The organism is Ruegeria sp. CDSC085 (assembly GCF_059610465.1).
The window spans coordinates 56,410-166,871 of the sequence record NZ_JBXWNR010000002.1 but is presented as its reverse complement, the minus strand read 5'-3'; the positions used below and the strand labels follow the sequence as shown (position 1 = coordinate 166,871).

Here is a 110,462-nt window from a genome sequence, read left to right as displayed (position 1 = left end):
CGGCACAATGACGTACCTGCGCAATCTCTTCTGCGGTGCTCTGCTTGTTTTCCCGGCAACAGCTGCACTCGCCGAAATCGACATTCTGTCCGTTACATTTACCTGTGAGAACGGAGTTCCGTTGCCGGTGACCTATTTCAACGCGCTTGACGGATCAGGCGCGGCGGCGACGATGGTGGACAACACTCTGGTTGCGATGCGCCAGGTCGAAAGCGGGTCGGGCATCCGCTACGAATCCGTTGGAGATCAAGGAACCTATATCCTGCGGTCAAAAGGCTGGAACGCAGCAATCAGCTATTTGGCGGCAGGCGCCGCCAATGAGCAGGTGATTTATCAGGACTGTTCCAGCCGGTAGGCCGGATTACGCGTTTGCTTCGCGGATTTTGTCGGCTGCTTCCTTGTTGTAGCCGACACCGTTTTCTTCAAACAACGTGTCCAGTTCGCCGGACAGGGTCATTTCGGTGATGATGTCGCAACCGCCTACGAATTCGCCTTTGACATACAGCTGCGGCACGGTCGGCCAGTCGGAATAATCCTTGATGCCCTGACGCACGTCTTCGTCGGCCAGTACGTTCACGTCGGTGTATTCAACACCCATGTAGTTCAGAACGCCGGCAACACGGGACGAGAAGCCACATTGAGGCATTTCCTTGGTGCCTTTCATGTACAGCACCACGTCATTGGCTTTGACGGTTTCGTCGATCTGGGTTTTTACATCGGTCATTTTGCGTTTCCTTTGCTCTTCGGCATCATAGCTTTGGCGTAGTCTTGAGGGTCTTTGGGGACACGATATTGCGTGGAATGCCCTCCGCCAGACCCGCCTGAATCATAGTTTGCGTGGATTGTGCGATAACCTATCCCAGGAAGCGATCCGCGCTTTGGTTGCGGTTCGTTTTTGGATCGGCTCCAAGCCAATAGCGCGACAAGCACGACAAAGACAGTGACCGCAATTGAGATTACAATCGCATGTTCCATTTTACTCCGGCACTTTGGTGGTCAGCGCCAGCGCGTGCAACTCACCATCCGGGCCATCCATCTTGCCTTTCAGCGCGGCATAAACGGCACGCTGCTGTTGTACCCGGTTCTTTCCGCGAAAGCTTTCGTCCACCACCATGGCAGACATATGAACACCGTCCTGGCCACCGACCTGAATCTCGGCATCAGGAAAGGCTTCGCGCAGCAGGTGTTCGATTTCGTGGGCGCTCATCGGCATGTAGGTAACTCCAGAAGGTCTTTCCCAAGATGTAGAGCGCATGAACCGGCCGTGCAAGGGCGCTGGCTCATGCAATAACAACGAAACCCCCACGGGATAACAGCGCGGGTTTCCATTGGTTTTCGTGTGGCGTTGTCAGGCTACGGCCTCGGCAAAGCTGTTGCGGTAAACTGCGGCAAGTTCATCAAGCGAGGCTTCCGAGCTGCCGATCTTGACCGTCTCGCCGGTGAAACGACCAACCGCATTCAGCGGAACGCCGGCCTGACCGGCTGCAATCATCAATGCCTCGGCCTGATCGAAATTGCACGCAACAAGATAGCGGGCCTGATCTTCACCGAACAGGAATTCAGTCGGCGCATCGTCCAGACACACGCCAACGCCTGCGGCTTCCGCCAGTTCGAAGGCAGCCTGAGCGATACCGCCATCGCTGAGGTCGGTGCAGGCCTTGATCATCTCGCGGTTGGCGCGGATGAAATCACCGTTGCGCTTTTCGGCATCCAGATCGACATTCGGGGCGTCGCCGTCTTCGCGGTTGAAGACTTCTGCCAACAGGGCGGACTGACCCAGATGCCCCTTGGTTTCACCGATCACCAGCGCGACATGACCTTCGCGCACCTCGTTGCCGATGACCTCGTCCGAGTGCTGCAACAGGCCGACTGCACCAATGGTGGGGGTCGGTAGAATGGCCTGCCCGTCGGTCTCATTGTATAGAGACACGTTGCCCGACACGATCGGCATATCCAACGCGTCAACGGCGGCGCCGATGCCCTGAATGGCACCGACAAACTGGCCCATGATCTCGGGCTTTTCGGGGTTGCCGAAGTTCAGGTTGTCCGTGGTGGCCAGCGGCTTTGCGCCAACGGCGGTCAAGTTGCGATAGGCTTCGGCCACGGCTTGTTTGCCGCCCTCAAAAGGGTTTGCGCGCACATAGCGCGGGGTCACGTCGGATGTGAAGGCAAGCACCTTGTCGGTACCGTGGACGCGAACCATGCCCGCACCCAGACCCGGCGTACGGACGGAATCCGCCATCACCATGGTGTCGTACTGTTCATAGACCCACTGCTTGCCTGCGTAGTTGGGCGAAGCGAGCAGGGCGCGCAGCCCGTCAATCGGGTCGATCTGAGGCACTTCGGCCAGTTCTTCTGCCTCTGGCGTAGGCTCCCATGGGCGGTCGTATTCCGGCGCGGTAGAAGACAGTTTGGACAGAACCAGATCGGCTTTGACTTCGCCGTTATGCATGATCAGGAAGCGGTCTTCGGCAATCGTTTCGCCAACGATTGCGAAATCAAGATCCCATTTTTCGAACACGGCGCGGGCCTCGGCCTCAAGCTCGGGCTTGAGGACCATCAGCATACGCTCCTGAGACTCGGACAGCATCATCTCATAGGCTGTCATGTTTTCTTCGCGCTGGGGGACATTTTCCAGATCAAGACGCACGCCAAGGCCACCCTTGTCGCCCATTTCAACGGCGGAACAGGTCAGGCCCGCCGCGCCCATATCCTGGATCGAGATCACCGCACCGGTCCGCATCAGTTCCAGCGTCGCCTCCATCAGGCGTTTTTCGGTGAAGGGGTCGCCGACCTGCACGGTGGGGCGCTTTTCTTCGATGGTGTCGTCGAACTCGGCGGATGCCATGGTTGCGCCGCCCACGCCGTCGCGACCGGTTTTTGCACCTAGGTAGACGACGGGCATACCTACGCCCGAGGCAGCCGAGTAGAAGATCTTGTCACTGTCGGCCAGACCGGCTGCAAATGCGTTCACCAGGCAGTTACCGTTGTAGGCAGGGTGGAAGCGGACTTCGCCACCGACGCAAGGCACGCCAAAGCAGTTTCCGTAGCCGCCAATCCCTTCGACCACACCATTGACCAGTTGGCGGGTCTTGTGATGGCCGGGTTCGCCAAAGGACAAAGCGTTCATGGACGCGATGGGGCGTGCGCCCATCGTGAAGACGTCGCGCAGGATGCCCCCCACGCCGGTCGCAGCACCCTGATAAGGTTCGATGTAAGACGGGTGATTGTGGCTTTCCATCTTGAAGACCACAGCCTGACCGTCGCCGATATCGACCACACCTGCGTTCTCACCCGGGCCGCAAATCACCTGAGGCCCAGAGGTGGGCAGGGTGCGCAACCATTTCTTCGAAGACTTGTAGGAACAGTGTTCGTTCCACATGGCCGAGAAAATGCCAAGCTCGGTAAAAGTAGGTTCACGCCCGATGATCTCGAGGATCATGTCGTATTCCTCGGGCTTGAGCCCATGTGCAGCAATCAGATCGGGTGTGATGGCGGGCTCTTGCATCTTCTGTCCTGTGTCCAAGTGGGCCGAGATTGCGCGCCTTGTAGGGCAAGCGCGCGCGTGTGGAAAGGGTCAAGACGGCGCAGGTTGCTTCTTTCAAAGAAAAACGGAACCGGCATCACTGCCGGTTCCGAAGAAATGCACCGCAGTACTGGCGCAAATCGAAGGCGTAAACCGTGAAGGTTACGCTGACCCCTGGTCTTTGTTGAGTTGAGCTGCGGCTGCGGCACCTACAGCGGCCTTCTGTTCCGGGGTCAGGTTTTCGGCTTCTTCCTGCCCCGGCATCGCAACGCGCACCTCACGGCGGGCAAAGTCGATGCCGTTTTCCTTGAAGGCTGCCTTGACCCGGTTGAAGATTTCCTTGCGCAGTGTGAATTGTTTTCCGGGCTTGGCCATGAACTTGCCGCGGATGATCATGCCGACATCGTCAAAGTCGAACACGCCCTGCGATTTGAAGGGTTGCAGGAAGCCATCCTTGTGGGTCTCGTCGGCCATCATCTCGGCACCGATCTTCTTGAAGATCTTCTTGACCTTGTTGGGGTCGGTATCAAACGGCACGGTGAATTTCAGCTTCATGATAACCCAGTCACGGCTGAAGTTTGTCAGCTTCTGAATCTCACCATATGGGATCGTATGCACGGCACCTCGATGGTGACGCAGCTGCATCGAGCGAACCGAGATCTTCTCGACCGTTCCCATCGTGCCGCCGACGTCGACATATTCTCCAACGCGGAAGGCATCGTCGATCAGGAAGAATACCCCGCCCACGATATCAGCGACCAGCTTCTGCGCGCCAAAGCCGATAGCCAGGCCCAGAACACCGGCACCGGCCAGCAGCGGCGTGATGTTGATGCCTAATGCACCCAGTGCCAGCAGGCCAAAAATCACGGCAATTGTGATCTGGGCCGTTATCCGCATCAGGGGCAAAACGGTCGCCAGACGAGATCCACCGGCACCGCCGCCTTCACCGCCTGCTTCTTCGTCCAGCTCCTCGGCCGCAGTTTGTTCCCTTGCCAATCGACGGTTGATCCACAACGAGACGACCTCGTTCAGGATATAGCCAACGGCGATGATCAGCAGGAACTCAATCACAGCACCGCCGACTTCGGCACCAACACCGGCTGAGGCGACATTGCGCAGGTCAAGGTGCCACGCGCGTGCGATCATGAAAACCACGACCAGGCCCGCGATAACGCGACCAATCCGGATATAGCTGCGTTTCGCAGAACGGTAGGCGCGTTCGGCAAGAGGGCCTTCGCCCGACATGGGGGGTTGCAAATGCCGCACCAAACCACGGATCAGCGTGTCAAGCGCGGGGACGATCAGCAACCAGAACAAGGTTGTGAAATGTGCACCGTTGGTCAGCAACCTCAATGTCGATGGGTCGCGCTGTGCGACCAGAAACTCAACCAGCAGCCAGATCGCCACCGAAACGCCGATGGCAAAATAGGGGTAATAATGCGCGACTTCTTCATCGAACTTCGTATGGTCCGGGTCCGTCCCCAGCATCATTTGCGAAAGCCCTTCGCGAGCAGTCCAGGCGATTACGGCGATATAGATGTGAATTGCGGCGTTCAGCCAGAAGCCAATGCGGGTATCGTCACCCGTGATGCCATTAAGCGCGTTGAACCGAACGACGAACAGCGTGAACCCGATCAGGATCAACAATCCGATCAGGTTGCGATGCAGGTACTTTGCCCAGTGGTCGTCTATGTTGACCAACCGGAATTGAGGTTTCTCCGGTGCCAGAACAAAGCGTGACGCCGCTGCACCCAAACGCGGCACCCAGATAAGATAAAATACAAACGGAGCGGCATAGGTGATCTGTTCCGTTGTCAGAAGGCCGCGGCCGACCGCGCGTATCACGACATAGAATACGATCAGCCCGGCGATTTCCCGGCAGAACCGACGAAACAGGTAGCTGACGGCGCCCCAAAGATCGGCCTCGTCCGCCGCTTCGGTTGCCTCATGCCAGCGGCGGGTCAGGAATATAAACAGCTTTTCAGCAATAAACCCGACAACAAGCACTGAAAGGACAAGCCCGAACAGAGTAAAGACACCAGTCGTTCCGAACGTGTCACTAAAATTGCTGAACGCGGTTATCTGTGCCGTGACAATGTTGGGAACGGTGGTCAGAACATGAGTCCAAGACGTGACCATCTCTGCCCAGATATCGCTTATTTCCGTCAACGGGTCTTCTACGTTCGCCTTCTCGGCGGCTTGTTTTTCCGCCACGGCATCAAGGCGTTCCAATAGAATGGCGCGAACCTGGTCATCGGACATACGCGCGACCAGATCGTCGACCTGTTCGGGTGTCAGGTCTTCCGGAATGGTCACGGTAGAAGTTGAACCTGTGTCTTGTGCATATAGCGGCACCGCCAAGAATAGTGCGGAGATGATCGCCAAAACGAGGCGGGGTAGGTGGAACATGTATTTTCCCTCAAACACGAAATTGTATCGTTTTTTTGGGATCATATGCCTATGCGTGTTTTTTTCCCAGAGCTTTCGCTGGTTTAATGTAATGCCCTGGGCAAAAAAAAGGCCGAGCTATAAGCTCGGCCGTAGTCCAACAGGGAGGTATGAAGATGATGAGCGTTTCAGCATCACCGCCTTCGAGTGCTCATTTAGGGGTCAGTTTGTGAACGTTCAAGATAATTAACCCTGTGATCTCTTCATGTCCGATATGCTGCATGCGCATAGCTACAGTTTTCCCATCTGTTTCAGCTGTTTGCGCTGCGCGATGATTTCGTCCTGCACGAAATCTCGGAACGCGCCAACGCGTTTTGAGTGCCGTAATTCTTCCGGGTAGGCCAAGTAGACCGGGACATCTGCGGTTTCGATGTCTGACAGGATGGGCACAAGGTGCGGAAAATCCTGCGTGACATAATCGGGCAGGACACCGATACCCAGATTGTGCAAAACGCCCTGAAGCACGCCAAAATAGTTGTTCACCGTCAGCAAGGAGCCGGGATTATAGGTCATCAGGTGGCGCACCATGGATGCACTGGCTCCAACCTGCGGTGCCGCAGGGGTCTGACAGATCAGACGGTGGTCCTTGATCTCGTCCAGTGATTGCAGCATGCCGCCATGGGTCTCGATATAGTCCTGGGTCGCATACAACATCATCTGAACTGTCATCAGACGTTTGCGCACCAGATCAGCCTGGCTTGGTTCTTTCATGCGGATGGCGACGTCGGCCTCGCGCATTGGCAGGTCAAGAACGCGTTCTTCAAGCATCAGGTCGATGTTCAGATCAGGGTATTGCTCGTACAGCTTGGGCAGGCGCGGGGCTAACCAGAGTGTTCCGAACCCGAAAGTCGTCGTGACCCGCAAGACACCAAAGACCTCTTCTTCGCTGTCCCGAATACGCGCAGCAGCGGCATCAAGCCGTTTGGACATGGCGGATGTGGCGTCGAACAGCAATTCACCCTGTTCAGTAAGAATCAGCCCCCGGGCATGACGGTGGAAAAGAGTGGCATCCAGCGACTCTTCCAGTGCACGGATCTGTCGGCTTACGGCGGATTGAGACAGATTAAGCTTGTCTCCGGCGTGCGTGAGGCTGCCGGCGTCGGCCACCGCGTGAAATATTCTAAGCTTGTCCCAATCCATCGCCGCAACTTTCGTTATCTTTCAGAAGCCCTATATGAAATAGGTAACAAGTTCTACATTCAAAGGACGAAATCGTTACATATCAGTGGATAAATTCTATACAGGTCAGAAATTATGACCTAAAATGAACCTAAGTAAAGCACACTGATCTGACGAGGGGAGACGTCTGATGAGCCAGCCACAGATAACGCTGAACGACCGGTTCGATCTTGAGAAAAACCCCGTTCTTCTGAACGGAACACAGGCGCTTGTGCGCTTGATGCTGATGCAAAAGGCCAGAGACCGGCAAGCGGGTTTTAACACCGCGGGATTGGTCACTGGATACCGCGGGTCTCCTTTGGGGGCCGTAGATCAGCAAATGATGCGGGCCCAGAAGCCGTTGGCCGAAAGCGATGTCACGTTTCAGTTCGGTTTGAACGAAGATCTGGCAGCCACCGCACTTTGGGGCAGCCAGCAGGCGGGTCTGCGCGGCGACAGCAAGTTCGATGGGGTATTTGGGCTTTGGTATGGCAAGGGTCCGGGCGTTGACCGATCCGGTGACGTCATGCGCCACGCAAACATGGCGGGTACCGCCAAACATGGCGGTGTGCTCATGGCGATGGGTGATGACCATACCGGCGAAAGCTCGACGGTGCTGCATCAGTCCGAATGGTCGCTGGTCGACATGTATATGCCTATCGTCAGCCCTGCTGGCGTTCAGGAAATCCTCGACTATGGAATTTATGGATTTGCACTCAGCCGTTTCGCTGGTGTCTGGGTCGGCCTGAAGACGATGAAGGACACGATCGAAGTCACCTCGGTCGTGGATGGCAGTCCGGACCGAATGCAGGTGGTCATCCCTGAATTCGATATGCCGGATGGCGGATTGAACATTCGATTGGGGGACACGCCGCATCTGCAGGAAACGCGCGTTATCGACTACAAGAGGTTCGCGGCCGAGACGTTTTCACACGCCAACAAGCTGGACAGGCGGATGTGGGGTAAACCCGGCGCCAAGATAGGCTTTGTCGCGGCAGGCAAGAACTGGCTGGACCTGACACATGCACTTTCGCTTCTGAATATTGACGAAGCCGAGGCCGAGCGTCTGGGCATTACCACCTACAAGGTGGGGCAGACTTTCCCGCTGGATATGGCCGGTTTCCACGATTGGGCCGAGGGGCTGGACCTGATCGTGATCGTCGAAGAAAAGCGCAAGCTGATTGAGGTTCAGGTCAAGGAGGCCATCTTTGACGACCGGCGCGGACGCCGGGTCTATGGCTGGTACAAAGGCGGTGCCGGGACGTTGCACCGGGAAGAACTGTTCCCGACGCGGGGTGCGCTTGACCCGATCATGATCGCTGAAAAGCTGGGCGAAATCCTGATTGAAGAGGGGCGAGAGACTGATGGTATCCGGGCCGGGCTGGCGTCTTTGTCAGAAGCGCGCCGGGCTGACAACGCGCAGGAAATTGCGACACGGCTTCCGTATTTCTGTTCCGGCTGTCCACACAACAGTTCGACCAAGGTGCCTGATGGCAGCCGCGCCTATGCCGGCATCGGCTGTCACTACATGGTACAATGGATGGATCGCGAGACGACCGGATTCACGCAAATGGGTGGGGAAGGCGCGAACTGGATCGGCGAGGCACCGTTTTCGACAACCAAGCATGTGTTCCAGAACCTTGGCGATGGCACGTACAACCATTCGGGCGTTCAGGCGATCCGGGCGGCGTTGTCCGCAGGTACCAACATCACCTTCAAGATACTGTTCAACGACGCGGTCGCCATGACCGGCGGGCAGGACAATGAAGGTGACCTGACTGCCGAACGGATTGTTGCCGAGGTCAAGGCAATGGGTGTTCGAGAGGTGGCTCTGGTTTATGACGAAAAGGAAGACGTCAACTTCAAGGCTTTGCCCGCCAGCGTTCAGACATTCGAGCGAGCCGACCTCATGCAGGTGCAGGAGAAGTTTCGCGAGATCGAGGGTGTTTCGGTCATCGTTTATGTTCAAACCTGCGCCGCCGAAAAGCGCCGCCGCCGCAAGCGCGGTACATTCCCCGATCCCGACAAGCGGGTGTTCATCAACACCGATGTATGCGAAGGCTGTGGTGATTGCGGCGTACAGTCAAACTGCGTTTCGATCGTTCCCAAGCAAACTGAACTGGGTCGCAAGCGCGCCATTGACCAATCAAGCTGCAACAAGGATTTTTCATGCTTGAACGGTTTCTGCCCGTCTTTTGTGACGCTTGAGGGCGCGAAAATTCGCAAGGAGGCGACGACCGAAATTGATCTGCCGGATCTGCCAACACCGGATCTGCCGAAGATCACCGGCACGCACAACGTCGTGATTACCGGTGTTGGCGGTACGGGTGTCGTCACCATTGGCGCCATCCTGGCGCAGGCGGCGCAGATTGACGGAAAAGGCGCGGGCATGATGGAAATGGCGGGCCTGGCGCAGAAAGGCGGCGCAGTTCACATCCACTGCAGATTGGCCAACCGCCCCCAGGACATCAGCGCGATACGTGTCGCCACTGGCGAAGCCCATGCGCTGATCGGCGGTGATCTGGTGGTCTCGGCCGGCGCAAAAACGTTGGGCCTGACGCGTACCGGACGTACGGGTGCCGTCGTGAACAGCCATGAAACGGTGACTGGCGACTTCACGCGTGATACCGAGTTCAGCATTCCGACGGATCAGCTGGAACTGGCCCTGCAAGCGCGGTTGAAAGAAGATGTCTCGCTGTTTGATGCGACCGAACTGGCGCGCGCAGTGATGGGGGATTCAATCTATTCCAACATGATGATCTTCGGCGCGACCTGGCAGCGCGGACTGTTGCCGGTCAGCCATCAGGCGATATTTGAGGCCATTGAGTTGAACGGCGCAGCAGTCGAACGCAACAAGCGCGCGTTTGATGTCGGCCGTTGGGCGGTTCTGCATCCAGAAGAAGTACAATCCATCCTTTCCCCAACCCTGGCTGAAATGCCCAAGTCACTGGACCAGATCATTGCGTTCCGTGCCCAGCACCTGACGGACTATCAAGGTGCACGGCTGGCCAAGCGGTACCGCAAGCTGGTGGACAGTGTAGAGGACGCGGATGTACGCGAAGCGGTGGCAAATGGCTATCACAAGCTGTTGTCGTACAAGGACGAGTACGAAGTTGCGCGCCTTCTGCTGACCAGTCGGGAAAAGGCGGCGGCAGAGTTTGATGGTGACTTCAAGATGACCTTCCATCTGGCTCCGCCGATATTCGGAGGATCGGGCAGCAACGGCAGGCCAAAAAAGCGTGCGTTCAGCGAATCCATCATGACTGCGTTGAAACTGTTGACCAAACTGAAAGCGTTGCGCGGGACGCCTCTGGACATTTTCGGGTATTCATCCGAACGCAAGATGGAACGCGCCCTGATCCGCCAGTATGAAAAGGACATGCGCGAAGTTTTGCCCCTGGTGTCGCAGGAGACGCGTGATGCGATTTCCGCTTTGGCCCGCTTACCGTTGGATATCCGCGGATTTGGGCCGGTACTGCGGGAAAAAGAGGCCAAAGCTGCCAAGCGGAGAGAGGAGCTGCTGGCATCCATCCGCAGCGGTGGGCCAGAATTGCAGGCCGCAGCGGAGTAAATCGTCACTAGGGTGTCACGATAGCTGGTCAAAACTGCTGCTTGCATTTATTTTGCGTGCAGCAAAACGGAGCCCTACATGTCTTCTCGCCGTCATGTCGTTCGTGACATCTCGTATGCCCATTCCGCCGAAACCAGGGGGGGGCGGTTGGTTATCAGGCTGATGGAAAACACCACGGGCCGGTTGCGTCTGATAAAACGGGCGGACGGGTACGAGAAAGAGGTCGCAAAGGGTCGCGATTTCTGGTCGGTTATGGTCGATCGCTATGGATTGACCTTGGATGTCGTTGGTGGCGCACTGGCGAATATCCCCAAAGAGGGTCCCCTTATCCTGATTGCAAACCATCCGTATGGAATTCTGGATGGCCTGATGATGGGTCACATTTTATCTCAGACCCGTGGTGATTTCCGAATTCTTGCAAATCGCGTTTTCCGCAAGGCCGAAGACCTGAACCGTATCGTTTTACCAGTTTCGTTTGATGATACGAAAGAAGCGTTGAAGCTGAACCTGGATACGCGAAAAACCGCGTTGAACTACCTTGGGGATGGTGGCGCGATCGGGATTTTCCCTGGTGGTACGGTCAGCACTGGCGTTAATCCGTTCGCGTATCCCATGGATCCGGGTTGGCGCGGTTTTACGGCCCGTATGGTAGCCAAATCCAACGCCACTGTAGTTCCGGTTTTCTTCGACGGGCACACCTCACGTCTGTTTCAGATCGCAAGCCATATGCATAACACACTGCGCATGGGACTGCTGATCAAGGAATTCAAAAAACGTGTCGATACCCCGGTCAATGTGGTGATTGGCGCGCCGATCGGACGCGACATTCTGGACCCGCTGGGCAAGGATACGCGCAAGATGATGGATTTCCTGCGCAAAGCGACGTATGAGCTGTCTCCGACACCGCTGAAGTCGTATGACTATGGCTACGAGTTTGAGGAACGGCATCGCGCCTGAAGGGGCTAATGGCAGTAGGTATCTTTGATTCCGGATTGGGCGGTCTTACCGTCCTGAGCGCCGCGCAGACACGTCTGCCTGACGTTGATTTCCTGTATTACGCGGACAGCGCGCATGCCCCGTACGGTGTGCGCGATGCCGAGGACATCTATCAGCTGACCCGAAAGGCCGTGCAGGACCTTTGGGATCGCGGCTGCAATCTGGTGATTCTGGCTTGCAACACCGCCAGTGCGGCGGCTCTGCGTCGGATGCAGGAAGAAGGCGTGCCCGACGGCAAAAGGGTTCTCGGTGTCTTTGTTCCATTGATCGAAGCCCTGACCGAACGGCAGTGGGGCGACAATTCCCCACCACGCGAAGTGGCGGTCAAGCATGTCGCCTTGTTCGCTACGCCCGCGACTGTATCCAGCCGGGCCTTTCAGCGCGAGCTGGCGTTCCGGGCAATTGGCGTTGATGTCGAGGCGCAGGCATGTGGTGGCGTTGTGGATGCCATTGAAGACGGTGACATGATCCTGGCCGAGGCGCTGGTGCGCAGCCATGTGGATGCTCTCAAACGCAAGATGCCCGAACCGCAGGCAGCCATTCTGGGCTGTACGCATTACCCGCTGATGGCCGAAGCATTTCAAGCGGCATTGGGACCTGACGTACAGGTCTACAGCCAGGGAGCGCTGGTTGCTGAAAGCCTTGCGGATTACCTGCATCGCCACCCCAACATGTTGGGTAACGGCCCGGGAGGATTCCTGACAACGGGGAAACCCAATGTGGTGAGCGATCGGGCGACCCAGTTCCTCCGACGACAAATCACATTCGAGGCCGCCTGACTTAGGTCAAGGACGCGGCCGTTCTGCTTTCTTTATTTCAAGGCCGTCGCATCGGCGGTCGTAACATGTGACACACGTTGAGAAGAGGTCTGACATGACCCATAAAATCGCTATTCTAGGCGCCTCGGGCTATACCGGCGCGGAACTGGTGCGGCTGATCGCCGAACACCCGAACATGGATATCGTTGCGCTGGCCGCTGAACGGAAGGCGGGAATGACAATGGCGCAGGTTTTCCCCCATCTGCGCCACATGGACCTGCCGGATCTGTGCAAGATTTCCGAGATCGATTTTTCCCGGATCGATCTGTGTTTTTGTGCCCTTCCGCACAAGACCAGTCAAGAAGTGATCAGTGCGCTGCCCAAGGATCTGAAGATCATTGACCTGTCTGCTGACTTCCGGCTGACTGACCCGGACGAATATGAAAAGTGGTACGGAAACCCGCATACCGCGCTCGAGCAGCAGGAAGAGGCCGTTTATGGCCTGACCGAGTTCTATCGCGACGAAATCCGGGACGCGCGACTGGTGGCGGGCACGGGGTGCAATGCGGCAACCGGGCAATACGTTCTTCGGCCGCTGATTTCTGCCGGAGTGATTGATCTGGACGATATCGTGCTGGATCTGAAATGCGCTGTTTCCGGGGCAGGGCGGTCGCTGAAAGAAAACCTGCTGCACGCTGAACTGAGCGAGGGCGCCAATGCCTATGCCGTCGGCGGGACCCACAGGCATCTGGGCGAATTCGATCAGGAGTTTTCCAAACTGGCCGGGCGTACGGTTCATGTGCAGTTCACACCGCACCTTATCCCTGCAAACAGGGGCATTCTGGCCACGACATACGTAAAAGGCGACCCGCTGAGCATCTATGAAACGCTTGCAAAGGCGTACGCGGACGAGCCTTTCATTCAGATGCTGCCAATGGGCGAGACACCGTCGACCCACCATGTGCGCGGGTCCAACTTCTGTCATGTCGGTGTTGTGGCAGATCGGATTGAACGGCGCGCGATCGTGATCGCGGCGCTGGATAACCTGACAAAAGGTAGCAGCGGCCAAGCCTTGCAGAACGCCAACCTGATGTTAGGTGAGATTGAAACCCAAGGCCTGATGATGGCTCCGTTATTCCCGTGAGGATGGTATGAAAACGCTCAAGAAACGTCGCCGAGTACAAGTCATTCTGGTAGCTGCCGTTGCCTTGGTGGCGTCGACGGCGTTGATTGGGTATGCCATGCGCGATGGGATCAACTTTTTCCGCTCGCCAAGCCAGGTGATTGCCGAACCACCCAAACCGACCGAGGTCTTTCGGATTGGCGGCCTTGTCGAAGAAGGTTCGATCATCCGTGGGCAGGGTGAAACCGTGCGTTTTGTCGTTACCGATGGCGGCGAAAGCGTCAAGGTTTCTTTTACCGGCGTCCTGCCTGACCTGTTCTCTGAAAATCAGGGTATGGTGGGCACCGGAAGCTACGTGAACGGCGTGTTTGAAGCCACTGAAATTCTTGCAAAACATGACGAGACCTACATGCCGAAGGAAGTCGTGGACGCGTTAAAGGAACAGGGTGTATACAAAGAGGCCGAAGACAGCTGATCCAACCGGATTTCGTATTGAGGGCGTTGCGCGCGGGATGCGGGCAGCGCCCTTAATCATTTAAGCTTGTTAATCCTTTTTCAGGATCGTCAGCGCCATTCAACGAAATGAGGGCGCCATGCAAACGGTTCGGCAGATTGCCAAGGAAATTGTGCATCGGGAAGGCGGGTTCGTAAGCGACCCGGACGATCCGGGCGGGACAACCAAGTTTGGTGTCACGATCCATACTATGCGCAGGCTTGGATTGGATCTGACCGGAGATGGGCTGGTTGACGAAATGGACGTTCGGGCGCTTACTCAGCGCGAGGCAGTCGATATCTTTGTTCAGCACTACTTTGAAAAACCGCGTATCGCGCTGCTGCCAGAGGTTCTGCATGCTTCTGTCTTCGATATGTATGTGAATGCGGGTGCACAGGCGGTGAAAATTCTGCAACGGCTATTGCGCGAAATGGGGTTTGAAGTTGCGGCAGATGGCGTGATCGGCGTGCAAACGGCGCAGGCGTGCGAAGAGGCGGCACAGCCTGATCCCATTGCGCTGCGCGATGCGTACGGCGTGGCGCGGCGGAACTACTACTTTCGGCTCGCCGACAAACGCCCGGCATCCAGAAAATACGCGCGCACCCGGTCCGGGGGCAAAGGAGGCTGGATCAAAAGGGCCGAAGAGTTTCTGTCGCCGCGCTATCGTTTGTCAGAAAGTGAATTCAACGAAAGGGTTTCGGCATGGATCTGATTTCGGGAGTATTGGCGCTGTTGTTCGGGGGCGGTCGCAACGCTGTGCGTGAAACGGTTGAAATATACCGGGAAAACGCTGAGTCTCGTGCTCAGAGAACAACAGAGTTGCAAAGCCAGGCCATGATGCAGTTTGGCGGAGAGTTTCAGGTTGCTGAGAAAGGCCTGTTCGACCGTGTCATGGATGGTGTCAACCGGTTGCCGCGCCCGGCTTTGGCGCTTGGAACGCTGGGATTGTTCGTTGCCGCAATGGTGGATCCACTGTGGTTTGCCGAACGTATGCAGGGCATTGCACTGGTGCCGGAACCTCTTTGGTGGTTGCTGGGCGTGATTGTGTCTTTCTATTTCGGTGCGCGCCATCAGAGCAAAATACAGGATTTTCAGCGGGATATAGGTGCAGCGATGCAGCGCTTGCCGACTGTCATGGGGAACATAGAAACGGTACAGGCCATGCGCAGCGACAGTCCGGGCGTCGCCGACCCTGGCCCCGATGCCAACCTGATACAGACCGCCTCACATCCCGACGCGAACCCTGCACTGAACGATTGGCGCAGGCTTCGGGGGCGCTGACCCGCGACACTATGTGCCCCCGGATCATGCGAAAGTTAATGGCCCCCGGTTCGGCCTCGGAGTATATTCCGGGACATGATTACAGAGCTCGGCCACTTCGCCCTTATCCTCGCCTTTTTCGTTGCCATCGTGCAAAGCGTGGTGCCTTTAATCGGCGCTTCAAAAAACTGGACCGGCTGGATGGCGTTTGCAGAGCCTGCTGCCATCGTCCAGTTCCTGCTAACTGCGTTTTCCTTCGGTGCGCTGATCTGGGCTTTCATAATGTCGGATTTTTCGCTGCGGATCGTGGTCGAAAACAGTCATTCAGCAAAGCCTATGCTTTACAAGATCAGCGGGACGTGGGGGAACCACGAGGGGTCGATGCTGCTGTGGGTGCTGATTGTCACTCTGTTCGGAGCGATGGCAGCTTTCTTCGGGGGCGGGTTGCCACCAAGCCTGAAGGCGCGGGTGCTGGCGGTACAATCATCCATCGCAGTCGCGTTTTTCGCATTCATTCTGTTAACTTCGAACCCGTTTGACCGGCTGGCAATAGCACCATTCGACGGTCGCGATCTGAACCCTCTCCTGCAGGATCCCGGTTTGGCTTTCCACCCGCCGTTTCTGTATCTCGGCTATGTGGGTCTGAGCATGGCTTTTAGCTTTGCCATCGCGGCACTGATCGAAGGGCGTATCGATGCGGCCTGGGGGCGATGGGTTCGCCCATGGACGCTGGCTGCTTGGGTCTTTCTGACCATAGGTATCGCGCTGGGGTCCTGGTGGGCCTATTATGAGCTGGGCTGGGGCGGTTTCTGGTTCTGGGACCCGGTTGAGAACGCTTCGTTCATGCCGTGGCTTCTGGCGGCGGCGCTGCTGCATTCCGCAATCGTTGTGGAAAAGCGCGAGGCGCTGAAAAGCTGGACCATCCTGCTGGCGATCATTGCATTCGGGTTTTCGTTGATCGGGACATTCATCGTTCGTTCAGGGCTGCTGACGTCGGTTCACGCCTTTGCCAATGATCCCGAGCGTGGTGTCTTTATTCTGATCATTCTGGTGATCTTTATCGGTGGCGCGCTGACCTTGTTTGCAGCACGGGCGCAGGCGATGGAGGCCAAGGGCGTCTTCGGCATGGTCAGCCGTGAAAGCGCGCTGATCGTGAACAACGTGTTGTTGGCGGTCAGTTGTTTCGTGGTTTTTGTCGGCACCATGTGGCCGATGTTGGCCGAGATGATATTTGATCGAAAACTCTCGGTCGGGGCTCCGTTTTTCAATGCTGCTTTTTCACCGTTCATGGTGCTGCTGGGATTAATTCTGCCGATTGGATCGATGCTGCCGTGGAAACGCGGGCGGATTGGAAAGACAGCTTGGTCCCTGCGTTATGCCTTTGGTCTGGCTCTGGCGATTTCCCTGTTGGTTTGGGCGATGCAGACCGGGCGCAGCGCTTTGGGGCCAGTGGGTCTGTTCCTTGGGGCGTGGATTACGTTTGGCGCCACAGTTGATTTGTGGAGCCGTACAGGTCGCAACGGCAGTCTGAAACGCTTGTTCCGTCTGCCGGGCGCGGATTGGGGCAAAGCCGTCGCTCATACCGGACTGGGGGTCACTATCTTTGCCATTGCCGGCCTGACGGCGTGGGAGGACGAGGATATTCGCGTCGCTCAGCTCAAACAACCTTTCGAAGTCGGGCAGTTCACACTGACGCTGCAAGACGTCCGTCGGGTTGAGGGGCCGAACTATTTCTCGACCACGGCGGATGTTCTGATTGAAAAGAATGGCCGCCCGATCGGGACATTGCATCCCGAAAAACGGGATTACCCCGTTGCGCGAATGCCCACGACAGAAGCCGCCATCGATTATCGTTTCCTTGGGGATCTCTATGTCGTGATCGGCGATCAACAGGCAGATGGCGGCTGGGTCATGCGAACCTATATCAAGCCGCTGGCAAACTGGATCTGGGGTGGATGTATCCTGATGGCGCTCGGCGGTGTCCTGAGCCTGTGTGACAGGCGGTTCCGCGTGGCCGCAGGTGCCAGAAAAACCCCGGTTGGCGGAGTACCTGCAGAATGAAACGCCTTGTTCTGATTCTGATGATACTCGCATCACCTGTCTTTGCGGTTCAGCCTGACGAAGTACTGGATGATCCTGTTCTGGAACAACGGGCACGCGATCTCAGCGCCGGATTGCGTTGCCTTGTGTGTCGCAATGAAAGCATTGACGAAAGCAACGCAGATCTGGCCCGAGACCTGCGTCTGCTGCTGCGGGAACGGTTGGTCGCAGGGGATACGGACGAACAGGCCATCGCGTTTATCGTAGATCGGTTTGGCGAATACGTCCTTCTGAAGCCGACCACCAGCGGCTCGAACCTGCTTTTGTGGTTGGCAGGGCCCATCATGCTGTTGATCGCCGCCGCGGTTGGGCTGAACTTTCTCCGAGCCCGGGCCAAGGCTCATGCTTCGGTTGACTCCGCGGCGTTGAGCGACGACGAAAAAGAACGTCTGCGTCAAATTCTTGAAGACTGACGCGTGGTTCTGCTTTTCCCGTTCCGTCAGGGCCAGTAAGTGTGCAAAAACACGTGGCGCGACGGGAGGGTTTTCATGAATTACGAAACGGTTGCTTTGGATATTACAGACAGTCTGGCAGTTCTGACACTGAACAGGCCGGACAAGATGAACGCACTGACCACTCAAATGCGGGCAGAGATTACTCACGCCATGAAAGATGCAGCGGTCAAGGCCCGCTGTATAGTTATCACCGGTGCTGGTCCTGCGTTTTGTTCGGGGCAGGACCTGGGTGATGCGTCGTCAACCGGCAAGATCGATCTGGAACGGTCGTTGCGCGATGAATATGAACCGATGTTGGACACGATCCACAATTGCCCGGTGCCCACGATTGCCGCGGTTAACGGACCGGCAGCCGGGGCAGGCGCGAACCTCGCCCTCTGTGCCGACGTGGTAATTGCGACGGAAAGCGCCTATTTCCTGCAGGCATTTGCACGTATCGGCCTGCTTCCTGATGCTGGGGGAACATGGTTCATGCCTCGCCAGATGGGGCTGGCCAAAGCAATGGGCGCGGCCTTGTTTGCAGACAAGATCACTGCAAAGCAGGCGGATGAATGGGGCATGATCTGGGAAGCCGTGCCGGATGACGTATTTGTCGACCATTGGCGCAAAAGGGCAGAGTATCTGGCGAAAGGTCCCACGGCGGCCTATGACGCGATCAAGCGGGCCATTCGCGGAACCTATGAAAACACCCTGCAACAGCAGCTTGAGACCGAGGCGCACCTGCAAGGCAAATGTGGCCGCTCCAGAGATTTCGCCGAAGGCGTGGTGGCCTTCATGGAAAAACGCCCTCCGAAATTCGAAGGGCGCTGATCAGGCTGGTATCATGCGCGGCGGCGGCGGCGTGTGCGGCGTTCCGGTGCCGCATCGTCATCCGTCCCGTCCGAGGCGGATGTGAACGGACCCAGAGCATCAGCAATCTGATCGAGAGTCGGGCGTTCGCCACGAGGCATGGTGTCCAACGCCTCACGCATCTTGCGCAGGTGATCGGGCATGGTTCCGCAGCACCCGCCAATGATCGTCGCGCCGGCATCCCGCGCCATGGCGGCATACTGCCCCATCAGCTCGGGCGTGCCGTCATAGTGGATGTGACCATCCACGTATTTCGGAATGCCTGCGTTGCCCTTCGAGATCAGTGGGCGCTCAGTCCCTTGCGCGGCAAAACCCAGAACGGTGCGCAGAATGTCAGATGCGCCAGTGCCGCAATTGGCGCCAAATGCGATAGGCGGATTCGGCAAGGTTTCGACCAGTTGGGCCAGATCGGCTGATGTCACACCCATCATCGTGCGACCGGCCGTGTCAAAGCTCATCGTGCCGCACCAGGGCATGTCGGTCAGGGCAAAGGCTTCGGCAGCGGCGCGGAACTCTTCGGGTGCGCTGATGGTTTCCACCCACAGAACATCCACGCCACCTTCTTTCAGCGCTTCGGCCTGTTCGTGGAACATTTCCACTGCTTCGGCGTGCGACAGGCTGCCGACCGGTTCCATGATTTCTCCGGTTGGGCCGACCGATCCTGCAACAATGACAGGTCGTCCGACTTTGTCGGCGACTTCACGTCCCAGCTCTGCGCCGATGCGGTTCAACTCTCCCACGCGATTTTGCGCGTCGTGCAGTTTCAGCCGTGCCGATGTGCCGCCGAATGTGTTGGTCAGGAACAGGTCGCTGCCTGCATCAACCGAACCCTGATACAGCGCCCGGATCTTGTCCGGAGCATCCACGTTCCAAAGTTCAGGAGCGTCACCAGACTGCAGGCCCATGTTGAACAGGTTCGTCCCTGTTGCACCATCGGCCAGAATGGCGTCATTGGTTTCCAGAAGCTTGCTCAGCGCGTTTGTCATAGGGTTGTTCCAGAAAAAGGCGCAAAACGCCGTTAAAAAAGAGACGCCCCGTGTCTCATGACCAAGGCGTCAAATCAAATTCATAAAACTCATGAAGATCATGAGTCAGGCACCTGAGGCTCAGCCTTTCTCGCTCAGGACCTGCGCCTTGGCTTCCGGCAGAAGATCGGCCATTTTTGCGCGGATTTCGTCGTCCGAGGACAGGTTTCCGAGATCGCCCGAAACCTTGCGTACGACATCTTCGTGTCCGGCTTCCTCAAAGTCTGAAATTACAACCGTCCTTGCATATTCCTCTGCATCTGCACCAGTTTTACCAAGCTTTTCTGCGGCCCACAGACCCAGAAGTTTGTTGCAGCGGGCCTGCGCCTTGAACTGCATCTCTTCATCATGGGCAAACTTGGCTTCAAAGGCGTTTTCGCGTTCGTCGAACGTGGTCATAGGGTAAGGACCTCTTGGGTTACATCTTGTTTCCTGATGATATGACTATACGACGTCCCATACGCAAGGGATTTGCGCTGCGTCAAAGCCTCTCGGGTACATGAACTTGCGGGAAATGGGTGCTTGGACTATGAGGACGCCAACGTGAGGGGACTCAATCCCTCTGTGCAGAGTGGAAAGGTCGCTTATGGCGCGTCGCAAGAAAATCTACGAAGGCAAGGCCAAGATTCTGTACGAAGGCCCTGAACCGGGCACGATCGTTCAGTATTTCAAAGATGACGCTACTGCCTTCAACGCGGAAAAGAAGGACGTGATCGACGGTAAGGGGGTGCTCAACAATCGCCTGTCCGAGTTCTTCATGACCGGCCTGACCCAGATCGGCATCCCGAACCACTTCATTCGCCGCCTGAACATGCGTGAGCAGTTGGTTCGCAACTGCGAAATCGTTCCGCTGGAAGTGATCGTGCGCAACTATGCCGCCGGATCGATGTCCAAGCGTCTGGGTATCGCAGAAGGCACCCAACTGCCCCGACCGATCGTCGAGTATTGCTACAAGGACGACTCGCTGGGTGACCCGCTTGTCACCGAAGAACACATTGCCGCTTTTGGCTGGGCCAGCCAGCAGGACATGGACGATATCCTCAGCCTCGCCCTGCGGGTGAACGACTTCATGAGCGGTGTGATGCTGGCGGTGGGCATCCGTCTGGTGGACTTCAAGATCGAGATCGGACGCGTGTTCGAAGGCGACTATCAGCGCCTGATCGTTGCTGATGAAATCAGCCCCGACAGCTGCCGCCTGTGGGATATCGAAACCGGTCAGAAACTGGACAAGGACGTCTTCCGCCGCGATTTGGGCAGTTTGACCGACGCCTATTCCGAAGTTGCACGCCGACTGGGCGTCCTGCCCAGCAACAATGTCACCAAACCGACGCTGATCAACTAAGCAGGGTTGGATCGGAACCTCGCCAAAGCGCCGCGGCAGTGTTTGCGGCGCTTTTTCGTTGGCGGTTGAATTTGACAGCCTCCCGTTTCCTGAGCATGTTTGCCCCGTGCAGTCACAAAAGGTTCAGGATGGGTGTCAAATGGCTGAACTGTTTGATCAGACGGTGTTTCTGAAGTTTCTGGCAGCCGTGCTTGCAATCTTCAATCCGCTGTACAATATCCCGATCTTTCTGAGCATGACCAAGAACTGTACTGCGGCCGAACGGCGGCATGTTGCGGTCGTTGTTACGATTTCGGTTACTGTCATTGCGCTGACCGCGGTTGTGATCGGGGAAGAAGTGCTCGGGGTGTTCGGTATTGATGTGCCGTCTTTTCGGATTGCTGGCGGGATCATCATTTTCGGAATCGGGATGTCGATGTTGAAGGCCGAGGACAGGCCGCCGGGCGATCAGGCTGCGATGGACGACGGGCATGAGCGCAAATTGAATTTCGCCGTCGTACCGCTGGCCATTCCTCTTACCATCGGGCCGGGCACGATTGCCATTACTATTGTTTTTTCGCACCAACTCTCTAACGGCGCCGAAATCTTGACGCTGGGTTCGGCGATCCTGATTGCCTGCGCGATCGTGGGGCTGGGTTTGTTGTTCGCAGATCAGATCTCGCGCCTGTTGGGTGAGACAATGATCAATGTCCTGACCCGGATCATGGCAATCCTGCTGGTCGCCGTCGCGGTCGAGATGGTTCTAACGGGCACGTTCCATGCAATTGATGCGCATTATCCGGGATTGGTCAAAGAAAGCGGATAGTTGGATTGCTGCGGCAAACTGCTTTGCAAACAGGGTTGTCGAATGCCATTTGGCGCGCTATCCCCCGCGCAACGAAATGGGCCGCAGATTGCGGCCCGCAGGTGGAGTTGCCAAAATGAAAGCACGGGTTCATGTGATGCTCAAGAACGGGGTGCTGGACCCGCAGGGCGAAGCAGTTCGGCACGCATTGGGTGCAATGGGCTTTGATCAGGTCGAAGGTGTGCGTCAGGGCAAGGTCATCGACCTTGAACTGGCCGACGGCGCGACCGAAGCGGATGTGACCGAGATGTGCGAAAAGCTGTTGGCCAACACGGTTATCGAACGCTACGAGATCGAACTGGTCTGATTGAATGCGGGCCGCGCGTCTGATCACCTCCCGTCAGCCGCTTGAGGTAACGACGATCCCGGATCCCGCACCTGCGGAAGACGGCGTGATCGTGCGGGTGCTGGCCTGCGGCGTGTGCCGGTCAGACTGGCACGCGTGGTCTGGTTCGGATCCGGACGTCGTCTTGCCCATCACTCCCGGGCATGAATATTGCGGAGAGGTGGTCTCAGTCGGCGCGCGCGTCACCCGGTGGCGTGTCGGGGATCGGGTGATCGCACCTTTCATTCTGGCTTGCGGCCGGTGTCCGGATTGCGCGCAGGGTCATCAGACGATCTGCCCCGATCAGGTTGTACCGGGGTTCACCTGTGACGGCGCTTTTGCGGAATACATAGCGGTGGCGCATGCCGATGCGAACCTGACGTCATTGCCGGACAGTATTGCGCTGGAAACCGCGGCCGCGTTGGGGTGTCGGGTGACGACAGCCTGGCAGGCCCTGGTCGGTCGGGCAAAGGTTCAGGGTGGTGAATGGATCGCTGTCTTCGGCGGCGGCGGAGTAGGGATATCCACGCTTCTTTTGGGTAAGGCGCTTGGCGCTCGTGTCGTGGTTATCGATATCACGGATGATAAACTGAACTATGCCAAAGCTCTGGGCGCTGACGCGGCGTTCAATGCGGCTACCTGCGATGCGCCGCAGGCGGTGAAGGATCTCACTGGTGGCGGTGCTCATGTTGCGATTGAGGCGCTTGGCATTGAAGTGACGACCGTTTCAGCAATGCGATCCCTGCGCAAAATGGGGCGCATGGTGCAGATCGGGATGCCTGCCGGGGACCACACTCAGATGGCGTTGCCGATGGATGTTCTTTATTCCGGTCAGCTTTCTGTCTTCGGAACGCGTGGAATGCCAAGCTGGCGCTATCCCTCTTTGTTGTCGCTGATCGCAGGCGGCGGAGTTGACCTGAGCCCATTGGTCACGCGAAAAATATCTCTGAACCAGGTGAGCACAGAGCTTGCCGCCTTTGACCATTCAACTCCTCCGGGTGTTGCGGTCGTCACCGATTTTGTCTCGTAGGAGGGCCCGCCATGCGCGCAGCCGTAATCGTATTCCCCGGATCAAACTGTGACCGAGACCTCGCGGTCGCTTTCGAGCAGGCCGGTTTTCAGGTCGACATGGTCTGGCACAAAGATGCCGCGCTGCCGGAAGGCATTGATATCGTGGGCGTTCCAGGTGGTTTTTCCTATGGCGACTATTTGCGCTGTGGTGCAATTGCCGCGAAATCTCCGATCTGCAAGGCCGTGGTCAATCACACCGAACGTGGCGGTTACGCCTTGGGGATTTGCAACGGATTCCAGGTTCTCACGGAAACGGGTATCCTGCCAGGGGCACTGTTGCGAAATGCCGGGTTGAAATACATCTGCAAGACCGTGGGCCTGAAAGTCGCAACCAGCGACAGTGTTTTTACCGGCGGCTACAATGCGGGCGACGTGATCGGTATTCCGATCGCGCATCACGACGGCAACTATTTCGCAGATGACGCGACGCTGGCGGCGTTGAGGGATCAGGACAGGATCGCATTCACCTATACCGAGAACCCCAACGGTTCGGTCGGTGATATCGCGGGGATCCTTTCCGAAAACCGTCGTGTTCTGGGTATGATGCCGCACCCCGAACGCGCGGCGGACCAAGGGCATGGCGGCACCGACGGGGCGGCGCTGTTCCGCGCATTGTCAGGTGTGTTTCAAGCGGCGTGACTTGAGGTCACGCGCGCCCACGCGTAACGTCTGACCATGAACTCGGACGTGCGATCAGGATGGTCAAAACTGCTGAAACCGTTTCGCGGCGCCCCATTGGGGTGGCGGCTGCGGCTGGCTGTTCTGGTTTTGATGGTGGCAACAATCGCAACGGTTTGGGTCACCAACCGTCTGCTGACTGACAGGTTCACCGAATCCACACGCAACCGGGCCGAGCTGCGCCTTGCGCTGTATTCCGGTAATTTGCTGAGCGAATTGCGGCGCAATTCCATCGTGCCGCAATTGCTGGCGCGGGATCCGACCCTGATTTCGGCGTTGCAATCCAGGGACTATTCGCTGTCGACGCAGCGATTGATCTCTTTCGTCGAAGAAATCGGTGCGGCGTCGCTGAGGTTGTTGGATGGTGACGGGCGAACGGTTGCAGCGACAGATCGGAGTAAACTGGGCGAGGCACACAGGAACACTTCGTATTTCGTGGACGCGATCCGGTCAAATGCGACGATCTTTTCCGTCATTCCCAAGGAATCCGGCGGGTACAGCTTTGTCTACTCACGGCGACTTGAAAACAGCGCTGAAATACTGGGCGTAATTGTTGTCGAAGTCGATCTGCAAAAGTTTGAACAGGCCTGGGCCGGTATTTCTGATGCGGTGATGGTTACAGACAGCACCGGAACCATCATCTTGTCTACTGAGCCGCGCTGGCGAGGTCTGGATGAGGGCTCGGCCCTGCTGCGTCAGCCACCCCAAGGGGCCATCCAGCGGGCCATTCGCGCAACGACCGATTGGACAGCTTTGCCACCCGACGCCTACCTGCAAGGCGAGGCGGTAATGCGTCTGGAAACGCGCATTCCTTTCCGCGGCTGGCAAATGACGTCATTCACGACCTATGCCTCGATCCGCGAGAAAGTGAACAGCGTTCTGGCGCTCGAGATCATGGGCTTTGCGATTCTTCTGGCGCTGGCGTTCTACGCGCTGAGCCGACGCGCGACGTTGCGCATGACCCTGTTTCAGCGCGAGTCGGCAGAGCTTCGCGCATTGAACGCCCGGCTACAGCGGGAAATCGCTGAACGCGAACGGGTTGAAAAGACGTTGGATTTGGCTGAACAGACCCTTGCCCAAAGCTCGAAACTGGCGGCATTGGGCGAGATGTCGGCCGCGGTCAGTCACGAGCTGAATCAACCGCTGGCTGCAATGAAAACCTATCTGGCCGGTGCCCGTTTGCTGTTGCGTCGAAACCGGCCTGAAGAAGCGCTGGCAAGTTTCGGTCGCATCGATGGTCTGATCGAACGGATGGGGGCGATTACGCGGCAGCTCAAATCTTACGCCCGCAAGGGGGCGGACGCGTTTTCACCTGTAAACCTTGGCGAAGCACTGGCCTCTGCCTTGTCGATGATGGAACCGCAGTTGCGCCAGCGCCATGTCAAGATCACTCAGATCCTGCCTGAAGAACCGGTGATGGTGATGGGGGACCGTATGCGGATCGAGCAGGTTATGGTCAACCTCTTGAGAAACGCGCTGGACGCCACCAAATCAATGGCAGAGCCAGATGTGGAAATCATCCTGGCGGCGGGTGATACGGCTGTACTGACGGTGCGCGACAACGGGCATGGGATCGAGAATATCGAGAACCTGTTCGAGCCGTTCTATACCACCAAACAACCCGGAGATGGAGTTGGGCTGGGGCTTGCCATCTCGTCAGGGATCGTGAACGACCATGGGGGACGGTTGACTGCGCGCAACGGCCAATACGGCGGTGCGGTGTTTGAAATGCAGTTGCCAGCACTGGGAAGCGACGGCCTCGAGGCCGCGGAATAACGAGGAATGACTATGGCACAGGCCATGAAAATTGCCATTGTGGATGACGAACAGGACATGCGCCAGTCAATCAGCCAATGGCTTGCTTTGTCCGGATATGACACGGAAACCTTTGCCAGCGCGGAAGATGCGCTCAAGGTTCTGGGTCCGGATTATCCAGGGATCGTGATCTCGGATATCAAGATGCCGGGTATGGATGGCATTCAGCTTCTGAAAAAACTGATGGGAGCCGACAGCACCCTGCCGGTGATCATGATCACCGGTCACGGCGATGTCCCGATGGCGGTTGAGGCGATGCGGGTTGGCGCGTTTGATTTCCTTGAAAAACCGTTCAATCCAGACCGTATGTCTGAGCTGGCCAAACGCGCCAGCAATGCGCGCCGACTGACACTGGACAACCGTGCGCTGCGGCGAGAGCTGTCCGGTGGCACGCAGATCATGAACAAGTTGATCGGTGCCAGCCCGGTTATGGAGCGGCTGCGTGAGGATATTTTGGATCTCGGCCAGGCCGACGGTCATGTGTTGATCGACGGAGAAACCGGAACCGGGAAAACCCTTGTAGCGCACGCGCTTCATGCTGTTGGCAGCCGTGCAGGCAAGAAATTTGTCCTTGTATCCTGTGCTGCGCTTGAAGAAGACGCACTGGCCAAGCGTCTCTTTGGTCCGATGATGCCCGAGGATGCGCAACTGCCTGCCATCGAAGAGGCGCGAGGCGGGACGCTGGTTCTGGAAGATGTCGAAGCGTTGAGCGATACGTTGCAGGCCAAGCTGCTGAGCGTGATGAACGAGCAAGGCACACCTGCGGAGACTCGGATCGTTGCCATCTCGAACTTGCAGGAGGCGGGCAAGACGTCGGAAGACGTGCTGCGCCCGGATTTGTTCTATCGCCTGGCGGCGCTGCGCATCACCATGCCACCGTTACGCCAGCGTGGGGAAGATATCCTGACCTTGTTCACCCGTCTCAGTGAGCAATTTGCCGAAGAATATGGTTGCGATGCACCTCAGGTGAGCGCGCAGGAGGCTGCGCAGTTGTTGCAGGCCCCCTGGCCGGGCAATGTGCGTCAGTTGATCAATATTGCCGAACGGGCGGTGCTGCAGTCGCGTCGTGGATCAGGCACGATCGCGTCGCTTTTGATGTCGGATCATGAGGAAATGCAGCCGGTGATGACGACCGAAGGCAAGCCGTTGAAAGAATATGTCGAAGCGTTCGAGCGAATGCTGATCGACAACACGATGCGCAGGCACAAGGGCTCGATTGCGTCTGTCATGGATGAGCTGTGCCTCCCGCGTCGGACGCTGAACGAAAAGATGGCGAAATACGGCCTCCAGCGTTCGGATTATCTTTAAGCGAAGCGATTGGGGGCTCTGCCCCCGTCGCCTATGGCGCCTCCCCCGAGATATTTTTGGCCAGATTAAGTGGATCCGTTACGCTGGTTGGGTGATGGAATGCAGTTTGCCCATTGTCTTTTCCACAGGGTTGCTTTTATTGTGTCCGAACGGGCCGGGTGTATTTGACGCCTACAAGTCCCGAATCTTTGAGTTTCGCTGCTGATCCGTTGGTGAGGATCAAGACCTCGCGGTTCAGCAGACCGATTGTGCCTCGATAGGGGCAGTAGAGTACCTGAGCCCGGAACATCTGGGCGAAAGGAATAAATGGGCAGGCTGCGTTCAGACGCGCCTGTCGGAGAAGAACCGCGATGACGCGCGCGCAACGATTGAGAGAACGGGCAGGGGGCCAAAGCGCCAGACCCTGCCGCGCGCCGTCCGATATCGCCCTGACAAGACACCTCCCCAAAAGCGCCTGTCCGCCTGGACAGGTCAGGACAACGCGTTTGGCGCGGTGCACCAAGGACACATGGCTAAGAAAATGCTTATCGATGCCACCCACGCGGAAGAAACCCGCGTCGTGGTGGTGGACGGAAACAAGGTCGAGGAGTTCGATTTTGAGTCCGAAAACAAACGCCAGCTTGCTGGCAACATCTATCTTGCAAAAGTAACACGGGTTGAGCCGTCACTGCAGGCGGCTTTTGTGGATTATGGCGGGAACCGGCATGGTTTCCTGGCGTTTTCCGAAATTCATCCAGACTATTACCAGATCCCCGTTGCTGACCGCGAGGCGCTGATGGAGGAAGAGCGCGCCTATGCCGAGGCAATGAAGGCGCGCGATGAGGCTGAAGAGGCCAAACCCAAGAAGCGGCGTTCCCGGACGCGTTCAAAGGCTGCGGATGTGAAATCCGACGATCCGGTCGAATCGATGGAGGTGTCGACGGAACCATCCGGCATGGAAACCATCGATCTGGACGAGGGTGACGATTCCAACGGAGACGTGCCCGAGGGTACCTCGCCGATGGAAGTCGTCGCTGAAACTCCGGTAGAGGAGCCAGATGGTGACGACGCGCCGGCGGCCGAAGAAGCGGCTGTAACCGCATCGGATGAGGACGCGTTAGACGTTGCGGAGGTTGTCACGGAACAGGCTGTCGAGGCGTCGAAAAACGACGCAGACGATCAAGCCAAAGAAGCTGTGGAACCCGAAGAAGCAGTTCAATCGGAAGGGGATGAAACCCAATCTGAATCGGCGCAAACAGAAGAACCTGTTGACGCTTCTGAGGATCAACAGGACTCCGATGAGGACGGCAACGATACGCTGAACGCTGACGCTGCTTCCAAAGACGCTTCGATTGAAACGGTAGCTGATGAGGATGACAGCGAAGACATTCGTCCGCCGCGCAAACCGCGCCCGCGTCGCTACAAGATACAGGAAGTCATCAAAGTACGTCAGGTCCTGCTGGTTCAGGTCGTCAAGGAAGAGCGTGGCAACAAGGGTGCCGCTCTGACCACGTATTTGTCGCTGGCAGGCCGGTATTGTGTTCTGATGCCCAATACCGCACGTGGTGGTGGCATCAGCCGCAAGATTACCAACGCGGTAGACCGGAAGAAACTGAAAGAGATCGCCTCGGATATTGATGTGCCGGTCGGGGCGGGTTTGATCATTCGAACGGCTGGGGCCAAGCGAACAAAGTCCGAGATCAAGCGCGACTATGAGTACCTGCAGCGCTTGTGGGAGCAGATTCGTGCGCTGACTCTGGAATCCATCGCACCCGCGAAGATCTATGAGGAAGGCGACCTGATCAAACGGTCGATCCGTGATCTTTATAACCGCGATATCGACGAGGTTCTGGTTGAAGGCGAGGGCGGATACCGCATCGCCAAGGATTTCATGAAGATGATCATGCCGTCTCACGCCAAGAACGTGAAACGGTATGAGGATGCGCTGCCGCTGTTCGCGCGCTATCAGGTGGAAAGCTATCTGGCGGGGATGTTCAACCCGACCGTACAGTTGAAATCCGGTGGCTATATCGTGATCGGCGTGACTGAAGCACTGGTGGCGATCGACGTGAACTCGGGCCGTGCCACGAAGGAAGGGTCGATCGAGGAAACCGCGCTCAAGACCAACCTTGAGGCTGCAGAAGAGGTTGCACGGCAGTTGCGTCTGCGCGATCTGGCCGGTCTTATCGTGATCGACTTCATCGATATGGATGAGCGCAAGAATAATGCGGCCGTTGAAAAGCGTATGAAAGAGCGGTTGAAAACCGACCGTGCGCGCATCCAAGTGGGTCGTATTTCGGGCTTTGGCTTGATGGAAATGAGCCGTCAGCGACTGCGCCCCGGTATGATCGAGGCAACGACACAGCCTTGCCCGGCGTGTCATGGCACCGGCCTGATCCGCTCGGACGACAACATGGCTTTGTCTATCCTGCGTCAGATTGAAGAAGAAGGCACCCGTCGGCGTTCGCGCGAAGTGTTGGTACGCTGCCCGGTTAGCATCGCCAACTTCCTTATGAACCAGAAACGGGAACATATTGCGCAGATTGAGGCGCGGTACGGCCTGTCGGTAAGGATCGAAGGGGATATCCATCTGGTCAGCCCGGAATTCTCGATGGAGAAGTTCAAGACGGCCAGCAGGATCGTTCCCGAGGCCACGGCGCCCGTCGTCTCGGTCGATGCGTCGCTGATGGATCTTGTCGATTCCTCTGACGAGGAAGAGGCTGAAGAGGAAATCGCTCAGACCGAAGAAGAGACAAAACCCAAGCGCAAACGCCGTCGCCGCCGCCGCAAAAAAGGCTCGGGCAATGGCGACACGCAGGAGCAGAGCGCGGAAGAGGACGAAACGCCAGCACAAGAAGACGCAGAGAGCGATGCTTCTGACGTTGAAAATGCTGAAGCGGCTGAAGCTGAAGCTTCGGAGGAAGAGAAACCTGCCAAGCCCAAGCGCAAACGTGCCCCGCGTCGTCGTAAGAAAGACGTAACAGCGGAAGAAGCTACAAATCAGTCTGAAGAAACAACTGCCATTGCGGTTGAAGCTGTTGCAGAAGAATCAGCGACCGAAGAAGCTCGCGAGAGCATTGAGGGTGAAGGCGTTGAGGTCTCAGCGGATCAGGTTGAGGTGACCGCTGAATCTGTCGAAGCGGAATCTGGTTCGTCGCTGCCAACAGAGCAATCTGTAAACGGCACGGATATGGCGCATGCGGCGGAACAGACCGATGAGTCAGAAGAGCCATCTATGGAAGCTGTGGAAGCATCCGAGGTAAAAGATGCCGACGATCCCGTCGATGACGCGCCATTAGCAGCAACGCCCGAGCCGGTGCTGGAAGCCGTAGCGGAAGAACCTGACCCTGTATCAACCAAGCCTAAACGGCGCGGTTGGTGGTCGCTGGGAAGTTGACAAAAAAGGCGGGCTGACAGGCCCGCCTTTTTTGTTTGACCTCGCGAAAGGTCAGCTGGATTTCCGAATCAGATAAATCTGATGCGCGCCGTCAAGGTTTTGCGAAAGTAGCGTGTGTCCGGCCTCGGCACAAAAATGTGGGACATCCACTATGGCCGCAGGATCATCGGCCAGTACCCGCAGAACAGCACCTTCAGGCATAGACTTCAGTCGTTTTCGGGCTTTCAGGACGGGCAACGGGCACAACAGGCCCAAGGCGTCCAGGGTATCTGTAATCTCTGACATGATTTTCGGGATAGGGTGAAGTTGTAATATTGTCCAGATTTTGAGCACGAGGATGTGACTGTTTGGCCCCGTGACGGATCGTTCTTCATCACATATGTGCAGAAACATGTTCGGAATCGAAATCATAGACGCGGGACTTCTGCCCGCCATGTTCGTCGCGCTTCTGGGTGGTTTGATCAGCTTTCTGTCGCCCTGCGTATTGCCCATCGTACCGCCTTACCTGGCGTATATGAGCGGCGTCACCATACATGAGATGCAGGACGAGGCCCGCGCGCGGCGCAAGGCAACCATGTCGGCCCTGTTCTTTGTCATGGGCCTGTCGACCGTCTTTTTGCTGCTTGGATTTACCGCATCGGCCTTTGGCGCGTTTGTGCTGCAAAATCAGGTGCTATTTGCCAAGTTATCCGGAGCCGTTGTTATTGTCTTCGGTCTGCACTTCCTGAATGTTTTCCGGATTCCTTTTCTGGATCGCGAAGCACGGATTGAAACCGGTGATTCCGGTGGTTCGGTCTTTGGTGCCTATATCCTTGGCCTTGCTTTTGCATTCGGCTGGACTCCGTGCATTGGGCCACAACTGGGGGCGATCCTGTCACTGGCTGCCAACGAAGCCTCGGTTGCACGAGGCACGCTTTTGCTGGGTGTTTACGCTGCGGGTTTGGGTATTCCGTTCTTGTTGGCAGCCATGTTCCTGAATCGCTCTATGACCGTGATGAACCGGATCAAACCGTATATGGGCACGATCGAGAAGGTCATGGGCGGCCTGCTGTTGTTTGTCGGAATAATGCTGATCACGGGTCTTTTCACCCGCTTTAGCTGGTGGCTGCTGGAAACCTTCCCGGCGCTGGCAAATTTCGGTTGATCACCTGACCCTCTTACCTTGACCTCAAGCCTGCGTTAACCTGCGCGTCAGAAGGTAAGGGCATGAGCAGTCACACAAATCAGCCGCAGGTGCGCAGACGTCGGGTGTTCTATATACCCGGCTACGATCCTATGCCGCCCCGGCGGTATCGAGAGTTGTATCGCACCGAGTCTCAGAAACAGGCCCCGATCTCGGGGTACGAGATCGCAATCGCCCCAAAGACGACAGGCGAGCGTTTTGGGTGGCGTGTGACCTCGGAACAAGATGGCCTGACCGTTGAAACTGAGTTCGAGGTTCTGGTGTGGTCCGACATCGTGCGCGACAGCATGTCGGTCTCGATTCCAGCGACCTATTGGCAATTGGCGCGCACGGCCTGGATCTACATTTCAACCGGCACATTGTGGCGTCTGATGCGCCTCCGTAAGGGGCCGGTGATCGCGGCGTTGTATCCAGTAGGTATGTTGGTGTCCCAGTTGCTGATTGCGCTTGCGGTAGCATGGGCATGCACAGCCATGGCAGGTTGGTGGGGGCTGTTCCCGGGAGCGGCCGCAGCCGTTGCGCTGTTGTTATGGTTCCGCAAGGTCGACAACCGGCTGTTTGCTTACTACCTGATGCATGATTACGCTTATTCTGCACAGTTGAAGGGAAAAACTCCTGCCAAGCTGCATGACAGGTTGGCTGCGTTTCGAGAAACGATCGAAGCTGCGCTTAAGTCCGATGTGGATGAAGTGCTGGTCGTAGGCCACAGTTCGGGCGCGCATATGGGAACGTCTGTTCTGGCTGAACTGATCCGAAAAACGAACGTGCAGGAGCGGCGGGCAGCACTGTCTTTCCTCAGCTTGGGGCAGGTTGTTCCGATGGTTTCGTTTCTGCCTCAGGCATACGAGTTGCGGTCCGACCTGCATTTCCTGTCCACGCGGTCTGAACTCACCTGGGTCGATGTCTCTGCCCCCGGAGACGGCTGCGCCTTTGCTCTTTGCGATCCGGTTGCGGTCACGGGGGTTGCGCGCTCTGACAAGCGTTGGCCGCTGGTCCTGTCGGCGGCCTTTACGCAAACGTTGTCGCCGGAACGCTGGAAGGCGTTGCGATGGCGGTTTTTTCGTTTGCACTTTCAGTACCTTTGCGCGTTCGACAAGCCGGGAAGCTATGACTATTTCCGGATAACGGCTGGTCCTTTGACGCTGAAGCAAAGGTTTGCGGATCGTGAGGCTTCGCGCAGCCGCATCGAGACGCCTGTGTCCAAGTTCACCTCGGTACGCCCATGACCCCGCCCAAGCCAGAACCGCGCCCTGATAAGGTTTCTTTGCTGCGCTATTTGAAACTGTTCAGACATGACCTGCTGTCGGCCCAGCCAGCCCGGCTGTATCGCGCGTGGATGGCCGAATTCAAAACTCCGTTCTTCCGGTCGTTCATGATCAATCAACCGGACCTGATTCAAACGGTCCTCAAGAAGCGACCTGACGATTTCCCGAAATCTGGCAGGATCAGCGAAGGCCTGCGGCCGTTGCTTGGCAATTCGGTATTTCTGACCAACGGTGAGACTTGGAAACGACAGCGGAGGATTATCGATCCGGCGTTCGAAGGCGGGCGGTTGAAGGATACATTTCCTGCCATGCTGGCTGCTGCCGAGGCGTGCGTGGAACGGTTGCGACCTCATGTCGGCGGACAAATCGAATTTGAAGAACAGACAAGCCATGCGGCGGCGGACGTCATATTCCGCACCTTGTTTTCCGTTCCTATCGAACACGTTATTGCCAGTCAGGTGTTTGACAAGTTTCGGGCCTATCAGCGTGAGCAACCTTTGCTGAATCTCGCGGCCTTTGTTCCGTTGCCAAAGTGGCTGCCCCGGTTCCATTCCAAGGCGACGAAACAAAACGCGCGGGATATCAGGGCGCTGATTGCGGAACTCACCGGAACACGCGCAAAGGCCATCAAGGACGGAACGGCACCGGATGATCTGGCGACCAAGATCATGACAACGGCTGATCCCGAAACCGGACAGTTCTTCGACCCCGAGGAAATGGTTGATCAGGTAGCGATCTTTTTTCTTGCCGGGCATGAAACCAGTGCGTCCGCCCTGGCCTGGACGCTGTACCTGATGGCCCTTTACCCGGAATGGCAACAGAAAGTTGCAGATGAAGCCGCTGTTCTGGATGAGCCTTCATTTGTCTCTGTTTCAAAACTCAGGATCAGCCGGGAAGTGTTTCGCGAAGCGCTACGCCTTTATCCTCCGGTGCCCATGATGGTCCGCGAGGCCACGTGCCCCGAACGGTTCCGTAACAGGGATGTGCCGGTTGGCGCGCAAATCGTGATCAGCCCCTGGCATTTGCACCGTCAGGAGCGTTTGTGGGACAATCCGGACGGTTTTGATCCTATGCGTTGGGGCACGGAAAACGGCAAGCGCTGCCAGCGCGACGCCTACATTCCGTTCTCTGCGGGCCCTCGAGTGTGCACCGGGGCCGGGTTTGCAATGGTCGAAGGGCCGCTGATCCTGTCGATGCTCTTGCGCCGTTTCCGGTTCGAAACAATCCCGGGAAAAACACCTGTTCCGGTCGCACATCTGACGGTTCGATCTAAAGATGGCATATGGTTACGCCTGTTTGAGCGCTAACAACCTACCATCGGTTCACGCCCTGTTGTATGCGGGGAAGAACATCGGAATCATCATTGAACGGGAAAACAATATGTCCAAAGCAGAACAGCGCGCGCAGATGATCAACGGCACGGGCTTTATCGCGGCACTGGATCAAAGCGGCGGATCAACCCCGAAAGCGCTTGCGTTGTATGGTGTCGAGGCATCTGACTACAGCTCAGACGAAGAGATGTTCGGTGAAATCCAGAAGATGCGTGCCCGCATCATTCTGGCCGACGACTTCACCAAGGACAAAGTGATTGGCGCAATCCTGTTCGAACGTACGCTGGGGGAAGAGATCGAAGGTCGCAAGGTTGCCGACTACCTGTGGTCTGTCGAAGGTATCGTGCCTTTCCTGAAGATCGACAAAGGCCTGGAAGAACAGGCAAACGGCGTCCAGGTGATGAAACCGATCCCCGGTCTGGCCGAGACCCTGGCCAAGGCCGATGGTGTGTTCGGCACCAAGGAACGCTCTGTCATTCACGAAGCGAATGCCGACGGCATCGCGGCGGTGGTTGCCCAACAGTTCGACGTTGCCCGCGAAGTCACCGATGCCGGTATGGTTCCGATCGTGGAACCCGAAGTTAACATCCATTCGCAAACCAAGGCCGAGGCAGAAGAAATCCTGAAGGCGGAAATCCTCAAAAACCTCGATCAACTGGCCGAGGGTCAGGAAGTGATGCTGAAGCTGACGATCCCGACAAAGGCAAACCTGTATGACGCGCTGGCAGACCACCCGCGGGTATTGCGTGTTGTGGCCTTGTCGGGCGGTTATTCGACGGAACAAGCCTGCGACCTGTTGGGTCAGAACGGCAAGATGATCGCATCCTTCTCGCGGGCTTTGACCGAAGGTCTGTCGAAGCAGCAGTCAGATGCCGAATTCAACGCGGCTCTGGGTGGTAACATCGACAAGATTTACAAAGCCTCGGTCTGATCCGTCAGGCAGGTTTGGTGAAAGAGCGGCGCATCTGTGTCGCTTTTTTTCTGCCGATGCAGCCCTCGGCGTGGTCATTGACCAGGCCCATGGCCTGCATGAACGCAAACACGGTTGTGGGGCCAACAAACTTCCACCCCCGTTTCTTGAGATCCTTTGACATGGCCACAGACTCGGGAGATGTGGATGCTGTTTGCGGTGGCGGCGGCGTTTTAGCTTCATAACGCCAGACATAGGCCGCCAGAGACCCTTCCTCGGCCACCAACTCCTGCGCGCAACGCGCATTGTTGATCACTGCTTCAATCTTGCCGCGATGACGGATGATCCCGGCGTCCTGTAGCAGGCGTTCCACATCTGCATCAGAAAACGCAGCCATCTTGTTGAAATCAAATCCGCAGAAGGCTTTCCTGAAGTTTTCGCGCTTGTTCAGGATTGTCCGCCAGCTGAGGCCTGACTGAAAGCTCTCGAGGCACAGTTTTTCAAACAACCGTTGGTCTTCGCCAACAGGGTAGCCCCATTCATTGTCGTGATACTCAAAGAACTCGGGCGCGGCCTGACACCATGCGCACCTTTGCTGACCATCCGGGCCGGTAATGGTGTTGCTCATGAATGTACCTCTTTTGTTCTCCATTCACGTTACACGCGGTGATCAAGGAGTGACAAGTCCTAATCGCGATTGCGAAACCAGTTCAGAACAAAGACGCGTATGGCCGATGCAAGGCCGGTTTGCGGGTCGCGTTCCACATCAATCTCAGCCGCCAAGACATTGATTGGTTGCCCTTTTTCATGAGCGATCTCGCGAAAAGCCCTCCAGAACTCATCCTCGAGTGAAACCGAGGTTCGATGCCCTTTCAGGGTCAGAGAGCGTTTGACAGGGCGGCCGCTCATTCGTCCAGCTCATGATTGTCGAGGTCGCGCTTTTGTTTTTCTTGTTGAAGCTTCACGATTTCTTTTTCAGCTTTCGTTTGTCCAAACGCGACCGCGTTCTGGTCAGCGCGGGCCTTTTTCACGGCCCGCGCTTTTTCTTTTCGATACCGGTTCAGATTGAACGGCTTGCCCATCAGTCTTTCGGGCCGATCATCTGTTCGGGACGGACGACGGCGTCAAAGGTTGCTTCATCCACAAAGCCCAGCGCGATGGCTTCTTCCTTGAGGGTGGTGCCGTTCTTATGAGCGGTCTTCGCAACGGTGGTGGCATTGTCATACCCGATGGTTGGGGCAAGCGCCGTGACCAGCATCAGCGATTCCTTCATCAGCTTGTCGATTCGCGGCTCATTGGCCTTGATGCCCAGTAGCATCCGCTCGGTAAAGCTGTCGGAGGCATCTCCCAGCAACTGGATCGATTGCAGCAGGTTGTAGGACATCATCGGATTATAGACGTTCAACTCGAAATGACCTTGCGACCCGGCAAATGTCATCGCAGCGTTGTTGCCCATCACATGCGCGGCGACCTGAGTCAGTGCCTCGGCCTGCGTCGGGTTTACCTTGCCGGGCATGATCGACGACCCGGGCTCATTTTCCGGCAGGATCAGCTCACCCAGACCGGAACGAGGACCGGAGCCCAAGAAACGAATGTCGTTTGCGATCTTGTAGCAGCTGCCGGCTATCGTCGCTAAAGCGCCCGAAAGGAAGACCATGGCATCATGGGCGGCCAGCGCTTCGAACTTGTTCGGGGCTGTCACGAAGGGCAGGTCGGTGATCTGTGCCATATGGCCTGCAACGGCTTTATCCCAGCCGTGTTGGGTGTTCAGGCCGGTGCCAACGGCCGTACCGCCCTGGGCCAGTTCATAAATCCCCGGCATTGCCGCGTGTACGCGTGCGATCCCCTGACGAACCTGGTGGGCATAGCCACTGAATTCCTGACCCAGTGTCAGCGGTGTCGCGTCCTGCGTGTGCGTTCGGCCGATCTTGATGATGTCTTTGAACTCCTTGGCCTTCTGCTCGAGCCCGGACGCCAGTTTCTCAAGCCCCGGAAGCAACACGTCCCTGACGCTCATTGCAGTGGCGATATGCATGGCGGTTGGGAAGGTATCGTTCGACGATTGCCCCATGTTGCAGTGATCATTCGGGTGCACCGGGTCCTTTGAGCCAATGACGCCGCCCAGAATCTCGATAGCGCGGTTGGCGATGACCTCGTTCGCATTCATGTTCGACTGGGTGCCCGAACCCGTCTGCCATACGACCAGCGGGAAGTTGTCGTCAAATTTGCCCTCGATCACCTCGCCTGCGGCCTGAATGATCGCATCGGCAATCCTGACGTCCAGCGTTCCGGTCGCCTTGTTCTCCATCGCGCAGGCTTTCTTGATCACGCCCAGCGCGCGCACGATGGCGACCGGCTGCTTCTCCCAGCCGATGGGAAAATTCATGATCGAGCGCTGCGTCTGTGCGCCCCAATACTTGTCGGCAGGAACCTCGAGCGGGCCAAAGCTGTCGGATTCTGTGCGGGTTTGAGACATCGGTCACTCCGTCTGGTATGCAGTTGTATGCCGTTTAGCCGCAGCCACGCCGTGACGCAATCGGCCAGTTGCGCGCACCTTAAACTTAAGGACGTCAAACGTATAGGCGCGGGGTGCGTCACTTTAATCGTTATTGGGGGAGAATGTGCGTTGTTTGCGGACACCTCTGGGCTACAATAGAGCAATGACCGCCCAGGAGGATAAAATGCCAAATTTCCATCGCCTTAAGCTTGAAAAAGCTGCCGCGATACTTGCAGTTTGCGCTTTGTGGCTGTCGATTCTGAGTTTGCAGGCCCGCGCGTCAGACATAACACCATTCTTAGGTGACTATATCGGTTCTGCCGAAGTTGTGGACGCGGATGGCACTGCAACGCCACGCGACATGAGCGTTTCTATTGTCGAGACCAAAAACGGTTTCAACGTCAGTTGGCGGACGACAACCTACAAGTTGGACGGTCGTATAAAGGAACAGAAGTTTTCGATTGATTTTGTCCCGTCGGACCGCCCGGACGTGTTTTCGGCGGCGATGAAACGCAATGTCTTTGGTCACGAAGTCCCATTGGACCCGATGAAGGGCGAGCCGTTTGTATGGGGCCGCATTGTCGGCGACACGCTGACTGTGTTTTCGTTGTTTATAGATGAGGATGGAGGCTATGAGTTGCAGCAATTCGACCGTACACTGGCCGAAGGCGGGCTGAACCTCGCGTTCTCACGATTCATCGACGGCCAAAAATCCCGGTCGGTTGAGACTTTTCTGATGAAGCGATAAACCCCGCGCAGGGCGGGGTTTTAAGTGTTATTTCCGGAAGCTGTCCAGCGACACGACTTCCGCATCGTGATGGGCTTCATCTTCTTCGACTTCGATTTCGATCTCATCTTCGATGATGTGATCTTCCTCGTCTTCATCTTCCGGGCTTTCAAAGCGAAGACCGAACTCGACCGATGGATCCACAAACGTCTTGATTGCGGAATAGGGGACATACAGCGGTTCTGGTGCGTCTCCGAAATTCAAAGTGATGGAAAAGCCGGCCTCTCCGACTTCCAGATTCTCGAACCAATGCTGCATGACGATGGTCATTTCTTCGGGATAGCGTTCACGCAACCAGTCTGCGATTTCCACACCATTCTCACGCGTGTCGAAAGTTATAAAGAAGTGATGCGCCCCGGGTAGACCGGTTCGGGAAACTTCCGTCAGCACTGTTTTGATCAGGCCGCGCATGGCGGTGTGCATCAGGTTTCCATAATCGATGCCTTGCGACATATTTGATCCTCAAAAGTGGCTATGCTCAGCATAGGGGTTTTGTTCGGAAACGAAAGGGCGGGTATAACCGGATTGATCAGATATTGTGTGCAACCAGCCCGGCCATCGACATCAGGGCCAACACAGTTCCCATCCCTAATTTCAGTCGAAAAATCAAGGCCCCAGCAAGGATAGTTAGACTTAGTGCTGTGAAATCCAATGCGGATAACTGCGGCATGGGTATTGCCAATGGCCCCATTGATTTTTCAGGCACCGATTCGAAAAGAACATTCAGGGCGAACCACACGGAAAGGTTGAGAATCACTCCGACGACGGCTGCGGTGATTCCGTGCAGGGCTGCTGACAGGCGGGGACGTGCAGCCAAACGATCGAGATAAGGGGCCGCAAGAAAAATCCAAAGAAAGCAGGGAACAAACGTCGCCCACAATGCAACCGCGCCAGCGGCAAGTGCCAACGTAAACCCACCAGTCTGTTGCCCGGTCAGCATGGCGACAAACTGTGTAACAAGAATTAGCGGACCCGGTGTCGTTTCCGCCAGACCCAGCCCATCTATCATCTGATCCGTGCTGATCCAGTGGTACTGGTCAACAACCGTTTGGGTCATATAGGCCAACACGGCATATGCGCCGCCAAAGGTCACGACAGCGAGACGGGCAAAAAACCACCCCAGATCGCTCAGCAGTTGATGACCTGTGACGCTCAGAGCGACAAGCGGGCCCAGCCACAGCGGCAACCAGACAGCAATCGTTCGAAGAGAGCGCGCCAGATGTGATGTTCCTTCCCGTGTGGGTGTTTCAACGGGTCCCTTGAACGTCACGTACCCCCAGAAAGCGGCAGCGAAAATGATCGCTGGAAAGGGGAGGTTCAGCAGAAAAATGGACAGGAAGGACAGAATTGCGATTGTCCGGTGCTCGCGATCGTTCAATGCCTTACGCGAAAGATTGCGAAGCGCCTGCAAAACGATCACGATGACAGTTGCCTTGATGCCCGTGAAGGCCGACTGCACCAAGGGGATATCGCCAAATGCTGAATAGAGTGCGACCAGAACCGCGATCACCACCGCGCCGGGCAACACGAACAAGCTGCCGGCAATCAGCCCGCCAGCAACACCGCGCAGACGCCACCCCGCATAGGTCGCAAGCTGCATCGCCTCTGGACCAGGTAGCAACATGCACAGAGACAGGGCGCGCAGGTACGTCTGTTCATCCAGCCAGGATCGACGCTCGACCAATTCCTGATGCATCAAGGAAATTTGTGCAGCGGGTCCACCGAAAGACAGCAGTCCGATCCTGCCGAAGACCTTGATAATCTCTGTCAGTACCGGTGTCATGGTGTTCGACCTGTGGGCCAGTCATGGCTTTCGTCAAACCCATCGCGAGCCCAGCGATACAGCGCGTCGTAAAGGGTTATCCCGGCCTCCAGGTTTTCGTGGTCATCGCGATACTGCCTTGAAAGCCCGACGGACACCGCCAACAATCCCGCCGCTTCGGGTGCAAGCGCGTGTCGGTTCGTGTCTGCTGCCCGGATTATTGTGGCCAACCGGTCAAGTGCAGGGGAGTGAAGCTCGAATTCATCCAACATGGTGTCAAACGTGCAATTGTCGTCCCGGTGGCTCCAGAACGTGTTCTCGATATCAAAAGGTGACGCCCTGAAAGCAGTCGAAACGCTTTCGACTTCGCCGGGTGCCACAAACAGAAATTTTGCGTCGGGATCAACAAACCTGCGTATCAGCCAGGGACATGCGATTCTGTCGATCTTTGGTCGGTGGCGCGTGACCCAGAGCGTATGACCACCAATCCGTTCAGGAATGCGGGCTGCGGGTACGCGTAGCGCGTCGGTCAATTCGCGCCAGACATACATACCACCTTCCAGATATTCGGCTTGATGCCCTTCGCTGCGCAGCCAGGATACAACGCCCTGGCTCAGCTTCTTACCTTTTTGACAGATAATCACAGCCGAGCGGCCGGAGATCTTGCATTTCAGCCCCTGAAGATCTGTGACCGGGTGCCGGACTGACGCGGGGATCAGATAGGGATCTTCGTCAAAATCGTCATTCAGGCAGACGTCGAATAGAACGGGCGCATTCGGAGTACCAATCAGACGCAGGAGTTGTTTGGGGGAAATAGAGTTGGGCGATGCCATGGCATGTTTCCTTGTAACCGCGGATACATGCGAAACTTGGGCTGTCGCCTCACGGGGCGTTCGCAATCTTACCCCATGACACTTGCTAACGCGCAAGGGTCATAGGGGTCAAGATTGCGTTGTGTTCACGCCCAGTCCAGGCGCTGCCCTGTCATGCACACGGGAAGGGTGTCTGATGGAAACTGGCCCAGTTCTTCAAAAAACGAGATGAAATCAAAATGATTGTAAGCCTCAACCATCTTTTCGTCTTTGAACCGCGCCATGACCTGGCCGGTGACTTCCAGTGGCGCGCCATTGTCGGCACGAAAAGTACGAACATGCAGAATGGCTGACACCCAGTCGCCGTTTTCGATGATCTTGGGCAACTCGACCTTGATGTCCCCCAGAATGTGGCGGAACGCCATGACCAGATCCCGGAAATCGTCGGCACCGACCTGCATTTCCGGAATCAGCCCTTCGGCCATTGTTTCGGGTGCGAAGAACTGATCGATTGCTTCGGTGTTTCCGTTTTCCCAAATTTCGGAATACCACGTTCTGAGTATCTCTGAATTCGTCATCCCAGCTCTCCTGTCCAAGTGCTGGTAAGATGACAAAAAGGAGTGAACAAACTCTGAACCCGCGAAAACGCGGGTAAATAATTCAGACTTGTAGGGGATTAATGCAGGTTTCTGTTGCCAGGTACCTGCGAACCCCGCCTTACGCGGCTAGGCGCAAGGGCTTAAGTTTCGGTCTTGCTACTGCTTACGCAGCAACTGCAACCGGAGCACGATTGTCGTTTGCAATTGTACTGTTTTCGCCGGTAACGGTGGCAGACAGCCGGGACAAAGCTAACCCCTTTAGACGTTCGTCGATCCTATTTCGGCCCCCCGGTTCCGAAAGTGATCCCCAAACGAAGGATGCCCCCAGAAGGTGTATGGTGGAGCCGCCGGGTACCGCCCCCGGGTCCGATCCGCTTATTACGAGCGCGTTTATGTCCATAGTCCCGAAGGACACCTCTTATATAGGTGAGGTGATGGGTGGATGCAAACTCAGAATGAAGTCTGTCGCATCCCATATTTCCAATCTGTTAGGTGGCTTTGTTGAAGTTTGCGGAGATAAGCCAGACCGCCAGAGCCAGTTCGATTCCCCCAAAGATCAACGCCTTGGCAAAGGGTGGATTGTCCAGCGCGACCGATACAAACCGGCCCAGCGCAGCACCGGAATAGACAATGCCCAGCATGACATAGGCCATAGGGTTGTTCAGCCAGATAACGGCGATCCCGGTCACAACAAATAAACCACCGACCGAGGCGCGCATCTCGGACAACCCCATTGTGCTGTTGGTCGGGGCCAGATCCAGGGCCGACGCGGTATGGGCCGGGGCCAAAAACCCGAAAGCGCCGAACCCGATGGTCAGCAATGCCGCAATGACGTTCAGAGTAGCGACCATAGCGGCCTCCTTGGTTCAGGCCGCGTAAGCGGCGTCAAAGAAATCACGTTCCAGCTCGACGGCTCGATGAAACAGCCGTGTAACCTCGGCCTGTTCATCCGCATCCAGCGTTGGCCAGACGTTATCCAACTGACGCCGCAGATATTCCACCACGCTTTCGAACCCTTCGCCCGCATGTAGCGTGATCCATTCCGCAAACCAGAACGGCAAGCCGTCTTTGGGTGGGTTTTCCGGGCTGGCCCAGCTCAGGTAAACCCATTCTGCTACGACGAGTACCGCCAGCATGTTCTGATAGCGGCCAGAGGCCACGGTTTCGGTCATCAGATCCTGAAACGCCCGTGTGGCCGGCGCGGGCTCGGTGCTGGGTTCAGTGCCCAAAGCGTCCATCGCGCGCAGAAAATAGGTGTTCTCGGGGCCTGTGATCACCGCCAGAAACTGCGCGGCCGGTACGCTGTCTGCAAGGGTCGGTGCATGCGCGATGGCGCTGGCCAAAAGACGCACGAAACCGTCGACGAACTGATAATCCTGCCGCAGGTACCAGCGCATTTTTTCCTCGGGCAGGGTGCCGTCAGACAGTTCGCGGGTGAAGGCATGGGTTGTCGCGGCCTGCCAGTCGTCGATTTTGCCCTGACGCAGCACTTCGGTTGGGCGGGTTTGGTCCTGCATTCGGAAGCTCCAGTTTTGTTTTGATGCAGACAAAGCGCGTTTCAAAACAAAGTACAAGGTCAGCCAAGTGCGGACCAAAGACCCAGACCACCGACCAGAATGAGGCTCAGCGCCCAGATCAGTTCCAGGTTGAACCAGCTGCGCGACAAAAATTGCAGACCAAGCCAATGATAGACCGCAAAGGCCAACACCCCCCCGCCCAGAACCATGGCGGCCGTATGCAGCGCGGCGACACCCAGAACCAAAAGCGTATTTGTCGTCATGATCTGGGAAATCGCTTGATGTCCCGCGTCCAATTCATCCACGGCGCAAAGGCCCAGATAGATTGGAACCAGCATCAGGGCGGCTCCGTGGGCAAGCGCCACCAGAAAAGACCACAGCGCGAGCTTGCTTGGCGGAACACGTGAAAGAAAGCGGGGATGACGGCGGGTTATGGCGATGTACAGTCCCATGCCTATGACGACCAGGGCCGCGCCGATGCGGATTTCATTTTGATAGTCGACCAGTACGGCCATCAGGGCAAAAGGCAGAAGCACGCCGAGCATGGCCACGAAATGCCCGCCAGCCAAAGCCGCGAGTGCGCTCCACAGGGCGGATTGGCGTTGTTCCATCAAAGCCGAAGACACCGCCAGCGGCCAGCCCATGCCGGGGTTCAGACCGTGATAGGCGCCGCTCAGAACAACGGCCAGCCACAGGCCAGCCGTTGATGACATCAGAAAGTCCAATTCAGACCGACGGATAGCAGAAGCTGTCGGTTGAACAGTCTCCGCCCTCTAACCGGATCTGGTGGCTGCGATAACCCTTGGGAAACTCCACCCAGAATTTCGGATCCAGTGTCAGACCACCATTCTCGCCGACATCAGCCTTGACCATGGCCGCACCGCCTTCCTCGGGGTAGAACTGGTCGTCCCACGTGGAATAGAGAGAATTGGTCCAGTAGACCCGTTTGCCGTCGCGGCTGATTTCGACCATCTGTGGACCATAGCCAAAGGTTTGACCATTTGGGTGCTTTGTCTTTTTGACGATTCCACCGATCTCGACCTTGCCTGCCAGAGTTGGATTCATCGGGTCGGATACATCGTATTGATGCATCTCGCCGGTTCCCCAGCAAGCGACATAGAGGTACTTGTCATCCAGGCTCAGGTCGATATCAGTGACCAGCGGCGGAACAGCAGAGAAGCCCTTCAGAAGGTCAGGAAGATCATCGGGATCAGCGGGTTGCGGATCGATTGTTATGGTTTTCTTGGCTTCGAACGTGCCGTCATCATTGCGCCACCAGGTGAAGATCGCACCTTGCAGGTTTGTTGTATCGACGACAACGCCGCAGAACCCGTATTGTTTTACGGGATCATGAGCGGGGCGGATTTCCAAGGCCATCTGATGGTTTTCACCCAGATCGATGGTTTGAATGTTCGTCCGGTTTCGAAGGTTCCAAAAATGGATGCTATGGCCGTATTTATTGGACAACAGGTCTTCGGCCACGAGTCCGTTTTCGAATTGCGGTGGCAGGCCCCATTCGGAACTGACCATGTAGTCACGCGGCAGGTTCCACCAGAAATCATAATGCTTGTCCTGCACGCCGCGCTCGATTTCATAGCGCCCGATTATATCGAAGGTCTCGCAGTCCATGATGAAAATGCCCGGAGGGCCATCTGTCCCGTCGGGGCCGCCACCACCAAGGGTGCTGACATAGATGCCCTCAGGCCCGCAATGGATCGTGTGCGGACGGGAATACCCAGTCTTTGCAAAGACTTCTTCGGGTTCGATGATCTTGTGTATCTTGGCCTCGAGCGGGTTTTTGACATCGATGACGTAAATTCGGCTGGACCGAATGCCTGGGATGATCAAATAGCGCCGCTCCAGAAACGCGTGACCGCTGAGCGGCGACAGGGCCGAAGAACAGGCGTTCCAACCGAAATGGTGAAACTCGTCGCCTTTCTCGGGCATGATCACCTGATGCACGATCTTTCCGAAATCGTCCGAGCTTGGATCAACATTCACAACCGCCAGTCCGTCTGGTTGTGAAAAGTCAGGGCTGAGCATCAGCGTGAATGCAAGTGTCTCAGCGGGGCCCTCCATCGCCAGTTTTGCGGATGGATAAAAGCTAGGGTCCGGTCTTTGATTCATAACGTCCTCCCGTAAGTCATTGATCTTCAATTCACATTGAGAGTTCCGGTCTTGGCGCCGGATGACAATCTGCCTGCTCGTGTGCCCCTTGTTCTGATTTTGTTTCGAATTCAGCCCTCAAGTAGGTTTACGTTTGCTCTTGGCCACATCATGGGCCAGCCGTCGTGTGTAACGTTCCAGATCAATCAGTGCGGAGTCCACGGTATCCGCATCTTTTGTCTCAAGCGCGTCCACTATTTTACCATGCAGGCTGATAATTTCCTCGCGGGATCGCGCAGTGAAAGTGATCATGTTCATCAGTGGTTGCATCGCTTCCACAGCACCTGCCAGTTGATAGGACAGGACCGGGTTTCCAGCCCCATCCACCAACGCGCGATGGAAAGTCACGTCTGATGCGCAAAAGGCTTCATCCGTCAGGCCGGGTTGGGACTGGCGGAATATCTCCGCCCGCATAGTCGCCAGGTGATCTGCAGTGCGTCGCTGCGCGGACAAAGGCGCACAGGCCCTTTCCAGGGCATATCGCGCCTCGCAAGCCGTATCGAAGCTGACCGCATTCATCGACAGCAACAATGTCGAAGTCGTGACTTGCTGAGAATAGGCGTCCTCAAAGCTCAGGCGATTTACAAACGCGCCGCCGGAAGCGCCGCGTTGTGTGCGGATCAAGGATTGCGCCGCCAGCCGTTTCAATGCTTCACGCACAGTCGGGCGAGAGACCTGGAACTGATCCGACAGTTCCGCTTCGGATGGCAAGCGCGCGTCCACGATCAGCTCACCCGACACGATCGCATCCCGAATGGCCCGGGCGATCTGGGCAGACAGGTCTGCGGTTTTTCGGGGCGCGGTTTTCATCTTCAGACGACCTTGGGTAAATTTTTATTTGTCTGACATTTAAAAGTCTGACATTTGAAAAGCAAGGGAGTTGAGTCGGGAGGCTGAAGTGAGTCGCACGTGGCTGCGCAGCGGAATGTGGCTGGGCTTTTATGTTCTGATCCTGTTGGCGTGGTGGATCATGTTCTCGATGAGCCGGGACATGGACCTTGATCTGATCGGTCGCCCGGGGCCGATGGGGCAGGCGATGGCCGCAATGGATCCGCGCATGGATATGTACATGCCGATGGCCGAGTTCGGCCCGCTGTTTTCAATGTGGGCGATCATGATGGCGGCGATGATGCTGCCGACCCTGATTCCGACCCTGCGCAGTTACGAGGACCTGATCCGCAGTGCAAATGGCAGCCGCGGAGGCTGGCTGGGGGTTCTGGTCGGGTATTCCATCGTCTGGGTCGGGTTTGCGGCTCTGATCGCAGGAATACAACTGCTTCTGCTGTTTGGTGGCGTTGTCGATATGCTGGGTATTGCCAAATCCGGCTGGGTCGCGGGCGGCTTGATGATTGCCGTGGGCGCCTTTCAGTTTTCCCGCGTCAAAGAGGTTTGCCACGGTGTTTGCCATGCTCCGATGACTTATTTCCTTGGGCATTGGAGAACCGGTTTTTCAGGCGGTTTACTTATGGGCCTGGGTCTTGGTGCCTTTTGCGTCGGCTGTTGCTGGGGCTTCATGGCACTTGGCTTTGTCGGCGGTGTCATGAGCCTGTTGTGGATGGGGCTCGCAACCCTGTTCATGGTTTTGGAGAAACTCCCTCAGATCGGGCACGCTGTGACCCGTCCAATGGGATTTGTATTAATTGCGGGCGGTCTTTTTCTGCTCGTGTACCCAATTAGCTACGGAGGATAAGCCTATGGCTAAAAACAGAAAACAAGACGCCGATCGGCTACCTGTCAGCCAGCGCATCGACAGCCGCATGCCCAATCCCAAGCGTCGTGAAATGAGCCCGACGGACTGGGCCATCAAGGGTGAGCTGATCCTGAACTGTTCATGTGACGTGTTCTGCCCCTGTGTAGTGTCGCTGGGCGCGCATCCTCCGACGGAAGGTCATTGTCATGCGTGGATGGGTATCATCGTTGATGAAGGCCACTATGAAGGCGAGGATCTGTCGGGCCTGAATGTCGGGTTGCTGGTCGATATTCCGGGCCGGATGGGTGAAGGCCAGTGGAAAGTCGCCGCTTACGTTGATGAGCGAGCAAGCGGCAAGGCATATAACGGGTTGTTGCAAATCTTCAGCGGTCAGGCGGGCGGTACAACCGGACTGTTTACCATGCTGGTCAGCGAGATCATTGGGGCGGAACGAGCTCCGGTCCAGATTGAACGCGACGGAAACAAACGCCGGATCGCGATTGGTCGCAAAATCCAGGGCGAGATCGAGATGCTTGCTGGCAAGGATCCGGAGCATCCGGTGATGGTTTCAAACTCCAAATACTGGATGGGACCGGACATCATCGTGGCGCGTGGTACCAAATCGAAGGTGCGCGACTACGGCAGGGTCTGGGATTTCGGCGGCAAGTCCGCTGAAATCTGCCCCATCGACTGGCATGGGCCCAAATGATGATCACGGGCGCGTATGCGCGGGAAATGGCGCGGTACAATCATTGGCAAAACAAACAGTTGTCAGAGTTTTTGCAATCTCTGACACCCAAGGAACTGACCCTTGAACGCGGGGCGTTTTTTGGCTCGATCATGGGCACGGTAAACCATTTGCTGTGGGGCGATTGGATGTGGATGTCTCGTTTCGAAAAGCGCGACGGGCCCGACAGCAATATTTACAATGCGGGCGGGGGTATCCATGAAAGTGTATACCTGTGCCCGGACCTGCAAAGCTGGTTGGCGTTACGCGAGAAGATTGATGGCCGTATCCAGAAATGGGCGAAAGGGTTGGGGGATGATCCGCTGACCGGATCGTTCACGTGGTACTCTGCCGCGAAAGAGGCCGATGTCACAATGCCTTACGCGTTGTGTGTGATCCATTTCTTCAATCACCAGACCCACCACAGGGGACAAGTGCATAAAATGCTGACCGAGACGGGCTCGGAAGCGCCTGTCAGTGATATCGTCTTTATGCCCGAGGAGGTATGAATGCCACAGATTTCCGCCTCACGCCGCTTGCGGCGCACTCCGTTCTCTGAAGGGGTCGAAGCAGCCGGGGTCAAGGGATACACGGTCTACAACCGTATGTTGTTGCCGACGGTTATTGAAAGCGTTGAAGCTGATTACCGGCACCTGAAAACCCATGTGCAGGTCTGGGATGTGTCTTGCGAGCGGCAGGTCGAATTGCGTGGCCCTGATGCTGCGCGTCTGATGCAGATGCTGACCCCGCGCGATCTGCGCGGTATGCTGCCGGGGCAATGTTTCTACGTGCCTATCGTTGATGAAACCGGCGGCATGCTGAACGACCCGGTTGCGGTGAAACTGTCTGAAGACCGCTGGTGGATATCGATTGCCGACAGCGATCTGTTGCTGTGGGTCAAGGGTATCGCCGTTGGCTACCGTCTGGATGTGTTGGTGGATGAACCTGATGTGTCGCCGCTTGCCGTTCAGGGGCCCAAGGCGGACGATCTGATGGCCCGTGTGTTCGGCGATCGCGTGCGGGACATCCGGTTTTTCAAATTTGATATGTTCGAGTTCGAAGGACGGGATCTGGCCGTCGCACGATCCGGCTATTCGAAACAGGGCGGGTTCGAGATCTATGTGGATGGCAGCGATATCGGCATGCCTTTGTGGAACGCGTTATTTACGGCAGGCGAAGACCTGCAGGTGCGCGCGGGCTGTCCGAACCTGATTGAGCGTATAGAGGGCGGCTTGTTGTCTTACGGGAACGACATGACCGATGACAATACACCGCATGAATGCGGTCTTGGGAAGTTCTGTAACACGCATACCGCGATTGGCTGCATCGGCAGGGACGCATTGTTGCGTGTCGCCAAAGAGGGACCAGTACAGCAAATCCGACCTATCGCCATTGATGGTGATCCGGTGCCGGGTTGCGATCGTCCCTGGGGTATGTTTGCGGACGGAAAGCGTGTGGGGCAGGTGACTTCGGCGGCCTGGTCTCCTGATTTTGAAACCAACGTCGCGATCGGTATGGTGCGCCTGAGCCATTGGGATGCCGGAACGGAACTGGACGTGGAGACACCGGATGGGATGCGTCGCGCAACCGTGCAATCGCATTTCTGGATCTAACACAGTTAAGGGCGCTGTTGTGTCGTCCTCGGGATATTTTTGGCCAGGTGAAGAAATGGGCTGGTCGCTGAAACACGAAAGGAATGACAGATGTTCAATGCTCTTGTAATGGACAAGGATCAAGAAAGCGGACTTGCCACCGGCTCGCTCAAACAGTTGTCAGTGGATGATCTGCCTCATGGTGAAGTCACGGTCGCCGTTGAATATTCCACAGTGAACTACAAGGATGGCCTGTGCCTGTCTCCGAAAGGGGGCGGGCTGGTGCGGGCCTATCCACATGTCCCCGGTATTGATTACGCGGGTACGGTCGAAGCTTCATCGGATGATCGCTACAAGCCCGGTGACAAGGTTGTTCTGACCGGATGGCGCGTGGGCGAGGCTCACTGGGGCGGTTATTCGCAAAAAGCCAACGCGCGGGCCGACTGGCTGGTGCCGCTGCCCGAAGGGCTGACCACGCGGCAGGCCATGGCCGTGGGCACCGCCGGGTTCACTGCGATGCTGGCGGTCATGGCGCTGGAGGATCATGGGCTTACCCCGGATCGGGGGCCGGTATTGGTGACCGGGGCCGCGGGTGGCGTCGGTTCGGTGGCCACAGCCATTCTGGGCAAGCTGGGCTATGAAGTCGCTGCGGTAACCGGGCGCCCCGAAACCGGTGATTATCTGAAATCCCTGGGCGCGACGACAATTGTTCCGCGAGAAGAATTGAATGAGACGACCAAACGCCCTCTGGAAAGCGAATCCTGGGCTGGCTGCATTGACGCTGTTGGCGGCGCCATGCTGGCGCGTGTTCTGGGCCAGATGAAATACGGTTGCTCCGTCGCCGCCGTTGGTTTGGCAGGGGGGGCTGCTTTGCCTGCGACGGTGATTCCATTTCTGCTGCGCGGCGTGAACCTTTTGGGGATCGACAGCGTGATGCAGCCCTATGACAACAGGGTGCGTGCGTGGAAACGGATCGCCACGGATCTGCCGATGGACAAGCTGGAGGCTATGGTTCAACCGGCCAGTCTGTCCGATCTGCCGCAACTGGGGGCCGACATTCTGAAAGGACAGGTCAAGGGGCGCGTCGTGGTTGATGTTAATGCCTGAGGCTGAGCTTTGAACTCAACCTGGCCGGAGAAACTCGGCCAGGTTTGGGAAGACGACGTTTGTCCAAATTGGTCGCAACACCTCTGGCCATTGATAAATTTCCCGATCATGATTGCTATACATCCCAATTGCGATGGCGTAAGACCCATCCAAAGAGTACCTGAAGACGGGGAGTGAGCAGAATGTCTGACGACTTCGAACTGGACACCGATGATCTGCAGCGCCGCATGGATGGCGCAATGGCCAATCTGAGAACCGAATTTGCATCATTGAGAACAGGACGCGCTTCGGCCTCGATGCTGGAACCTGTCATGGTTGACGCTTATGGCTCGATGACGCCAATCAACCAGGTGGGCACCGTGAACGTGCCCGAACCGCGTATGGTCACTGTAAATGTCTGGGATAAGTCACTGGTCGGTAAGGTGGAAAAGGCCATTCGCGAAAGCGGCCTTGGTATCAATCCGCAGTTGAACGGCACCATTATAATGCTGCCGATACCTGAGCTGAACGAGGAACGCCGCCGCGAGCTGAGCAAGGTCGCCGGTCAATATGCGGAAAGCGCACGTGTCGCGATCCGCAATGTGCGTCGCGACGGCATGGATCAGATCAAGAAAGCCAAAGCGGACGGGATGTCGGAAGATGACCAGAAGCTGTGGGAGGGCGAAGTTCAGGAAATGACGGATGAGATGATCAAAGCCGTGGATGCAGCACTGGAAACCAAGCAAGCAGAAATCATGCAGGTCTGAGCCCGACTGATGCCAAAAGACCCGCAAACCGACCTGGAGTCCGGCCCGCGCCATGTGGCCATCATTATGGATGGCAATGGCCGCTGGGCACAGGCGCGCGGTCGTCCCAGGCTGTTCGGTCACCATGCCGGTGCGCGGCGCGTGCGCGAGGTTGTCGAGGCCTGTCCAAGTTTGGGAATCAAGTATCTGACGGTGTTCGCTTTTTCGACCGAGAACTGGAAGCGGACACAGGTCGAAGTGGCGGGCCTGATGAACCTGTTCCGCCGCTATATCATCAAGGAAACCCGGACACTTGCGGATAATGGCATCCGGGTTCGGTTTATCGGAGACCGCGTCCGGTTGGATTCGAAACTGATCGAGTTGATGGACTCTCTGGAAGAAGAAACCCAGAACAACGATCTTGTTCATTTGACAGTCGCACTGAATTACGGTGGGCGCGATGAAGTCGCGCGCGCCACCAAACGCCTGGCGCGGGATGTGGCTGAGGGGCGGTTAAAGCCCGATGAGGTCGATGAAGAAACCCTGCCTAAGTATTTGGATACGCGCGTTCTTCCCGACCCGGACCTTGTGATCCGAACCAGTGGCGAAGCACGAATTTCGAACTTTCTTCTGTGGCAGTCCGCTTACTCGGAATATGAATTCATCGATACCCTCTGGCCGGACTTCTCTGCCGCTGAACTAGCCCGTCTGTGCCAGAATTACGGCTCAAGAGACCGGCGGTTCGGAGCGGTTCTGGCATGAGTGAAGGCCGATGGTCTGACCTGACGACACGGGTCCTTTCTGCTGCTGTTCTGGTCGTAATCGGATCAATCGAAGTCTGGCTTGGCGGTTGGTGGTTCGAAACCTTCATCGCCGCAGCCTGTGGGCTGATGACCTGGGAATTGGTTCGGATGATTGACCCACAGGCCCGGGGCGTGGCTGTGCAATTGGGGATTCTGACAAGCGCGGCGGTTGTCCTCAGCTATCATCTGCCCCCGATCTACACTTTGCCGATCTTGCTTGCGCCTGCGCTTGTGGGTGTCGGGCAGGTCAGTCGTTCCAGGGTTCTGTTTGGGCTGTGTGTCGTCTGGATAGTTGGGGCCGGGCTCGGCTTCATTTCGATCCGGGAAAACTCCGGGTTTGGTTGGATGGTTTGGCTGATCGCGGTCGTGGTCGCCACGGATGTTGCTGGCTATTTTGTTGGCAAGGCGGTTGGCGGGCCGAAGTTCTGGCCAAGGGTAAGCCCGAAAAAGACATGGTCGGGAACGGCTGGTGGATGGGCCGCCGCCGCGTGCGTCGGTGTCGTGTTCGCAAGCCAGGCGGGGTTCGGATTCGGTTTTGTCGTTGTTTCCGTTTTGGCCTCAATGGCCAGTCAGGCTGGTGATATTATCGAAAGCGCGGTCAAACGTAAGTTCGGCGTCAAAGACAGTTCGAACCTGATACCGGGTCATGGCGGCTTTCTGGATCGGTTTGATGGCATGATGGGCGCCGCGCTGTTTGTTCTGATCGCAGGGCTGATCTATTCGCCGGGTGAAATGTAATGCGAAAGGTTTCTGTTTTCGGGGCCACCGGGTCGATCGGGCAGAATACGATCGATCTGATTTCGCGCGCGCCGTCCGAGTATGACGTTGTGGCTTTGACGGGGGGCGCCAATATTCAAAAACTTGCGGATGATGCGCGTCGGCTCGGCGCTGATATTGCCGTCACCGCTCATGAAAACCGGCTTGACGACCTGCGTTCAGCCTTGGCCGGCAGTGACGTTGAGGCGGCTGCGGGCCCCGGCGCTATTGTCGAGGCTGCTGCACGCCCGGCGGATTGGACTATGTCGGCCATTGTCGGCTCGGCAGGGTTGGCGCCGGGTATCGAAGCTTTGAAACAGGGTTCGACACTTGCACTGGCCAACAAAGAGACGCTGGTCTGCGCCGGGTCATTGGTTCTGGAAACGGCCAAACAGCATGGCGCGCGATTGCTGCCGGTAGACAGCGAGCATTCGGCTGTGTTTCAGGCTTTGGTTGGCGAGGAAATCGAAGCGGTTGAGCGCGTGATCATTACGGCCAGCGGCGGCGCGTTCCGTGATTGGCCCCTGAGTAATCTAGCCAACGCAACTGTTGAGCAAGCCTCGAGCCATCCGAACTGGGATATGGGGCAGCGTATCACCATCGACAGCGCATCGATGTTCAACAAAGCACTGGAAGTCATAGAAACAAAAGAATACTTTGGCGTCGATCCGGATCAGATCGAAGTGCTGGTTCATCCGGAATCCATAGTGCATGCCTTGGTCGGCTATCGGGATGGCGCTGTTATGGCTCATATGGGATCACCAGATATGCGCCACGCCATTGGATACGCGCTGCATTGGCCCGAAAGACGGGACTTGCCGATACAGCGGCTTGACTTGGCAAAGCTGGGGCAACTGCGTTTCAATGAACCGGATGTGGCGCGTTATCCTGCCCTGAAACTCGCGCGGGACGTGATGGAGCGTGGCGGCCTTGCAGGCGCTGTTTTCAATGCCGCAAAGGAACGCGCGCTGGATCATTTTATCGCACGCCGGATTGGGTTTCTGGATATGGCTGACGCTGTTTCCGCGGTCCTGGACAGGTTCGACGCGTCAGACAGCCTTATTGATGCCCCGATGACCCTTGATAACGTACAGCAAACCGACCATGTGGCACGTCAGTGGGTCGATGACACTGTGGTGGAACGAGCAGGATAGAATTTTGGACGTACTTTCCCTAATCCCCCAATTTGGCAACCTTCTGTGGACGATAGTTGCGTTTGTCATCGCGTTGTCGGTCATCGTCGCGGTGCACGAATACGGACATTACATTGTTGGACGCTGGTCCGGAATCCATGCCGAGGTCTTCTCAATCGGGTTTGGGCCAGTTCTCTGGAGCCGTATCGACAAGAGGGGAACCAAGTGGCAGATCGCGTTGCTGCCGTTTGGGGGCTATGTAAAGTTCCTGGGCGATGCCAATGCCGCATCCGGCAAGGATGAAGAGGCGATGGAAGGCATCGCAACCCAGAGCCCGGAAGAGCTGCGCCGCACCATGCACGGTGCCCCTTTGTGGGCGCGTGCCGCCACGGTCGCGGCCGGGCCTGTCTTCAATTTTGCGATGTCCATTCTGGTGTTTGGCCTGATCTTCTGGTCACAAGGCGTATCGAAAGAGCCGCTGACAGTCGGATCGTTGCAACCCTTGCCGGGCACCGTGCAGGAGCTGAGAGAAGGTGACGTGATCACGGCCATCGCGGGCACTCCAACGCCAGATTATGATGAAGAGGGGGCATGGCAAAACTTCATTGATGCGCTGCCTGTGGAACCGGTTCTGAACTATACGGTGATCCGTGACGGTGAAACCCTGGATGTTCAGGCACCCTGGATGTTTCCGCCACTGATCCGTCAGGTGGCCCCTCGCAGCGCGGCCATGGATATCCAACTGAAACAAGGCGATGTCATCATGTCAGTGAATGGCGAGCCGATCTTTGCCTTCGACCAGCTGAAAGACTTTGTCGAAGGGTCCGACGGTCGGGTTTTGCTGCTGGAGGTCTGGCGGGACGGGTCCGTGCTGGAATTCGCATTGGCACCCCGACGCACGGATGAACCGCAACCGGATGGTGGTTTTGTAACGCATTGGCGGATTGGGATCATTGGGGGCATGATGCTGGAACCGGCGACTGAACCGGCAGGTATTCTGGCTTCACTGACGGGTGGTGTCAGACAAACGGGTCGTATTATCGAAGGATCGCTGTCGGGCATGTGGCACATGGTGACGGGTGCGATTAGTACCTGCAACATCTCGGGACCGATCGGAATTGCTGAAACATCGGGTGCCATGGCCAGTCAGGGGGCCCAGAACTTTATCTTCTTTATCGCGGTTCTGTCTACAGCGGTCGGATTGTTGAACCTGTTTCCGATCCCGGCACTGGATGGCGGGCATCTTGTGTTCTACGCCTATGAGGCCATCGCCGGTAAGCCACCCAGTGACGGGGCCTTGCGGGTACTCATGGGGGTGGGGATCACTTTTATCCTCACGCTGATGCTGTTCTCAGTGAGCAACGACCTGTTCTGCTGATTGTGGCGCTCAGTGCAAAATTGAGCCGCATTATCGCCTTAATTGGACGGTATTCTCTTTGCGTCTGAGGGAAATGCCATGACCAAAACGCTGAGAAAATCGTATCAGAGCTTTAGCTTCCTGTTCGTGTTGAATTGGGACGTTCTACTGAGCTTTGCGGTTACAGCTTTGGCGATGGCAGGTGCCGCTTATCTGGCGGCTATGTGATTCTTACTGAAACCGACGTCATTAAATTGCTTGGCAGTCTGAACGGCGGCTTTGATTTCGCCTTTTGACAAGCTCATTCAATCCCGTTACTCAACATTAAAGTCTTAAATTCTGGGTAGAGCATAAAATGACTGACAGGCGAGGGGCGGGCACATCCTGCGGGCAGCAAGTGCCAACAAACAATATTTTGTGGCAGGCGCTAGCGGTTCTTTTCCTTTTTGTTGCAGCGAGCTTAATGACTTTTCCGCATGCAGCACTGGCGCAAAACTATACTATCAATTCGTTTGACGTTCAGGGCAATCGCCGGATTGAAACCGGTACGATCATCGCCCGAACGGGAATCGAACCAGGCCAGAGTGTAACCTCAGGGCAACTCAATGATGCCTATCAGCGTTTGCTTGACAGTGGTGTATTTGAGACAGTCGAACTGACGCCGCGCGGCTCTACGCTGGTCATCGAAGTTCAGGAATACCCGACAATCAACCAGATCAGCATCGAGGGTAACGCCCGTGTCAAAGACGACGTTCTGCTGGACGTAATCGAATCCCAGCCGCGTCGTGTTTTTACCCCGCAGGTGGCTGAAGCTGACGCCGATATAATTGCTGAAGTGTATTCGGCTCAGGGCCGTGTCGCCGCGACCGTGATCCCTCGGATTATCCGCCGTAATGACAACCGGGTTGATCTGGTCTTTGAGGTGGCAGAGGGCACCACCATTGAAGTGGAACGTGTCAGCTTTGTGGGCAACCGCGCATTTTCGGATCGGCGTTTGCGCCGTGTTCTGGAAACCAAGCAGGCGACATTTCTGCGGACTTTCTTCCGGAACGACACTTTTATCGGCGATCGCATCGAGTTCGATAAGCAGGTCATCCGGGATTTCTACCTGTCACGAGGCTATGTCGACTTCCGTGTGAACAGCGCCAACGTCGAGTTTACCAGCGAACGGGATGCGTTTTTCCTGGTGATGAATGTAACCGAAGGTCAGAAATTCTCATTCGGTAAAATCACGACCGTCAGCGAAATACCGGGCGTGGATCCAGCACCTTATCAGGACTCGCTGAAAATCAAGCCCGGCGTAACCTATACACCGTCGCTGGTTGAAAATTCCATTACACGCCAGGAACGTCTGGGTCTGAAACAAGGTGTGGATTTCCTGCGGGTGGAGCCGCGTGTCAAGCGCAATGACCGTGACCTGACTCTGGATATCGAGTTTGTCCTGACAAAAGGCCCGCGCATCTTTGTTGAGCGGATCGATATAGAAGGCAACACAACCACCCTGGATCGCGTGATCCGTCGTCAGTTTGACACCGTCGAAGGTGACCCGTTCAATCCACGCGAAATCCGTCAGGCGGCTGAGCGTATCAATGCCCTGGGTTTCTTCGCTGTCGCGGAAGTCGAACCGCGCGAAGGATCGTCGCCCAGTCAGGTCATTCTGGATGTGGACGTTGAAGAACAACCCACAGGCTCGCTGAGCCTTGGAGGCAGCTACTCGGTTACGGACGGTTTCGGGATTGCAATCGGTCTGAACGAATCCAACTTCCTGGGCCGTGGCCAGAACCTCGGTGTCTCGATCTCTACCGCGCAGGACTCGGAGGAATACACAATCAACTTTACCGAGCCCTACCTGCTGGGCCGCAAGCTGAGATTTGATCTTGGTCTGGGTTTGTCAGGCACCAATTCCGGGTTTGCGAGTTACGACACAAGCAGTCTTTTCTTTGCACCGCAGCTGACCTACGCGATTGGTGAATTGTCGGCTCTGCGGGTCCGCTATGGCTGGGACCGCAGCGAGATGACGCAGCAGGACAACGAAACTAACGGTGCAGTGATTGCTTCTGAAATTGCGCAGGGCAAGCGGACGTCCAGTTCTTTGGGTCTGTCCTACATTTACGACAGCCGTCTCGGCGGCCTGGACCCGAATTCCGGTGTTTTGTTCGAAGTTGGTGTTGATGCCGCTGGTCTTGGTGGGGACAACAAGTTCTTCAAGACCACGGCGCGCGGTATCGCGCAAACCCGTGTCTGGAATGAAGAGGTGGTGCTTCGGGCTACGATGGAGCTGGGCGCCTTGCATTGGCGCGGCAACGATTTCAGCCGGACTGTGGACCGGTTTGTCCTTGGTCCCAACACCTTCCGTGGTTTCGAACCTGCGGGTATCGGACCACGTGACCTGTCCAACGGTCAGGATGACGCGATCGGGGGCAACTACTATTGGGTTGCCCGTTTCGAAACCGACTTCCCGCTGGGTCTGCCCGAGGAACTGGGTTTGCGGGGTGGCTTGTTCTATGATGTTGGCAACCTCTACAACATCGACAACGTGAACACGGCAGGTGCAACTATTGTCGGCGCAAATGGATCGATCCGCCACGTGATCGGCATTTCGGTTCTGTGGGAAACCCCGTTTGGACCGTTGCAGTTCAACTTCTCGCAGCCTCTGAAGAAAGAGTCTTTCGACAAGGAACAGAACTTTGATTTCACGATCCAAGCCCGGTTCTGATCCGCGATGCTGAACAGATTGCTTAGCAGAACACGGGGCCCGCTTTGGGCCCTGTGTGCATTTATGACGATGGTCTCGGCGCCTTTGGCAAATGCACAGCAGCTTGGTGTGCCGCAAGCCAGTGTGGTTACCCTGTCCAGTGAAGAGTTGTTTGCCAAGTCAGCCTTTGGGCAACGTGTTTTGCGCGAAATTGAAAAGGAAAGCGCCTTACTGGCCGAAGAAAACCAACGGATTGTCGCGGAACTGAGCAGCGAAGAAAAGGAACTCACCGAGCAACGCGCCACCATGTCGGCCGACGAGTTCCGCCCCTTGGCCGAGGCGTTTGATCTTAAGGTTCAGTCCCATCGCGAAGGGCAAAGGGCAAAGCTGGACGTTCTGGCCCGTCGCAGTGAAGAAGCCCAACAAACATTTTTCGAGATTGTGCGCCCGGTGCTGGGCGATCTGTTGCGCGAAATTGGGGCCAGCGTGATGATTGAACGATCCAATGTCGTTGTCAGTACATCCGACATCACCGAGGCCGCAATCATCCGAATAGATGCGGTAATTGGTGATGGAAGCGATTTGCAAGAAGGGAAGGGCGAATAGGTTCGCTTGCCCTTGGGGTGGTGTATTGCTAACCACGCAAAAAAAGAAACATCCAAAACGGGATTTCTGCATAATGAGCACTGAAACCAAAAGCGCAGACATTCAGCTGATCCAAAGGATCCTGCCGCACCGTTATCCGTTTTTGCTGGTTGATAAAGTGGTAGATATTTCGGGCTATCAGTCGGCACGTGGAATCAAGAATGTCACCATGAATGAACCGCATTTTCAGGGGCATTTCCCGGGTACGCCGATCATGCCGGGCGTCACGATTGTTGAGGCAATGGCACAGACCGCCGGCGTGATGCTGGGCGTGGGAATGGACGTCATTGATACCGAGCTGTTGATTTACTTCATGAGCATCGACAAGTGCAAATTCCGCCGCAAGGTTGTGCCCGGTGATGTGCTGGAAATGCATGTGGAAACCGTACGCGGGAAAAAAGGCGGTAAGCTGTTCAAGTTCAGCGGCCGTGCCACCGTCGAAGGGGACGTGGCCGCCGAGGCGGAATTCTCGGCCTATGTCGACTGGGATATGGAAAAAACAACATGAACGGAGTCCATCCCAGCGCAATTATCGAAGACGGTGCGCAGATTGGACAGGATTGCATCATCGGTCCATTCTGCCATGTGGGCGCACAGGTGAAACTGGCGGGTCGGGTCGAGTTGAAATCGCACGTGGTCGTGACGGGTGACACCTCGATTGGCGAAGATACCGTTGTGTTCAATTTCTCGGTGATTGGTGAGATCCCTCAGGATCTGAAATTCAGTGGCGAAAACACCCGTCTTGAGATTGGCAAACGCAACCGCATTCGCGAGCATGTGACAATCAATACCGGAACCGAAGGTGGCGGAGGTGTTACGCGGATCGGCGACGACTGCCTGTTTATGGCGGGTGTTCACGTGGCCCATGACGTTCAGATCGGCAACCGTGTGATCATGGTCAACCATTCAGGTGCGGCGGGGCACTGTATCGTCGAAGACGACGTGATTATCGGCGGCATTTCGGGGCTGCATCAATGGGTGCGCGTTGGACGCGGGGCCATTATTGGCGCGCTGACCATGGTGCCCAAGGATGTTATTCCTTATGGCCTGGTACAGGCGTCGAGGGGTGAACTGGATGGCTTGAACCTCGTCGGTCTCAAGCGCAAGGATGTATCACGCGAAGATATCTCGGCGCTGCGCGCGGCCTTCAAGGAACTATCTGACGGCGAAGGTACCTTTATGGATCGTGCCAGCCGGATCGGTGAAGGTAACGAAAGCGACTATGTGCAGCAGATCGTTGATTTCGTCACCGGCCATAGTGATCGGTCCTTCCTGACCCCGAGAAAGTAGGATCATGCTTGCGTTGATTGCGGGAACCGGGGCGCTGCCCACCGAAGTTGTTGCCCAGTTGGCAGAACGTCCCCTGATCTGCGCGATAGAGGGGTTTCTGCCGGACACCCTGAGCGCGGATGTCGTGTTTCCTCTGGAACAGTTGGGCAGCTTCATGGCCGACCTGAAGGCGCGGGGCGTGACTGATATCTGTCTGGCCGGCGCTGTTCGGCGCCCGCCAATCGACCCCTCCCGCATCGATGCCGCGACACTGCCGCTGGTTCCGATCATCCAAAAGGCCATCCTGTCCGGGGATGACGGAGCTTTGCGCGCCATGATCGGAATTCTTGAGGGGGCCGGTCTCAACCTCAGGGCCGCGCATGAAATCGCGCCCGGTTTGTTGCCGCCGGTGGGGTGCCTGACCGAAGCGCATCCCTCGGACGCCGACATGGCCGACGCTGACCGTGCAGCGGGTATTCTTCGGGCAATGGGGGCGGCGGATACGGGGCAGGCCTGCGCCATATCCAAAGGGCAGGCGCTGGCTATCGAGGGGGTATTCGGCACTGCGTGGATGCTGCAATCCCTGACGCAACGCCCCGACGCAGGCGGGGGCATTCTTTTCAAAGGTCCCAAACCCGATCAGGATCGGCGCGCTGATTTGCCCGCCATAGGACCGGATACCGTCACCGATGCGGTTGCGGCAGGATTGTCCGGGATCGTATTGGAAAAAGGCGGTGTACTCGTTCTGGAAAAAGAACGTGTCATTGCTGAATGCAATCGCCTGGGTCTGTTCCTGTACATCCGCGAGCGGGCGGTCTGATGCGTGTCTTTCTGGTCGCTGGTGAACCTTCGGGTGACCGGCTGGGCGGAGCGCTGATGGAGGGGTTGAAAACCCTGGTGCCTGATGTTGAATTCGACGGGGTCGGTGGCCCGTTGATGCAAGCGCAGGGTCTGAGCAGCCGGTTTCCCATGTCCGAGCTTACGGTCATGGGGCTTGTTGAAGTTCTGCCGAAGTTTTTCCACCTGAAACGGCGTATTTCCGAGACAGCACAGGCGGTGCTGGACACGAAACCGGATGTATTGATCACGATAGACAGCCCTGATTTCAGCTTGCGCGTCGCCAAGATCGTCAAAGCCAACAGCAATATCCGAACCGTCCATTATGTTGCCCCCAGCGTCTGGGCCTGGCGACCCGGGCGTGCTGACAAGATGGCAAAGGTCATCGACCATGTGCTGGCGCTTCTTCCTTTCGAGCCTCCATACATGGAACAGGCAGGGATGGACTGCGACTTTGTCGGCCATCCTGTGGCCAGCGAGCCGATTGCCACACCAGACGAGATCGCGGCCTTTCGGAACCGCTTCGATCTGGCAGACGCGCCAATCCTCCTGGCTTTGCCTGGTTCGCGGCGGGGTGAGATCGAACGTCTGGCAGAGTCTTTCGGCGGCGCATTGCGGTTGTTCATCGATGACCACCCGAATTACCGCGTGGTGATCCCGACGGTAGGTTCGACAACCGATCTGATAAATGAATTGGTGCGAGAATGGCCCGGCGCCCCCGTGGTGCTGGACCCTCGCAATGTAGGCGCAGAGCAAGCCACAGCCGACAAACGTGCAGCCATTGGTGTCGCAGATCTTGCACTTGCTGCATCGGGAACGGTTTCGCTGGAACTTGCGGCGCAGAATACGCCGATGGTCATTGCGTACAAACTCAACTGGCTGACGCAGAAGGTGGCGGAACGGATGGTCAAACTGGACACCGTTACTCTGGTCAATCTGGTCTCGGACACGCGCGCCGTGCCGGAATGCCTGCTGAATAATTGTCAGCCTGAAAGGATCGCCGAAGCCTTGCGTGAGGTGGCCGGCGCACCCAACGCGCAACAGCACGCCATGAACCTGACCATGGATCGGTTGGGGCGAGGGGGCGAAGCACCTGGTTTGCGCGCGGCGCGGGCTGTTCTGAACAGAATGCAGCCAGAAAATGCTTGATCACGCGCTGTTCGCCGTTTCGGCCGGGATCGCAGTGATTTCCACCAATCTTGACAATCTGGCTGTCTTGTTGGGCTTGATCCTGGTGATGGAACAGCGCCGCGCGCTCGTGGGCTTTGCGGTCGCTCAGACAATTGTACTTTCCTTGGCCATGACCGTAGCTGTGGGCCTGAACCAAAGCGGTCTTCCGTTTTGGATCGGCTACCTTGGCCTTGTCCCATTGGTGTTTGGCTTGCACGGTATCTGGCGGCAATTTCGCAACGCGGAAACTGAAAACACAGAGTCAAAAGGGGCCGTGACCTCAGTGGTGACGCTGTTCCTGAGCCTCTCGATAGACAGTTTCGCGGTTATGACCCCTCTGCTGGCGGACTCGGCGCCTTCTTATCGTGTTGTTGCGTTGGTTGGCGCTGTCACTGCGGCCGCGGGTCTGGTCGCAGTAGCGGCATGGGGGGCACCCTACGCCAAAAGCCTTGGACCTCGCGTTGCCCGTTTGGATCGGATCGCTCCATATATCATGGTCTGCGTCGGGCTTTATATTCTCTTCAACTCTCCCACCGACATGTTGTGACCGCACCGAGAGAGCACTTTGTCTCGCACATGTGATCTCTATTCGGCTGTTGCAGTGATGCAGGTCCGAGGTATCGTCACCCGAAAAAGGAGCTTTCGACATGACCCGCATTCCCCCTTTGTCGGATCAGGAAATGACAGTTGACGCGCGCGCGTCCCACGCAGCATTGGGCGCGTATGGTCCGTTTGACAACTGGGCCCGCGTTGCGGCGTATTGCCCTCCGGTTCTGAACCATGTCACGGGAATGCTGACAACCCTGCGAGAGCAGGAGAACCTGCCGCGCCGTGCGTTGGAGCTGGCTATGGTGACGGTTTCGAAACTGAATGCCTGCGATTATTGCGTCTCGCATCACACACCGCTGCTGACGGTGGCGGGTCTCAGCCCCGAAGGTGCGGCGCGTCTACCAGACGTCGCAGATCATCCGGAACTCGATGCCTGTGACCAGGCGGTCGTTCGCTATGCCGAAGCCGTGACGATCCGGTCGGGCCGTATGCGGGACGCTGAAGTGGCGGATCTGAGGGAATGGTTCACGGATGCTCAGATCGTCGAGCTGACCTGGCGCATCGCCTTGTGCGGTGCGTTCAATCGGTTCAACGATGCATTGCAGATTCAGATCGAATCCGAGGTCAAACCGGTTTCAGCTTAATACCCACGCCAGATCCAGCCGCCGCCGAATACACGGCTGTCTTCACTTGCGTAAAACACACAGGCCTGGCCTGGCGAGATGCCTTCCTCGGAGGTCAGCAGTTCGACCTCGGCCGTTGTGTCCGACAGCGGCCGAAGGATTGCCTCGCGCGGCGGGCGGGTCGAACGGACTTTGACGGATAGATGCCATTCATCGCGTGACGTGAAGGGTTCGTCGCCCAGCCAGTTGATCTCGCGCACCGGAACGACGCGCGTTGCCAGCATCTCTTTCGGGCCCACTACGACCTGCTTTTTGTCAACGTCCAGTTTGACGACGTAAAGCGGCTCGCTGAGGCCGCCGATGCCAAGACCGCGACGTTGCCCGATCGTATAGTGGATTACACCGTTGTGCTGCGCCAGAACGCGGCCATCCGCGTGAACGATCTCGCCGGGTTCCGCGGCTCCGGGGCGTAGTTTTTCGATGACGCTGGCATAGTTGCCGTCGGGCACGAAGCAAATATCCTGACTGTCAGGCTTGTCTGCTACAGACAGCCCATATTGTGCAGCCATTTCACGGGTTGCATCTTTTGACGGCAGGTGGCCCAGCGGGAAGCGCAGGAAGTTCAGTTGCTCCGGCGTGGTCGAGAACAGGAAATAGGACTGATCGCGATTGGCGTCTTCGGCGCTATGCAGTTCCGGACCGTTGGCGCCAATCTTGCGCTGAATGTAGTGGCCGGTGGCCATGCAGTCTGCTTCAAGATCCTTGGCGGTTTCCAGAAGATCCTTGAATTTCACCCGCTCGTTGCAGCGGATGCAGGGAACTGGCGTTGCACCTGCTAAATAACTGTCGGCGAACTCGTCGATCACGGCATCCTTAAAGATGTTCTCGTAATCCAGAACGTAATGTGGAAATCCACGCTCTTCCGCCACGCGGCGCGCATCATGGATATCGATTCCTGCGCAACAGGCACCTTTCTTGGCCAACGCCGCGCCGTGGTCATAAAGCTGCAACGTCACACCGACCACATCATAGCCCTGATCGGCCAGATAGGCCGCGACAACGGAACTGTCGACGCCCCCCGACATCGCCACAACGACCCGCGTCTCCGAGGGCGGTTTGGCAAAGCCAAGCGAGTTCAGCGGGGTCTCGGTATCGAGGGCCATTGCAGTTTCCAGTCCGGGATAAGAAAGACCGGCAGAATATAAGAAAATTCTACACACTCTCAAGGGGCGGTTTCACGCGACCTTAAGTAGGCTGGTGTCAGCTTTGGTGCAGCAAGAAGGGTAAAGCGATGTATTTGCACAAAGTTGAAGGGCCAAGGTCTGTTGCTCTGCCGGATGGATCTATTTTGACGCATGCCGATCTGCCGCCCGCAAACACAAGGCGATGGGTGGCGTCACGCAAGATTCTTGTCGTGCGTGGAGTACTTTACGGTTTGATCAGCCTGTCGGACGCAAAAAGGAAATACGGCATCAGCGACGAAGAGTTCAACGGTTGGGTGTCGTTGGTCGCAGAGCACGGCGTTGAGGCATTGAAAGCGACGGCGCTAAAAAAGTATCGACAACCTAAAGGCGAGTATGAATAAATAATTCAACGGTAACGTCAGATTAACCATTCTTGGTCAGATTTAATTTTAATTGGAATTATTGACCCGAATTGGAGCAGTGAAAAATGCGCATACTTCTTGTCGAGGATGATCCGACCACGTCCAAAAGCATCGAACTGATGCTGACGCATGCGAACCTGAACGTCTACGCGACGGATCTTGGCGAAGAAGGAATCGATCTGGCGAAACTCTATGATTACGACCTGATCTTGCTGGATCTGAACCTGCCGGACATGAACGGGCATGAGGTTCTGCGCCAGTTGCGGATCGCCAGGGTGGAAACGCCGATTCTGATTCTGTCCGGTGCTGATGATACTGAAAGCAAGATCAAAGGCTTTGGATTTGGTGCGGATGATTATCTGACCAAACCCTTCCATCGCGAAGAACTTGTGGCGCGCATTCATGCCATTATCCGCCGTTCCAAAGGGCATTCGCAATCGATCATTCACACAGGGCGTGTAGCAGTGAATCTTGATGCCAAAACCGTCGAAGTGGATGGTAAGACCGTGCATTTGACCGGCAAGGAATACCAGATGCTCGAGCTGCTCAGCCTGCGTAAGGGGACGACTCTGACGAAGGAAATGTTTCTGAATCACCTCTATGGCGGCATGGATGAACCCGAACTGAAAATCATTGACGTGTTCATCTGCAAGCTGCGCAAAAAGCTAAGCAATGCAACCGGAGGAGAGAACTACATCGAAACCGTTTGGGGCCGCGGTTATGTGTTGCGAGATCCGCAAAACAACTCGCTGGACGAAACACGGATGGCAGTCGGTCTCTGATTTGAAACACCAGTGCCGCCGGTGGTCCAGGGCGGCACATTGCACTCACGGCTCAGCACGTCTGGACCTGGCCATGGCCTCGCCCTATCACTGAGGTCCAAGTACGCGTGACAGGGCGAGGCCATGAGCAACTTAACTTCCAAATCCGAGCTGACAGAAGATGAGGCACGTGCCGAGCTTGCACGTCTGGCCGAACTGTTGTCGAAAGCAAATACGCTGTATCACACGGCTGACGCGCCTGACATGTCGGATGCGGAGTATGATGCTCTCAAGCGTCGCAATGCTGAAATAGAAGCGCGCTTCCCCTATCTCAAGCGTTCCGACAGCCCGACCGATCAAGTGGGTGCAAAGCCTGCTGACGGTTTTTCGAAGGTGACGCACGCCGTGCGCATGATGTCGCTGGGCAATGCTTTCGATGATGAGGACGTGGCAGATTTCGACAGATCGATCCGAAAATATCTGGGCCTTGGCTTCGGGGAAAGCCTTGCCTACACAGCCGAACCTAAGATTGATGGCCTGTCCCTGTCATTGCGTTACGAAAACGGACAGCTTGTTCAGGCTGCGACGCGTGGAGATGGTGAAGTCGGTGAAAATGTAACGGCCAATGCCCGCACGGTCTCCGATATCCCGCAGCACCTGCAAAACGCACCCGAGGTTCTGGAAGTCAGGGGTGAGGTTTACATGTCTCATGCGGATTTCGAGGCGTTGAACGCGCGGCAAGCAGAGCGCGGTGGCAAACCCTTTGCCAATCCGCGCAACGCGGCGGCGGGGTCTTTGCGACAACTGGATTCGGAAATCACGCGCTCGCGCCCGTTGCGTTTTTTCGCTTATGCCTGGGGAGAGGTTTCGGAACCATTGGCCGGCTCGCAGATGGGGGCGATCGCGCGGCTTAAATCACTTGGATTTTCGACGAATCCGCTGACCCGTCTGTGCGCAACGACGCACGAGATGTTGGAGCACTATCGCAATATTGAAGCCCAACGTTCCACCTTGGGCTATGATATTGATGGGGTTGTCTACAAGGTGAATGATCTGTCGCTTCAGGCGCGTTTGGGGTTTCGCTCAACCACACCACGATGGGCGATTGCACACAAATTTCCAGCCGAACTGGCATGGACAAGGTTGGAGGCGATCGACATTCAGGTCGGTCGCACAGGCGCGCTTAGCCCGGTCGCACGGTTGCATCCAGTGACGGTGGGCGGTGTTGTTGTTTCCAACGCCACTTTGCACAACGAAGACTATATCGCGGGACGCGATGCCACGGGCGGCACGATCCGCGATGGCAAGGATATTCGTGTCGGTGACTGGGTTCAGGTTTATCGCGCCGGGGACGTTATTCCAAAGCTGTCTGATGTTGATCTGTCCAAACGCCCACCTGGTTCGCAAACCTTTGCCTTTCCAATGCGCTGTCCGGAATGTCATAGCGAGGCGATCCGCGAAGAAGGCGACGCAGTCCGCCGCTGCACCGGTGGCTTGATTTGCCCCGCGCAGGCCGTTGAAAAACTGAAGCATTTCGTCTCGCGCAAAGCGTTTGATATTGAAGGCCTTGGCGCGAAACAGATCGAGATGTTCTATGATGATCCGATCCTTCCGATTAAAACTCCGACGGATATCTTTACATTGGAACAGCGTGACAAGGGCAATTTGGCTCGGCTGAAGAACCGGGATGGGTGGGGGAAAACCTCAGCCAGAAATCTGTTCGCCGCGATCGACGAAAAGCGAACCATTCCGTTTGCGCGCCTGTTGTTTGCTTTGGGTATCCGACATGTGGGTGAAGTCGGAGCGCGTGATCTGGCGCTGTATTACCGCGATTGGGAGACCCTGACACAAGCCCTGGACGCCGCGCACCCGGCAGCTCTGGCGCAACGGCAAGCAGATGAGGCGGAAGATACCGAACGGGCGGCCGCGCTGGCAGAAGGTCGTCGGGCGCGGGTCAAGGAAGCGCGGGATGCGGCAATCACCGCGGCGTGTGTTCCGCCGGATGCCAATGCCGCCTGGGCGGAATTGATCGGAATCGATGGGATTGGTGCAACACTTGGTCTGTCTCTGTCCGATGCGTTTTCGAACGTGGAAGAAAGACGCGCCTTCGATACATTGCGCAAGGAATTGACAATAATCGCACCTGATGCACCGGCATCAGACAGCCCAGTGGCAGGCAAGACGGTTGTGTTCACCGGGACGTTGGAAAAGATGACGCGCGCCGAAGCCAAGGCGCGGGCCGAGGCGTTGGGTGCGAAGGTGTCAGGTTCCGTCAGCAAGAAAACCGATATTCTGGTCGCCGGTCCCGGTGCGGGTTCGAAAGCCAAGAAAGCGGCAGAGCTGGGTATCGAAACCCTGGATGAGGATGGCTGGTTGCAGCTGATCGAAGGCGCATGAGCGGGAGGCCGGAACAGCTGTTCCCGCTGTTTGCGGAGCTGGAAACACTCGACGGCGTTGGCCCCAAAACCGCGCAAGCCCTGGAACAGGCCGGTATTGAGAGCCCACGCGACGTTCTGTTCGGCCTGCCCTATGCCGTTGTCGATCGACGCCGGCGAGAGACGATTCAGGGCGTCGATCTGCCCGCCACGTTGACCGTCGAAGTGACGGTCGGTCCACACAGGCCGCCTCGAAACAAGGGTGGGGCATACCGCATTCATGTCGAAGACAGTCAGTCTGATTTTCAGTTGGTTTTCTTTCACGCGCGCGGGGACTATCTGAAAAAAATGCTGCCTCAGGGTTCGCGCCGTGTGGTTTCGGGCAAGCTGGAGCTGTTCGATGGCATGGCTCAGATGGTGCATCCGGATCATATGTTGCCCGTCGAGCAAGCCAGTGAGATCCCAGAGTTCGAACCGGTTTACCATCTGACACAGGGGCTGACCCAGAAGACGGCGTTCAAGGCCAGCCGCAGTGCTCTGGCGCGGGCGCCGGAGCTGGCGGAATGGATCGACCCTGCGCAGATGGCACAGCAAAACTGGCCGGATTGGATCTCTGCAATTCGTGCTGGTCACAATCCTCAAGGGGCTGATGATGTCTCACCGTTTGCGCCCGCACGTCAGCGTCTGGCCTATGACGAGCTGTTCGCGCATCAGATGACGCTGGCTCTGGCGCGTCAGCGAGATCGGAAATCCCGTGGTGTCGTCAGCGTAGGGACAGGCGCGTTGCAATCCAAGGTTTTGGCCAGTCTTCCTTATCGTCCGACCAGCGCGCAAAGCCGCGCGATCGAGGAAATCGCGGCCGATATGGCATCGGACGCCCGCATGAACCGATTGTTGCAGGGTGACGTGGGGGCCGGCAAGACGTTGGTGGCTTTCATGGCCCTTCTGATTGCAGTCGAGGCCGGAGGGCAGGGCGTGATGATGGCCCCGACTGAGATCCTCGCGCGCCAGCATCTTGAAGGGTTACGCCCGCTGGCGGAAGAAGCCGGAGTGGTGCTGGAACTGCTCACCGGGCGAGACAAGGGCGCAGAGCGGCGCGCCAAGCTTGAGGCTTTGAAAAATGGCAACATTCAAATTCTGGTCGGCACCCATGCCGTGTTTCAGAGTGATGTTGAATTCAAAGCGCTGCGATTGGCTATCGTTGACGAACAGCACCGGTTTGGTGTGCGCCAGAGGATGGAATTGTCGGAAAAAGGGCAGGGTGCGGACGTATTGGTGATGACTGCCACACCTATTCCACGCAGTCTGGCGCTGGCCCAATATGGCGACATGGACGTCTCTGTGCTGGACGAAAAGCCGCCGGGGCGCAAACCTATCAAGACAGCGATTGTCAGCACGCAGCGCATGGATGAGGTCGTATCCCATCTGCGTCGCGCGATTGAAGAGGGGCGGCAGTGCTATTGGGTCTGCCCCTTGGTCGATGAATCCGAGGTTTCGGATCTGACGGCTGCTGAAGAACGATTCAAGCGCTTGCGTGCTATATTGGGCGAAGGTGTGGTCGGGCTGGTTCATGGGCAAATGCCGGCGGCCGAAAAAGACGCGGCAATGTCTGCATTCCAGATTGGGGCCACCAAGGTTCTTGTCGCCACGACCGTCATTGAAGTGGGGGTCAACGTGCCCAATGCCACGATCATGGTCATTGAACGGGCCGAGATCTTTGGTCTGGCCCAACTACATCAACTGCGCGGTCGCGTGGGGCGTGGTGACGCGGAATCGACATGTTTGCTGATGTACCAACCGCCGCTCAGCGAGGGGGGACGTAAGCGGTTGGAGGTTCTGCGTGAGACTGAAGACGGGTTTCGTATCTCTGAAACCGATCTGGAAATGCGTGGTGCGGGGGATCTGATCGGAACCGCACAGTCCGGTCTGCCCAAGTTCCGCATTGCTGATCTTGAGCGTCAGGCCGGATTGATGGCTGTAGCCCAATCCGATGCCCGGGCGTTGCTGAATGCGGACCCCGAGCTGACCTCAGACCGGGGCCGCGCGGCGCGTATGCTTTTGTGGCTGATGAAGCAGGATCAGGCGATCCGTTTGATTTCAGTAGGTTAGGCAAAAAGTTCCAAAAAGTTCACAAATGTTCTCAAAAAGTTCTTTACCGACTCGGGCAAATATGAGAACAAAAGGTCAACAAAGGATTAAAACTCTGACCGGAGGTGACCCTATGCTGACCCAGATCAAGACTGTATTCAGCCGCTCGCAATCGACTATCCTGCAGGATGCAGTGGGCGTGATGTCTCTGGTCGTGATCCTGATGGTCGCCCTGCACCTTCCGGTTGGATTCTAAGCCTTTCTGCCTGCGATCTCGTGCCAAAAAAACCGCGCTGTCATCCCCATTTCAGTCAAGGGTGACCTGCCTGTCCCAAACCCCTTGAGGGGCCCTGCCTCGGCCCCGTGCGGTAATCCGGACCCCACGCGAGACACGCAATGCCTGCCGCCGCCCTTTCGCCCGGAAGGTGCGGCGGCTTTTTTTACAACTGTCCGGTTCTGAAAATCTCAAGCAATGCGGACAGGACGGAATTGACCGCGACAGAGGCCAGGATCATCCCCATGATACGGCTGATGATCGCCGCTCCAGAGTGGCCAATCAGGCGAATGATCGGTTCCGCCAAGAGCATGAGAACAAAGGCAACAACCAGAACCGAAAGCATGACCAGCGCGGTAATCCCTTGATCTGCTGCACTATATCGATGGTTGTCTGTCAGGATGACGACGGCCAGCATCGCCCCGGGTGAGGCCAGAGACGGAACGGCAAGAGGGAAGATTGCAGGGTTTTGCTTGTGATACTTGTCTTCCTGATCCTCTTCGGCCTGACGTTGTTCAATTTCCTGTTTGCTCTCGCCGAAGATCATCGTCAGTGCAAAAAGAAACAGTATGATACCCCCAGCCACCTGAAACGAATTCAGACCGATATCCAGCGCTTCGATCAGCAATTGCCCGAACACAAGAAAAAACAGCAAAACGCCTGCGCTTATCAGGGCGGCTAACAGGGCCGTTTTCCGCCGGGCCGCAGCAGTAAGACCGGCGGTGACGGCGATAAAAACCGGAATTGTGCCAATCGGGTCAATGACGACCCAAAGCGTCACAAAATGCTCAAGCAGATTATTCAATACCCATCCCTCCTTAAATCTGTACGGAAGGTAAACGGGTTTGCCTCAAATAGCTACAATCAGGCGCAATGTGCCTGTTCCGCCTGCGCCATGGCTTCCGCAGTGGCGTCCAGCGCCAGCAGGATTGAAGCATGGCGGTTCTTATAGTCCCGCGCCGGCATCAGAACCTTGAGACCGTCGAAGGGCGCGTCCGGAGCGGGGCCATCCTTTTTCAACATCGCAGCAAGCTGATCGCGCGCCGCTTCGACCTGTGCACGCGTCGCGCCAATGATTGCGTCGCCAACCAACGAAGCGGACGCCTGACCCAACGCACAGGCCTTCACGTCCTGTCCAAAGGCACTGACGCGACCATCCTGAACGTTCAGATCAACCGTCACTGTAGAGCCGCATAGAGGTGCGCGTTTCTTGACCGTTGCATCCGGGTTTTCCAGCCGATCCAGATGCGGGATGTCCGCCGCCAGCGCCAGAATGCGTCCGGAATACAGCTTAATCAGGTCGTTCTCGCCGCTCATGGCTTTCCCTCGTCGTGTGTTCCTCATACATAGTGACCAGCCAACCGGATGCAAAAGGTTTTTGTCATGTCTGACCCCGTCGCGTTTAATCCATCGACTCTGAAATATAACGAGGCGGGGCTGATTCCGGCAATTGCGCAGGATGAGGTGTCAGGTGAAGTTCTGATGATGGCATGGATGAATGCGCAGGCCATTGAAAAGACATTGGAAACGGGCAGGGTGACCTATTGGTCACGCTCGCGTCAGTCTTTCTGGATCAAGGGCGAAACCTCAGGTCATGTGCAGAAACTGGTGGACTTCCGCATCGATTGTGACCGCGATTGCCTGTTGGTTCTGGTGCGTCAAACCGGTGCTGCCTGTCACACCAACCGCCGGACGTGCTTTTACACCGCGGTGCGGGACGGGACCGAAACCGAACTGATGGCTCCGATGGAGTAACGTAGCAAGATCAAAGCCCCACCATATGGCGGATGTCAGCCGGGCTGGCACCTTCGGCCCGATATTTCGAAATCGCACGTGCGTCGTCCCGTTTGGCCAGTCGTTTGCCCGCGTCATCGCGGATCAGATCGTGGTGGAAATACTCGGGTGTAGGCAGGTTCAACAGCGCCTGAAGCAGAACATGAATGCGGGTGGCTTCGAACAGATCCCGACCGCGAACCACACGGGTGATCCCTTGAGCTGCGTCGTCAAGAACGACGGACAAATGGTAGGACGTACCCATGTCACGGCGGGAAAGTACAACATCGCCGATATTTGTTGCCATTTCATCCGGGGTGAATGTGACGGTTCCAGTTTCGCCATCGGGACCTGAGCCCAGTTCTGAGAATTTGAATTTGGCAGGATCGCGGATTGTTCGACAGGCTTTGGCAACGTCCAGTCGCAGCGCCTGGTTTCGCGGATAATGGATTCGGCTTAAGTCTCTGGCTTGATTAGCATTTCGACATGTTCCGGGATATACTATTCCATCTGGTCCAAGCAAGGGCGCGCCTTCTTGGGGGGCGCTTGCGGCGGCAGCAATATCTTTGCGGTTACAGACGCAGGGATACAGAAGACCCCTTTTCCACAACCGATCCAACGCTCGATCATAGATGCTCAGCCGATCTGATTGACGCAAAACCGGTTTCGGCCAGGTCAGCCCCAACCATTTGAGGTCATCGTAGATCTGATCCTCCCAATGCCGACGCGAGCGGGACTGATCGATATCTTCGATGCGCAGCAAGAACTGTCCATTTTCGGATCTGGCCATGTCGCTGGCGATCATCGCAGAATAGGCGTGCCCAAGGTGAAGTGGACCGGTCGGGGATGGCGCGAAACGCGTTACGAAAGTCACGCTTTTTCTAATACATACACGTCAGAGTTAAGGTTGATACCGGGCAAGTGTGGCCCGTATTCACGAAATAGAAAACGTGCTGCCCCCATGTCGACCCAATCCGTCAGTCGGCAGGTGAATTTGTGATCTGCCAGCGCATGATCGTTCAAGGAATACGCAAGCAACCCACCTTTGGGCAAGGCGTGCATCAACAGGTCGAATGTCTCGGGTGGCGCCGCGCCCTGGCCGATGACACCAATGGCCGTGATCACCGAATACGCGCCGCGCCTGAGAAGAGCTGGCTTGGTAATGTCAAAACCGGTCAGGGTTCGGTAAACACTCTTATCCTCTGCCTCTTCCAGCATTTTGGGGGTGGGATCGATACCATCGATGACTTCAAATCCCGCCGCCCGCAAGGCGAGACCGGAAAGCCCGGTTCCACAGCCAAAATCAAGAATTGGCGTTTGGGGGTGAGGGTGGTATTTCCACAAAGCCGCGGCCACCCGTCCCGGGGTTGCATATCCCTGTTCCGCGACCTCTTTTTCGTAGGTCGCAGCCCAGTTCTGATAGTGCGTTTCAGTGTCTTTGGGCGTGTCGAGATTGTAGGTGTTGTCCAGGAACTTGTCGCTCATCCCGGCATGCTAGGCCGAGAGCATGTCGCGCGTCCAGTCAGCATTGATCCAACCATGTTTGCCATTCTGCCTTGGCGCGATCGGTATAGGCTTTGTACCGGTCCCTCCGGCCCCGCCGCCCGCCTTTCAGGCCGTCGACGGGGCGGAATAGGCCGAAGTTTACGTTCATCGGTTGAAACGTCTTGGCTTCGGCCCCTCCAGTAATGTGATGGATCAACGCACCCATTGCACTGTCTTTGGGTACTTCGGGCAATTCACACCCCAGTATTTCCGCGGCGGCCGTGCGACCGGCAAGCAATCCCATCGCGGCACTTTCAACATAACCTTCGACGCCCGTAATCTGGCCGGCAAAGCGGATGTTGGGCTTGGATTTCAACCGCATCTGTGCATCGAGCAGGGTGGGAGAGTTGATGAACGTGTTGCGGTGAATGCCGCCGAGACGAGCAAAACTGGCGTTTTCCAGACCGGGGATCCTGCGGAACACGTCGGTCTGGGCTCCGTATTTCATCTTGGTCTGAAACCCTACGATGTTGAACAATGTGCCCAATGCGTTATCGCGCCGCAACTGAACCACGGCATGGGGTTTGACATCAGGCGCATGAGGATTTGTCAGTCCTACCGGCTTCATCGGACCGTGGCGCAAGGTCTCGCGTCCGCGTTCGGCCATGACTTCAATTGGAAGACAGCCATCAAAATAACCTGCAGTTTCACCCTCGTGAAACTCGGTTTTGTCCGCAGCCAGAAGGGCGTCTATGAAAGCTTCGTATTGATCACGGTCCATCGGGCAGTTCAGATAAGCCGTGCGTTCTTCCTCGGTCTCACCTTTGTCGTACCGGGATTGCATCCAAGCTTTGCTCATGTCGATGCTGTCGGTGTAGACAATCGGCGCGATTGCATCGAAAAATGCCAGCGCGTCAGATCCTGTCTCGGCCCGGATTGCTTCCCCCAGTGCAGGTGAGGTCAACGGACCGGTCGCAAAGATCCACTGTCCATCGTCGGGAAGGGCGGTCACTTCTTCGTCGGTAATCGTCACACGCGGATGTGCGCGGAGTTTTGCGGTGACATCTTCGGCAAAGGGATCGCGGTCCACGGCGAGCGCACCACCGGCTGGCAGGCGATGTGCATGGGCTGTGGTCATGATCAACCCATTGGCGGCACGCATTTCCCAGTGCAGCAGACCCACGGCATTTTGTTCATCGTCATCTGATCGGAAAGAGTTTGAACACACCATTTCCGCCAGGTTTCCGGTCTGATGTGCAAAAGTGCCAACAGTGGGGCGCATTTCATGAATGATCACGTCAACGCCCATTTCAGCGGCTTGCCAGGCCGCTTCGGACCCGGCCATTCCACCGCCAACGATATGCAAAACTTGTGTCATGTGCAGCCACATAGGGCACCGCACACACAGGCGCAACTGCCGTATTTTTTATGACTGTTTCAGAGGGAGGGTCTTGGGGTCGCCGCTGCGGGAATGTCAGCGCTGGTGAGAGAGACCAGCTGGAGGGACCTTCCGCCCACGGCGACCCAAAAGTGTACTGAGGCCTTAGCCTCGACCCAGCTTTGCCACAGAGTTGCCCTTTTGGAAAGTGCTAAAATGAAAACAGTGGCAAAAAATGTTCAAAACAATTGCGTCATTGGGTCCAATTCGGGGGGCGCTTTTCAATAAAGGCGGAAATGCCTTCTTCTGTATCGCGGTACAACATATTCTGCGCCATTGCGTCTCCGGTATAGTCATAAGCCTGATCCAAAGGCATTTGCAGCTGTTGATAGAACGCTTCTTTCCCGATCTTCACAGCCACGCCAAGCTTGGATGCGACCAGTTCCGCCAGCCCGTTGGCTTCTTGTTCCAGCAGCGTTTCCGGAACGACACGATTTACCAGACCCAACTCGGCGGCGCGTTCCGCTGAGATGAACTCGCCGGTGGTCAGCATTTCAAAGGCCTGCTTTCTGGGAATATTTCGGCTGAGCGCCACCATCGGCGTGGAACAGAAAAGGCCGATATTGACTCCGTTGACGCCAAACCGTGTCCCTTCCGCAGCCACCGCCATGTCACAGGTTGCAACCAACTGACACCCGGCGGCGGTCGCAATGCCATGGACTTGCGCGATAACAGGTTGGGGCAGGGATTGGATGGACATCATCATCCGGGCGCAGCGGGAAAAGAGGTCCTGAAAGTATGTCTTGCCGCCATCTTCTGATTGGCGTCCGGCGGTCATCTGTTTCAGATCATGCCCGGCACAAAACGCCTTTCCTGCCCCCGACAGGACCACGGCCCGGATCGAGCTGTCCTCGCGCAGTGCATCAAGTTCGGCCTGCAATGCAGCCAGCATCTCATCACTCAGCGCGTTCAGCCGGTCCGGTGCGTTCATCTTAAGTCTTGCAACCGCGCCAGTGTCGTTACGTTCCAGAATTGTCATCTTGCCCTCCGATCCCAAGTTGGGCCAACTCTAGGTCGGCAAGAGCAGGAGGGGAAGTATGGCTTTAGAAATGAACCGGGACGAACTGTCACAATACCTCAAAGAGGTGTTCCCTCAGGTGCGCAAGGATTTCGTCGTCGAAGACTTGACCGAAGACACGATCACCATGCGCCTTGTGGTTCAGGACCAACACCTGCGCCCCGGAGGCACGGTATCAGGCCCGTCCATGTTCGGGCTGGCCGATGTCAGTGTCTATGCGATGGTTCTTGCGCGTAAGGGGCGTCAGTCATTGGCCGTTACAACGAACAGCTCCTTTGATTTCCTGCGCAAACCGGAAGGCGGCGCCGATATGATTGCGGCCTGTCGTCTGTTGAAGCTGGGAAAAACACTGGCCGTTGGGGATGTGCTTTTGTACTCGGATGGCGGCGATCTTCCGGTTGCGCGGGCAACGATGACCTATTCCCTGCCGCCAGCACGGTCCGCTGCCGCGAATTTCGGATAAAAAAGGCCGGGGACAGGCCCCGGCCCAGGAAGAGGTCCCAATAATTGGGACTGGGGATCAGTCAAGGCTGCCAGAAAAAGCGCTTTGTTTCCCGGCCGGCCTGATGGCGGGTCAGCCCGACGTCCTGCAGCAAACGGTCATCCAGATAGCCCAGATTGACACGACTGCGGCGACGGCGTTCCCATTGAGTGACCGCCGCCGCAAACCGCACGGCCAGAGCAGCGAGCAGAGGCAGCCGTGGGCTGTCGTTCAGCAGCAGAAGGGCGGGGGTGTGCATTGTGCGTGTCATCTCAGAAATCCTTTCAAATTGTATTGACACAAAACAGTACCATTTGGTACATAGATTTGATACATTCAGAATTGTGTCAAAGGCAAAGGAAGAATTGTAATGGATACAATTTGGCCGGACGCTCTGCCAAAATCCAAGGGTCCCAAATATACATTGGTTGCTGACGCGATACGGAAAGCTATTGATGACAAGACATTGGATGTCGGTGCTAAGCTTCCCCCGGTGCGCGAACTGGCTTACCGGTTGCAAATCACACCCGGTACGGTCGCACGGGCCTACACGATCCTGACCGATGAGGGCTTGCTCCACGCCGAGGTTGGGCGTGGTACATTTGTAGCCCCGCCAAAATCTCCGATTCTGGACGATGTCTGGGCTAGGCAACTGTATATGAAGGATGACAAATACAACGCCAATGTCAGTTTGTTCAGCCCACGCCTGCCGGATGCAGGGCAGGTCGCGCTTATCCGGGAATGCCTGCAAAAGGTTGCGCAAGCTGACCCTGGGCTTTTTCTGAATTACCCCACGCGGGACGCATACAAACCCATGAGGCAATCAGTTGTGGATTGGTTGTCAGATTTGCCACTGGGTCCGCTCTCACATGATGACATCGTTTTGACCCATGGCGGCCAGAACGGGTTGTGTCTGGTGTTTCAGACCATCCTACGCGGACCCAGACCGATTGTGCTGGTCGAAGACCTCTCTTACGCCGGGTTTCGCCGGGCAGGGGAGTTGATGCGCGCCGAAGTCATCGGAATCAAAATGGACAAATGGGGCATTGATCCTGCGTCCATGGAGCATGTTTTGCGACAAACCAATGCTCAGGCCATCTGTGTTTCGCCAGAGGTTCAAAACCCCACCGGGGTTCACACGCCGCTGGAACGCCGGAAAGAGGTGGTGGACGTCGCGCGGCGTTTCGACCTTCAAATCATAGAAGACGATTGCTATCGCATGGGAGAGGCGCGAGAACCTAGTTATCGTGCGCTTGCTCCGGAACGTGGATGGCACGTTTCATCAATTTCAAAGATCCTCACCCCGGCTTTACGCGTGGGTTTTGCCATTGCCCCAAAGGATCGCAGCGTTGATCTGCGTCGATCTGCCGAATATGGGTATTTTGGCCTTGCCCAGCCGCTGGCCGAGCTCACGCGGTTGCTGCTGTCGGATCCGCGTACCCGTCAAATTGCCCAGGATGTACGCAAGCGGATGGGCGACTACGTTCGGATCACTGTCAATGCGCTGGGGGGGTTTGATCTGAACTGGGCTCCGGACGTGCCCTTTGTCTGGCTGAACCTGCCGTCAGGTTGGCGCTCTGCTGCGTTCAGCCGTGCGGCAGAACGGGAAGGTATTCAACTCAGATCGGCGGATGAATTTGCCCTGCGCGATGGACGGGCGCCAAACGCAGTACGCATCGCAATGAATGGGCATGTTTCGCTGGAACGGTTCGAGGATGCAATGCTGAGGTTGCGCGCTTTGCTGGACAATCCGCCTGAACAGATCAGCGTCTAGCATTCAGGTCAGCGGGGGCGGATCGCCAAAGAATCCGGCCAGATGGGCGATCTTTCCATCTTCGTCCAATCGAATGAAATCATGCCCGGCCACCATGATTGCGCCGTCGGGCGCTACCATATGCCACGTGAAGTGAACGACATCGTGGTGCGAAACCGGACTGCTGGTGATTTCGACGCGCCCATTCGAGCTTTCAAGAATCTCTCCGATATGAGCATTCAACCGCTCACGCCCCGAAACATCAGCTGTTGGATCCACATATCGACCGTTTTCCGCAAAACAATGCGCCAAGAACTCAAGCCGTTTTCCCGAGGATTTTTCCTGCCAGGCGGCACCGTAGCTTTCAATTGTGTGCATTAAATCCTGCATGCAACTCTCCGTGGCTTGACGCGATCAAGTCTGATCTAGTGTATCAGAGTGTTGAAATTGGGAGAATTCCAATTCAGAAATATGGGGTACAATAATACCTATTTTGCAAGTTGTTGTTTTGATTATATTTAATTAGCATTGGGTCGCTTGACGTGGCAATCATGGGTGTCTAGATACGCATCCATCGAATTCGGGCCGCTCCGCTGGGGCGGTCTTTCACATCAAACAGGACTATCCTGCCATGAAAACCTTTTCTGCAACACCTGCAGACATCGACAAGAAATGGATCCTGATCGACGCCGAGGGCGTTGTTCTGGGTCGCCTTGCCTCGATCGTCGCCATGCGCCTGCGTGGCAAGCACAAAGCGTCGTTCACCCCGAACATGGACATGGGCGACAACGTCATCGTGATCAACGCTGACAAAATCCAGATGACCGGCAAGAAGCGCGAAGAAAACTTCTACTGGCACACGGGTCATCCGGGTGGCATCAAGTCGCGAACCAAGCAGCAGATCCTCGAAGGCAAACACCCTGAGCGCGTCGTGACCCAAGCCGTCAAACGCATGCTGCCGGGCAACCGCCTGTCGCGTCAGATTATGACCAACCTGCGCGTTTATGCCGGTGCCGAGCATCCCCATGAGGCGCAAGCGCCCGAAGTTCTGGATGTTGCATCCATGAACAAGAAAAACACCCGGAGCTAATGACCATGGCTGATCAGATCAATACTCTCGAAGAGCTGGGCGCCGTCGCAGGCGTTGAGGTTGTGGCCGAAGAAGTCATCGTGCGTGAACCCGTACGTGACGAGCTGGGTCGTTCGTATGCCACCGGCAAGCGTAAAGACGCTGTTGCCCGCGTCTGGATCAAACCCGGCTCCGGCAAGGTTACCGTAAATGGCAAAGACCAGGACAAGTATTTTGCACGTCCCGTTCTGCAACTGATCCTGCGCCAGCCGTTCCAGGTTGCTGGTGTTGAAGGTGAGTTCGACGTCGTTGCAACCGTCAAAGGTGGTGGCCTGACCGGTCAGGCCGGTGCGGTCAAGCACGGCATCTCGAAAGCGCTGCAACTGTACGATCCCAACCTGCGTGGCGCTCTGAAAGCGGCCGGCTTCCTGACCCGTGACAGCCGCGTTGTGGAACGTAAGAAATTCGGTAAGCGCAAAGCCCGCCGTTCCTTCCAGTTCTCCAAGCGTTAATTCGCCGGGAAAACCCAATAAGAAAGGGCTCGCACATGCGAGCCCTTTTTTTGCTGTGCTTTGTCTGTAAAACTATTCTTCGTAAACAAGTTTCCACGCGCCGTTTTCAACGACATTGACGAAAACTGTATCCGCCCCCTGGTGATCGTCCGGGCCATAGGAAATATGGTTGCCGACCAGGTCATCCTGATAGTCCAGTGACTCCATCGCTTCGATAAAGCTGTCATGCGTCAGGTCAGGGCCCGCGGCCTCTAGTGCTTTGACCATCATTTCAGCAGCGGAATAGCCCAACATGGCGAATCCAACTGGGTCTTCGCCCGTGGCGGCCTTGTATTCTTCGATAAATGCCGCCGGGGCAGGTTGATCCGCACGCGCCCAAAGATCCTGCCACGACGCTGCTGCATAGAATCCATCGGTCACTCCACCGGGAACCTGTGCCACAACAGTCAGGAAACTGGCCGAAGTGCCGAGGAACTTCATGTCCGTCAGGCCCATCTTCTTGGCCGTGCCAACTACGGTGATCGCCTGCCGTACCCCAAGCGCCATGGTGACGATATCGCAGCCCTCTTCCTTGAGCTTGCTGAGCGATCCGACAAAATCCGTCTCATCCGGCTTGTGGGTTGTTTCAGATCCAAAAGCGATACCGGCTTCTTCGGCTCCGGCCTTGCTGCCTTCCAGGATTTCCTCACCGAAATCTGTTGGCAGATACATGGTGCAAACCGTCTTTGATCCGAATTCGCCGGCCAGATATTTCACGCCAATACGCGCCTGATCGAAATAGGTCGAGAAGGACGTGAATTTGTTCCGCATCGGTTCCTGCAACATCTGACGCGCAGCAGTCAGAGGCGCAACATTGGGAATGCCCTTGGGATCCAACAACTTGAACCCCGCCATGTTCATCGGCGTGCCCAGCGATTGCAGCATCGCGAACACCTTGTCGCGGTTCAGCAGCTTGTTGTAGCCCTGCATCGCACGCGGCATCTGATAGCCGTTGTCCTCGACCACATAGCGGATCTTGCGCCCGTGAATGCCACCGGCTTCGTTCACCCGGTCGAATACCACGTTGGCACCCTTGGTCGCCGGAACACCCACTGCGGCAAAGATGCCGCTCAGGTCGTTGACGGAACCAATGACTATCTCGTCGTCCGTAACGCCCTGTGTCTGAGCCGAGCCGATGCTTGCCGAGGCGGTCAACGCCGTGGCTGCGGCCAGCCATTTGAGTGACTTCTTCATCTTTCTCCTCCCGAAAACTCTTTGCCTAAGTGTACATGTCTTCAATCAGATGTCCGTGTTTCTTTTCCACCAGACCGCGTTTCAGTTTCATCGTGGCGGTAAGCTCGTCATCTTCGGCGGTCAGCAAAACATCGATCAAGCGAAAATCCTTGATCTGTTCAACTCTTGCAAACTTCGCATTGACGGTTTCGACTTCGGAACCGATCAGATCCCTGATTTCGGACGCGGCACAAAGCGAGGCAAAGTTCGAGAATGGGATCTTCTGGTCTTGCGCATATTTCTCGACGTTTTCCTGATCGATCATGATCAACGCCGTGAGGTATTTACGCTTGTCACCAGTGATAACCGCGTCCGAGATGTAATGGCTGAACTTCAGCCGGCTCTCGATTTCGGCCGGGGTGATGTTCTTGCCACCGGCGGTGATGATGATGTCTTTCAACCTGCCGGTGATGGTAACGAACCCGTTCTTGTCGATACGTCCCATATCGCCGGTGCGCAGCCAGCCATCGGCGGTAAAGCTTTCCGCCGTCTTTGCGTTATTGCGCCAATAGCCCTGAAAGATGTTCATGCCCTTGAGCTGAATTTCACCTTCGTCCGAGATACGGATATCGCACCCCGGGACGACCTTTCCGATGGTTCCGATCTTGTTGCTTTCAACGGTGTTGAGTGTCGCAAGGCCGGACGTTTCGGTCATGCCGAAGCCCTCGACGATCGGCACTCCGATGGCCCAGTACCATTTCAACAAATCCGCCGAGATAGGGGCAGCACCCGTGCCACCCCGGCGCAGCTTGTCCAAGCCCAGCATCCGGCGCAAATTCTTCAGAACCAACTGATCCCAAAACCAGAACCGGGCCGCGATGGCGGCGGGAACGGGTTTTCCCGAACTCACGTATTCGGCCCGGCGCGCGCCGGCCTTCAGGGCAAGACCGTATGCCATTCGACCCAGCGACGTTGCATCCTGCGCCAGGATTTGCACATGCGCATAGATCTTTTCCCAAACTCTCGGTACTGCCGTGAAGGTCGAAGGCGAGACCTCTTGCAGATTTGCAAAAACCGTCTCGGGGCTTTCCGCGAAGTTCACGGTGCAGCGGGCGGCCAGCGGGAAATAGACAGATACGTCGCGTTCCAGAATATGACAGAGCGGCAGAAAACACAGCTGTTCGTCACTGGCCTGCGTTGGCAATGACCAGGCACCGGCCTCAATGCCAGCCAGGATGTTTTCATGGCTTAGCATCGCACCCTTGGGTTGGCCGGTGGTGCCGGATGTGTAAACCAGCAAAGCTGTGTCCTGAGGTTTGGCCTGTGCGATTTCGGCTTCGAACCGTCCCGGATCTTCGGTTTCGACCTGCTGGCCCAAAGCGTAAAGATCGTCGATCATCATGCAGCGTGGATGGGTAAGGTCATGCAAGCCTTCGCCCTCCAGTATGATCACCTTGACCAGGTCCGGAACTTGACTTTCGACTTCCAGAAACTTGTCCAGATGTTCTTCGTCCTCGACGATCAGGAACTTGCTGCCACTGTCATTGACCAGATATTGCAACTGATTGGCAGAATCCGTGGTGTAGACGCCAGAAGAAATGCCCCCAACGCACTGAATGCCCATGTCGAACCACATCCATTCCTTGCGGTCCTCGGACAGGATTGAAACAACGTCTCCGCGTTCCAAACCCAGCTTTCGCAGGGCGAGCCCGATCCACTTGGCGCGCCGCCAGTAGTCGGCCCAGGAATATGACTTCCAGATGCCCAAGTCCTTTTCACGATGGGCTGTTCGATCCCCCAGTTCCGCACAACGGCTTTGAAACAGCGCACTGATGGTTGTGTACCCATCCACACGCAACGGGCGTTGTCCGGGGGTAGCATTAAGTTCAATGCCGTTGATCCTGATCTGCGGGGCGAGGGGCGTTGCATCCATCTTGCTTACCTCCACGTCTTTTTGCGTTTCCACCGGCGGTTTTCGCGCGCGCCTTCTTCCCGCACGCCTAGATAGAAATTCTGGATATCCTCGGACTTCAGTAACTCATCCGCAGCGCCGTCCATGACGATGCGTCCAACCTCCATCACGTAACCATGATGCGCCAGTTCCAATGCTGCATTGGCGTTCTGCTCGACCAGCAGCATTGTCATATGTTGTTCTTCGTTCAGACGTTTCAGAATGCCGAATATCTCTTGTACCAGTAGCGGCGACAGACCCAGTGACGGTTCATCCAGCAGCATGATGCGAGGGCGGGCCATCAGCCCACGTCCGATCGCCAGCATCTGTTGTTGCCCACCTGACAGGGTGCCGGCCTCTTGCGTGCGGCGATCTTTCAGAACAGGGAAATAACTGAAAACAAGGTCGCGGTCCTGGACGATCTGCGCTTTGTCCGAGCGAGTATACGCTCCGAGGCTCAGGTTTTCATCGACGGTTAGCAGAGGAAATACCTCGCGCCCTTCGGGCACATGCACAATCCCGCGCTGGACGACTGTATGTGGCTCAGCCCCCTGAATGTCGTCGCCATCAAAGGTAATCGTGCCCTTTTCCGGGTCCATCACACCCGAGACGGTTTTCATCAATGTCGTTTTACCTGCACCATTTGCGCCAAGGATCGAGGCAATCGTTCCTTCGTGAACGTCCAGCGAAACACCGCGAATGGCCATTATCGGGCCATAAAAACTTTCGACATTTCGGATTTTCAGGATTGGCAGGCTCATGAGGCTTTCCCCAGATAAGCTCTAATCACCGCCGGGTGCGATTGAACTTCGGCCGGGGTTCCAAGCGCCAGTTTAGCGCCATCTGCCATGGCCAGAACCCGGTCTGACACGCCCGAGACCAGGCCCATGTCATGTTCTACCATCAAAACGGTGATGCCCATCTGTCGTCGGATATCATCGATCCACCAACGCATGTCTGTTGTCTCTTCGACGGACAACCCCGAGGCCGGCTCATCCAGTAGCAGCAATTTGGGGTCGGTTGCCAAAGCGCGAGCAACTTCAACCACTTTGCGTACGCCGTAGGGCAGCCCGGATATCATCTTGTCGCGATAGGCTTGCAGGTCGAGAAAATCGATGATCCGTTCCACTTTCTCGCGGTTTTCCAGTTCCTGTTGCTTTGCGGACGGGGTGAACAGAATCTCGGAAATCAGGTTTGTCCTGCGGTGGCGGTGCCGCCCGACCAGCAGGTTTTGCAGAACGGTGGCGTGTTCGAACAGTTCGATATTCTGGAAGGTCCGCGCCACGCCATAGGCGGCGACGCCGGACGGTTTGACCTGAAGCAGATCATGCCCGTCAAACCGGATCGCCCCGTCAACGGGATCGTAGAACCGGGAAATCAGGTTGAAAACAGTGGACTTGCCCGCACCGTTTGGACCGACGATGGCGAAAACCTCACCTTCCCGAACATCGAATGACAGGTCATCCACCGCCGTCAGGCCGCCGAACTTGAGGGTGACATTTTCGAACTCCAGCAAGCTCATCTCAGACGCTCCGTCTTGAGATAAGACTTCTGCCGTTTGAACATGTCCTTTCGATAGAAGGGGAACAGCTCGAACCAGGTGCGGATTTTCAGCCAGCGGCCATAGATGCCCATGGGTTCGAACAGGATGAAGGCAATCAGGATCATGCCGAAGATGCCGAACTCCAATCCCGGAATGGCCACCGTACTGCCACCGAACAGAGCGCCGGCATATTCTTTTGAGATCGACAGAAACTGCGGCAGGAACCCGATCACGATCGCGCCCAGAAACGCGCCGTGGATCGACCCAAGCCCACCGATCACGATCATCATCAACAATTGGATCGAGATCAGAACACTGAAGGTTTCGTTGTTGAACGCTCCGGCGAACAACCCCATCAGTGCCCCGGCCCAGCCCGTCACCGCGCAGGACAAGGCGAAAGAGATCATCTTTGTCCGCGCGATATCGATTCCCATCGCCTGGGCCGAAACCTCAGAGTCGCGCACAGCGATGAAGCTGCGGCCCAAAGGCGCGCGCAGCAGGTTGATATATCCCAGTGTGACCAGAACGGCGACGGTCAGGACCAGCCGGAAGAACTGATCGGGCGTTCCCCAGCGGTCTACCAGATGGCCGAAGATTTCGACCCCGCCGACATACTTGCCCGCAACACCGCCGGTGATGGGTTCGGACAGAACGATGATGTCGTCCATCAGGATCGAAAGCGCCATGGTGAAGATGGCCAGATAGATGCCATGCAGGCGCAGGGCAGGGATCGCGACCGTCACGCCCGCTATCCCGGTCAGAATGCCCGCCAGCGGGAAAGCAACCAGAAAGGGCACCCCGGCTTCTATCAGGGCGACGTTGGCATAGCAGCCAAAGGCCAGAAAGGCCGCGTGGCCCAGACTGACTTGCCCTGTATGCCCGGTCAGGATCATCAGGCCCAACCCGGCAATGGCCCAGATCAGGACGTTGGTCAGTTCACCCAGATAGAACTCGTCAAGCCACCAGGGGGCTGCGGCAACAACCGTCAGAAGGATCAGATACAGGACAAGCTGATAGCGGTCTTTCCACGGGCGGATATCCTGCATGTAGTCGGTTTTGAAGACGATCCGCATGGCTCAGACCTTTTTGACCCGAACCTGACTGAACAACCCGTTGGGGCGAAAGATCAGCACGGCAAGCAGCAGGGCGTATGGCGCGATCTGGCTGTAACCCGCCGCGATATAGCGGCTGGCAAAAGGTTCGATCACGCCGACGATAAGTCCACCGGCCAACGCACCGGGCAGGCTTCCGAATCCTCCGATAACGGCGGCGGCAAATGCCTTGATGCCCAGCAATCCGGTTGTCGGATCCACCGCGCCCTTGGCGGCGAACAGAATGCCCGCAATCCCCGCAACGACACCGGCCAGCGCCCAGATGAACCCCTGAACCCGCTTGACAGGTACACCCATGTAATACGCTGCCAGCTGGTTCTGCGACGCCCCCTGCATCGCCAGCCCAAGTTTGGAGCGTTTGAAAAAGACGTAAAGGCCCCATGTCAGCAGGATGGTCACGACGATCACGGCGACATCCTCCAGCCCCAGCACAAGGCCGCCAAAGCGCAGATCTTTCCCCGCCAGCGGGTTTTGCAGTGTTTGCGGTTCGTGCCCCCAGATCAATCCGGCCACGAAACGGATCACAAAGCCCAGGGCGATGGTCAGGATAACAACGGCTGTCTGACTTTCGCCAAACAGGCGACGGATGATCAGGCGATCCAGAAGATATCCCAATGCCCCCATGATCCCCAGTGATATCGGCAGGGCCAGCCAGAACGGCAGGCCCATGTACTCGGTATTGGTCAGGCCGATGGTGACAAAGGCCCCCAGCATCATGAAATCGCCCTGCGCGAAATTTACCGCTTCGGTCGCCTTGTAGATCAGAACAAAGCCAAGCGCGATCAGGCCATAGACACACCCGTTTGCCAGTCCGCTGATCAGCAGCTGTGCGTTATCCAAACTGTCCTCCCTCGACCGGTTTGCCGGTGTCGCGTTCTGCCCGCACGTATCCTGCGGTGACGCGGGTTTGTTCTACTATGGCGTGATAATCACCTTGCCGTCACTCTTTTTCAGCGCATCCGCCAGATTTGGCACAAGATTTTTCAGCCTAAGATGTTCCGAAACATCCGTTTTCCAGCGCCCGTCGGCAAACCGGGCCTGAACCTCGGCCACGACGCGCATCTGATCGGCGGGCGGGGTCGACATCATCCAGTTTGTCAGCCAGAAGCCTTCGATCCGCTTGCTCATGAAGATCAGTTGACCGGTCTGCGTCAGCGTCGGCTCCTCGGTAGACAGCTTGCCATAACTGATCCAGCGCGCCCGGTTGGGCATGGCGCAGAACAGTTGTTCAGACAACTGGTCCGTCACGGCATCCAGAAACACGCGCGGTTTCAGCTGCGCGCTCAGATCCGCAAACTTGGCGACAACGTCTTCATCGGTTGTCACCAGCACTTCGGCCGCGCCAAGGTCTTTCAACATCCCTGTCGTCTCGGCCCGGCGCACCAAAGCGATCGGCTTCAACCCAAGATCGCGGCCAAGGCTGCACATCAGCTTGCCCAATTGGCTGGTCGCAGCTGATACGACAAAGGCATCGCCGTCAGCTTTGGCCATATCCACCATGGCCATCGCCGTCATTGGATTAACGATCTGAGCAGCCCCATCATCGTCCGAGATATCAGGGCGCAGAGGGATGCACATCTGCATCTGTGTAACGACAAATTCTGCCCAGGCCCCTGTTCCGGCGGCGACAAACGCGACGCGTTGCCCTTGCAGGGCCTCGGCGCCCTTGCCGACGGCGACGACGTCTCCGCAACCTTCGAATCCGGCGGGCGAACCTTTGACCCTTGGCTGTCCGTATTCACCTTTGATGAAGTGCAAATCTGACGGATTGACCGAAGCTGCGCGCAACCGGATCAGCACCTGACCGGGGCCGGGTTCTGGTGTTGGAACTTCTGCTTCTTCCAACCAGTCGGCGGCATTTTCAATGGCCGGTCCGGTGGCCGTGCCGGAGTACCCGTCATGTTTCAGGATTGCGGCGAACATAGTCTGGGGCAGGTCGGTCATCGGGTCATCCTCGAAATGGCTAAAGCAAAGCCCGCACCATATCTGGAAGGCCCCCAATAGTACGGGTAAGATGCGGGCTGTTTGTCTGGCACAGCCAATCAAAAGCCGCGAAGGACGTCAATTCGACGACGCCATAACGTAGGGGCAGCGCAGATGCGCCCTTGGGAAAGGCCGACCCGTGGATCGGCCTCAATCACTTTACTGTTGGGTCAACAAGTTGGTCAGTTCCTGAATCTTCTGAATAATTGTTTCAGGTGAGCCCTTGATATCATTTACAATCTTGATCGCCTGATCCTTCAGATCAGTGGCCAGAGTGCTTTCCTGAAGGGATGTCATAATGCCTTCATAATCGAAATTTGTGGGGTCCAGCTTGCCTTCCTGAACCCATGAATTCAGCAACTCCTGACCCTGACCGGCCAATGCAGCCACCTGATCGCCAGCCTCCTGGGCGGCATCAGAGGCCTGATCCGCTACGGATGACGCCGCTTCGCTTGCCTGATCCGCCACCGAAGAGGCCGCTTCAGTTGCTTGGTCCGTCAATGACGATGCTGCTTCAGCGGCTTTCTCGGTCGCTGCATCGACTGCGTCAGAGGCAGCGTCCTGAGCAGAGGAAGCCGCGTCTGTCACCGCTTCGGCGGCTTCTTCTGCCGCGGTTTCCAAACGTTCAGCGGGTGTGGGTTCGGGTTGTTTCAGGTAAAAATACCCGCCAGCACCAATTGCGGCGATGACGATGGCAAGAATGAGAGTACGCGACATGTGTGTCTCCTTTGGAAAATGTGTCGCCGGGATGCGCTAAAAATAACTCAGGAACAAAGGGGAATTCCCAATAATTCTCAGCAGAATAGAGTATAAGCCGGGCTACGCTCATTGCCCGACGAAACGCGGCAAGAATATGCCTGCACAAAGGCACCGCGACCGGATTGGGCAGCGATCCGCGGGGAATGGCAGCAGCAGAAGTAAATCCTTGGGAAATCTCTGGTTGACCAAAAAGCCAGCATTGGCAGTGTGGCGGAGAGACAGGGATTCGAACCCTGGGTGGGCTTGCACCCACAACGGTTTTCGAGACCGCCCCGTTCGACCACTCCGGCACCTCTCCGCGGGGGTCTGTGAGGGGGGGATTTAGTGAGGAACGGGCAGGGGTGCAAGCAGAAAATTCCAGAATTTGACAAAGCCGGGTTTTTCCATTGCCAGCGGACGGAAAACACCTACTCTGAATACTATGACACAGCCTGCACACCGCTTTGCTTTTCTGTTTTTGGCGCCGCTATTGGCGTTTTTTATGGCTGCTGCTCCTTTGTTTGCGGCCAACCGGGAACGGATCGAAGCGTTCCTGACCACAACCGGATTTGATGTTGCGCTGGAAAGCATCGCGCTGAGTTCTCGGTCTGCACCGCAGATGCTGGGCATCGACCCGGACGGGTTCGGCTCGGACTGGGCACGTCTGACGGATGAAGTATTTGACGTCGAGGCTATGCACCAAACGGCGGTTTCCATTCTTGAGGAAACGCTGAGCGAAGAAGCATTGGCGCACGCAGTTGAGTTCTACGCGACCGACCTGGGGCAGCGTTTGGTCGAAGTGGAAAATGCGTCTCATATGAACGCGGATAACGAAGCCAAGCAATTTGAAGGCCAGCAGATCATTTCGGATTTGATCAAAGAAGGGTCACCGCGGGTTGAGAGCTTCAAGCAAATGAGTGCGGCCATCGATTCGACCGATATAGCGCTTCGGGCATGGCAGGAGATACAGTTTCGCTTCCTGCTGGCGGCCAGCGCATCAGGTGTCATCGAATTGCAAATGGATTCAGAAGATTTGCGAGAGCTTTTGAAAAGAAACGAGCCCGCGCTGCGTCAATCGCTTCAATTGTCCAGCCTTGCCGGCGCGGCTTACACGTACAAGGATTTCTCGGACGAAGACGTGAACGCCTATGTCGATGCACTGGAACAGCCCTTGATGCAGGAAGTTTATGAACTTCTGAACGTCATACAATTCGAAATCATGGCCCGACGGTTCGAGGTTCTTGCCTCGCGGATGGCCGAATTGCATCCTGCACAGGATATTTGATGCGCCGCGTTTTTTTGGCGATTGCAGTTGTTCTGTGGGGTGTGCCCTTGCAGGCCGATCAAAAAGTTGACCGGCTGGCGCAGGCCATGCACCTGTCGCATGTGATGGAAATTCTCGTACAGGAAGGGCAGGTGCACCGCGAGGAACTTGACGAAACGTTGTTGGACAAGACTGGCGGCGCGTTCTTTGAAGCGCAGGTCAGGGACATTTACGATCCGGATTGGATGCAAAAACAACTGACGGATGCGTTTGAGGCAGGTTTGTCTGATGCGCAGCTTGATCAGGCGATCTTGTTTTTCGAAAGCGATCTTGGTCAGACGATTGTGGCGCTGGAAAACTCGGCCCGGCAGGCGATGTCAGACCAGGCCATAGAGGACATGGCCCGTGAAGCATACGATTCCGTCAAACGAAACACGACTCGCTTTGAGTTGGTCGATGAGTACATTCAGGCAAATGACCTTATCGACAAGAACGTTCAGGGGGCTCTGAGTTCAGACTACAGCTTCTTTCAGGGTCTCGATGTTGACGCGCAAGGCGACGATCAGGAATTGCTGGCCGAGCTTCTTTCCCAGAAAAAGAGCCGCGCCGCCGAAACCGAGGCGTGGCTGTATTCTTTTCTGCTGATGGCCTACCGGCCTTTGGACGAGACCCAGATGCGCGAGAATATCGCGTTTTCCAGAACCGAAACGGGTCGCGCCCTGAATGAGGCGTTGTTCGACGGTTTTGACCGCATGTTCAACGACATCTCGTTCCGGATGGGTCGGGCGGTTGCCCAGACGCTCAGAGCGTCTGATCTTTGACATCGCTTTGGTGTTGACTTTTTCCGACGTTCTATGGATAAGCGCGCATCCCGGCCGGTTTTCCGCGCCGGGTATCGTTATTATTTGACCCATTCGACATCGTCACAGGGTCAGTCACACAGCCCGAAAAGGGCTCGCTGTTCGAGGTGGCTTAGGCCAGCAACACCCGGTTCAGGGGACCACAGAACGCGGATATGAAAAGGAAAGACGCATGTTTGCGGTCCTCAAGACTGGCGGCAAGCAGTACAAGGTTCAGGCGGGCGATATGCTCCGCGTTGAAAAACTGGCTGCCGACGCAGGAGAAAAAGTTCAATTCAACGATGTTCTGATGCTGGGCGGTGACGCTCCGGTTGTTGGCGCACCTTTCGTTGAAGGCGCAGGCGTACAGGCCGAAGTGATCGAACAAGTCAAAGGTGACAAGGTCATCAAGTTCGTCAAGCGCCGTCGTAAGCACAGCTCGAAGCGTACCGTTGGACACCGTCAGAAACTGACTCTGGTCAAGATCACCGACATTCTTGCGTCGGGCGCTGACAAGTCGGGCATCAAGGCTGCAACCGGATCCGCTCCGGCAGGCGACTCTGCTCCGGCGGCAAAGCCTGTAAAGAAAGCTGAAGCCAAAGCCGATACACCCTCTGCTGCTGCGGACGATCTGACCGCGCTGACTGGCGTCGGCCCAGCCGCTGCCAAGAAGCTGAACGAGGCCGGTATCGAAAGCTTTGCCGCTCTGGCCGCCTTGTCGGACGAGCAGATTGCTGCTATCGAAACGGTCAAAGTGAAGCCCGAATGGGTTGAGCAGGCCAAAGAACTGGCCAAAGGCTAAGGAGAGAGAGAATGGCACATAAAAAAGCTGGCGGTTCCTCCCGTAACGGTCGCGACTCAGCTGGTCGTCGCCTTGGCGTAAAACTGTATGGTGGCCAGGCCGCTATCGCAGGTAACATCATCGTGCGTCAGCGCGGCACCAAGTTCTGGCCGGGCGAAGGCGTAGGTATGGGCAAGGATCACACCATCTTTGCAACCACCGATGGCGCCGTTAAGTTCCATAAAGGACTTAAAAACCGCACCTTCATTTCGGTCCTGCCAGTGGCGGAGGCCGCAGAGTAAGCCGAAACCCAGAAGGTTTAAGAAAAATTCATGGGGGACCGGCACAAAGTGCCGGTCCCTTTTTCGTTCTAACGCAGTCGTGATCAATCAAACCGATGACAGTCGCAACCACCAGTTTCCTGATTTTTGCCGCCAGCCAGGTCGGCACGCCGGGACCGGCCAACATGGTCCTGTTGGGAACGGGTGCGCGCTATGGCTTTCGGGCAGCATTACCTTTTGTCGGGGGGGTGATTCTGGGGAAGCAGTTGATCATTTGGCCGATTGGTTTTGGGTTACTGCATCTCGCGGATCAGGCACCTGAGGTGTTTACGGTACTTAAATACGCGTCAGCGGCCTATATCATGTGGTTGGCGTGGAAAATTGCCAACACGCGGTTGTCGCGACAACAGTCCGAGGGGAGGGCCCCCGGCTTTCTGGCGGGATTGATTGTTCATCCGCTCAATCCCAAAGCCTGGGCCATGATCATTGCCGGTTTCACTGGGTTTGTGGCCGCGGGCACGCCCAGTTTTGAAGCGACGATTACGATCGCTCTTTGTTTGTTGTTTTGTCAGGTGGTTCTTCATCCGATCTGGACTTTTGCGGGCGATAGAATTGCCCACGCGGTTGAAGGACGGCCAGTTGAAAAATATCTGATGTGGACGTTGGCGGGTCTTACGGTTGCGTCCGTACTTTTCGTGTTGTTCGGAGGAGGAACACACTCATGAAACTTGAAACAATAATAAATCAGCCGGTCATAGAAACCGAGCGGTTCGATCTGCGCCCTCTGCGTCGGTCGGATATGGGGCTGATCGAGCATTATGCCGGTGATGAGCGTGTGGCACGCATGACAACCAGTATTGCACATCCTTTGGCCCCAGGCTCGACCGAAGCTTTTGTCACGCGCTCAATGGCTGAAGACCGGGACGAGGATGTCTGGGTCATGGATGCCACCAAGGATGGTGGCCCGGAGCTGATTGGTCTGATCACGCTGAAACGGCTGGATCGGAATCAGTCAGAAGTCGGCTATTGGGTTGCGCCGATCTATTGGAATACCGGCATTGCCTCTATGGCTGTCGAAGCGCTGGTGAATGCCAACCCGCTGGAGAACGCGACCATGTTTGCCAGCGTGTTCCAGGACAATCCGGCCTCTGCCCGGGTTCTGACCCATTGCGGGTTCCAGTATCTTGGCGATGCAGAAAGCTATTCGGTGGCGCGTGATGCGAATGTGCCCACCTGGACGTACAGTAAAAAACTCTGACTTGTGGCCGATGGGGCCTTTGCAGTAGGGGACACACATGAAATTTCTCGATCTTGCAAAGGTCTACATCCGGTCCGGGGCCGGAGGTGGCGGCTGCGTCAGCTTTCGGCGCGAAAAGTACATCGAATACGGCGGCCCTGATGGGGGGGACGGTGGTAAGGGCGGTTCCGTCTGGGTCGAAGTTGTGGAAGGGCTGAACACCCTGATCGACTTCCGCTATCAACAGCATTTCTTCGCCAAGAACGGCCAGCCGGGCAGGGGGCAGCAACGTACCGGCAAGGACGGTGATGACATTGTCTTGCGCGTGCCTGTCGGCACCGAGATTCTGGACGAAGACGAGGAAACGGTCATCTGCGATCTGACCGAAGTGGGCCAGCGCGTTCTGCTTGCCAAAGGCGGCAATGGCGGTTTCGGCAACCTGCACTTCAAATCCGCCACCAATCAGGCGCCCCGCCGTGCAAATCCGGGGCAGGCAGGCATTGATCGTACGATTTGGCTGCGTCTCAAGCTGATCGCCGATGTGGGCTTGCTGGGTATGCCAAACGCGGGAAAATCGACCTTTCTTGCAGCTACGTCCAACGCGCGGCCCAAGATTGCGGATTACCCGTTTACCACGCTACACCCTAATCTGGGAGTGGTGGGCGTCGACAATGCGGAATTCGTCGTGGCCGACATCCCTGGCCTGATCGAAGGCGCCCATGAAGGACGCGGGATCGGAGATCGCTTCCTTGGTCATGTTGAGCGCTGTGCTGTGCTTCTGCATCTTGTCGATGGAACGTCGGAAACGGTTGCCGATGATTACCGCACGATTATCCACGAGCTTGAAGCCTATGGTGGTGAACTGGCCGAGAAACCCCGGATCACCGTCCTGAACAAGGTTGATGCGCTGGATGATGAAGAACGTGATCTGGCCAAAGCCGAACTGGAAGAGGCCGTTGGTGGCCCCGTGATGACGATGTCCGGCGTTGCTCATCAAGGTGTAACGGAGGTTCTGCGCGCGTTGCGCGGCCAGATTGATGACAATCGTGTTCGCCAGAAACCCGCTGAGGAGGCGCAGCCTTGGCAGCCCTGACCTCAGCGCGTCGCTTGGTCGTCAAAATCGGCTCTGCTCTGCTGGTCGATCGGGATACAGGTTTGCTTCGTTCCGATTGGCTACATACGCTGGCGCAGGACGTGGACTGGCTCAAACGGCAAGGGACGGATGTTATTCTGGTCTCGTCGGGGTCGATCGCGCTAGGGCGCGGTGTTCTGGGTCTGCCAGCAGCGGCTTTACCTTTGGAAAAATCGCAGGCTGCCGCTGCCGTTGGACAAATTCGTCTGGCACGCGCCTATGAAGAAGCGTTAGCACCACATGGAATCACCACGGCGCAGGTTTTGGTGACGCTGGAGGACAGCGAGAATCGCCGCAGATACCTGAACTCGCGCGCGACTCTGGAAACATTGCTTGGCCTTGGAGTCGTGCCGATCGTCAATGAAAATGATACAGTGGCAACGGATGAGATCCGGTATGGTGACAATGACCGTCTGGCCGCGCAAATCGCGGTAACGGTCGGCGCGGATCAGCTGATCCTTCTGTCAGATGTGGATGGCTTCTATTCCGGCAACCCGAATGAAGATGCTTCAGCTACCCGATTCGAAACCATAGACCGGATCACGCCCGAAATCGAAGCCATGGCGGGTGATGCGGGTTCTGGTTTGTCAAAGGGCGGAATGAAGACAAAACTGCTGGCTGCCCAAATGGCCACCGCGGGCGGTTGTGCGATGGCAATCACTGAAGGATCGATCCTGAACCCTCTGAAAAGGCTGGAGAATGGTTCAAGCTGTACGTGGTTCACCGCAACGTTGGACCCGCATGCAGCGCGCAAGCGTTGGATTTCAGCCATGAAACCGCGTGGTGAGATCACTGTCGATGAAGGGGCTGCCAACGCGCTGGCCAATGGCAAAAGCTTGCTGCCCGCGGGTATTGTCGAAGTGATTGGTGATTTCGGGCGCGGCGACCCCGTTTCGATACTTGACCCAAAAGCGCGCCGACTGGGGCAGGGTATCAGCCGTTATACCGCGCAGGAGGCGGGCGCGATCAAGGGGCGTAAGTCTTCCGAGATCGAGGCCACGCTGGGCTACCCCGGCCGCGCTGCCCTGATCCACCGGGATGATCTGGCCCTGTAACCATCGAAAAAGACGACCTGAGAGGCACGCGACATGAAAGACTTTGACAGCATTCCAGCTCTGATGGCCGATCTTGGGAAACGTGCCAAGGCGGCATCACGTGAACTGGCTTTTGCCAGCGCCGAACGAAAGCATGCCGCTCTGATTGCGGCAGCCGACGCGGTTTGGGCCAATCGCGGGCAGGTCATCGAAGCCAACCAGAAGGATCTGGAGTTTGGCCGTGAGAAGGGCCTGAGCCCGGCGATGATGGATCGCCTTATGCTGGATGAGGCACGTGTTCAGGGCATGGTCGATGGTTTGCGGGCGGTGGCTGATCAGACCGATCCGGTGGGCGAAGTGCTGGCCGAATGGGATCGCCCGACAGGATTGAATATCCAGCGCGTGCGCACCCCGCTGGGTGTGATCGGCGTGATCTACGAAAGCCGCCCGAATGTAACCGCTGACGCAGGCGCGTTGTGTCTGAAATCCGGAAATGCTGTCATCCTTCGGGGCGGCTCCGAGAGCTTTCATTCTTCGACCGCGATTCATGCCTGCTTGGTAGAAGGGCTGAAGGCCGCCGATCTGCCGGAAGATGCGATTCAGCTGGTGCCGACACGTGACCGCGCTGCGGTGCAGGAGTTGCTGACCCTAACCGACTATGTCGACGTCATCGTTCCGCGCGGAGGCAAGGGGTTGGTGGGCCTTGTGCAGCGTGAGGCTCGTGTGCCTGTCTTTGCGCATCTTGAAGGTATCGTGCACATCTATGTCGACAAGGCGGCTGATCCGCAGAAAACGTTGGACGTGGTGCTGAACGCCAAAACCCGTCGCACCGGCATCTGCGGCGCTGCCGAATGCTTGCTGATCCATCAGGACATCGCCGAAACGCTGGGGCGTGACGTGAACGCCGCGCTCGTGAATGCTGGGGTTGAGGTTCACGCCGACGGCATACTTGCGGTTGAGGGTACAGTTTCCGCAACGGCTGAGGATTGGGGAAAAGAGTTTCTGGACAGTGTTATCGCGGCCAAGCCTGTCGCTGACATAGACGCAGCCATTGCGCATATCCAGCGATACGGATCAAACCATACCGATTGTATCATGACCGAGGACGGCGCTGCTGCGGCCCGTTTTTTTGAGCGCCTAGATAGCGCGATCCTGATGCACAACGCTTCGACTCAGTTCGCCGATGGTGGTGAATTCGGGATGGGCGCCGAGATCGGAATCGCCACGGGCAAAATGCATGCCCGCGGCCCGGTGGGGGCCGCCCAGTTGACCAGTTTCAAATACCTGGTGCGCGGGAACGGAACGACCCGGGACTAAAAGCGCAGCAAAACGCGGGTCGCAGCGGTTTCGAGTGAAACGCGCCGACCCATTGCATTTGCCGTTTCGGGCAGCAGAGCGAACTGGACCTGCGCAGGTGTAATCTTGTTGGGGAACCGACCGGTTGCAACGTGTTTCCACAGTTCAGCATCCACATTCAGTTTGTCTGCGGTCCCGGTGATCGTCCATTTTTCATCTTGGGTTTTTATTTCGACCGTTCCGCCCAATGGCATGGCGCTTTCGCAGCACATGATTCCCAAAAAAGGCCAGTTTGACCTGATTTCGCGGCACGGGTTCCTTCAGATTCCAAATGACCCGTACCCGTCCGGTGCGTTCCATATCCTTGAGCAGTTCAGTCACTTCGGCTCGCCCCAGCGGTTGTTCTCCTGCTGATCCAAAGGCAACCCTGAAAAAACGGATGCGCGCACCAGCGCTGCCGACGCTGCCCGAGATCAACTCCATCTCGGGGCCCTGCATCGCGCCAACCATGTCCAACAGTTCCAGCCCGTTGGTGATGGCACCGATCGGGCTGATCAGATCGTGGCAGATTCGGGAGCCGATCAATTCAGCCAGGTTGACGTTCGTGTTGCCCATGCGTACCTCCTGCGGTATCTGCCGCAGGAACCGGAAGCCCCAAATGACAGACATGAATGCTATTCTTGCACCGGGCTTGTTTGTTCGCCACCCGGATTTCCCCGAATGGGGTGTCGGACAGGTTCAGTCCAACGTCGCAGGCAAGATCACCGTGAACTTTCGCGAGCAGGGGAAAGTGGTAATCGACGGAACGCGCATCGCCCTGATGCCGGTCTTTGATCCGTGAAACTGGTTTAAGAAGAGTTAACAGAAAAGGCCAGATGCCCACTTGTTGCCTTCCCCTGAAGAACTGGGGTATCAGCCGCGATGACAACATAGGATCGATAAGTCAGACATGCCGGACGCTGGCCCCTCGTTCACGATCAAATTGGCGGAAACTCAAGACGAACTGCACGCCGCGCAGCGGTTACGCTATGACGTGTTCGTGCGTGAACTCGGCGGCGGGGGCGAGCTGATCGATCATGTGACTGGGTTGGAACGTGACCGGTTTGATCCTTACTTCGATCACTTGCTGGCCCTTGATGACGCGACAGGGGAAGTCGTCGGCGTTTACAGGCTGTTACCGGGCGATCGTGCGGCAGAATTGGGGCAGTTTTATTCCGAAGACGAATACGATCTGACCGTTCTCAAGCAAAGTGGCCGCAAGCTCTTGGAACTGGGCCGGTCGTGCCTGCACAGGGACTACCGTGGCGGTACGGCGATGTATCATCTCTGGAATGGTCTCTCTCGGTATGTGGCCGAGCGTGAGATCGAAATCCTGTTCGGTGTCGCCAGTTTTCATGGCACGGATGTGCAGGAACTGGCCCAGCCATTGTCCATGCTGCATCACAATCATCTGGCGCCGCCAGACCTGCGGGTGAGGGCTCAGCCGAGCGTGTTTCAGACCATGGATCTTGTCGCACCGGACGCATTGGATCGTCGCAGCGCCATGGTGCAGGTTCCAGCCCTGATCAAAGCCTATCTGAGGCTCGGTGGTTTCGTTGGCGAGGGGGCGTTCATCGATCACGACTTCAACACCACCGATGTGTGCCTGGTCCTGGATACGACCCGTATGAACGAGCGGCAGAAGCGCATCTATGGCGGAGCTTGAATCGGTGAATGATCCGCTTTGGAACAGTGAGGAAGCGCCGGACCCAATCGAACTGGGATTTGTCGGTTGGATACTCGTTTTACTGAGGGGATTGCCTTTGGCCATCCTTGTGTTCGGCGGTCTGCTTGTTCTGTTGGCCATTCGACTGATCGAGTTGCCGTTTTTTGGCGTTCACCGCCCTGTTACACCTTTTATCAGCCAGTTCGTGTGCCGAAACGCGCTTCGCATCCTTGGAATTGGATTTCACTGCTCGGGAGCGTTGATGAAGGAGCACGGTGCAGTTGTCGCCAACCACACATCCTGGCTGGATATCTTTGCCTTGAACGCCCGCAAGAGAGTCTACTTCGTGTCCAAGGCAGAAGTTGCAAACTGGCCGGGTATCGGATGGTTGGCACGGGCCACCGGGACCTTATTCATCGAGCGGGATCGCAAAAAGGCGCGCGAGCAGACGGCGATCTTCGAAGAGCGGCTCAAGGCCGGACATAAATTGTTGTTCTTCCCCGAGGGCACCTCGACCGACGGATTGCGTGTTTTACCCTTTAAAACAACACTCTTTGCCGCGTTCTTTTCAGAAGAATTGCGTGATTTCATGTATGTTCAACCGGTTTCGGTGGTGTTCCACGCACCGAAAGGTCAGCCTGACCGTTTCTATGGCTGGTGGGGCGATATGGATTTCGCGCCGCACCTGCTCAAGACTTTGGGTGCGCGCAGACAAGGATCCGTTGAACTGATCTATCATTCGCCGGCCCGGGTCAGGGACTTCGTCAACCGCAAGGAACTGGCGGCCCATTGCGAAGCGGCGGTGCGCCACGCTCATGCATTGGCGCGGCTTGAAAAATAAGGGCATTGACCCTTGCACTGCGTCCAAACCTGCCGTATACGCGCGCCATTCAAACCCGCAGGCGGGGTTTGGGCTTTGTAGGGGAGACATCCCTATCTGGCCCGCCGGTTGGAGCATCCGCTTCTTTCACCCCCGCCGAGGCGTAAACCGGAAAAGGAAAATAGCATGGCTCTTCCCGAGTTCACCATGCGTCAGCTGCTGGAAGCTGGCGTTCACTTTGGTCACCAGACACAGCGTTGGAATCCCCGCATGGGCCCGTTCATCTACGGCTCACGCAATGGTATCCACATCATGGACCTGACCCAGACTGTTCCAATGCTGGACCAAGCTCTGCAGGCCGTTCGTGACACCGTTGCAAAAGGTGGCCGCGTTCTGTTCGTTGGCACCAAGCGTCAGGCAGCTCAGCCGATTGCAGAGGCCGCAGAAAAGTCGGCTCAGTACTACATGAACCACCGTTGGCTGGGCGGTACGTTGACCAACTGGAAAACCGTTTCCCAGTCGATCAACCGTCTGAACCAGATCGACGAAGCAATGGAATCCGGCGCCGAAGGCCTGACCAAGAAAGAGCGTCTGGGCATGGAACGTGACCAGGGCAAACTGCAGGCATCGCTGGGCGGTATCCGTGAGATGGGCGGCGTTCCTGATCTGCTGTTCGTCATCGACGTCAAGAAAGAAGCACTGGCCATCGCCGAAGCCAACAAACTGGGTATCCCGGTTGTGGCTGTTGTCGACACCAACTGCTCACCCGACGGTGTCGACTACATCATCCCCGGTAACGACGACGCAGCCCGCGCAATCTCTCTGTACTGCGATTTGGCCGCACGCGCGGCTCTGGACGGTATGACCGCTCAGATGGGCGCAGCAGGTGTTGACCTGGGTGCATTCGAAGAAGCGCCGGTTGAGGAAGCCGTTGTGGAAGAAGCACCCGCAGAAGAAGCCGCTCCGGAAGCGAAAGCCGAAGCGTAAGCTGCCCGTCACGTAAATGACATATGGGGCAGGGTAGACCTGCCCCAATTCCGTTTGAATTGAGGAGAGCCAAGAGATGGCAATCACAGCAGCAATGGTTAAAGAACTGCGCGACTCGACCGGCGCAGGCATGATGGACGCAAAAAAGGCGCTGACCGAAACCGGCGGAAACATGGACGAAGCCGTTGATTGGCTGCGTACCAAGGGTCTGGCCAAAGCGGCCAAGAAATCCGGCCGTACCGCAGCAGAGGGTCTGGTTGCAGTGCACGTCAACGATGGCAACGGTGTTGCTGTCGAAGTGAACTCGGAAACCGACTTTGTCGCGAAAAACGCGGAATTCCAGGATATGGTCGGCAAGATTGCTTACGCGGCTGAAGGCGTAGACAACGTAGAAGAGCTGCTGGCAGCTGATCTGGGCGGCAAAACCGTTGCAGACACCCTGACCGACAAGATCGCCACGATTGGCGAGAACATGTCGGTGCGCCGCATGGCCAAACTGTCGGGCGACACCGTTGTGTCCTACGTCCACAATGCGGCCACCAACGGCATGGGAAAAATCGGCGTTCTGGTTGCTTTGACCGGTGGCGACGAAGCAATCGGCAAACAGGTTGCAATGCACATCGCAGCCGTGAACCCGGCGGCCATGTCCGAAGCGGACATGGACCCGGCAGTTGTCGAGAAAGAAAAGCAGGTCCAGATGGACATCGCCCGCGAATCCGGCAAGCCGGAGCAGGTGATCGAAAAGATGATCGAAGGTCGTATGAAGAAATTCGTCGCGGAATCGACTCTGCTGAACCAGCAGTTTGTCGTGAACCCTGACCTGACCGTCGAAGCAGCGGCCAAGGAGGCCGGCGCGACCATCACCGGCTTTATCCGCCTGGAAGTTGGCGAAGGTATCGTGGTTGAGAAAGAAGACTTCGCAGCCGAGGTCGCCAAGGCCGCTCAAGGCTAAGTGGCACAGGAAATTGCCGAAAGCGGCATTTTCCAATAAAATTAAAGGGTTACGCATGGCGTGACCCTTTTTCTTTTGCTGTTGGCAAACAGAATACCCCAGCGATCTATAGAAGAATTGGAGGGCCCCGCATGATGGGGATGGTCGAGGCCCCCCAAAATTTCCGACACCGGCACGCGGACAAATAAGCGCCCCCCTTGTCAGAGTGATCGGAGAGCTTTGTTATTGCAAAGATCCAACCAAATGTTCCCTGGCTAAAGCCACCACTCACGGAACACTCTCACTTTGCAACTTTTAGGTTTGATTTGAAAAGTAGTGATTTCCTTACCTAAGGTAAACTGACGCGGGATAGCGTCAAAATATTGCGGTTATACTTCCATAATGAACATCTGATTGTGCAGAGACGCCTTGAGAACCGCCTGCGCCGTCGTTTCGACCGAGAGAGCCTCTCGCGCGAGTCGCAGATGCTTTTCTACAGTTGCAGATGTCAGTCCCATCAACAGCGCGATATCCTGAGTGGTTTTCCCGTCTCCGACCCACTGCAACGCTTCGCGTTGTCGCTTGGTCAGTGCTCGGTTTGGCGGATGGAACGGCAATGTCAGTATTTTCAGGTGGGCGACATTGTTCATAAGTAGAATGTCGTCGCCGTGTTCTTCCCAGACCGCATCCACGTCTTCCTGGCTTAGCCCATTGGCAGCAGCCAGAGAAATCGCTCCCTTCGAGCGCATGGAAACTGAGTTGAAGCTGACGGTATAGCCAGAAACCACACCCATGGACTTGTTGAAATCGAAAACTTCGCGCTCCTTCGCGGTCATCGTTCCGCCCGAGTTCATGTCTTGCAGCATTTTCCAGCTGGCAGCGCCTTCATTGTCCAACGCCCACTTCAACATCGGGGCATGAAAATAAAGCCCATCCTTGATGAAACCGTCGACATAGGCCCGTTTGTGGTTTGTCAGAATTACGAAATCTTCGGGATCGCCCAGAGACGTCTCCGTCCTGTATTGCGTATGGCCATAGATCAGGCGGGAAAATCCGAATTCACCCATCTGGCGGCAATGTGCATCCCACAGGTCTTCCAGGGTCTTAGCGTAGCTGACAAACTGAAGATATTCCTTGAGCTTCATGTCGAGTTGCCTGCTTTCAGATGAGCTGCGAGCGCGTCCAGCGCCAGAATATAGCTTTGGGCACCGAAACCACAGATCTGACCCAATGCAACAGAGGCTACATAGGACCTGTGCCGGAAGGCTTCTCGGGCATGAATATTGGAGAGATGCACTTCGACAACCGGTAACTCTACTGATGCAATGGCATCCATGAGGGCAATCGACGTATGCGTGAACGCCCCTGCGTTCAGTATCAAGCCGCTTTGCACACCACGGGCCGCATGAATAGCGTCAAGTAGCACACCTTCGTGATTGGATTGCAGATGCGTTACATCCAGCCCTATCGACGCCCCATGCTGAACGCAGCGGTCCTCGATCATGTGCAATGTTGTGTCGCCGTAAACCTCGGGCTGCCGTGTACCAAGCAGATTGAGGTTTGGGCCATTCAATACCAAGACGTTATGCATGTTTTCACTATCCCCATACTATGGTTCATAGACACGAAAAGGCCGGGTTGTCTACCTGACACTGCCGGATTGCATCCGGTCAGTTGCTCAGAAAACAGAACTCGTGATGGTCGAAAAAACTGAGTTCAAACATCCCACCCGAAAACACCGTGTATCCCTGTGAACGTGGGCCATGCTTTTTCTCTTGGTCTTCCATTGGCGGGAAAACAGGTTTTCAGGTTCTCTTTGATCGATTTCAGGTTCGGCAACTAGGGTCTTTCCAGGATTTTCGGGCGGCCCTGCGCGACGCTGAGTAATACTTGCAAACCGTCTCCGATGAGACTGTAGATTGTTGTGTAAAATTTTTTGTGCAACCCGGGTTCGTGCCAATGCAGTGAACGGTAGATTGCCGTGTCGGCAACAGGCCTTCGAACCGGGTCAGAATGCAGACAAAACCAGACTTGATTGAGGAGCATGACAATGACACCGGATACCCTTTTCTCGTTGCCCGGCAAAACCGCATTGGTAACTGGCGGCGCCACGGGTATCGGGCGAATGGCCGCTGAAGCATTGGTCAGGGCCGGTGCACGTGTTTTGATTACCTCCCGAAACGGGGACGCATGTATCGCGGCCGCCGCCGAGTTGAATGCGCTGGAAGCACCCGGAAGTGCCGAAGGATTTGCCGGAGACATCGGCAGCGAGGCCAGCATCGCCAAACTGGTTTCGGACATTCAGAAACGCACTGAAACTCTTGATATTCTGATGAATAACTCCGGTGTGACCTGGGGTGCTCCCTTGGGGCAGTTTCCGCATGACGCCTGGGAAAAGGTGATGTCGGTCAACGTGGCCGGAGTATTCGAGCTAACCCAGAGGCTACTGCCGATGTTGATGGAGTCTGGCACAGCAGACGATCCGGCGAGAGTTGTAAACGTCGGCTCTGTGATGGGAGAGGTTCCCATTGGGGATGGCGCCTATAGCTATTCAGCCTCGAAGGCCGCTGTTCTGCATCTAACCAAAATCCTGGCCAAGGAATTGTCGCCTTACCACGTGACGGTCAATGCGCTGGCTCCGGGACCGTTCGTTTCGCGGATGACAGCCTTTGCGACAGCGGACGAGGGCAAGCGCGAAAAGGTCGGTAAGTCAGTGCCTCTTGGGCGTGTTGGCTGTGATGAAGATATAGCGGGGTGTATGCTGTTTTTATGCGGGCGCGGCGGCAGTTATGTCACCGGTTCGGTTATCCCGGTTTCAGGTGGGATCAACGTTGTAACGTCAGGCAATATCTTCGCTGACGCCTTTTGAGGGAGGCTGCGTTTGAAACCAAGACCTTTCACAACGCATTGGTTTTACTTCGCTTCTTGTTTCTCGACAGCTCAATTTCCAGGTTCGGCAAGCTGTTTTTGCCAAAGAACATTTCGGATCCGTAAAACAGGCTGGGAACACCAAAAACGCCCCGACGAACAAACGCTTTGGTCTGATCCTTCAAGTTCTGTTTGATTTCAGGACTCGTCATGGCTTCGCGCAGCTTGCGAACCGGCAGTTCGTTTTCTTGCAGAATATCGACGAGAACGGCCAACTCGTCAGCTTTTTGTCCATGCACCCAAATCGCATCAAAAACGGCGCTTATATATCGGATTTCCCATGATTTTCCTCTGGCGAAATGGGCGCCACGCATCGCGAATTTTGTATTTATCGGAAAATGCGGGCTCATATGGAAGCTCAGCCCGCGACGTCGCGCGAACCTATGCAGGTCATGGGTAAGATAAGCGGTTTTCTGACGGTTCTCAGAAAACGCCTGAAATGGGCTCTGGTTGTGCGTGGCTTTGAAAACAACAGGCAGAAGGACTGGGGTATAATTGATCTTGGCACTATGCCGCGCCGCCAGCTCTGGCAGCATCTTGTGGGCCAGAAAGGCATTTGGGCTGCAAAAATCGTAAACGAAATCTATGTTTTGCGTCATGATGTCCCTCCAGGCCGGTCCGGCATGACCCCATCCAACAATTTACAAGCGAATCTGTATCGGTTTCACTGTATCACTTGGATGAAAGACGTGCCTCTTGGCTCTGCTTATTTAACCGTTCAATTCAGCCCGGGATCTGCTGTTGTTTCAGGCCCCACGCATGCACGATATTGGTCAACAACTGGCGGAACTCAAAAAAATGCTTCGAAAACAAGTCATGTTCGATCAAACGCGGCTTAGCCGGCTTTGCACCTGGATGGACAGCTATGTAGAGCAGCGTAAATATGCAGGCTCGTCCTTTTTGCTAAAGCACAAGGGAGAAGAGGTTTTTTTCCACTCGAGCGGTCTACGCAGTGTTGAGGACAATCTGCCGTTCCAACGCGACACGCTGGCGCGCATTTACTCGATGACCAAACCCGTCACTTCTGTTGCTTTGATGATGTTGGCGGAACGTGGACTGTTTCACCTCGACGCGCCTCTGTCCGATTTCCTTCCCGAGTTTAAACAGATACAGGCTTTGGTGCCCGGCGCAGAAAAGCTGGATCAAACCGAAGACGCAGCACCCCCAACTCTACATCAGTTACTCACCCACACCAGTGGTCTCAGCTATCCGTTCAATCCCGGGATTCTACCGGACGCGATGGATGAAAAGGGTCTAATCTTCAAACCAGATCAAGGGCCTCTGAGAGATCTCGTATGTGAACTGGCAGAGTTACCATTGGCATTCCAACCCGGAACACGGTGGGAATACTCTGTCGGAACCGACGTGATTGGACGCGTTGTCGAGGTCGTCTCGGGACAGGCTTTGGATCAATTCTTCCGGCAGGAAATTTTGGCTCCCCTCGGGATGGGCGAAACCGGGTTTTCAGTACCAGCCGGGGCAGGGGACAGGTTCGCATCCCTTTACACCCCGCTGGTCGGCGACGCGATGGCGTTGAACTCGCTCGACCAAGGAAGCGATACACTACGATTGATCGATTCTCACGAGGGCTCGCCATTCGAGAACGCGACGACCTTTTCAGGTGGCGGTGGGTTGGTGTCCACAATCGACGACTATGCCAAATTCGTCGAGATGCTACGTAATCGAGGGGCCGGAAATGGCCATCAATTGCTTGGTCCAAAAACAGTGGACTTCATGATGCGTAACCACTTGCCGGGTGATATCGCCTCGATGGGTCCAAAGAGCTTTGCGGAACAACCCATGGAAGGCATGGGATTTGGCCTTGCCGGATCGATTGTTCTGAATCCGGGTCGGGTGCGTGTGCCCGGATCAGTTGGTGATTTCAGTTGGGGTGGCATGGCCTCGACCTATTTCTGGAACGACCTGGAGAACGACCTGACGGCTGTGTTCTTTACTCAATTGTCGCCGTCCAGTTCCTATCCATCCCGTGCTGAACTCAAGGCATTGGTGCACGCCGCCATGATTGAATGATCTTGCTCGTGCTGATACCCGGGTCTCGAGTAATCAGGCTGAGAGCAAACAATGACCGAAGCGGAACGCATCTTACTGGATCTTCTGGATATTGAACGGCTTGAGGTCGATCTTTTCCGCGGCACGGGATCGGGTGGAGAAACACCAACCCGGATTTTCGGCGGTCAGGTCATTGCGCAGGCCTTGGCCGCTGCATACAGAACCGTAGATGACCGGTTGTGCCATTCCCTGCACGCCTATTTCATCCGACCCGGAGACCCGGAGAAGCCCGTTATTTATCAGGTGGATAGAGCGCGTGACGGAGGTTCGTTCACTACCCGCCGCGTCGTCGCAATTCAGAATGGCAAACAGATCCTGAACATGTCGGCATCCTTTCACGTTCAGGATGAAGGTTGGGAGCATCAGCATCCGATGCCAACTGTGAATCCACCCCAGACATACCCATCCCGCTCCGAGCTTCGACAAGCATATGTTGATCGCGTGCCTGAAGGATTTCGCAGTGAACTTCTGCGTGAACGCCCGATCGAAGTCCGGGAGGTGGATCATCTGGATCCGTTCAACCCCGAAGTGTCGGACGACCACAACAAAACTTGGTTTCGCATGGCGGCTGCCGCGTCTGCGGACGCGAAAACTCAACATCTTCTTTTGGCCTATGCGTCAGATATGAACCTCATGTCGTCGGGTTTGCGACCTCACGGACTGAGCTGGTTTTCCGGAGAGTTCAACGGCGCCAGCCTGGATCACGCTCTGTGGTTTCATGCACCCGTGAAATTTCAGAACTGGCATCTGTATGTGATGGATTCCCCATGGACGGGGCAGGGACGCAGCTTCAATCGTGGGTCGATCTACTCGGAAGACGGAACCCTTGTCGCGTCGGTGGCTCAGGAAGGTCTTATGCGGAAGGCTCAGAGAAAACGTTAAATATCCGGCGTAAATTTTAGATTCAATTTACACATTCCGCCCAGCCAGCGGTCGTAATCAGCCGCTTTGAGCCGCAAATAATCCAGAACCTGCGGATGTGGAAGAACCAGAAACCGTTCGGATCGGATGGCTTGAACGCAGGCTTCCGCGACGTCTTCGGGCTCCAGCATTCCGTCGATCGATGCTACTGAAACCTCGTGTCCCTCAGTCATCTTCGACCGAACCGCCTGAGGGCAAAGAACCGAAACCCGCAGACCTTTGGCGCCATATGTCAGCGACAGCCACTCAGCAAATCCGACCGCTGCATGTTTCGTGACACCGTATGGCGCTGCACCTGGTTGGTTCAGCAATCCCGCTGCAGACGCCGTTGTCAAAATATAACCGCCGCCGCGACCGATCATGCGAGGCACCAGATGTCGCGCGGTCCACACGTGCGACATCACGTTGATTTTCCAAATCTTTTCCCATTGATCGTCCGGAACATCCAGACCGCCAAGAGTCAGGATACCGGCATTTGCGCAGAACAGATCAATTGGGCCAACAGTGTTTTCGGTGAAATCGATCAACGTCCTGATCTGATCTTCGCTGGAAACGTCACAAGTGAATGCAACGCCATCAATTTTGTTTGCGACCGCATGCGCTCCGGCTTTGTCTATATCCGAGCAGATGACACGCGCACCTTCTTGTGCAAAGCGTTCCGCCAAACCCTTGCCAATACCATCAGCGGCGCCGGTAACAACGACAGTTTTATTTCTGATCTGCATAGCACGTTCCAAAACAAGTAACTTGCGTGGTCTGGCCAGAGTGTTCACTTTGCAGACAAGTTACAAGTCGACAACTTTAACCATAATACCGATTATACGTCTTTCTGCTGAAGCATGGTGGATTTACAAATTAAATACGACTCCTGTCAAAATTCAAATGGTTTGCACGTTATAAGCCCACACCAAGTAGCTACCCCAACGCGTATCCTGCGCCACGAACGGTTCGCACTGGGTCATTCCCACCATATTGCGTCAGAGCTTTACGCAAACGCCCGATATGCACATCGACGGTTCGGGTATCGACATAGATGTCGCGGCCCCAAACCCGGTCCAGCAATTGCTCGCGGCTCCAGACCCTGCCCGGCTTTTCCATAAATGTGCTGAGAAGCCGGAATTCGGTCGGCCCGAGCTTCAGGGGTTTGTTGTCCCGGCTGACTTTGTGTGTTTCGGAATCAAGAACGATGTCATCGAACTCGAGGCGCAAACCAACAGTCGCCGGACGGACGCGGCGCAATTGCGTGCGAACGCGTGCCATCAACTCGACCACTGAGTACGGCTTGACCACGTAATCATCCGCCCCGGTTTCAAGACCGCGAACCTTGTCCACTTCCTCGGACCGGGCCGACAGCATGATAATCGGGATTGAACGTGTATCCGGGCGGCTTTTCAGACGACGACAGACCTCTATGCCACTCAGATTGGGCATCATCCAGTCCAGAACGATGATGTCCGGACTGTCTTCGTCAACCAACAACATGGCCTCATCACCGTTGGCGGCCTTGGAGACCCGAAATCCTTCAGCTTCAAGATTGTAGGCCAGAACTTCACGCTGAGCCATTTCATCTTCGACAACCAGAACGGTAGGTTGATCTGCGGACATCTCACTCGCCTCCTACACGGTTTGCGACGTGTTGTCGGCCTTGGGCCGAGCCTCGGTCGGGCGGTCGCCAGTGACCAGATACACAACCTGTTCGGCAATCGAGGTTACATGATCGCCCATACGTTCAATGTTCTTGGCGATGAAATGCAGATGCATGCAGGCCGAGATATTGCGCGGGTCCTCGGCCATGAAAGTCAGAAATTCGCGAAACAGGCCGTTATACATCTGGTCGACCTCTTCATCGCGGTTGATGACATCTGTGGCCAGTTCTGCATCGCGCTGAATATAGGCATCAAGCGCATCACGCAGCATCCGTTCGACCTCGCGGGCCATACGGCGCAGAGCGGCGGCGCTTCCAGTGATCTCGCCCGCATTGACCAGAACGGTGGTTCGTTTGGCGATATTCTTGGCATAGTCGCCAATGCGCTCAAGGTTGCCGGACACCTTCAGAACCGACAAGATCAGTCGCAAGTCACCGGCCGTGGGCGCACGCAACGCAATCAACCTGGCAGTTTCTTCGTTAATAAGCTCTTCAAGCGCGTCGATGGCTTTGTCGCCCTTGCGCACTTCTTGCGCCAATTCTTCGTCGCGTGTTTCAAGCGAGCGCGCCGCGTTTATGATGGCGGCCTCGACTAGCCCGCCCATCTTCATGATATGCGCCTGGATCGCTTCAAGATCGCGGTCAAATGCAGATGCAATATGTTGTTCGCTCATTGTCAGATACCTGTGCTTAGCCAATACGGCCGGTAATGTAGCTTTCCGTGCGCGGATCGACCGGATTGGTAAAGATCTGTCCGGTTTCGCCGAATTCAACCAGATTTCCCAAGTGGAAGAAGGCCGTTTTCTGACTGACACGCGCAGCCTGCTGCATCGAGTGGGTGACGATCACCACCGAATACCGCGAGCGCAATTCGTCGATCAGTTCCTCGACCTGTGCGGTTGCAATCGGGTCAAGGGCCGAGCACGGCTCGTCCATCAACAGAACTTCGGGTTCGGTGGCAACCGCACGGGCAATGCACAAACGCTGCTGCTGGCCGCCGGACAGGCCCGTTCCAGGTGCATCCAGACGATCCTTGACCTCATCCCAAATTGCACCACGGCGCAAGGATTTTTCCACGATTTCATCCAGTTCCGCCTTATTTCTGGCCATGCCGTGAATGCGCGGGCCATAAGCGACGTTATCATAGATCGACTTGGGGAACGGGTTGGGCTTTTGGAACACCATTCCGACCTTGGCGCGCAACTGTACTGGGTCGACACGCTTGTCATAGATGTCCTCGCCATCCAGCAGGATATCGCCCTCAACCCGGCAGATATCTATGGTGTCGTTCATCCGGTTCAGGCAGCGCAGGAAGGTGGACTTGCCGCAGCCGGAAGGACCGATGAAGGCCGTGACGGTTTTGTCTTCGATTTCAACGCTCACGTCCTTAATGGCATGGGTCTCACCGTAGAAGACCTGAACATTCTTGGCGTCAATCTTGATGTCTTTGGAGTCCACGGATCTCTCCACTCGTGTCATGTCGTTCATTTCAGCCCCTATTACCAGCGGCGTTCAAAGCGGCGGCGCAAGATGATTGCGATGATATTCATGGTCAGCAGGAACATCAAAAGGATGATGATCCCACCCCACGCCTTCTCGTAAAAGCCGGCGTCAGCGCGTGCGGCCCATGTATAGATCTGGGCGGGCATAGCTGAGTTCGGCTCGGTAAAGCCCGCGAGGAAGCCGTCAGGATAACCTCGCGCAACAAATCCAACCATGCCGATCAGCAGGAGCGGCGCGGTCTCTCCCAAGGCTTGTGCAAGACCGATAATTGTACCTGTCAAAATGCCCGGGGCAGCCAATGGCAGCACGTGATGGAACACCGCCTGCATTTTTGAGGCCCCTACCCCCAATGCCGCATCGCGGATCGAAGGAGGAACCGCTTTCAAAGACGCACGGGTCGAGATGATGATTGTCGGCAGTGTCATCAGGGTCAGAACCAGACCGCCGACAAGCGGTGCCGATTGTGGCAGGTGCATGAATTGGATGAACACGGCCAGGCCCAGAATACCGAAGACAATGGACGGAACCGCTGCCAGGTTCGAGATATTCACCTCGATCAGGTCAGTGAACTTGTTCTGCGGCGCAAACTCTTCGAGGTAGATCGAAGCAGCAACGCCAATCGGCAGTGACAGGCAAAGTACCACCAGCATCATGAAGAACGATCCAACAACCGAGACACCAATGCCTGCACCGCCGGGGTTGTCCACGCCTGCGTCGGCACCAGTAATGAATGGCCAGTTGAATGCCTGCTTGATGATGCCTGCCTCTTCCAGCGCATCGACCAGATCCAGGTCGCTTTTTTGCAGAAACCGGCTGTCCTGCATGGTATCACGGGACACGCGACCTTTGAAATACCCGTCCACCCGGCTGGATGCCGCCAGATCGAAA

The 110,462-nt window shown here is 56.4% G+C and carries 117 protein-coding genes, 1 tRNA gene, 1 other RNA gene and 1 pseudogene (2 of these 120 only partly in view); 71 read left to right on the top strand and 49 right to left on the bottom strand.

The genetic code is table 11. The features are described 5' to 3' along the window. Together AC2FJB_RS04300 and AC2FJB_RS04295 are read left to right on the top strand one after the other, a co-directional pair. Window positions 1-11, top strand: the final stretch of a protein-coding gene (locus AC2FJB_RS04300; RefSeq protein WP_117869062.1) for a cell division protein ZapA. 385 nt of this gene lie to the left of the window's left edge; only the last 11 of its 396 coding nucleotides appear in the window; its start codon lies beyond the left edge, outside the window; the stop codon is at window positions 9-11. Beyond that, window positions 8-355 (top strand): MliC family protein, encoded by a 348-nt coding sequence (locus AC2FJB_RS04295; protein WP_299896810.1) that lies wholly within the window; start codon window positions 8-10, stop codon window positions 353-355. Before AC2FJB_RS04300 ends, AC2FJB_RS04295 begins: the two co-directional genes overlap by 4 nt. A 6-nt stretch (window positions 356-361) precedes the next feature. On the opposite strand, the gene grxD is transcribed toward AC2FJB_RS04295, so the two are convergent. From grxD to AC2FJB_RS04270, 5 genes are all read right to left on the bottom strand, one after another. Beyond that, on the bottom strand, window positions 362-724 hold the full coding sequence (grxD, locus tag AC2FJB_RS04290; protein WP_117869060.1) for a Grx4 family monothiol glutaredoxin: 363 nt from the start codon (window positions 722-724) through the stop codon (window positions 362-364). Between the two features lie 252 nt (window positions 725-976). After that, a complete protein-coding gene (locus AC2FJB_RS04285; RefSeq protein ID WP_117869058.1) occupies window positions 977-1,213 on the bottom strand; it encodes a BolA/IbaG family iron-sulfur metabolism protein in 237 nt (78 codons plus the stop codon). Window positions 1,214-1,348: 135 nt separating this feature from the next. Further along, window positions 1,349-3,508, bottom strand: a complete 2,160-nt coding sequence (gene purL, locus AC2FJB_RS04280; protein ID WP_496717479.1) for a phosphoribosylformylglycinamidine synthase subunit PurL — start codon at window positions 3,506-3,508, stop codon at window positions 1,349-1,351. Between the two features lie 180 nt (window positions 3,509-3,688). Next, window positions 3,689-5,935: a mechanosensitive ion channel family protein gene (locus tag AC2FJB_RS04275; RefSeq protein ID WP_117872767.1), complete on the bottom strand. Its 2,247-nt coding sequence runs from the start codon at window positions 5,933-5,935 to the stop codon at window positions 3,689-3,691. Window positions 5,936-6,205: 270 nt separating this feature from the next. After that, window positions 6,206-7,114 (bottom strand): LysR family transcriptional regulator, encoded by a 909-nt coding sequence (locus AC2FJB_RS04270; RefSeq protein WP_117869056.1) that lies wholly within the window; start codon window positions 7,112-7,114, stop codon window positions 6,206-6,208. 169 nt (window positions 7,115-7,283) lie between these two features. On the opposite strand from AC2FJB_RS04270, the gene AC2FJB_RS04265 reads away from it, so the two are divergent. The 10 genes from AC2FJB_RS04265 to AC2FJB_RS04220 all read left to right on the top strand — a co-directional run bounded on the left by AC2FJB_RS04265 (window position 7,284) and on the right by AC2FJB_RS04220 (window position 18,698). Beyond that, on the top strand, window positions 7,284-10,703 hold the full coding sequence (locus AC2FJB_RS04265) for an indolepyruvate ferredoxin oxidoreductase family protein (RefSeq protein ID WP_496717480.1): 3,420 nt from the start codon (window positions 7,284-7,286) through the stop codon (window positions 10,701-10,703). Window positions 10,704-10,781: 78 nt separating this feature from the next. Next, window positions 10,782-11,660 (top strand): lysophospholipid acyltransferase family protein, encoded by an 879-nt coding sequence (locus AC2FJB_RS04260; protein ID WP_496682087.1) that lies wholly within the window; start codon window positions 10,782-10,784, stop codon window positions 11,658-11,660. A gap of 8 nt (window positions 11,661-11,668) precedes the next feature. Continuing rightward, entirely contained in the window at window positions 11,669-12,478 is an 810-nt protein-coding gene (locus tag AC2FJB_RS04255; protein WP_496717482.1) for a glutamate racemase, read from the top strand. Between the two features lie 94 nt (window positions 12,479-12,572). Further along, on the top strand, window positions 12,573-13,601 hold the full coding sequence (gene argC, locus AC2FJB_RS04250) for an N-acetyl-gamma-glutamyl-phosphate reductase (RefSeq protein ID WP_299896830.1): 1,029 nt from the start codon (window positions 12,573-12,575) through the stop codon (window positions 13,599-13,601). A gap of 7 nt (window positions 13,602-13,608) precedes the next feature. After that, window positions 13,609-14,055 carry a cytochrome c maturation protein CcmE gene (gene ccmE, locus AC2FJB_RS04245; RefSeq protein WP_496717484.1) on the top strand — a complete coding sequence of 149 codons (447 nt, stop codon included), beginning with the start codon at window positions 13,609-13,611 and terminating at the stop codon, window positions 14,053-14,055. A gap of 118 nt (window positions 14,056-14,173) precedes the next feature. Beyond that, window positions 14,174-14,785: a holin-associated N-acetylmuramidase gene (locus tag AC2FJB_RS04240; RefSeq protein ID WP_496717485.1), complete on the top strand. Its 612-nt coding sequence runs from the start codon at window positions 14,174-14,176 to the stop codon at window positions 14,783-14,785. Beyond that, window positions 14,776-15,354 (top strand): holin family protein, encoded by a 579-nt coding sequence (locus AC2FJB_RS04235; protein WP_496717486.1) that lies wholly within the window; start codon window positions 14,776-14,778, stop codon window positions 15,352-15,354. The genes AC2FJB_RS04240 and AC2FJB_RS04235 overlap by 10 nt, the downstream gene beginning before the upstream one ends. 75 nt (window positions 15,355-15,429) lie before the next feature. Continuing rightward, a complete protein-coding gene (locus tag AC2FJB_RS04230; protein ID WP_496717487.1) occupies window positions 15,430-17,394 on the top strand; it encodes a heme lyase CcmF/NrfE family subunit in 1,965 nt (654 codons plus the stop codon). After that, window positions 17,391-17,846, top strand: a complete 456-nt coding sequence (locus tag AC2FJB_RS04225; RefSeq protein WP_496717489.1) for a cytochrome c-type biogenesis protein — start codon at window positions 17,391-17,393, stop codon at window positions 17,844-17,846. Before AC2FJB_RS04230 ends, AC2FJB_RS04225 begins: the two co-directional genes overlap by 4 nt. A 75-nt stretch (window positions 17,847-17,921) precedes the next feature. Next, window positions 17,922-18,698 carry an enoyl-CoA hydratase-related protein gene (locus AC2FJB_RS04220; protein ID WP_117869047.1) on the top strand — a complete coding sequence of 259 codons (777 nt, stop codon included), beginning with the start codon at window positions 17,922-17,924 and terminating at the stop codon, window positions 18,696-18,698. An 11-nt stretch (window positions 18,699-18,709) separates the two neighbouring features. Here AC2FJB_RS04220 and bmt read toward each other — a convergent pair whose 3' ends face one another. Together bmt and AC2FJB_RS04210 are read right to left on the bottom strand one after the other, a co-directional pair. Continuing rightward, entirely contained in the window at window positions 18,710-19,723 is a 1,014-nt protein-coding gene (bmt, locus tag AC2FJB_RS04215; RefSeq protein ID WP_496717490.1) for a betaine--homocysteine S-methyltransferase, read from the bottom strand. A gap of 120 nt (window positions 19,724-19,843) precedes the next feature. Then, window positions 19,844-20,161, bottom strand: a complete 318-nt coding sequence (locus tag AC2FJB_RS04210; protein WP_117869045.1) for a DUF1476 domain-containing protein — start codon at window positions 20,159-20,161, stop codon at window positions 19,844-19,846. A gap of 187 nt (window positions 20,162-20,348) precedes the next feature. Here AC2FJB_RS04210 and purC point away from each other — a divergent pair, with 187 nt between their 5' ends. From purC to AC2FJB_RS04170, 8 genes are all read left to right on the top strand, one after another. Then, complete coding sequence (purC, locus tag AC2FJB_RS04205) at window positions 20,349-21,104, top strand: phosphoribosylaminoimidazolesuccinocarboxamide synthase (RefSeq protein WP_117869044.1); 756 nt, start codon at window positions 20,349-20,351, stop codon at window positions 21,102-21,104. Window positions 21,105-21,243: 139 nt separating this feature from the next. Then, a complete protein-coding gene (locus tag AC2FJB_RS04200) occupies window positions 21,244-21,909 on the top strand; it encodes a MarC family protein (RefSeq protein ID WP_117869043.1) in 666 nt (221 codons plus the stop codon). Between the two features lie 115 nt (window positions 21,910-22,024). Beyond that, window positions 22,025-22,255 (top strand): phosphoribosylformylglycinamidine synthase subunit PurS, encoded by a 231-nt coding sequence (gene purS / locus AC2FJB_RS04195; RefSeq protein WP_117872765.1) that lies wholly within the window; start codon window positions 22,025-22,027, stop codon window positions 22,253-22,255. Between the two features lie 4 nt (window positions 22,256-22,259). Next, a complete protein-coding gene (locus tag AC2FJB_RS04190; protein ID WP_496717491.1) occupies window positions 22,260-23,303 on the top strand; it encodes a zinc-dependent alcohol dehydrogenase family protein in 1,044 nt (347 codons plus the stop codon). A gap of 11 nt (window positions 23,304-23,314) precedes the next feature. Then, entirely contained in the window at window positions 23,315-23,983 is a 669-nt protein-coding gene (gene purQ / locus AC2FJB_RS04185) for a phosphoribosylformylglycinamidine synthase subunit PurQ (protein WP_496673025.1), read from the top strand. Window positions 23,984-24,019: 36 nt separating this feature from the next. Next, window positions 24,020-25,798, top strand: a complete 1,779-nt coding sequence (locus AC2FJB_RS04180) for a sensor histidine kinase (protein WP_117869040.1) — start codon at window positions 24,020-24,022, stop codon at window positions 25,796-25,798. 12 nt (window positions 25,799-25,810) lie between these two features. Then, window positions 25,811-27,145 (top strand): sigma-54-dependent transcriptional regulator, encoded by a 1,335-nt coding sequence (locus AC2FJB_RS04175; protein ID WP_050603452.1) that lies wholly within the window; start codon window positions 25,811-25,813, stop codon window positions 27,143-27,145. Window positions 27,146-27,653: 508 nt separating this feature from the next. Further along, window positions 27,654-30,521, top strand: coding sequence for an Rne/Rng family ribonuclease (locus tag AC2FJB_RS04170; protein WP_496717492.1), 2,868 nt, complete (start codon window positions 27,654-27,656; stop codon window positions 30,519-30,521). A 51-nt stretch (window positions 30,522-30,572) separates the two neighbouring features. On the opposite strand, the gene AC2FJB_RS04165 is transcribed toward AC2FJB_RS04170, so the two are convergent. Further along, a complete protein-coding gene (locus tag AC2FJB_RS04165) occupies window positions 30,573-30,806 on the bottom strand; it encodes a sulfurtransferase TusA family protein (RefSeq protein WP_496717494.1) in 234 nt (77 codons plus the stop codon). A 106-nt stretch (window positions 30,807-30,912) separates the two neighbouring features. Here AC2FJB_RS04165 and AC2FJB_RS04160 point away from each other — a divergent pair, with 106 nt between their 5' ends. From AC2FJB_RS04160 to AC2FJB_RS04145, 4 genes are all read left to right on the top strand, one after another. Continuing rightward, the gene (locus AC2FJB_RS04160; RefSeq protein ID WP_117869038.1) at window positions 30,913-31,665 is read left to right on the top strand and encodes a cytochrome c biogenesis CcdA family protein; all 753 of its coding nucleotides are present in this window, start codon (window positions 30,913-30,915) and stop codon (window positions 31,663-31,665) included. A gap of 62 nt (window positions 31,666-31,727) precedes the next feature. Next, on the top strand, window positions 31,728-32,930 hold the full coding sequence (locus AC2FJB_RS04155) for a hypothetical protein (RefSeq protein ID WP_496717495.1): 1,203 nt from the start codon (window positions 31,728-31,730) through the stop codon (window positions 32,928-32,930). Then, complete coding sequence (locus AC2FJB_RS04150) at window positions 32,927-34,276, top strand: cytochrome P450 (RefSeq protein WP_496682112.1); 1,350 nt, start codon at window positions 32,927-32,929, stop codon at window positions 34,274-34,276. The genes AC2FJB_RS04155 and AC2FJB_RS04150 overlap by 4 nt, the downstream gene beginning before the upstream one ends. A 73-nt stretch (window positions 34,277-34,349) precedes the next feature. Then, window positions 34,350-35,231 (top strand): fructose bisphosphate aldolase, encoded by an 882-nt coding sequence (locus tag AC2FJB_RS04145; RefSeq protein WP_496682114.1) that lies wholly within the window; start codon window positions 34,350-34,352, stop codon window positions 35,229-35,231. Between the two features lie 4 nt (window positions 35,232-35,235). On the opposite strand, the gene AC2FJB_RS04140 is transcribed toward AC2FJB_RS04145, so the two are convergent. Genes AC2FJB_RS04140 through fumC form a run of 4 tightly spaced genes read right to left on the bottom strand, consistent with a single transcriptional unit; the run spans window position 35,236 to window position 37,686 of the window. Beyond that, entirely contained in the window at window positions 35,236-35,838 is a 603-nt protein-coding gene (locus tag AC2FJB_RS04140) for a DNA-3-methyladenine glycosylase I (RefSeq protein ID WP_496717496.1), read from the bottom strand. 59 nt (window positions 35,839-35,897) lie between these two features. Next, window positions 35,898-36,119, bottom strand: coding sequence for a ribbon-helix-helix domain-containing protein (locus AC2FJB_RS04135; protein ID WP_299896876.1), 222 nt, complete (start codon window positions 36,117-36,119; stop codon window positions 35,898-35,900). After that, complete coding sequence (locus tag AC2FJB_RS04130) at window positions 36,116-36,292, bottom strand: DUF4169 family protein (RefSeq protein WP_496717498.1); 177 nt, start codon at window positions 36,290-36,292, stop codon at window positions 36,116-36,118. The genes AC2FJB_RS04135 and AC2FJB_RS04130 overlap by 4 nt, the downstream gene beginning before the upstream one ends. After that, entirely contained in the window at window positions 36,292-37,686 is a 1,395-nt protein-coding gene (gene fumC / locus AC2FJB_RS04125; protein ID WP_299896880.1) for a class II fumarate hydratase, read from the bottom strand. The genes AC2FJB_RS04130 and fumC overlap by 1 nt, the downstream gene beginning before the upstream one ends. A gap of 205 nt (window positions 37,687-37,891) precedes the next feature. Between fumC and AC2FJB_RS04120 the strand changes: the two genes are divergently transcribed. Next, window positions 37,892-38,455, top strand: coding sequence for a hypothetical protein (locus tag AC2FJB_RS04120; RefSeq protein WP_496717500.1), 564 nt, complete (start codon window positions 37,892-37,894; stop codon window positions 38,453-38,455). Between the two features lie 27 nt (window positions 38,456-38,482). On the opposite strand, the gene AC2FJB_RS04115 is transcribed toward AC2FJB_RS04120, so the two are convergent. From AC2FJB_RS04115 to AC2FJB_RS04070, 10 genes are all read right to left on the bottom strand, one after another. Next, a complete protein-coding gene (locus AC2FJB_RS04115; protein ID WP_496717501.1) occupies window positions 38,483-38,947 on the bottom strand; it encodes an SspB family protein in 465 nt (154 codons plus the stop codon). 76 nt (window positions 38,948-39,023) lie between these two features. Then, complete coding sequence (gene chrA / locus AC2FJB_RS04110) at window positions 39,024-40,277, bottom strand: chromate efflux transporter (protein WP_496717502.1); 1,254 nt, start codon at window positions 40,275-40,277, stop codon at window positions 39,024-39,026. Beyond that, window positions 40,274-41,089, bottom strand: a complete 816-nt coding sequence (locus AC2FJB_RS04105) for a chromate resistance protein ChrB domain-containing protein (RefSeq protein ID WP_496717504.1) — start codon at window positions 41,087-41,089, stop codon at window positions 40,274-40,276. Before AC2FJB_RS04105 ends, chrA begins: the two co-directional genes overlap by 4 nt. A gap of 125 nt (window positions 41,090-41,214) precedes the next feature. Continuing rightward, the gene (locus AC2FJB_RS04100; RefSeq protein WP_496717506.1) at window positions 41,215-41,646 is read right to left on the bottom strand and encodes an ester cyclase; all 432 of its coding nucleotides are present in this window, start codon (window positions 41,644-41,646) and stop codon (window positions 41,215-41,217) included. A 100-nt stretch (window positions 41,647-41,746) separates the two neighbouring features. Further along, window positions 41,747-42,119: a transfer-messenger RNA gene (gene ssrA, locus AC2FJB_RS04095) on the bottom strand. Window positions 42,120-42,155: 36 nt separating this feature from the next. After that, window positions 42,156-42,518 (bottom strand): DUF4345 family protein, encoded by a 363-nt coding sequence (locus AC2FJB_RS04090; RefSeq protein ID WP_299636211.1) that lies wholly within the window; start codon window positions 42,516-42,518, stop codon window positions 42,156-42,158. A 15-nt stretch (window positions 42,519-42,533) separates the two neighbouring features. Beyond that, on the bottom strand, window positions 42,534-43,184 hold the full coding sequence (locus AC2FJB_RS04085) for a TenA family protein (protein WP_496717507.1): 651 nt from the start codon (window positions 43,182-43,184) through the stop codon (window positions 42,534-42,536). 59 nt (window positions 43,185-43,243) lie between these two features. Next, window positions 43,244-43,897: a hypothetical protein gene (locus AC2FJB_RS04080; protein WP_496673063.1), complete on the bottom strand. Its 654-nt coding sequence runs from the start codon at window positions 43,895-43,897 to the stop codon at window positions 43,244-43,246. A gap of 13 nt (window positions 43,898-43,910) precedes the next feature. After that, on the bottom strand, window positions 43,911-45,311 hold the full coding sequence (locus AC2FJB_RS04075; RefSeq protein ID WP_117869023.1) for a selenium-binding protein SBP56-related protein: 1,401 nt from the start codon (window positions 45,309-45,311) through the stop codon (window positions 43,911-43,913). A gap of 117 nt (window positions 45,312-45,428) precedes the next feature. Beyond that, window positions 45,429-46,160 (bottom strand): FadR/GntR family transcriptional regulator, encoded by a 732-nt coding sequence (locus tag AC2FJB_RS04070; RefSeq protein ID WP_496717508.1) that lies wholly within the window; start codon window positions 46,158-46,160, stop codon window positions 45,429-45,431. 115 nt (window positions 46,161-46,275) lie between these two features. Here AC2FJB_RS04070 and AC2FJB_RS04065 point away from each other — a divergent pair, with 115 nt between their 5' ends. The 19 genes from AC2FJB_RS04065 to AC2FJB_RS03975 all read left to right on the top strand — a co-directional run bounded on the left by AC2FJB_RS04065 (window position 46,276) and on the right by AC2FJB_RS03975 (window position 63,049). Next, on the top strand, window positions 46,276-47,040 hold the full coding sequence (locus AC2FJB_RS04065) for a DUF2182 domain-containing protein (RefSeq protein WP_496717607.1): 765 nt from the start codon (window positions 46,276-46,278) through the stop codon (window positions 47,038-47,040). 4 nt (window positions 47,041-47,044) lie between these two features. Continuing rightward, window positions 47,045-47,749, top strand: coding sequence for a DUF1326 domain-containing protein (locus tag AC2FJB_RS04060; RefSeq protein ID WP_299896906.1), 705 nt, complete (start codon window positions 47,045-47,047; stop codon window positions 47,747-47,749). After that, window positions 47,746-48,276, top strand: a complete 531-nt coding sequence (locus AC2FJB_RS04055) for a DinB family protein (RefSeq protein WP_496817840.1) — start codon at window positions 47,746-47,748, stop codon at window positions 48,274-48,276. Before AC2FJB_RS04060 ends, AC2FJB_RS04055 begins: the two co-directional genes overlap by 4 nt. Further along, on the top strand, window positions 48,277-49,380 hold the full coding sequence (locus AC2FJB_RS04050; protein ID WP_496717509.1) for a dimethylsulfoniopropionate demethylase: 1,104 nt from the start codon (window positions 48,277-48,279) through the stop codon (window positions 49,378-49,380). Between the two features lie 90 nt (window positions 49,381-49,470). Then, window positions 49,471-50,466 carry an acryloyl-CoA reductase gene (gene acuI, locus AC2FJB_RS04045; RefSeq protein ID WP_496717510.1) on the top strand — a complete coding sequence of 332 codons (996 nt, stop codon included), beginning with the start codon at window positions 49,471-49,473 and terminating at the stop codon, window positions 50,464-50,466. 182 nt (window positions 50,467-50,648) lie between these two features. Next, the gene (gene frr, locus AC2FJB_RS04040) at window positions 50,649-51,212 is read left to right on the top strand and encodes a ribosome recycling factor (protein ID WP_117869017.1); all 564 of its coding nucleotides are present in this window, start codon (window positions 50,649-50,651) and stop codon (window positions 51,210-51,212) included. Between the two features lie 9 nt (window positions 51,213-51,221). Continuing rightward, on the top strand, window positions 51,222-51,953 hold the full coding sequence (gene uppS / locus AC2FJB_RS04035; RefSeq protein WP_117869016.1) for an undecaprenyl pyrophosphate synthase: 732 nt from the start codon (window positions 51,222-51,224) through the stop codon (window positions 51,951-51,953). Next, complete coding sequence (locus AC2FJB_RS04030; protein ID WP_496673078.1) at window positions 51,950-52,732, top strand: phosphatidate cytidylyltransferase; 783 nt, start codon at window positions 51,950-51,952, stop codon at window positions 52,730-52,732. Before uppS ends, AC2FJB_RS04030 begins: the two co-directional genes overlap by 4 nt. Continuing rightward, the gene (gene dxr / locus AC2FJB_RS04025) at window positions 52,732-53,904 is read left to right on the top strand and encodes a 1-deoxy-D-xylulose-5-phosphate reductoisomerase (protein WP_496717512.1); all 1,173 of its coding nucleotides are present in this window, start codon (window positions 52,732-52,734) and stop codon (window positions 53,902-53,904) included. Before AC2FJB_RS04030 ends, dxr begins: the two co-directional genes overlap by 1 nt. Window positions 53,905-53,908: 4 nt before the next feature. Further along, window positions 53,909-55,261, top strand: coding sequence for an RIP metalloprotease RseP (gene rseP, locus AC2FJB_RS04020; protein ID WP_299896924.1), 1,353 nt, complete (start codon window positions 53,909-53,911; stop codon window positions 55,259-55,261). 78 nt (window positions 55,262-55,339) lie between these two features. Then, entirely contained in the window at window positions 55,340-55,468 is a 129-nt protein-coding gene (locus tag AC2FJB_RS04015; protein ID WP_256369664.1) for a hypothetical protein, read from the top strand. A 235-nt stretch (window positions 55,469-55,703) separates the two neighbouring features. Further along, window positions 55,704-57,956: an outer membrane protein assembly factor BamA gene (bamA, locus tag AC2FJB_RS04010; RefSeq protein WP_496717514.1), complete on the top strand. Its 2,253-nt coding sequence runs from the start codon at window positions 55,704-55,706 to the stop codon at window positions 57,954-57,956. Between the two features lie 63 nt (window positions 57,957-58,019). Further along, window positions 58,020-58,541 carry an OmpH/Skp family outer membrane protein gene (locus AC2FJB_RS04005; RefSeq protein ID WP_496717515.1) on the top strand — a complete coding sequence of 174 codons (522 nt, stop codon included), beginning with the start codon at window positions 58,020-58,022 and terminating at the stop codon, window positions 58,539-58,541. Window positions 58,542-58,614: 73 nt separating this feature from the next. Continuing rightward, window positions 58,615-59,088 carry a 3-hydroxyacyl-ACP dehydratase FabZ gene (gene fabZ / locus AC2FJB_RS04000; protein ID WP_117869011.1) on the top strand — a complete coding sequence of 158 codons (474 nt, stop codon included), beginning with the start codon at window positions 58,615-58,617 and terminating at the stop codon, window positions 59,086-59,088. Next, a complete protein-coding gene (gene lpxA / locus AC2FJB_RS03995) occupies window positions 59,085-59,870 on the top strand; it encodes an acyl-ACP--UDP-N-acetylglucosamine O-acyltransferase (RefSeq protein ID WP_496717516.1) in 786 nt (261 codons plus the stop codon). Before fabZ ends, lpxA begins: the two co-directional genes overlap by 4 nt. A gap of 4 nt (window positions 59,871-59,874) precedes the next feature. Beyond that, entirely contained in the window at window positions 59,875-60,669 is a 795-nt protein-coding gene (locus tag AC2FJB_RS03990) for an LpxI family protein (RefSeq protein WP_496717518.1), read from the top strand. Continuing rightward, a complete protein-coding gene (lpxB, locus tag AC2FJB_RS03985) occupies window positions 60,669-61,835 on the top strand; it encodes a lipid-A-disaccharide synthase (protein WP_496717519.1) in 1,167 nt (388 codons plus the stop codon). Before AC2FJB_RS03990 ends, lpxB begins: the two co-directional genes overlap by 1 nt. Next, complete coding sequence (locus tag AC2FJB_RS03980) at window positions 61,828-62,403, top strand: hypothetical protein (RefSeq protein WP_496717520.1); 576 nt, start codon at window positions 61,828-61,830, stop codon at window positions 62,401-62,403. The genes lpxB and AC2FJB_RS03980 overlap by 8 nt, the downstream gene beginning before the upstream one ends. A 100-nt stretch (window positions 62,404-62,503) precedes the next feature. Then, window positions 62,504-63,049, top strand: coding sequence for a carboxymuconolactone decarboxylase family protein (locus AC2FJB_RS03975; RefSeq protein WP_496717521.1), 546 nt, complete (start codon window positions 62,504-62,506; stop codon window positions 63,047-63,049). Here AC2FJB_RS03975 and mnmA read toward each other — a convergent pair. Further along, window positions 63,046-64,191 (bottom strand): tRNA 2-thiouridine(34) synthase MnmA, encoded by a 1,146-nt coding sequence (mnmA, locus tag AC2FJB_RS03970; RefSeq protein ID WP_496717522.1) that lies wholly within the window; start codon window positions 64,189-64,191, stop codon window positions 63,046-63,048. The two genes, AC2FJB_RS03975 and mnmA, sit on opposite strands and share 4 nt — an antisense overlap. Before the next feature lie 128 nt (window positions 64,192-64,319). Here mnmA and sciP point away from each other — a divergent pair, with 128 nt between their 5' ends. The 5 genes from sciP to AC2FJB_RS03945 all read left to right on the top strand — a co-directional run bounded on the left by sciP (window position 64,320) and on the right by AC2FJB_RS03945 (window position 70,114). Continuing rightward, window positions 64,320-64,613, top strand: coding sequence for a CtrA inhibitor SciP (gene sciP / locus AC2FJB_RS03965; protein ID WP_496717523.1), 294 nt, complete (start codon window positions 64,320-64,322; stop codon window positions 64,611-64,613). 86 nt (window positions 64,614-64,699) lie between these two features. Next, window positions 64,700-65,416: a response regulator transcription factor CtrA gene (ctrA, locus tag AC2FJB_RS03960; RefSeq protein WP_117869003.1), complete on the top strand. Its 717-nt coding sequence runs from the start codon at window positions 64,700-64,702 to the stop codon at window positions 65,414-65,416. A 123-nt stretch (window positions 65,417-65,539) separates the two neighbouring features. Beyond that, the gene (gene ligA / locus AC2FJB_RS03955; protein ID WP_496717525.1) at window positions 65,540-67,792 is read left to right on the top strand and encodes an NAD-dependent DNA ligase LigA; all 2,253 of its coding nucleotides are present in this window, start codon (window positions 65,540-65,542) and stop codon (window positions 67,790-67,792) included. Continuing rightward, window positions 67,789-69,879 (top strand): ATP-dependent DNA helicase RecG, encoded by a 2,091-nt coding sequence (gene recG, locus AC2FJB_RS03950; protein ID WP_496717526.1) that lies wholly within the window; start codon window positions 67,789-67,791, stop codon window positions 69,877-69,879. Before ligA ends, recG begins: the two co-directional genes overlap by 4 nt. Window positions 69,880-69,991: 112 nt before the next feature. Next, window positions 69,992-70,114 (top strand): hypothetical protein, encoded by a 123-nt coding sequence (locus AC2FJB_RS03945; protein ID WP_256367496.1) that lies wholly within the window; start codon window positions 69,992-69,994, stop codon window positions 70,112-70,114. A gap of 184 nt (window positions 70,115-70,298) precedes the next feature. Here AC2FJB_RS03945 and AC2FJB_RS03940 read toward each other — a convergent pair whose 3' ends face one another. Together AC2FJB_RS03940 and AC2FJB_RS03935 are read right to left on the bottom strand one after the other, a co-directional pair. Continuing rightward, window positions 70,299-70,937: a MarC family protein gene (locus AC2FJB_RS03940; protein ID WP_496673113.1), complete on the bottom strand. Its 639-nt coding sequence runs from the start codon at window positions 70,935-70,937 to the stop codon at window positions 70,299-70,301. Window positions 70,938-70,996: 59 nt separating this feature from the next. Then, a complete protein-coding gene (locus AC2FJB_RS03935) occupies window positions 70,997-71,449 on the bottom strand; it encodes an iron-sulfur cluster assembly scaffold protein (RefSeq protein WP_117868999.1) in 453 nt (150 codons plus the stop codon). 48 nt (window positions 71,450-71,497) lie between these two features. On the opposite strand from AC2FJB_RS03935, the gene hisI reads away from it, so the two are divergent. Beyond that, window positions 71,498-71,887 (top strand): phosphoribosyl-AMP cyclohydrolase, encoded by a 390-nt coding sequence (gene hisI, locus AC2FJB_RS03930; protein ID WP_496717527.1) that lies wholly within the window; start codon window positions 71,498-71,500, stop codon window positions 71,885-71,887. Between the two features lie 10 nt (window positions 71,888-71,897). Here the strand turns inward: hisI and gluQRS are convergent, their stop codons facing one another. From gluQRS to AC2FJB_RS03910, 4 genes are all read right to left on the bottom strand, one after another. After that, on the bottom strand, window positions 71,898-72,779 hold the full coding sequence (gene gluQRS, locus AC2FJB_RS03925) for a tRNA glutamyl-Q(34) synthetase GluQRS (RefSeq protein ID WP_496717528.1): 882 nt from the start codon (window positions 72,777-72,779) through the stop codon (window positions 71,898-71,900). Next, the gene (locus tag AC2FJB_RS03920; RefSeq protein WP_496717529.1) at window positions 72,776-73,390 is read right to left on the bottom strand and encodes a class I SAM-dependent DNA methyltransferase; all 615 of its coding nucleotides are present in this window, start codon (window positions 73,388-73,390) and stop codon (window positions 72,776-72,778) included. Before AC2FJB_RS03920 ends, gluQRS begins: the two co-directional genes overlap by 4 nt. Window positions 73,391-73,427: 37 nt before the next feature. After that, window positions 73,428-74,768, bottom strand: a complete 1,341-nt coding sequence (gene trmFO, locus AC2FJB_RS03915; RefSeq protein WP_496717530.1) for a methylenetetrahydrofolate--tRNA-(uracil(54)-C(5))-methyltransferase (FADH(2)-oxidizing) TrmFO — start codon at window positions 74,766-74,768, stop codon at window positions 73,428-73,430. Between the two features lie 253 nt (window positions 74,769-75,021). Further along, on the bottom strand, window positions 75,022-75,807 hold the full coding sequence (locus AC2FJB_RS03910) for an enoyl-CoA hydratase (RefSeq protein WP_117868995.1): 786 nt from the start codon (window positions 75,805-75,807) through the stop codon (window positions 75,022-75,024). Between the two features lie 58 nt (window positions 75,808-75,865). Here AC2FJB_RS03910 and AC2FJB_RS03905 point away from each other — a divergent pair, with 58 nt between their 5' ends. Beyond that, window positions 75,866-76,309, top strand: a complete 444-nt coding sequence (locus AC2FJB_RS03905) for a PaaI family thioesterase (RefSeq protein ID WP_496673130.1) — start codon at window positions 75,866-75,868, stop codon at window positions 76,307-76,309. A 61-nt stretch (window positions 76,310-76,370) separates the two neighbouring features. Here AC2FJB_RS03905 and AC2FJB_RS03900 read toward each other — a convergent pair whose 3' ends face one another. Next, on the bottom strand, window positions 76,371-76,598 hold the full coding sequence (locus AC2FJB_RS03900; protein WP_117868993.1) for a DUF1127 domain-containing protein: 228 nt from the start codon (window positions 76,596-76,598) through the stop codon (window positions 76,371-76,373). A 99-nt stretch (window positions 76,599-76,697) separates the two neighbouring features. Between AC2FJB_RS03900 and AC2FJB_RS03895 the strand changes: the two genes are divergently transcribed. Beyond that, window positions 76,698-78,101, top strand: coding sequence for an aminotransferase-like domain-containing protein (locus AC2FJB_RS03895; protein WP_299896979.1), 1,404 nt, complete (start codon window positions 76,698-76,700; stop codon window positions 78,099-78,101). Between the two features lie 3 nt (window positions 78,102-78,104). Here the strand turns inward: AC2FJB_RS03895 and AC2FJB_RS03890 are convergent, their stop codons facing one another. Then, the gene (locus tag AC2FJB_RS03890) at window positions 78,105-78,470 is read right to left on the bottom strand and encodes a nuclear transport factor 2 family protein (RefSeq protein WP_496673135.1); all 366 of its coding nucleotides are present in this window, start codon (window positions 78,468-78,470) and stop codon (window positions 78,105-78,107) included. Window positions 78,471-78,711: 241 nt separating this feature from the next. On the opposite strand from AC2FJB_RS03890, the gene rplM reads away from it, so the two are divergent. Further along, window positions 78,712-79,170 carry a 50S ribosomal protein L13 gene (rplM, locus tag AC2FJB_RS03885; RefSeq protein WP_117868990.1) on the top strand — a complete coding sequence of 153 codons (459 nt, stop codon included), beginning with the start codon at window positions 78,712-78,714 and terminating at the stop codon, window positions 79,168-79,170. Window positions 79,171-79,175: 5 nt separating this feature from the next. Then, window positions 79,176-79,661: a 30S ribosomal protein S9 gene (gene rpsI / locus AC2FJB_RS03880; protein ID WP_117872759.1), complete on the top strand. Its 486-nt coding sequence runs from the start codon at window positions 79,176-79,178 to the stop codon at window positions 79,659-79,661. 72 nt (window positions 79,662-79,733) lie between these two features. Here rpsI and AC2FJB_RS03875 read toward each other — a convergent pair whose 3' ends face one another. From AC2FJB_RS03875 to AC2FJB_RS03835, 9 genes are all read right to left on the bottom strand, one after another. Further along, window positions 79,734-80,894: an ABC transporter substrate-binding protein gene (locus AC2FJB_RS03875; RefSeq protein ID WP_117868989.1), complete on the bottom strand. Its 1,161-nt coding sequence runs from the start codon at window positions 80,892-80,894 to the stop codon at window positions 79,734-79,736. A gap of 25 nt (window positions 80,895-80,919) precedes the next feature. After that, entirely contained in the window at window positions 80,920-82,806 is a 1,887-nt protein-coding gene (locus tag AC2FJB_RS03870) for an AMP-dependent synthetase/ligase (RefSeq protein WP_496717532.1), read from the bottom strand. A 5-nt stretch (window positions 82,807-82,811) separates the two neighbouring features. Continuing rightward, window positions 82,812-83,585 carry an ABC transporter ATP-binding protein gene (locus AC2FJB_RS03865; RefSeq protein ID WP_496717533.1) on the bottom strand — a complete coding sequence of 258 codons (774 nt, stop codon included), beginning with the start codon at window positions 83,583-83,585 and terminating at the stop codon, window positions 82,812-82,814. Continuing rightward, window positions 83,582-84,346 carry an ABC transporter ATP-binding protein gene (locus AC2FJB_RS03860; RefSeq protein WP_496717534.1) on the bottom strand — a complete coding sequence of 255 codons (765 nt, stop codon included), beginning with the start codon at window positions 84,344-84,346 and terminating at the stop codon, window positions 83,582-83,584. The genes AC2FJB_RS03865 and AC2FJB_RS03860 overlap by 4 nt, the downstream gene beginning before the upstream one ends. Beyond that, window positions 84,343-85,440 carry a branched-chain amino acid ABC transporter permease gene (locus AC2FJB_RS03855; RefSeq protein WP_496717535.1) on the bottom strand — a complete coding sequence of 366 codons (1,098 nt, stop codon included), beginning with the start codon at window positions 85,438-85,440 and terminating at the stop codon, window positions 84,343-84,345. The genes AC2FJB_RS03860 and AC2FJB_RS03855 overlap by 4 nt, the downstream gene beginning before the upstream one ends. A gap of 3 nt (window positions 85,441-85,443) precedes the next feature. Further along, window positions 85,444-86,319, bottom strand: a complete 876-nt coding sequence (locus tag AC2FJB_RS03850; protein ID WP_170344324.1) for a branched-chain amino acid ABC transporter permease — start codon at window positions 86,317-86,319, stop codon at window positions 85,444-85,446. Window positions 86,320-86,394: 75 nt separating this feature from the next. Beyond that, window positions 86,395-87,423, bottom strand: a complete 1,029-nt coding sequence (locus AC2FJB_RS03845) for an alcohol dehydrogenase catalytic domain-containing protein (protein WP_496717536.1) — start codon at window positions 87,421-87,423, stop codon at window positions 86,395-86,397. A gap of 198 nt (window positions 87,424-87,621) precedes the next feature. After that, window positions 87,622-88,179 carry a hypothetical protein gene (locus tag AC2FJB_RS03840; RefSeq protein WP_496717537.1) on the bottom strand — a complete coding sequence of 186 codons (558 nt, stop codon included), beginning with the start codon at window positions 88,177-88,179 and terminating at the stop codon, window positions 87,622-87,624. 250 nt (window positions 88,180-88,429) lie between these two features. Continuing rightward, window positions 88,430-88,519: transfer RNA gene (locus AC2FJB_RS03835), tRNA-Ser, on the bottom strand. Between the two features lie 183 nt (window positions 88,520-88,702). On the opposite strand from AC2FJB_RS03835, the gene AC2FJB_RS03830 reads away from it, so the two are divergent. The 9 genes from AC2FJB_RS03830 to AC2FJB_RS03790 all read left to right on the top strand — a co-directional run bounded on the left by AC2FJB_RS03830 (window position 88,703) and on the right by AC2FJB_RS03790 (window position 96,085). Then, the gene (locus AC2FJB_RS03830) at window positions 88,703-89,485 is read left to right on the top strand and encodes a DUF2059 domain-containing protein (RefSeq protein WP_496817824.1); all 783 of its coding nucleotides are present in this window, start codon (window positions 88,703-88,705) and stop codon (window positions 89,483-89,485) included. Further along, entirely contained in the window at window positions 89,485-90,285 is an 801-nt protein-coding gene (locus AC2FJB_RS03825; protein WP_496717540.1) for a DUF2059 domain-containing protein, read from the top strand. Before AC2FJB_RS03830 ends, AC2FJB_RS03825 begins: the two co-directional genes overlap by 1 nt. 211 nt (window positions 90,286-90,496) lie before the next feature. Next, the gene (locus AC2FJB_RS03820; RefSeq protein WP_117868979.1) at window positions 90,497-91,105 is read left to right on the top strand and encodes a 50S ribosomal protein L21; all 609 of its coding nucleotides are present in this window, start codon (window positions 90,497-90,499) and stop codon (window positions 91,103-91,105) included. An 11-nt stretch (window positions 91,106-91,116) separates the two neighbouring features. Then, the gene (gene rpmA / locus AC2FJB_RS03815; protein WP_039535512.1) at window positions 91,117-91,386 is read left to right on the top strand and encodes a 50S ribosomal protein L27; all 270 of its coding nucleotides are present in this window, start codon (window positions 91,117-91,119) and stop codon (window positions 91,384-91,386) included. Between the two features lie 95 nt (window positions 91,387-91,481). Continuing rightward, window positions 91,482-92,090, top strand: a complete 609-nt coding sequence (locus tag AC2FJB_RS03810; protein WP_117868978.1) for a LysE family translocator — start codon at window positions 91,482-91,484, stop codon at window positions 92,088-92,090. Continuing rightward, window positions 92,087-92,623: a GNAT family N-acetyltransferase gene (locus AC2FJB_RS03805; RefSeq protein ID WP_171228751.1), complete on the top strand. Its 537-nt coding sequence runs from the start codon at window positions 92,087-92,089 to the stop codon at window positions 92,621-92,623. Before AC2FJB_RS03810 ends, AC2FJB_RS03805 begins: the two co-directional genes overlap by 4 nt. A 37-nt stretch (window positions 92,624-92,660) precedes the next feature. Then, window positions 92,661-93,695 carry a GTPase ObgE gene (obgE, locus tag AC2FJB_RS03800; RefSeq protein ID WP_496717541.1) on the top strand — a complete coding sequence of 345 codons (1,035 nt, stop codon included), beginning with the start codon at window positions 92,661-92,663 and terminating at the stop codon, window positions 93,693-93,695. Further along, window positions 93,683-94,789: a glutamate 5-kinase gene (gene proB, locus AC2FJB_RS03795; RefSeq protein WP_496717542.1), complete on the top strand. Its 1,107-nt coding sequence runs from the start codon at window positions 93,683-93,685 to the stop codon at window positions 94,787-94,789. The genes obgE and proB overlap by 13 nt, the downstream gene beginning before the upstream one ends. Before the next feature lie 33 nt (window positions 94,790-94,822). After that, on the top strand, window positions 94,823-96,085 hold the full coding sequence (locus AC2FJB_RS03790) for a glutamate-5-semialdehyde dehydrogenase (protein WP_496717543.1): 1,263 nt from the start codon (window positions 94,823-94,825) through the stop codon (window positions 96,083-96,085). Here the strand turns inward: AC2FJB_RS03790 and AC2FJB_RS03785 are convergent. Next, window positions 96,082-96,679 (bottom strand): annotated as a pseudogene (locus AC2FJB_RS03785) (histidine phosphotransferase family protein). The gene AC2FJB_RS03790 and the pseudogene AC2FJB_RS03785 sit on opposite strands and share 4 nt — an antisense overlap. A 43-nt stretch (window positions 96,680-96,722) precedes the next feature. Between AC2FJB_RS03785 and AC2FJB_RS03780 the strand changes: the two are divergent. From AC2FJB_RS03780 to tsf, 5 genes are all read left to right on the top strand, one after another. Then, window positions 96,723-96,905 carry a DUF3553 domain-containing protein gene (locus tag AC2FJB_RS03780; protein WP_496717544.1) on the top strand — a complete coding sequence of 61 codons (183 nt, stop codon included), beginning with the start codon at window positions 96,723-96,725 and terminating at the stop codon, window positions 96,903-96,905. Between the two features lie 108 nt (window positions 96,906-97,013). Further along, window positions 97,014-97,769: an L-ornithine N(alpha)-acyltransferase gene (gene olsB / locus AC2FJB_RS03775; protein WP_496717545.1), complete on the top strand. Its 756-nt coding sequence runs from the start codon at window positions 97,014-97,016 to the stop codon at window positions 97,767-97,769. Further along, on the top strand, window positions 97,756-98,610 hold the full coding sequence (olsA, locus tag AC2FJB_RS03770) for a lyso-ornithine lipid O-acyltransferase (protein ID WP_496717546.1): 855 nt from the start codon (window positions 97,756-97,758) through the stop codon (window positions 98,608-98,610). The genes olsB and olsA overlap by 14 nt, the downstream gene beginning before the upstream one ends. 165 nt (window positions 98,611-98,775) lie before the next feature. Then, window positions 98,776-99,576, top strand: a complete 801-nt coding sequence (gene rpsB, locus AC2FJB_RS03765) for a 30S ribosomal protein S2 (protein WP_117868969.1) — start codon at window positions 98,776-98,778, stop codon at window positions 99,574-99,576. Between the two features lie 76 nt (window positions 99,577-99,652). Then, a complete protein-coding gene (tsf, locus tag AC2FJB_RS03760; protein ID WP_496717547.1) occupies window positions 99,653-100,528 on the top strand; it encodes a translation elongation factor Ts in 876 nt (291 codons plus the stop codon). 368 nt (window positions 100,529-100,896) lie between these two features. Here tsf and AC2FJB_RS03755 read toward each other — a convergent pair whose 3' ends face one another. Next, window positions 100,897-101,652, bottom strand: coding sequence for an autoinducer binding domain-containing protein (locus AC2FJB_RS03755; protein WP_117868967.1), 756 nt, complete (start codon window positions 101,650-101,652; stop codon window positions 100,897-100,899). Further along, entirely contained in the window at window positions 101,649-102,098 is a 450-nt protein-coding gene (aroQ, locus tag AC2FJB_RS03750; protein WP_496673274.1) for a type II 3-dehydroquinate dehydratase, read from the bottom strand. Before aroQ ends, AC2FJB_RS03755 begins: the two co-directional genes overlap by 4 nt. 459 nt (window positions 102,099-102,557) lie before the next feature. Between aroQ and AC2FJB_RS03745 the strand changes: the two genes are divergently transcribed. Then, a complete protein-coding gene (locus AC2FJB_RS03745; RefSeq protein WP_496717548.1) occupies window positions 102,558-103,376 on the top strand; it encodes an SDR family oxidoreductase in 819 nt (272 codons plus the stop codon). A 28-nt stretch (window positions 103,377-103,404) separates the two neighbouring features. On the opposite strand, the gene AC2FJB_RS03740 is transcribed toward AC2FJB_RS03745, so the two are convergent. Then, complete coding sequence (locus tag AC2FJB_RS03740; protein WP_496673278.1) at window positions 103,405-104,034, bottom strand: 2-hydroxychromene-2-carboxylate isomerase; 630 nt, start codon at window positions 104,032-104,034, stop codon at window positions 103,405-103,407. Window positions 104,035-104,251: 217 nt separating this feature from the next. Here AC2FJB_RS03740 and AC2FJB_RS03735 point away from each other — a divergent pair, with 217 nt between their 5' ends. Both AC2FJB_RS03735 and AC2FJB_RS03730 read left to right on the top strand, forming a co-directional pair. After that, window positions 104,252-105,466: a serine hydrolase domain-containing protein gene (locus tag AC2FJB_RS03735; protein ID WP_496717549.1), complete on the top strand. Its 1,215-nt coding sequence runs from the start codon at window positions 104,252-104,254 to the stop codon at window positions 105,464-105,466. A 51-nt stretch (window positions 105,467-105,517) separates the two neighbouring features. Beyond that, window positions 105,518-106,387 carry an acyl-CoA thioesterase gene (locus AC2FJB_RS03730; protein WP_496673283.1) on the top strand — a complete coding sequence of 290 codons (870 nt, stop codon included), beginning with the start codon at window positions 105,518-105,520 and terminating at the stop codon, window positions 106,385-106,387. Here the strand turns inward: AC2FJB_RS03730 and AC2FJB_RS03725 are convergent. From AC2FJB_RS03725 to pstA, 5 genes are all read right to left on the bottom strand, one after another. Then, window positions 106,384-107,151 carry an SDR family oxidoreductase gene (locus AC2FJB_RS03725; protein ID WP_496717550.1) on the bottom strand — a complete coding sequence of 256 codons (768 nt, stop codon included), beginning with the start codon at window positions 107,149-107,151 and terminating at the stop codon, window positions 106,384-106,386. The genes AC2FJB_RS03730 and AC2FJB_RS03725 overlap by 4 nt on opposite strands. 190 nt (window positions 107,152-107,341) lie before the next feature. Next, the gene (gene phoB / locus AC2FJB_RS03720; protein WP_496717551.1) at window positions 107,342-108,031 is read right to left on the bottom strand and encodes a phosphate regulon transcriptional regulator PhoB; all 690 of its coding nucleotides are present in this window, start codon (window positions 108,029-108,031) and stop codon (window positions 107,342-107,344) included. Window positions 108,032-108,043: 12 nt separating this feature from the next. Continuing rightward, the gene (phoU, locus tag AC2FJB_RS03715; RefSeq protein WP_117868960.1) at window positions 108,044-108,745 is read right to left on the bottom strand and encodes a phosphate signaling complex protein PhoU; all 702 of its coding nucleotides are present in this window, start codon (window positions 108,743-108,745) and stop codon (window positions 108,044-108,046) included. A 16-nt stretch (window positions 108,746-108,761) separates the two neighbouring features. Beyond that, window positions 108,762-109,559, bottom strand: coding sequence for a phosphate ABC transporter ATP-binding protein PstB (gene pstB, locus AC2FJB_RS03710; RefSeq protein WP_117868959.1), 798 nt, complete (start codon window positions 109,557-109,559; stop codon window positions 108,762-108,764). Window positions 109,560-109,570: 11 nt separating this feature from the next. Further along, window positions 109,571-110,462: the 3' portion of a phosphate ABC transporter permease PstA gene (gene pstA / locus AC2FJB_RS03705; RefSeq protein ID WP_117868958.1), read on the bottom strand. It continues 440 nt past the right edge of the window; only the last 892 of its 1,332 coding nucleotides appear in the window; its start codon lies off the right edge, out of view; the stop codon is at window positions 109,571-109,573.

Excerpts from the sequence above, each read along its gene's own strand:
- argC (WP_299896830.1), top strand. The coding sequence starts at position 12,573 with ATGACCCATAAAATCGCTATTCTAGGCGCCTCGGGCTATACCGGCGCG.
- AC2FJB_RS04200 (WP_117869043.1), top strand. The coding sequence starts at position 21,244 with ATGGCTGAACTGTTTGATCAGACGGTGTTTCTGAAGTTTCTGGCAGCC.
- recG (WP_496717526.1), top strand. The coding sequence starts at position 67,789 with ATGAGCGGGAGGCCGGAACAGCTGTTCCCGCTGTTTGCGGAGCTGGAA.
- AC2FJB_RS04050 (WP_496717509.1), top strand. The coding sequence starts at position 48,277 with ATGCCACAGATTTCCGCCTCACGCCGCTTGCGGCGCACTCCGTTCTCT.
- AC2FJB_RS03825 (WP_496717540.1), top strand. The coding sequence starts at position 89,485 with ATGCGCCGCGTTTTTTTGGCGATTGCAGTTGTTCTGTGGGGTGTGCCC.
- AC2FJB_RS04150 (WP_496682112.1), top strand. The coding sequence starts at position 32,927 with ATGACCCCGCCCAAGCCAGAACCGCGCCCTGATAAGGTTTCTTTGCTG.
- AC2FJB_RS04240 (WP_496717485.1), top strand. The coding sequence starts at position 14,174 with ATGCAAACGGTTCGGCAGATTGCCAAGGAAATTGTGCATCGGGAAGGC.
- AC2FJB_RS03820 (WP_117868979.1), top strand. The coding sequence starts at position 90,497 with ATGTTTGCGGTCCTCAAGACTGGCGGCAAGCAGTACAAGGTTCAGGCG.
- pstB (WP_117868959.1), bottom strand. The coding sequence starts at position 109,559 with ATGAACGACATGACACGAGTGGAGAGATCCGTGGACTCCAAAGACATC.
- AC2FJB_RS03855 (WP_496717535.1), bottom strand. The coding sequence starts at position 85,440 with ATGCGGATCGTCTTCAAAACCGACTACATGCAGGATATCCGCCCGTGG.
- AC2FJB_RS04255 (WP_496717482.1), top strand. The coding sequence starts at position 11,669 with ATGGCAGTAGGTATCTTTGATTCCGGATTGGGCGGTCTTACCGTCCTG.
- AC2FJB_RS04030 (WP_496673078.1), top strand. The coding sequence starts at position 51,950 with ATGAGTGAAGGCCGATGGTCTGACCTGACGACACGGGTCCTTTCTGCT.
- AC2FJB_RS03840 (WP_496717537.1), bottom strand. The coding sequence starts at position 88,179 with ATGTCGCGTACTCTCATTCTTGCCATCGTCATCGCCGCAATTGGTGCT.
- lpxA (WP_496717516.1), top strand. The coding sequence starts at position 59,085 with ATGAACGGAGTCCATCCCAGCGCAATTATCGAAGACGGTGCGCAGATT.
- aroQ (WP_496673274.1), bottom strand. The coding sequence starts at position 102,098 with ATGCATAACGTCTTGGTATTGAATGGCCCAAACCTCAATCTGCTTGGT.
- AC2FJB_RS03910 (WP_117868995.1), bottom strand. The coding sequence starts at position 75,807 with ATGACAATTCTGGAACGTAACGACACTGGCGCGGTTGCAAGACTTAAG.
- AC2FJB_RS04080 (WP_496673063.1), bottom strand. The coding sequence starts at position 43,897 with ATGTCATCAACGGCTGGCCTGTGGCTGGCCGTTGTTCTGAGCGGCGCC.
- ccmE (WP_496717484.1), top strand. The coding sequence starts at position 13,609 with ATGAAAACGCTCAAGAAACGTCGCCGAGTACAAGTCATTCTGGTAGCT.
- AC2FJB_RS03780 (WP_496717544.1), top strand. The coding sequence starts at position 96,723 with ATGACAGACATGAATGCTATTCTTGCACCGGGCTTGTTTGTTCGCCAC.
- AC2FJB_RS04140 (WP_496717496.1), bottom strand. The coding sequence starts at position 35,838 with ATGAGCAACACCATTACCGGCCCGGATGGTCAGCAAAGGTGCGCATGG.
- mnmA (WP_496717522.1), bottom strand. The coding sequence starts at position 64,191 with ATGGCCCTCGATACCGAGACCCCGCTGAACTCGCTTGGCTTTGCCAAA.
- bmt (WP_496717490.1), bottom strand. The coding sequence starts at position 19,723 with ATGACAAACGCGCTGAGCAAGCTTCTGGAAACCAATGACGCCATTCTG.
- AC2FJB_RS04220 (WP_117869047.1), top strand. The coding sequence starts at position 17,922 with ATGAATTACGAAACGGTTGCTTTGGATATTACAGACAGTCTGGCAGTT.
- AC2FJB_RS04160 (WP_117869038.1), top strand. The coding sequence starts at position 30,913 with ATGTTCGGAATCGAAATCATAGACGCGGGACTTCTGCCCGCCATGTTC.
- hisI (WP_496717527.1), top strand. The coding sequence starts at position 71,498 with ATGCAAAAGGTTTTTGTCATGTCTGACCCCGTCGCGTTTAATCCATCG.
- AC2FJB_RS04105 (WP_496717504.1), bottom strand. The coding sequence starts at position 41,089 with ATGGCATCGCCCAACTCTATTTCCCCCAAACAACTCCTGCGTCTGATT.
- AC2FJB_RS04230 (WP_496717487.1), top strand. The coding sequence starts at position 15,430 with ATGATTACAGAGCTCGGCCACTTCGCCCTTATCCTCGCCTTTTTCGTT.
- AC2FJB_RS03745 (WP_496717548.1), top strand. The coding sequence starts at position 102,558 with ATGACACCGGATACCCTTTTCTCGTTGCCCGGCAAAACCGCATTGGTA.
- rpsB (WP_117868969.1), top strand. The coding sequence starts at position 98,776 with ATGGCTCTTCCCGAGTTCACCATGCGTCAGCTGCTGGAAGCTGGCGTT.
- rpmA (WP_039535512.1), top strand. The coding sequence starts at position 91,117 with ATGGCACATAAAAAAGCTGGCGGTTCCTCCCGTAACGGTCGCGACTCA.
- AC2FJB_RS04060 (WP_299896906.1), top strand. The coding sequence starts at position 47,045 with ATGGCTAAAAACAGAAAACAAGACGCCGATCGGCTACCTGTCAGCCAG.
- AC2FJB_RS04155 (WP_496717495.1), top strand. The coding sequence starts at position 31,728 with ATGAGCAGTCACACAAATCAGCCGCAGGTGCGCAGACGTCGGGTGTTC.
- AC2FJB_RS03845 (WP_496717536.1), bottom strand. The coding sequence starts at position 87,423 with ATGACCGACCTGCCCCAGACTATGTTCGCCGCAATCCTGAAACATGAC.
- uppS (WP_117869016.1), top strand. The coding sequence starts at position 51,222 with ATGCCAAAAGACCCGCAAACCGACCTGGAGTCCGGCCCGCGCCATGTG.
- AC2FJB_RS03900 (WP_117868993.1), bottom strand. The coding sequence starts at position 76,598 with ATGACACGCACAATGCACACCCCCGCCCTTCTGCTGCTGAACGACAGC.
- AC2FJB_RS03865 (WP_496717533.1), bottom strand. The coding sequence starts at position 83,585 with ATGAGCCTGCCAATCCTGAAAATCCGAAATGTCGAAAGTTTTTATGGC.
- AC2FJB_RS04070 (WP_496717508.1), bottom strand. The coding sequence starts at position 46,160 with ATGAAAACCGCGCCCCGAAAAACCGCAGACCTGTCTGCCCAGATCGCC.
- bamA (WP_496717514.1), top strand. The coding sequence starts at position 55,704 with ATGACTTTTCCGCATGCAGCACTGGCGCAAAACTATACTATCAATTCG.
- AC2FJB_RS03725 (WP_496717550.1), bottom strand. The coding sequence starts at position 107,151 with ATGCAGATCAGAAATAAAACTGTCGTTGTTACCGGCGCCGCTGATGGT.
- AC2FJB_RS04100 (WP_496717506.1), bottom strand. The coding sequence starts at position 41,646 with ATGACGAATTCAGAGATACTCAGAACGTGGTATTCCGAAATTTGGGAA.
- AC2FJB_RS04065 (WP_496717607.1), top strand. The coding sequence starts at position 46,276 with ATGTGGCTGGGCTTTTATGTTCTGATCCTGTTGGCGTGGTGGATCATG.
- AC2FJB_RS03860 (WP_496717534.1), bottom strand. The coding sequence starts at position 84,346 with ATGAGCTTGCTGGAGTTCGAAAATGTCACCCTCAAGTTCGGCGGCCTG.
- AC2FJB_RS04165 (WP_496717494.1), bottom strand. The coding sequence starts at position 30,806 with ATGTCAGAGATTACAGATACCCTGGACGCCTTGGGCCTGTTGTGCCCG.
- trmFO (WP_496717530.1), bottom strand. The coding sequence starts at position 74,768 with ATGACACAAGTTTTGCATATCGTTGGCGGTGGAATGGCCGGGTCCGAA.
- AC2FJB_RS03945 (WP_256367496.1), top strand. The coding sequence starts at position 69,992 with ATGCTGACCCAGATCAAGACTGTATTCAGCCGCTCGCAATCGACTATC.
- AC2FJB_RS04260 (WP_496682087.1), top strand. The coding sequence starts at position 10,782 with ATGTCTTCTCGCCGTCATGTCGTTCGTGACATCTCGTATGCCCATTCC.
- phoU (WP_117868960.1), bottom strand. The coding sequence starts at position 108,745 with ATGAGCGAACAACATATTGCATCTGCATTTGACCGCGATCTTGAAGCG.
- AC2FJB_RS03890 (WP_496673135.1), bottom strand. The coding sequence starts at position 78,470 with ATGCAGGATTTAATGCACACAATTGAAAGCTACGGTGCCGCCTGGCAG.
- AC2FJB_RS03990 (WP_496717518.1), top strand. The coding sequence starts at position 59,875 with ATGCTTGCGTTGATTGCGGGAACCGGGGCGCTGCCCACCGAAGTTGTT.
- obgE (WP_496717541.1), top strand. The coding sequence starts at position 92,661 with ATGAAATTTCTCGATCTTGCAAAGGTCTACATCCGGTCCGGGGCCGGA.
- AC2FJB_RS04090 (WP_299636211.1), bottom strand. The coding sequence starts at position 42,518 with ATGGTCGCTACTCTGAACGTCATTGCGGCATTGCTGACCATCGGGTTC.
- AC2FJB_RS04115 (WP_496717501.1), bottom strand. The coding sequence starts at position 38,947 with ATGTCGCAAGGCATCGATTATGGAAACCTGATGCACACCGCCATGCGC.
- fumC (WP_299896880.1), bottom strand. The coding sequence starts at position 37,686 with ATGTCTCAAACCCGCACAGAATCCGACAGCTTTGGCCCGCTCGAGGTT.
- AC2FJB_RS03905 (WP_496673130.1), top strand. The coding sequence starts at position 75,866 with ATGGCTTTAGAAATGAACCGGGACGAACTGTCACAATACCTCAAAGAG.
- grxD (WP_117869060.1), bottom strand. The coding sequence starts at position 724 with ATGACCGATGTAAAAACCCAGATCGACGAAACCGTCAAAGCCAATGAC.
- AC2FJB_RS04175 (WP_050603452.1), top strand. The coding sequence starts at position 25,811 with ATGGCACAGGCCATGAAAATTGCCATTGTGGATGACGAACAGGACATG.
- AC2FJB_RS04190 (WP_496717491.1), top strand. The coding sequence starts at position 22,260 with ATGCGGGCCGCGCGTCTGATCACCTCCCGTCAGCCGCTTGAGGTAACG.
- AC2FJB_RS03740 (WP_496673278.1), bottom strand. The coding sequence starts at position 104,034 with ATGACGCAAAACATAGATTTCGTTTACGATTTTTGCAGCCCAAATGCC.
- AC2FJB_RS03875 (WP_117868989.1), bottom strand. The coding sequence starts at position 80,894 with ATGAAGAAGTCACTCAAATGGCTGGCCGCAGCCACGGCGTTGACCGCC.
- AC2FJB_RS04235 (WP_496717486.1), top strand. The coding sequence starts at position 14,776 with ATGGATCTGATTTCGGGAGTATTGGCGCTGTTGTTCGGGGGCGGTCGC.
- rplM (WP_117868990.1), top strand. The coding sequence starts at position 78,712 with ATGAAAACCTTTTCTGCAACACCTGCAGACATCGACAAGAAATGGATC.
- AC2FJB_RS03735 (WP_496717549.1), top strand. The coding sequence starts at position 104,252 with ATGTTCGATCAAACGCGGCTTAGCCGGCTTTGCACCTGGATGGACAGC.
- AC2FJB_RS04295 (WP_299896810.1), top strand. The coding sequence starts at position 8 with ATGACGTACCTGCGCAATCTCTTCTGCGGTGCTCTGCTTGTTTTCCCG.
- purL (WP_496717479.1), bottom strand. The coding sequence starts at position 3,508 with ATGCAAGAGCCCGCCATCACACCCGATCTGATTGCTGCACATGGGCTC.
- chrA (WP_496717502.1), bottom strand. The coding sequence starts at position 40,277 with ATGACACCGGTACTGACAGAGATTATCAAGGTCTTCGGCAGGATCGGA.
- AC2FJB_RS04210 (WP_117869045.1), bottom strand. The coding sequence starts at position 20,161 with ATGACCACGTTCGACGAACGCGAAAACGCCTTTGAAGCCAAGTTTGCC.
- olsB (WP_496717545.1), top strand. The coding sequence starts at position 97,014 with ATGCCGGACGCTGGCCCCTCGTTCACGATCAAATTGGCGGAAACTCAA.
- AC2FJB_RS03805 (WP_171228751.1), top strand. The coding sequence starts at position 92,087 with ATGAAACTTGAAACAATAATAAATCAGCCGGTCATAGAAACCGAGCGG.
- AC2FJB_RS03755 (WP_117868967.1), bottom strand. The coding sequence starts at position 101,652 with ATGAAGCTCAAGGAATATCTTCAGTTTGTCAGCTACGCTAAGACCCTG.
- AC2FJB_RS04055 (WP_496817840.1), top strand. The coding sequence starts at position 47,746 with ATGATGATCACGGGCGCGTATGCGCGGGAAATGGCGCGGTACAATCAT.
- AC2FJB_RS04120 (WP_496717500.1), top strand. The coding sequence starts at position 37,892 with ATGCCAAATTTCCATCGCCTTAAGCTTGAAAAAGCTGCCGCGATACTT.
- AC2FJB_RS04275 (WP_117872767.1), bottom strand. The coding sequence starts at position 5,935 with ATGTTCCACCTACCCCGCCTCGTTTTGGCGATCATCTCCGCACTATTC.
- purQ (WP_496673025.1), top strand. The coding sequence starts at position 23,315 with ATGCGCGCAGCCGTAATCGTATTCCCCGGATCAAACTGTGACCGAGAC.
- purS (WP_117872765.1), top strand. The coding sequence starts at position 22,025 with ATGAAAGCACGGGTTCATGTGATGCTCAAGAACGGGGTGCTGGACCCG.
- AC2FJB_RS03935 (WP_117868999.1), bottom strand. The coding sequence starts at position 71,449 with ATGAGCGGCGAGAACGACCTGATTAAGCTGTATTCCGGACGCATTCTG.
- AC2FJB_RS04170 (WP_496717492.1), top strand. The coding sequence starts at position 27,654 with ATGGCTAAGAAAATGCTTATCGATGCCACCCACGCGGAAGAAACCCGC.
- phoB (WP_496717551.1), bottom strand. The coding sequence starts at position 108,031 with ATGTCCGCAGATCAACCTACCGTTCTGGTTGTCGAAGATGAAATGGCT.
- AC2FJB_RS04130 (WP_496717498.1), bottom strand. The coding sequence starts at position 36,292 with ATGGGCAAGCCGTTCAATCTGAACCGGTATCGAAAAGAAAAAGCGCGG.
- AC2FJB_RS04085 (WP_496717507.1), bottom strand. The coding sequence starts at position 43,184 with ATGCAGGACCAAACCCGCCCAACCGAAGTGCTGCGTCAGGGCAAAATC.
- AC2FJB_RS03975 (WP_496717521.1), top strand. The coding sequence starts at position 62,504 with ATGACCCGCATTCCCCCTTTGTCGGATCAGGAAATGACAGTTGACGCG.
- AC2FJB_RS04285 (WP_117869058.1), bottom strand. The coding sequence starts at position 1,213 with ATGCCGATGAGCGCCCACGAAATCGAACACCTGCTGCGCGAAGCCTTT.
- acuI (WP_496717510.1), top strand. The coding sequence starts at position 49,471 with ATGTTCAATGCTCTTGTAATGGACAAGGATCAAGAAAGCGGACTTGCC.
- AC2FJB_RS03895 (WP_299896979.1), top strand. The coding sequence starts at position 76,698 with ATGGATACAATTTGGCCGGACGCTCTGCCAAAATCCAAGGGTCCCAAA.
- dxr (WP_496717512.1), top strand. The coding sequence starts at position 52,732 with ATGCGAAAGGTTTCTGTTTTCGGGGCCACCGGGTCGATCGGGCAGAAT.
- rpsI (WP_117872759.1), top strand. The coding sequence starts at position 79,176 with ATGGCTGATCAGATCAATACTCTCGAAGAGCTGGGCGCCGTCGCAGGC.
- AC2FJB_RS04135 (WP_299896876.1), bottom strand. The coding sequence starts at position 36,119 with ATGAGCGGCCGCCCTGTCAAACGCTCTCTGACCCTGAAAGGGCATCGA.
- olsA (WP_496717546.1), top strand. The coding sequence starts at position 97,756 with ATGGCGGAGCTTGAATCGGTGAATGATCCGCTTTGGAACAGTGAGGAA.
- AC2FJB_RS03870 (WP_496717532.1), bottom strand. The coding sequence starts at position 82,806 with ATGGATGCAACGCCCCTCGCCCCGCAGATCAGGATCAACGGCATTGAA.
- AC2FJB_RS03920 (WP_496717529.1), bottom strand. The coding sequence starts at position 73,390 with ATGAGCGACAAGTTCCTGGACAACACCTACAATCTCGACACGCCCAAA.
- fabZ (WP_117869011.1), top strand. The coding sequence starts at position 58,615 with ATGAGCACTGAAACCAAAAGCGCAGACATTCAGCTGATCCAAAGGATC.
- AC2FJB_RS04005 (WP_496717515.1), top strand. The coding sequence starts at position 58,020 with ATGACGATGGTCTCGGCGCCTTTGGCAAATGCACAGCAGCTTGGTGTG.
- AC2FJB_RS04270 (WP_117869056.1), bottom strand. The coding sequence starts at position 7,114 with ATGGATTGGGACAAGCTTAGAATATTTCACGCGGTGGCCGACGCCGGC.
- ctrA (WP_117869003.1), top strand. The coding sequence starts at position 64,700 with ATGCGCATACTTCTTGTCGAGGATGATCCGACCACGTCCAAAAGCATC.
- purC (WP_117869044.1), top strand. The coding sequence starts at position 20,349 with ATGGCGCGTCGCAAGAAAATCTACGAAGGCAAGGCCAAGATTCTGTAC.
- AC2FJB_RS04265 (WP_496717480.1), top strand. The coding sequence starts at position 7,284 with ATGAGCCAGCCACAGATAACGCTGAACGACCGGTTCGATCTTGAGAAA.
- AC2FJB_RS04015 (WP_256369664.1), top strand. The coding sequence starts at position 55,340 with ATGACCAAAACGCTGAGAAAATCGTATCAGAGCTTTAGCTTCCTGTTC.
- AC2FJB_RS04225 (WP_496717489.1), top strand. The coding sequence starts at position 17,391 with ATGAAACGCCTTGTTCTGATTCTGATGATACTCGCATCACCTGTCTTT.
- tsf (WP_496717547.1), top strand. The coding sequence starts at position 99,653 with ATGGCAATCACAGCAGCAATGGTTAAAGAACTGCGCGACTCGACCGGC.
- AC2FJB_RS03730 (WP_496673283.1), top strand. The coding sequence starts at position 105,518 with ATGACCGAAGCGGAACGCATCTTACTGGATCTTCTGGATATTGAACGG.
- ligA (WP_496717525.1), top strand. The coding sequence starts at position 65,540 with ATGAGCAACTTAACTTCCAAATCCGAGCTGACAGAAGATGAGGCACGT.
- AC2FJB_RS03790 (WP_496717543.1), top strand. The coding sequence starts at position 94,823 with ATGAAAGACTTTGACAGCATTCCAGCTCTGATGGCCGATCTTGGGAAA.
- AC2FJB_RS03830 (WP_496817824.1), top strand. The coding sequence starts at position 88,703 with ATGGCTGCTGCTCCTTTGTTTGCGGCCAACCGGGAACGGATCGAAGCG.
- AC2FJB_RS03980 (WP_496717520.1), top strand. The coding sequence starts at position 61,828 with ATGCTTGATCACGCGCTGTTCGCCGTTTCGGCCGGGATCGCAGTGATT.
- AC2FJB_RS04075 (WP_117869023.1), bottom strand. The coding sequence starts at position 45,311 with ATGAATCAAAGACCGGACCCTAGCTTTTATCCATCCGCAAAACTGGCG.
- frr (WP_117869017.1), top strand. The coding sequence starts at position 50,649 with ATGTCTGACGACTTCGAACTGGACACCGATGATCTGCAGCGCCGCATG.
- AC2FJB_RS04145 (WP_496682114.1), top strand. The coding sequence starts at position 34,350 with ATGTCCAAAGCAGAACAGCGCGCGCAGATGATCAACGGCACGGGCTTT.
- AC2FJB_RS04180 (WP_117869040.1), top strand. The coding sequence starts at position 24,020 with ATGAACTCGGACGTGCGATCAGGATGGTCAAAACTGCTGAAACCGTTT.
- sciP (WP_496717523.1), top strand. The coding sequence starts at position 64,320 with ATGTATTTGCACAAAGTTGAAGGGCCAAGGTCTGTTGCTCTGCCGGAT.
- lpxB (WP_496717519.1), top strand. The coding sequence starts at position 60,669 with ATGCGTGTCTTTCTGGTCGCTGGTGAACCTTCGGGTGACCGGCTGGGC.
- AC2FJB_RS03810 (WP_117868978.1), top strand. The coding sequence starts at position 91,482 with ATGACAGTCGCAACCACCAGTTTCCTGATTTTTGCCGCCAGCCAGGTC.